Below are 115,343 nucleotides of genomic sequence, written 5' to 3'. Positions count from 1 at the left end.
CGGGCAGTAATTTATCTGTATCGAAATAAAGCAATGAGTAGTAAAGGCTAGAAGTTAAGTGGGAGACTAACTGCCCGTAATAGCCTGATGGTGAATACTAATAATCAACAAGGCTCAAGAGAATCCCCGGTAATTAAAGTTTCACTTAATTACGCTTCGATAGTTTGATCTTTAGGAGGCAGCATCGTTAATGATATGCGCCCTTTATTGACATCTATTTGTTCTACCCAAACCGTCACAATATCACCGAGTGCAACAACCTCTAATGGATGTTTAATACGTCTTTTTTGTAATTTAGAAATATGCACAAGCCCGTCCTGCTTCACTCCAATGTCTACAAATGCTCCGAAATCAACGACATTTCTCACTGTACCTTGTAATTCCATCCCAACTTGTAAATCTTCCATTTTCAATACATCTGTTTTCAGTAAAGGCTGAGGGAATGCATCACGTGGATCGCGACTTGGTTTCATTAATGTATCCACAATATCCTTAATTGTGATTACTCCAACATCTAAAATGCCACTTAATTTTTCTTGATCTAGTTTTGCAATGGCTTCCTCGGCCTTTTGCGTCCCTAGCTCTTTTTTATCAATTTGTACAACCTCTAAAATCTGCTCTGCTACACTATAACTTTCAGGGTGAATGCCCGTAGCATCGAATGCATTCTTGGCTCCTGGCACACGTAAGAAACCTATTGCTTGTTCATACGTTTTGGCACCAAGTCGTGGAATTTTCTTTAGTTGAGCACGAGTAGTAAATTGTCCATTTTCCTCTCGCACCTTCACGATATTCTCCGCAACCGTTTTAGATAATCCAGAAACGTATTGTAGTAGTGAAGCTGAGGCTGTATTAACATCAACACCAACTTGGTTTACAGCCGTCTCTACTATAAATGTTAAGGACTCATTCAATTTCTTTTGAGAGACATCATGCTGATATTGACCTACCCCAACTGCTTTTGGCTCAATTTTCACTAATTCCGACAGCGGATCTTGCAAGCGGCGTGCAATAGAAACGGCACTACGCTGTTCTACCTGTAAATCCGGAAACTCTGTACGGGCAACTTCGGATGCTGAATAAACAGAAGCTCCTGCTTCATTGACGATCACATAGGCAATATCTGTTTCAAGTTCATTCAATACATCCACTATAAATTGTTCTGTTTCGCGTGAGGCAGTACCATTACCAATAGCGATTATAGTAATTGGGTATTTCGCTAAAATCTCTTTCACAATTGCTTTCGATTTTGCTACATCTGGTTTTGGCGGATGTGGATAAACGGCTGTAACCTCAAGCATTTTCCCAGTTTCATCTACAACAGCTAGCTTACAGCCTGTACGGTACGCTGGATCAACTCCCAATACATACTTCCCTTTCATTGGAGGCTGTAATAAAAGATTACGTAAGTTCTCAGAGAAAATATGAATAGCCTGCATCTCTGCTTTTTCTGTTAATTCATTTCGTAACTCTCGTTCTATAGAAGGCTGAATTAGACGCTTGTACGAATCCTCAATCGCTAGCTTTACTTCAGCAATTGCTGGAGAGGAACCTGTAGCCGGAATCCACTCCTTCCACATAATCATCAATACTCGATCTATCGGTACTTGAATTGCTACTTTTAAGATTTCTTCTTTCTCACCACGATTTACAGCTAAAATACGGTGTGGGACAATACGATTTACAGGTTCTTCATATTCATAATACATTTCAAACACGTTTTTTTCGTCTGCATCTGCATCCCTCACACTTGTAGCAAGTACTCCATCTTTCCATGAATACGTACGAATTTTTTCACGGATTGCCGCGTCATCGGCAAAGCGCTCTGCCAAAATATCTCGCGCCCCAGCTAATGCATCCTCTACATTAGCAACTTTTTCCTCATCTACGAAGGCCATCGCTAATTTCTCTAAAGCATCATTACGATACTCTAATAGAAGATCCGCAAGAGGTTCTAATCCTTTCTCTTTCGCTATTGTCGCCTTTGTTCGGCGTTTTTGTTTATACGGTCGATATAAATCCTCTACACGTTGTAAAACAGTTGCTGCTTGAATCGCTTGTTCTAATTCAGGTGTTAGTTTATCTTGTTCCTGAATTAATCGTATAACCTCTTCTTTGCGTTGCTCAAGCTGCTGTATGTAATGATAACGATCCTCCACAGCTTTAATCTGCACTTCATCAAGGGACCCAGTAGCTTCTTTTCGATAACGTGCAATGAATGGCACGGTATTTCCTTCTTCTAATAATTTAATAACAGCCTCAGCTTGACTCGGCTTAACAGCTACATCCTTTGCAATGAGCTGTAACATTTGCTTTTGTTCCACATCATCACTACCTTTTTTCTTTTCATTTTACCATTACACTTCACTAAAAATGCAAAAATAGTCTACTCTAACGGAAGAGTAGACTATTTTTTCAATACGAAGAGACTGTTTTCGCTAACACTTCCTACTAAGCTCATGCTATTGCTTGTATTTGTGACAATAACAGCAAAGCCCCTCTCGCTATAAATTTTTAAAGCGAGACACCATCTCTTACTAAGATAGCTTCTTGTAATTTTTTTATTGCCTTCCTTTGTATTCTAGATACATGCATTTGAGAAACCCCTAATCGTTCTCCAACTTCTTTTTGAGTGAGTTGCTCTAAATATGTAAGCTGAATGATTTGCCTTTCTCTCTCATCTAAAATACTCATTGCTTCAGAAACAATCATTCTTTTATTAGTCATTTCATAGCCGTCATCTTCTTTACCCATAATATCAAATAACGTTACTGTACTACCGTCAGCATCCGATTCTATTGAATGATCCATAGAAAGAGCATGGTAACTACGGCTCATCTCCATAGCCTCTAACACTTCTTCTTCTTCTACTTCTAATTGATCCGCAATTTCCTTAATAGACGGAGAACGTTGCAACTCAACTGTTAACGCTTCAACTGTTGTTTTAATTCGTGGTCCTAATTCTTTTATCCGCCTTGGCACATGAACATCCCAAGTCTTATCGCGTAAAAAGCGTTTAATTTCTCCAACAATCGTTGGAACAGCAAATGCTTCAAAACTTCGACCAACATCAGGATTAAAACGTCGTATTGCACCTAGCAACCCCAGCGTACCTACTTGAGTAATATCATCATAACTAGATTTACCATTCGAATATTTACGTGCAATGGACTCTACTAAATATCGATAATGAATCACTAAATTTGTCTGAGCATCATCATCTTCCGTTGATTGGTACAGCGCAATCCACCTTAGTATATCTTCCTTAGACGAAGATTTAGGTAGTGATTCTTTCGACATTTTTCTCCACCTGCTCTCTAGCGACATACTTAGTCATGAAAACAGTTACGCCACCATCGTTATTTATCATCACCTCATCCATCAAAGTTTCCATTAAATAAAGCCCTAAACCACCTTCGCGAAGACCTGCAATACTCTCTTCAGGATGATACGGACCAATTTTCGATTTTATCTCCTCAAAATTAAAACTATTACCGTAATCTGCAATCATCATTTCTAGTTTATTTTCATACAAAGCGCATCCAATGACGATTTCTCCCTCTTCTTCGTCCTTATATGCATGATGTACAACATTTGTTACCGCTTCACTTGCAGCAATTTTTAAATCTTCAATATCATCGTAATTAAATCCAACTCGACTAGCTAAGCCAGAAACCGTCAATCGAATCACACTGACAAATTGCGGTTTTGCAGGAACCCTTATCTCAATATAATCAAATTCCTTCATTTTCTTAATTCCACCTTTTTATCAGTTTCAATATCCATTAAATCGCTTAAACCAGTAATTTCAAACAACCTTTGTAATCTATTCGATAAACCAACTAATTTAACTTTCCCATTTTCGCGTAGTGTTCTTTTGTAAAAGGCTACAAAGATACCCAGCCCTGTACTATCCATATAATTAACTTTTGATAAATTAAGTACTATTTCTAATCCCTCAGTAATTTTCACTGCCTCTAATTCTTCCCTGAGTCCTGAAGCAGTAAAAGTATCTATTTCACCCTCTACAAATCCGTATAGTTTATTATCAAGTTCTTTAAAGTGTATCGCCATGTCCATACAGCACACCTCCACCAATTTGTTAGACTAATTTTCTATTCCCGTAATTATTAAAAGTCAAACCTAAAAAACTAATTTTTTATAATTGCAATTGTAAAATCATCTGTTAGTTTAAAATCCTGTATTTTTTCAATTTGCTTATAAAGAAGATTACATAATTCTTGGGCTGACAAGTATTTATTTTCAAATACTAATGATGTAATGACCTCTCGTGCATTCAATTCATCCTGCAATCTGAATTCAGTAACACCATCCGTCATCATGATTACGATGTCGTTTTCTTCCAAAGTAATTTCGTTATAAGAATACTTCGTTTCTGGCAACACACCTAATAATAATCCCGTTGATTCTAAAGGGATAAATTGATCACGCATAGCACTGTAATGAAGAGCTGGCTCGTGACCTGCAGAAGCATAAGAAAAAGTGCTTTTTCGCATATCCAAACAACCGTAGAACATAGACACAAACATACTGTCGTCTACACTCTTTTCAATTACTCGATTAATGACCTCTAATACATATGAAGGATCTCTATATGCATAATCCAATGCTTCTAAACCATATTTTACCATAGACATACATAATGCTGCTGGAACACCTTTACCTACCACATCTGTCACGGCTACACTCAAATAATCATCTCGATTATATAAAAAATGGACATAATCCCCATTCATTTTCCGGATTGGAATAGATATCATTCCTATATCGATATTTATAAGTTGTGGTACCTCTGTTTTAAGTAATGTACTCTGGATACTTGTAGCAATTTTCATTTCTATCTCATACTCAGCTTGTTTTTGTAATAAGCTTTGGTGCTCCCTATGAGCCATTCCATAATGCACCATCACTTCGATAAGAAAATCATATGCAAGCTGTTCTTCACTCATTCTACGTGGAAATAGCTTTTCAACTGCGTTTTTATGAATACTTACAACATCCTCTAGAGAAATATTATTTTGGATTAACTGACGAGTGAAATTTTGAGCAATATACAAATTCTTTTCAGTTTGATCAGTCATATAATCTGACAAAATCTTTTTATATTGAGATTCTAATCGATCCAACAACTCCACATCCTAACACAGCCATTTTTCAGCTCTTATCGTTGTCCCTTCACCAATAACCGAATGAATATTCATACTATCCATCAATCGATTAACGCCTGGTAAACCTGCACCTAGCCCCCCAGAAGTAGAGTAACCATCCTCCATCACTTTCCGAACATCCTCTATTCCTGGTCCTTGATCAGTTGCAATAACAATTATTTTTTTCTCTGTGTCTGACTCAAATTTTTCAATTTCAATGACACCTATCCTTGCATATAAATATATATTTCTAGCTAGTTCGCTTATAGCTGTGGTGATTCGAGCCTGATCAACAGTGTCAAATCCAAGCGCTTTTGCTTCGTCACGCCCCAGTTGTCTTGCTGCTACTATATCCCACTCAGTAATAATCTCAACCGAAGACTTAATTGTCACTGCTGTCCCCCCAGTTCCTTTCGGAGTTATACTCTTACACTTTTTTTGACCCACTTGGCTGAATACTTATTTTAATTATATTAAAGATTTTACCTCAGCGAAATGGTTGCTGTCGCTAAGTTTGTATTTCACAGAAAAAATTTTATTGCTGTCGCTTCCGCTTTCGCACAGAAAAACACTTGTTGCTGAATGAAGTTGAAATTCTATATATATTTTCTTAAACCTCTCAATACTTTTTTCAAAAATCGATGCTAATTTTAGATCTTGAATATACCTCACTCAAATCTATGGGCACCATTTTTGAAAAGCGATATCAATAAGTATTTTGGGGGAACAATACAAAAAAGCATCGAGATGAAAACATCTCGATGCCGCTATACACATATGTATATCAAAATTTAACAAGCCCTAAACTAATCATCAATGCACCATCAACTTTCTCCATCAACGCATGGTCAAGTTGTGTAATACGATCTGTCAATCTTGACTTATCAATCGTCCGCACTTGCTCGAGCAGAATAACCGAGTCACGTTCAAAACCATACTTTTCAGCATTAATTTCGACGTGCGTCGGTAATTTTGCTTTCTGAATCTGTGCAGTAATAGCTGCGATGATGACAGTCGGACTAAATCGATTTCCAATATCATTTTGAATAATCAGCACCGGCCTAGTGCCCCCTTGTTCGGACCCAACTACCGGCGATAAATCTGCAAAAAAAACGTCACCACGTTTTACATTCAAAGTGTCATCCCCCGCTAACGAGACGCTCCACTGTATGTTGTGCTTCATATTCTGCGTGCAAGCATTCACTTGCAATACTCAGATTTATATGAGACATTTCAACATATCCTTTCATCATAGCTTCCCGTATTTGATTTGGTTGCTCCTGCATTAAAACTTTGCGCGACAAAATACGCGCAAAAGATTCACTCTCAATTACTTCCTTTGTTTGTAGAAACAGTCTATCCTGAACAGCAATTGTAGCTTCTCTTAACTTTTTCTCGTACACAGCAAGCACCTCCAACGGAACCATCCACTTTTCATTACTACCCATTCTACCATTGAAAGATATCGTTGAAAAGACACGAAATGACAAAATATCTGACAATTTAAAGTCCAAGTTGTAAAAATATGTAGGTTGTCGAAGGAATATGCCGACTTATTTACCTTGCAATATGTCACAAATTATGAATGGCTCATCTACTCGGTAATTTAACATATTGATTAGTAAGTAGTTATTCACTAAGTTGTTTAGTTGCTCTGATAAAGTATTCATTTGTCCTAAAATCAATTAAGCCTCGGCATAATTGATTCCGATTTCAGCTTAGAGTTAAATGTAAAATCTAGGAACCCTCGCTGTAATAATGCATGGTACTTCATAATTAATGGTTTCAAGCTTCGCTGCCCATTCATTCATTGAAATAACATCCTGTCCTTGATGACCAATGAGTGTTACTTTCTCACCTATAGCATATGCTTTTGGCAAGGTAACCATACATTGGTCCATACAAATTCGTCCGACAATCTGCATTCTTTGACCATCAATTAGTACTTCTTGTCCGCCTAATTTACGAATCACTCCGTCAGCATAGCCTATTGGGATCGTTCCAATCCACATATCCGATGGGGCCGTAAAAGTAGCGCCATAGCCTACTGAATCACCTGCTTGTAACTGTTTTACATGAACAAGCTCACTCTCAAGTGAAAACGCTGGCTGTAACGAAAATGGTAAAATACCTTCTACATAAGGCGATGGTGATAATCCATACATTGAAATACCATATCTGACAGCATCAAATTGTAAATGTGTATCTTTCACTAAGGATGTAGCTGTATTTGATGCATGAACAAGTCTAGGCTTTTCAGGCAATACTGAGACACATCTCTTAAAAAATTGCACTTGTCTATCGAAGTAAGAGGCATCTTCTTCATCTGCAGTCGCAAAATGTGTGAATATCCCATCAAGCTCTACATTTATTGTATTCATTATTGTTTGATATAGTTCCAATAATTCTTGTTCTGAACGAACGCCAATTCTGCCCATTCCACTATCTACTTTTATATGTAGTCGTAAAGGATTTACTTCATTAGCTATGAACGGAGCAGCTTGCTGTACCCATTCACTAGCAAACGCCGTAAGAATTATGCGCTGCTTGGCAGCGTATGGCACAAACGAAATTGGAGAGGCACCTAATAATAGTATGTCCGGTTCTTCAAAATGCGCTCGAATATGTAATGCTTCATCGGGCGTTGCCACAGCAAGTATTGTTGCCCCTGCCTCGAGTGCCGCTTTTGCAACGGCTATATCTCCATGACCGTATGCATTTGCTTTTACGACAGCTATAATTTGAACATTAGGTTGAAGTAGCTTTTTCAAATTTTTTACGTTTTGTTGAATTGCTTGTAAGTCTACAATTGCTTTGGTTGGTCTAAAATACTGCTGTATCTCCATAAGAATACCCTCTTTATATTTTATTAAAACAATATGTATTGATTAAATCACTTTCGCTCTACAGTTTTACCATAAGTTATTCTATTTTAGACTAATTTTCTACATAACTTTTATCATATATGACTTAACACTTTCTAAACAGTGTTAATATTCATCAAAACTGCACTATTTTTCTTAATAAGCTACAGCTTTCCATTTAGAAAGCTGTAGCTAGAGTAATTATTTCATACTACCTATCGTCATAGAAGTGGCAACTTGCACCATTTCTTCACGAGTCAATTTACTAGATGCTACAAAGAATTCGACGCCATCCTTTTCCCAGCTAATAGATGTATCTGTAATAGCTCCAATTGTAAAGCCTAAATCTACAGGATCACCAGGCGATGATACTGGCAACATTGCAGTCTGTTTCGTAACTGGTTGTTGCATAACTGTAAATGGCTTGTCACCGTCGAATGTTAAGATAACACGTTCCATGCCACCCTCTTGCATGACTTTCTCATCCACCATCTTCGTATTGCCTAAACTTACAACAGGGTAATGTGTTTGGAACTTTGTATTTTCGGCTTCTGCACTTACTGCTTGTTCCCCATCATTTCCATCCGGATTATTATTGCTCTCTTTATCGCCTTTATCCTTTTCTTCCTTGTTATCTTTTTCTGGCGATGTAGCGTTTTCCCCTTTTGGTTCATCTTTTTCTGTAAATTGCTCAACCGCATACTCTTTAGCCGCATGCTGAACACCTAATTTAATATTTTTAAATGTGATACGAATTTGCTCTTCTTTTACATCATTCATAATTACTACAGAAGTTGGAAGCATTGTTTTCTTATCGACTGTTATAACTTGATGAGGCATACTATTTTTATAGCTATTTCTAGTAGCCGCTTCAAATATATATGCTTTGTCCTCTTCTTTCATGACTAAATTTTTATCTTGAGCTAAATCTTCTGCTAGTGCACCTATTAAATAGGCTTGACTATTTTTCTTTGGCCAATCACTTTGGAATTTATACATTTTGTTTAATGTAGGTGTAACAACAAAAACGCCATCTGCATTTCGCACTATCATTTGTGAAACGTCTTTCCCACTTTCTACAACTTCCACTCGATAGAAATCAGGTTTCGTATGCCAAACAGTTACATCATATTTTTTTGGATCCCCACCAGATTTAATCTCCATCGTCGCATTTAACTCATAACCATTGGTCTCTGCCCATTTCCCATTAACTTTCTTCAACACTTTTTCCTGTGAGTCTGTACCACATGCCGATAGAAGTAATATCGTACAAAGTAAGACGAGCCATTTAACTATTCGGTTGCCCACGCTTTCACCCTTTCCTTCTTTCAAATCCACTACGACAATATATGAACCGTATTTGTCAGTTATGTCATTTGAACATGGGCAATATATTTATCTTCACTCAGAAATTTATTTGCTTTTTAATAGCTATCACCACAGAATGGTTGATTTCTGCTCCGACTAGGCGCTTTCCTAGGGCGTCAGTCGGGACGGAAATCAACTTATAGTTTTAATAAATGTCTTCCGCAACTTTTAATAATGAGCCCTTTTACTTTATATGGTGAAAGCTTGTTTTACATTTTTTATTGTAATAATATTACTTGTGCTGCTGCGTATTGTTTTGAGTGGGTTATGCTTACAAATCCATTTACAAGCTCTCCTTTAAAATATAAAACAGGATTACCAGCTTCCCCTCTTAAAACTTCAACATCATGAAGCTTACATTCTTCACCAATACCAGTTCCTAACGCCTTCGAAAATGCTTCTTTTACAGCAAATCGCCCGGCCAAAAATTCTATTCTACGAGTTTCTGTATGTGCATCAAACAAAACTCTTTCCCTTTCAGATAAAATGCGGTCTTTAAATTTATTTGTTCTCCCCATTGCTTTAATAATGCGGTCAATTTCTACAATATCGAGACCAATTCCTTTAATCATTTGAACTTCTCCTTTTCCTATTTCTAAAAAGCCATGTATAATGATTGTAAATTGAGGTGGAGTTATGTTTAGTAGAACAGAAAATTTCAAGCAATATACAAAGTATTATCCTATTGTTTCAACATTAATAGCGGTTAATTTAATTATTTATGTAATAACTATTTTACCTGAAATAGGTGACTATGTATTGAATTACGGAGTCCAAGTGAACTTCCTTGTTCAAACAGGTGAATGGTGGCGTGTTTTTACTGCAATGTTTTTACATGCTGGTTTTTTGCACGTTTTCTTTAATATGTTTTCACTGTATTTATTCGGACCAGAGCTTGAAAAAATTGCAGGTAAGGCGCGTTTTATTACAATCTATTTATTGTCCGGTATTGTAGGCGATATGGCAACCTATCTACTATATGATAGTAGCTATGCAAGTCTCGGTGCAAGTGGAGCTGTTTTTGGAATATTTGGTGCCTTCGGAGCACTTGTCTACTACACACGCCGTACAATGCCGATGCTTCGAAAACTTATTTTACCAATCATTGTGATAAGTGTTATTATGACTTTTTTACAGTCGAATGTGAATGTCTATGCTCACTTGGGCGGTTTAGTAACAGGGTTCCTTCTTGGACTCATCTACTTACATCCAAGAAGAATTTTAAGCTGGCGTAAACAAAAGATGGCGGGTAAGTAATAGTTTCAAAGTGGAGCCATTCTCTGATGATAAGCTTTCATCGAGGATTGCTCCTTTTATTTTTACGCTAGCGTTATATTCATTTTTTTCAATTTATCCCCAAACAAAAACCGTATTAATGCTTGTCCATTTATGTTGCTAAATTCCCTTGATGATAGCCACTCCCGCAAGCTTCCCAATAGCCCCCGTTTGTAGGCCATTATTATTCACGTTTTGTTGCATCGTAGCTACATCCTCTACTTTTTCTATTACTCCCCCTTTTGTTTGATTAATTTTATTATAAACAGAACATTTGGATATTTATAGGTAAAAAAGGAACATCATCATAATTTGTCGTTAATTTCCATTTCGACTATGCACTTCTCTAAGAGCATCCGCTAAGCCGCTTGGATTAATACAATGCTTTTTGTGCGAAAGCGTAGTGTAAACGTAGTAGCACGATGTTTGTCACTCATTCATATACTGTTATTCTAATAGGTATTTGGACATCACCTTCAGAGGTAGGAATCTTCTACCGATAAGGACATCCGTTTTAATAAATGATTTATAAAAAAGGCTAATCCCACATTAATTGTGAGGACTAGCCATATTCTCGCATTCAATGTTCGTACCAAGATACTATAGTTTCAGCATCTTGCTGCTCTAAGTTTCGCACATTCCCTGTCATACCAGTCATGCCCGACATGACCGTTGCTTTTACAGACATAACATTCTTTCTTTTTTGGAAATACGTTTGAGTAGTCCCAATAGATTGAATGCGTTTTTTCTCCATAAAAAATGTAATACGACTGAACACACGATATTGCATAGTTAGTTGCTTTCCATCTATCCTATAAGCAGCTGTTTTATGTTGCCAAATCCCAATTAATATAGATAATGGAATTAACAATAGCGAAAGTAACCCGTACGGATAAAAGTAATAGCTACATGCGCCAATTATAGGTACAAGCCAAATGAAATCAATTCGGTAAAAAAAAGGACGAGCTCGATTTGGCGAATGAATAAACTCTGGTCGCCAATTTACATCCGGAAAAATCTGCTCTAACGTTCCCAAACAATCCTGCTTCTTAATAAGCGGGAACAGCGCAATTTTTTTATCATTTCCCTCTCCACCATTTCCCCCTGCACTCTCAACAACAACTGTTGCAAAGCCAAATAATTGACGCAACGGATTTTCTACAATACGAATCGCCTGAATTCGATTTAACGGTAAAGTAACTCGTTTTTTCTCCAGTAGCCCTTTTGTAATAATAAGCTTTTCATCTTCAGTTCGAACTGTATATTCATAATAATTGATCAATGTAATAATAAATGACACAAACCATGCCACAATTAGGCTGAATATCACTGTTAATACAACTATAAATACGCCAATTTTAGCAAAGTCCGCTAACTCGTCAAAGATTTTCTCATATGGGATTATATCTGAAAGCTGAGAGATAATTGCTGCTAGCCCAGACAGAACAACCCCAATTCCGCCCGAAGTTATGGCCAATATAAGTAAATCACGTATCGACATATGATAAATCGTCGGCGCTAATACTTCCTCGGTTTGCGACTGTTCATCACTCATCTGTTCATTGGTTTTGTTCTTCGTGCGACGCATTTCCAGCTCTATTGCATCCGCCGCAGCCTTTCGTATAGCCGTTAACTCTACCTCAGGCTTTCGATCCTTACTTCCCGCAGTTTCAACTTGAACCTTTACTAAGCCAAATATCCGATGAAAAATACCCTCATTGTAATTTAAGCTTTGAATCCGTTCGAATGGGATATAGCGTTTCTTTTTAACGAACAAGCCGTATTTTACACGCAATTCTCCATCTTCAAACCAATATACAAAGGTACGCCATTTAACAATGCCACTAACTAGCGCAAGTATAGCCCCTACTCCCCATATACCGAATAAGAAAGCAGTTCGCCAAAAATTATCACTATGGAAATTAAACGAGAAGTGAAAACCATTCGTTATAATAATAACAACTAACGGGAAAATCATACTTTTTAATGCTTTTGCACTTGAAATAACAGCCGATACTGGGTGTAATCGATTAACTTCCTTAGACATCATCTTCTGCCACCCTTGCTAATTCCGAAATACGTGCACGAAGTCCATCCGCCTCTTCCATTACAAGGGCAGGAATTGTATGTACAGTTGCCGCCGTTGATATTGAAATATTACCTAAACCATATTTTTTTAATATCGGTCCTTGCGTTGTATCAACATGTTGTACACGCACCATTGGGATAAGCGTACGTTTAACAACGAATAAACCATGTTGCACTTCAATCTCACTTTCACGCACCTCATAGCGCCAGCGTTCCCATCTTACTTTTGGAAATATATAAGCAGATAGAATAGCACTCAGTATAACTACAACAACTGCAATGAAATAAATAAATGATGGCCATTCAAAATAATAAGTGCCATAGCATACTAAAGCCGCTATAATCAAAAGAATTATCGTTTGCAATACACCATATAAACGCCACACTGTTAACCCTTTCCTAGAAATCTTATGAATTGGTTCTGATCTCAAAATCGATCCCTCTCTTTCCTAATATATGTATACGTAACTAATTATCTTTTTGTTTCAAAGTTTTATCATTTTGCCTTGACGTTATCGTGCTGTCACTTCGTATTTCAATAGGGTTTGGACATCCGCTGAAAGAAGATAAAAAAACCTTACAGCCACTTTGGCTGTAAGGTTTAATCATTTTGATGAAGATAAAATTAATCTTCGTGACGACGTGGTGCACGTGAACGGCCTTGTCCACCTTCACGGCGACCTCCATCACGGCGTCCGCCTTCTCGACGATCTCCGCCGCGTCCTCCACGACGATCTCCGCCACGTCCGCCATCACGACGTCCGTTTGAGCTACGGTTACCGCCGCGTCCACGATCTCCGCCACGATTGCCAGAACGCTCACGACGCATTGGTAATGGACGTTCTTCAGTAATTGTTACTGGCGAGTCATCAGGCTCTTTTGTTAATGAACGAATTGCTGCAGCTACGACATCGGTTGCATCATGGTTTTCAAGTAATTCTGTAGCAAGTGTACGATAATCACCTAAGTCGTTGTTCGCAATAAGACCTTCAAGTGTCTCTAAAGCTAAGCGTTGTTGACCAACTAAAGCTTCGTCAGTTGTTGGTGGACGAAGTGGTGTCATACGCTTTTTCGTTGTTTCTTCTACGATACGTAAGTAACCCATTTCACGTGGCGTTACAAACGTTACCGCAAGACCTGATTTACCTGCACGGCCTGTACGACCAATACGGTGAACATAAGACTCAGGATCTTGAGGAATATCGAAGTTATAAACATGTGTTACACCAGAAATATCAAGCCCACGAGCAGCTACATCTGTTGCCACAAGAATATCAATTTTATTTTCTTTAAATTGACGTAATACTGAAATACGTTTTGCTTGGCTTAAATCACCGTGAATCCCTTCAGCAAGGTAACCACGAATTGATAACGCTTGTGCAAGCTCATCCACGCGGCGTTTTGTACGTCCAAAGATGATTGCAAGTTCTGGTTGGTGAACGTTTAATAAACGAGATAAAATATCGAACTTTTCACGCTCAGCAGACTTCACAAAATATTGATCGATGTTATCAACTGTTAATTCTTTTGCTTTAATTTTTACGATTTCTGGATCGCGCATAAATGTTTCAGCAATTTTACGAATTGCTGGTGGCATTGTTGCTGAGAACAGTAATGTTTGACGTTCAGATGGGACGTTTTCTAAGATTGAATTAATATCATCAATAAAGCCCATGTTTAACATTTCATCTGCTTCATCAAGTACTAATGTTTGAACATCTTCTAATTTTAAAGTACGACGATTGATATGATCTATAATTCGGCCAGGTGTACCAACGATAATTTGTGGTTTATTTTTTAGCGCACGAATTTGACGGCCGATTTCCTGACCACCATAAACTGATAATAATTTTACACGTTTGTCATAACCAATTTTATAAAGCTCTTCAGAAACTTGAATTGCTAATTCACGAGTTGGAGCAATTACTAATGCTTGGATGTTAGGGTTTTTTGGGTCAATTTTTTCGATAAGTGGAATCCCGAAAGCGGCAGTTTTACCTGTACCTGTTTGCGCTTGACCTAATACGTCACGACCTTCAATCGCAAAACGAATAGTACCTTCTTGGATTGGTGTTGCTTCTTCAAATCCCATACGCTTTACAGAACGTAATGTAGATTCGCTAATATTTAATTCTGAAAAATTTGTCAAACTTCTCAATCTCCTTTTTCTGCTTTTAAGTTGACAAATGGTTACATTTTCAGATGAAGTTGTCGGCAAATTCGAGCCTGTGTTGTGGAACGTTTCCGTTACTTAAAAATTCTCTCTATATGATGGTCACATAGAGCTCTCTTATATGAAAAGGAAAGCCCGGTCTTTACCGAGCGGTTTGATTCTGTCGTAATTATTCACTTTAGAATAAAACCGTTGTGTTCAAAAAAAAGTACTCTTCAATCAAATATGAAGAGTCTTCGCACAAAATGTATCCATTGCTTACACTAGTCTAACATGGGATTAACACGTATGCAACGATAACGCATGAGTCGTAATAATCTGACTACTTTAAGAACTCTTTAAAAATGACAAAACGTTAGAAAACCATTCAGAGCAATCTTCGCCATAACAAATATGGTGCTTGCCAATATCAGATAAATACAAGGTTTTTTCGTTTGAAGTTAATTGATCAAATAAAAAGCGAGCAGTATGATAGGGCACAATTCCATCTAATTTCCCTTGTACAATATACACCGGGATTTTAATATCTTTATAATACGGCTCCACCATTCGAACAAGCTTCATGAATTCTATCGTTGAGGATAGTGGCACATGATTAAACTTATGCCGGTATCGTAAAAACAGCTCATTATTAGACAAATTACGATGATATGCCTCTGTTGCTAGCATTTTAAAATCTTTGACAAGTTGCTTCGGACTCACATATTTGGCAGCAGCACTTAGTAATACGAGCTTTTTCACTTTATATCGCTTAGCTAAATAGAGCGCTATAATGCCTCCCATTGAAAATCCAACTACTATTACTTCATCTACTTTTTTGGCAAGAGCACGAAAAGCGAGCTCGGCATCCATTAACCAATGCTTAGCAGTGAAACCTCGCATTTGTAATTCTTCTCCATGTCCTGACAAGGTAGGTTCTTCAATGAGCCAATTCGTATGCGTTCGTAAATAGGTAGTAAAAGGTTCTACTTCATAAGGTCCGCCTGAAAATCCATGTATACACAACACACCTACTGACATTCTTTCACCTCTTATTGTGTAACTCATATAAGTCGATGAATGAAAGAAAGAATCGGTGAGAGAATGTCCCACCGACTCCTTGTTTCATCACTTCGTAAATGCACGTAAGATCGTTTCTAACTTCATACCACGAGAGCCTTTTAGTAAAACGATAGACTCCTCGTTAGCTTGCTGCAGTTTTTCGATAATTGGCGTATAATCATCCTCTGCATATAACAAATGGTCCTCATCAAATCGCTCTTTTAAAACTTCATTTAAATAAGCCATCCGTGGGCCAAATAAACATACAAAGTCGATTTCTTCTGCATGAATATCCTTCGACAAATCTTCATGGAAACGCTTTTCATTTGGCCCAAGTTCAAGCATATCACCTAGCACAAGCCATTTTTCTGGGCGAATCGTTGTCGATGCAACAAATTGAATAGCTGCCTTTACAGAAGTTGGTGCAGCATTGTAAGCATCATTAATAAATAACGCCCCATTTGATCCATTCACTTGCTGCATGCGCATATCCGTAAGAGCTACTTGTTTTAAGGATGCACGAATTTGGTCATCGTTTAAACCTAGCTGTTGTGAAATTAACATTGCGACTAATGTATTTTTCACTTGGTGCTTCCCGAGAACTGAAATAAAGAAATCTCCTTCTATCACACCATGCGTAGAGAAGCTACTTCCATCAGCAGTTGCTTCAATATTATCTGCATACAATAGATTGCCATTCTCTAGGCCAAATGCCACCGCTTTTAACTGCTGCTCTTTCGCAACTAACTCTTGTAGTAGCGGTTCATCTCCATCATAAAACAGCACTCCATCTGGTTGTATTCCTTGGATTATTTCAAATTTGGCTTTAGCGATTCCTGCACGAGAGCCTAAATCTTGCATATGAGCTTCGCCAATGTTTGTAATCACTGTCATATGTGGACGAGCAAGTTTCGTTAAAAACTCAATTTCACCAAAACCACTCATACCCATTTCAAGTACAGCAACATCAGTATCTTCATCTAGCTGTAATACCGTAATAGGTAAACCTAGCTCATTATTAAAATTCCCGATTGTCTTTTGTACTTTAAAAAATGGTGTTAGCGTTCCTGCTAAAATATCTTTCGTCGATGTTTTACCATTTGAACCAGTAATGCCAATAAACTTCGCCTTATGCTCACTGCGATAGGCACGTGCCATTTGCTGAAGCGCCACTTCTGGATCATCTACAAAGAGTAATGGTACACCTTGAGGTGGATTCGGTTCATCTTTCTGCCAAAGAGAAGCTCCTGCTCCTTTTTCAATAGCCTGCAGAACGAATTTATGACCATTGGCCTTTTCACCACGAAATGGAACAAACAAGTCCCCTTGTTGAATTGTTCTAGTATCAATGGAAATTCCTGATACGACCGTGTCACCAAAAGCTGGTACTTCTTCATTTAACCATGTAGCTAACTGCTTTAATGTTTTTTTCACAATAATCCCACTCAGTCTATTTTATAGTGAAGCTGTTGTTTTTCTTCAAAACGCTCAATTGCTAGAGTAATCAGACGATCAATAAGCTCTGGGTAACTTACATTTGTATGTTGCCAAAGAAGCGGATACATACTTACAGGTGTAAAACCTGGCATTGTATTTACTTCGTTAATATAAATGCTGTTATCGGCCGTCACAAAAAAGTCCGCACGAACTAAACCGCTTCCATCAATAGCTTTGAACGCACGTTTAGCTAGCTCCTGTAAATTAGATACTGTATCCTCAGTAAGCTCTGCTGGAATAATAAGGACCGTTGAGCCATCTTTATATTTAGAGTCATAATCATAAAATTCAGTGACTGGTTTAATTTCACCAGGTACAGAAACTTCCGGGAAGTCATTTCCTAGCACAGCAAGTTCAATTTCACGAGCGATTATACCTTGTTCAATTACAATTTTACGATCATACTGTAAGGCTATTTCGATAGCCTTCACTAATTCATCGCGATTTGATGCCTTGCTAATTCCAACACTTGACCCTAAGTTTGCAGGTTTAACAAACATCGGCCAATCCAGTTTTTCTTCGCAACGAGCAAGGATAGCCTCCTGTTCATTAGCCCATTCACTACGAATGAAATACGTATATGGAACTTGTGGTAAGCCGGCAATTTCAAATAATTGTTTCATAACTACTTTATCCATGCCAGTTGCTGATGCTAACACACCATTTCCTACATACGGTAGATTTAGAACTTCAAGTAAACCTTGGACAGTACCATCTTCACCATTAGTACCATGAAGCAATGGGAAAATTGCGTCAAATTGTACGGATTTACCATCTTTATCAATTAAAAAATCTGTAATATTATTTTCTAAAATAGTGGCATTATCACCAAATTGTAATTCTTCAATTGTACTTGCAGGTTTTTTTAGACGCTCACCGCGGCGCCACTCCCCTTCAAGGGTAATGAAAATCGGATATACTTCATACTCCTCGAAATTCAAAGCTCCCGTGACTGCACATGCTGTCGATAATGACACCTCATGCTCGGCTGACTTTCCACCGTATAATAAACCGATTCTTTTTTTCATTTTTGTGCCCTCCACATACTTCTTGAGTACTATTAGTTTATCATGAAACGTCTTTATAAATGTCATCAATTTCGCCTTGCCGTAATTGTAGCTGACGCTTTGCTTTCGCTACATAAAACATTTGTAGCTGTCGCTACGTAAAACATCAAAACAATTACTGAATGACGTTAAAAATCTCACCGTAATTTTGACGGTGAGATTTAGTGTATATTCATTCTACGTACAAATGAATAGATCAATTATGCCTAGGCATAATTGCGTCAGGAATCAGCTTTGTGCTTCGGCCTGCGTGACGCAGGTCAGTTAGTCGCTGAAAGAAGTTAAATAATATAAATCAATTCATCGTGCTCATTTTTCAAAATTGTACTTTTTAAATCATCCCATACCTCATCTGGATAGGAATACTCTGACAGATTGCGAATTTCGATACCATAAGCTACTTTAGGCTTTTCAATTCTATACAATGATAACAGTGCCCCATCTTTAGTAAAAGAACGATAAGCACGCAAAAATTCCGGTGAAATAGCAGGAATACTCGATTTCACCTTCCGTCGCCAAAAACCAGTGCTACGTTCCTTTTCACGAATCAAACTGTTCAAAACATTAGCAATGAGTAAATCGAAATCACTTAAATGGCGAAAATAAATTTTAGTCATTTTCTCTAAATCTGAAGAATAATAGACAAATCGATTTTGTAATTTATTAAAAAATGGCGAAGTAATCGGTTCCTTTTTATGACTTATGTAAAGCAGCTCTCCTTGTTCCATCGGTGTTAGTTGGTCTAGCCTCTTCTCATCCATAAAGTCTATCCAACATAATTCTTTGGATTCTGTAGCTTTTTTTACAAACTGAGGTACTTCCTCTTCTGATATATAATCGAACTGTGTATGCATATTAAAGGAACCATCTTCATAGGAATGTTTCAATAACAGTAAGTGATGCAGTGGTTCAAGTGCAGCCACAAATTGCGGGAATTTAAGCCCGCTAAAAACAACAAATTTATCGACCTCATTCATATGAACATAAATATGATACATAAAATCGTCAGCTGACTTCAATTTTTTAGCCACAACCATCACCCCATTCTTCACTATATTATAAAACTAAACTTGAATTTTTTGAAACATTTTATGTTAATAATCGTCATAACAATATTCACAGGCGTAAAAGTGTTTTTTACGTTATAATATGAATGTTAAAGATGCTATTGCATATGTTTTTTAACTACTCGGAATGAGCATATTTAGAACGAATATAATTCTATTCATTTCTTACAAATATTTGAGAGGATTCATCATATATATATTTGGTAGTATATTGAATCGGAATTAATTTAAATCAAATTTACTCATTAAGAGATACTATTTTGATATAGGTGGCTTGTATGGAAAATAAACGAAATTTCGCGAATCGTTTTGACTGGACGCTCGCTTTTATACTACTTTGCTTTCTAGTCATAAGTTTGTTAGCCATTTCGTCGGCGCAAACATCAGGTCAGTACGGCATTAACTATGTTCCTTTACAATTGCGATGGTACGTCATTTGCTCAGTAATTATTGGAATAGTTATGTTTTTTGAACCTGACCAATATAAAAAATTGTCTTGGTATATGTACGGTGGAGGTATCTTCTTATTAGTACTGCTTATTTTCATGCCAGAAGGACCAGGACAAATCGGTGAAAAAATTAATGGTGCAAAAAGCTGGTTTAAAACACCTCTAGGAAATATTCAACCTTCTGAGTTTATGAAAACCTTTTACATTTTAGCACTTGCTCGACTTATTAGTAAGCATCACGAAGTTTATTCTTTTAAATCCTTAAAAACGGATTTCATATTGCTAGGTAAAATCATTGCTACACTATTACTACCTTTAGCTCTTATTCTGAAGCAGCCTGACCTTGGTTCAGCCTTAGTATTCTTCGCCATTACGGCTGCTGTTGTCATTGTAGCAGGTGTATCATGGAAAATTATTTTACCAACTTTTTTAGGTGGCGCTATAGTAGGTGGTTCTTTTTTATGGATGGCACTCTATATGCAAAGTTTTTTAGAGAACACATTCGGCTTAAGACCATATCAGTTTGCTCGAATCTATTCTTGGTTAGATCCGTATTCATATTCTTCTAGTGATGGATACCATTTAATTACTTCCTTGAATGCCATTGGTTCAGGTGAGATTTTCGGTAAAGGTTACCGCGGTCGTGAAGTTTACGTTGCCGAAAATCATACCGATTTTATTTTTACAGTTATCGGAGAAGAATGGGGTTTTATTGGTGCTAGTATCGTTATTTGTTTATTCTTTTTATTAATCTATCATTTAACAAAAACTACACTATTATTGAAAGATCCATTCTCAACATATGTATGTGCTGGTATTATTGCAATGATTACATTCCACGTACTTGAAAATATCGGTATGACTGTTCAGTTATTACCTATTACAGGTATTCCCCTACCGTTTATCAGTTATGGGGGAAGTTCATTGATGGGGAACGCTCTAGCCATCGGTCTTGTTTTCAGTATGCGTTTCCACTATCGTACTTACATGTTTACCACTCACGATGATGACGATTAATTGTGAATAAAAAAATGGGTAGCCTCATTAAGAGACTACCCATTTTTATTTGTAAAACGAGTTAAGCTTGAACTTGCGGTGTTTGCGTTGGTGGTGTGAGCACTTTTAAAAGTTCAAGTCGAGACTTTGTTACAGTGGCTGTTACACCCAACTTAGATAAATTCGAAACAATCTTTTTCAAATCTACTTCTTTTGTCATACATTCCACCTCAATCTTTCCTCGAATTTATATAACGTTTTATTTCCAAAAAAGTTTCATTTTTGCAAAGCGTATGATGTCTGACGAGTTAATCTCTTTCTATCATACCATTTAAATTTGCTTTAAAATTTTTCATTTTTGTTACAATGTAAATTTTTCCTCTTTTCAAACCATTTACCACTAAATAACAAAATTCAAACGCAATAAAATAAAATACCGATATACCCTCTAGTAGTATACCCTAGAAATAATTTAATACTCTATGCGACATTCGATACAAAAAATTAAAAATGGAATGAGTCCATTTAGTTACTTACGTTAGCTCGTCATTCTTTTTTTGTGTCAATATAATTCCATTGTTAACAGTTTGTCATTTTTTATACAGTGTTCAGCCTCTTTTCTCTACTGCACTCGCTCCTATTTTACAGCTGCCCTTAAGAAGTTGCCCAGCCTTCGCTATATAAAACCTTAGTATACACGTTAACAAAATATCCCCCCTACTTTAGTAATGATCAAAGAAGTATTTAAGCTGTTTTATTCTTCCGCCTTCTTGTAATAACAATAATAAGAGAGGTAGAATATACATACTAAAATATTGTATGAAAGCAGGGGACTGTATGAAAAAGGCAATTTTATTATTAATGTCTGTCCAATTCCTCGTCTACCTTGGGTTTGGAATTATTATACCTGTCTTACCTGAGGTTATAGTTCAGCAAAGTTGGGATAATATACATGTAGGTGGCTTACTTACAGTGTATTCGCTCGCCAGTTTTTTCACTGCTCCTCTTTGGGGTATGCTGTCCGATAAGGTAGGTCGTAAGCAACTTATATTAATAGGTCTTGTAGGTTTTAGCTTAAGCTTTGTTATTTTTTCATTATTTATTAATAATTTAGTAATGTTATACATCTCACGCGTTGTTGGTGGTTTGTTCTCAGGAGCACTATATACAGCTGTAACAGGCTTTGTAGGAGATATGTCGAGTGAGGAGGATCGCAATAAATATATGGGTCTCATGGGCATGTCCATCGGGCTCGGTTTTATTTTTGGTCCAGCAATAGGTGGTATACTCGGACACTATAGCTTGCAACTACCCTTTAACGCTTCAGCAACACTAATTGCACTATTATTTATTTATGCAAGTTTCGTTTTAAAAGAACCTATAAAACGAAAAGATACAAATAAACGTGCCATTGTGCCAAAGGGTGCTACAAAAATGTTGCAGTACCGTGTACGTTATTTATTTATGTTCTCATTTTTAGTGACTTTTATGCTGGCAGGAGTGGAAGCGACTTTCCAGTTGTTCCAAATTGATCGAATTCAAATTACACCATTACAAATTGGTTATTTGTTCATGTTTAGTGGCTTTGTAGATGCAGCTATTCAAGGCGGTGTGGTTAGACGAATTAAAAACGGAAGCGAGACAAATTGGCTAATAGGTGCACAAATTGTCACAGCAATGGGTATGCTTTTATTCACTTTAACAGCTAACTTATTTATGGCCGGTTTAGCCCTCTGTGTTTTCACAGCAGGAAATGCACTCGCAAGAACATGCGTTGTATCTCTTTCAACTAAAGAATCTGGTGGTCAATACGGCACTGCCGCAGGTCTTTCCTATTCGATGGATAACCTAGGGCGCATTCTAGGTCCACTATTCTTCACTTGGCTATTTACTATGCATTCTAGTTTAGGCTATTATACTTCAGCAGCAATAGCCGTCGTTTCAATAAGTTTAATATTTATTTTTAAAGCATCAAATAAATCTTTACGACTTGAATAATTTGTTGATAAAAAGCCGTAACTTACTAGTAATTCAAAGCGTGGAAAACACATCAAGGAATATTGGGGCGGACTATCGGAGGGCTCTGCATGAACAAAACAACAAATTTTTTTATTCCAAAAGAGCTAGAATCGTTTCGTTTTGAAATTGAAGAAACACTGATTTCAGCAATGATTATCACACCCTATAAGCGATCAACTACATTAACGGAAAGTAAATTTGCTGGAGAACCTTATTTACCATATTACCAGACGTATCCGAAAGATATTGCAGGTGAGCCTATGCGGCTATTAGCTCAAATTAACTTTGCAGAAATGCCACCTCTAAAGGATTTCCCATCTCAGGGTATTCTGCAATTTTTTATTTCATCTAATATTTTCGTGAATGCTGATCATTATCACGAAGATATTTTTCAGCAATTTTATAAAATACGTTTTTATCCTACCGTAAATTTTGAAGCAATACCCCCTAGTCAGGAGTTTTTAGCACAAGCAGCAGACGATCAGTTCCCTATTCGTCAGGAATTAGCATTACAATTTCAACCGATTCAAGAACCTGTTTCTGCTTTAGATTATCGAGCTTTACATTATTTACCTGACTTAATTCCTTCATCAGAAGATGTTGATTTACGGGAAATTTATTTACAACACTTCTTAGGGGCTGGAGCTAAAATTGGCGGTTACGCCTATTTTATAGAGGAAGATATCCGTCACGAATCACAGCTTCTTAAACGATATGATGTATTGTTGCTCCAAATCGACTCTAATGATGAAATCGGTATTATGTGGGCAGATAGTGGTGTTGGAAAATTCTTTATTAACCAAGAAAAGCTCCTCCAAAAGGATTTCTCTGATATTTTATTTCAATGGGAGCATTACTAATCATTTATCTTCATGCAGCAACAATTGTTTTTCTGTGCGAAAGCGTAGCGGCAGCAACAATTGTTTTTCTGTGCGAAAGCGTAGCGGCAGCAACAATTGTTTTTCTGTGCGAAAGCAACGATACAAAACTATTTCAATACAATAAGGCAAAATGGATTTTGGATTACCTCGTTCTTATTTGGAGGTAATCCTTTTCCATGCTTACTAACCAAATTTCATCTCTTCTTTCCACTTATAAAGTAAGTTATACTAAGTGTATTGCACAAATATAGTAAAGGCAGGTGTAGGAATGAGTATTTTTACCGATGTTGGATATCTAGTACCTTTAATTATGTTTGTTAATATTTTGGCAGCAATGGTCATAATTTTTTTAGAGCGTAAAGATGCCACTTCTACATGGGCATGGATTCTCGTACTGTTTTTCATTCCATTAGGTGGGTTTATTTTATACTTGATGTTCGGGCGACAACTACGAAAAAAACATTTATTCCGTTGGGAAGGACGCAAGGATATCGGTATCGATAACCTCATTAGCTATCAGACAGAAGCGATTCGAGATAATACGTTCGAGTTTCGGATCGAAAATGCGAAAAATTATAAAGAAATGATTTACATGCATCTTAAAACAAATAATGCTGTATTAACGCAGGATAACCACATTGATATTTTTGAGGATGGCGCAAACAAATTTGAGCAGTTGCTTGCAGATATTGATGCAGCAAAAGATCATATTCACATTCAATATTATATTTTCCGTTTAGATGACCTAGGTACACGCATTGTTAATGCACTTATTAAAAAGGCAAAGCAAGGAGTTAAGGTAAGAATCTTATATGATGAAATGGGCTCACGCAATGTTAAAAAACGCCATTTCAAAGAATTGCTTGCTGCAGGTGGAGAAGTCGAAGTATTTTTCCCATCCATTTTGCCACTTATAAACCCTCGTTTAAATTTTAGAAATCACCGAAAAATTGTTGTGATTGATGGTCGTATTGGTTATATTGGTGGTTTTAATGTTGGAGATGAGTACCTCGGTCTACAAAAAAAGTTTGGCTATTGGAGAGATACACATTTACGTATTGAAGGTAGTTCCGTCCATCCATTACAAACTCGCTTTTTACTTGATTGGAACCAAGCTTCCGCACAACAGAAAATGGGCTATTCAGATCGTTACTTCCCTGCTATTCCGAAAAAAGGCAATGTGGGCTTACAAATCGTGTCTAGTGGACCTGACTCTGACTGGGAACATATTAAAATAGGCTACTTAAAGCTTATTAATATGGCGAAAAAGTATATATATATCCAAACGCCATATTTCATCCCTGATGTTAGTTTTTTAGAGGCTATTAAAATTGCGACACTTTCAGGCATTGATGTAAGGATCATGATTCCAAATAAGCCTGATCATATGTTTGTTTATTGGGCTACATATTCATACGTAGGACAATTATTGCGTGCAGGAGCAAAAGTTTATATTTATGAAAAGGGCTTTATTCATGCTAAAGCAATTATTATTGACGATGAAGCATCTACTATCGGTACTGCAAACCTTGATGTACGCAGTTTCAGTTTGAATTTCGAAGTAAATGCCTTCATTTATGACTCAACGATTTCACATCAGCTTGCTGAGCTGTTTGAAAAGGATATTTTTGATTGCACTGAATTAACTTGGGAAATGTACCAAAATCGTTCCGCGTTAATTAAATTTAAAGAATCCATTTCACGCTTATTAACACCGATCTTGTAGAATATAGAAAAGGAAGAGAGCTAGTTCGTATCATTACGAACAACTCTCTTCCCTTTTTTATTTCACACCTAGATATTCTTCTAGCGTTATATTTTGTTTTTTTATGTCTTTTGCTATGTCTACACCCACATAACGGTAGTGCCATGACTCATACATATAACCTGTGATGTCCTCTTTATTTTGGGGGAATCTTAAAATAAAACCATAGTCTTGAGCATGTGTAAATAACCATTGGCCTGCTGGTGTTTCACCGAATTCTTCAGTTAACCATAATTTATCTTTACCTACTTCCCCTATATCAAAAGCCAAACCGGTCTGATGTTCTGAATAACCAGGGCGAGCACTATAGCGATCAGCGGCAGCTTGCCCATCACGGTTTACATAGTTATTATATAATGTTGTTTGATATTCAAAAGATCGATAGCCACTAAAAGCTACTAAATCAAAACCTTGTTGTTTTGCAGCAGCAAGCATTTTATTTAGAGCTTGACGAGCCTCTGGACTTTCTTCAGGCGCAAAGGTAGATGGTAGCGGATATATTTTATTCGCTAATAAAATACCTTTAATATATGTCGGCTCAGTTGGTAATGTTTGATTTGGTATATAGCCATTTTCATCTACCTTCTGCTCAGGCTTCACCGGATTATCCGCTGTATTTTTCGGCTCTTCTTTTACAGGTGAATCTTTTTTAGTTGGTTCTGCTGCTTGTTGTTCATTTTCATCTGATGCATTACTTATCTGTTTATTTTTATAGTTATAAACTACGAAAATAGATGCGATAAGCGCCATCGAGATTAAAGCACCCAGGATGAGTGGAAAACGTTTCTTTTTCACTATTTTTTTACCCCTTTTAAAGTTATCCAGTACCACATGGTAGTATTCTCTTTCAAAGAATTTAGAAAGAACAGTCCTAGTAAGTACCGATACTATTTTGTACTATATTGGTATAGTCTCATTTTAGCACTGTTCACAATTTAGGGTGTAGATTTTCACCAATGATTTTCAAACTTCTTTCAGAGGGTGCCAAAACACCTGTACCTGTCGCTACTCTTTCGATACAAAAAACATTTGCTGAAAGAAGTTTAAGCCTCCGGCCGATCCCAGACACATTTATGCCGAGGCATAATTGATAAATTAGTCAGTGAGAATAATAATAAACACTACTATAGAAGCAATTGAGAAAAAGATTGCCATGTACTTCATCCATTTTGCTTCTTTTATATAACCTTGCTCTTTAAAACTTTTTGCTCTAAATCCATTTGATACGGCAAACATAATAGTCATTGCAAATACCGCAAAGTTAAAATTACCTAGGATAATAAATACGATAGCCGCGATACTAAAAATCGCGACTAGAATAGATGATAGCCACTTTGTATTCATCTTACTGTCCTCCTAAAAAAATCGAGGCTACATAGGCGCCTCGACAAATAATTTTATGAGTTTACTTTTTCCGGATGTTCCGAATAAAATTTTCGACCGATATATGTTTGAATAATCAATAATGCACCGCTGACCGACCAGTAAAGTGGTAGGGCTGCCATAGATGACATTGAGATAAAGACAATCATAATTGGTGAAATATAAATAAACATTTTCATTTGTGCTTTTTGTTGCTCTGGTACTGTCCATAATGATACACGTGCTTGAACTAAATAAACAATACCTGCGACAATTGTCATAGCGATATCAGGTGAACCTAAGCTAAACCATAAAAATTCATGTGTTTTCACATCTGTAGAATATAAGATAGAGAAATAAAGACCCATGATAATAGGCATTTGAATTAACATTGGTAAACAGCCCATGTTAAGTGGATTGATGCCATGTTTTTGATATAATGCCATCATTTCTTGCTGATGCTGCATTTGCTCTTCTTTTGTCTTAGCTTCCTTCATCTTTTTCTGAACAACTTCCATTTCAGGCTTAAACGCATCCATTTTCGTTTTCATCTTTTGTTGCTGACGGTAATTCTTTAACATAATCGGCATTAAAACTAAACGAATAAGAACCGTAATAGCGATAATTGCTAAACCATAGCTACCTGAAAAAATAGTGTTACCGAAAAATTCCAATAAAAATTCCATAGGTTTTACAAAGATACTATAGAAAAAACCTTCTTTGTTTTGCACAGCTTGACAGCCACTAAGAACAAAAACGGCAAGTCCAAGCATTGTAAACAGCTTCAAATTCCTCATTTTTTTCCACCTACTATTATTTATCAACTAAAATGAAGTATACATTATTGGGTCCATTATTATCAAATAGCAAGCATAAAAAAGATGCGAGCTTTAGCATCGCTAATACGTCCGCATCTATTTATTAATCTTTTTATGACTTTAAACGTTTTGAAGCTCTGATTCCGCCATCTCAAAACGATAAAACTCATGGTGTAGCTCGTCTCGGAAATGTTTAGGCGTTACCCCAGTATATTTTTTAAAGATGCGGGTAAAATAGCTTTGATTACAGAAATGGAATTGATCCGAAATAGAAGTTATACTTTTATTAGTGTGTCTAAGGTAGTACTGTGATTCCTCTACTCGACGAACATTTAGATATTCAACAAGTGTAATACCAACATGTTCTCTAAATATACGTGATAAGTGACTCGTACTTATATGAAAATTATTTGCGATGCTTTCCACTGTTAAGTCATTTTCCAATTCATCATTTATATACATTATTACTTTATTAACGGTCTGGTGACGAAAAGTCGGTTGCTTGCGATCTGCGATGAAGTAGACAAAAAAATCAATTAAATCATCAGCGAATTGTAAAAATTCTGCGTCTTTCATTTGATTTTCAATCATATCATTACAAGCAATGTTAAAAGCAAAAGCTTTTTTCGAAGGAACTTGATTGTCTAGCAATTTACGTGCAACAATTGACGACAAAACAGAAAAATAACTTCGAACAATTTTAATGACTTGTTTGCCAAAACGTATGGAAAGAATATCAATTAATTTATGCAAAGATTTCTTAGCCTTCGCAGATTCTAAATGGTAAATTTCAAATACTAATTTCGACTCAATATTAAAAAATTCTTCTACACCGATGTATTGGTTAATACTATCGATTTCCTGAAAGTATCTTTTGGATATCGTTTCTGACATAGAATGTTGATGTAATTGCATAATCTTCCCCATCTTTCCTCAGATTGCACGAATTGCTGTTACAATTCTTGACACCAATCTACTTATTTCAAAATAAGAAAATAGTATTTCCTTATCAATTGTACGAATTGAGTCATATTTCATATATTATATAATAAAAATAACCCAACTATACCATCAGTCACAAAAAAAAATAGACTATACAGTGAATTTTACCATATTCTGCGATTTCCTTTCAACCACATTTTGTCTTTCACTCTAGTTCTAATTTATCATATATGCATAGTAGAAACCTCGTAAACTTATGTCGCACAATTAAATTTTACCATATATATATCAAACTGAATTAGTAATTTTTTAAAATTTGTTACAAATTATGTAATGTTGTTTTACACCTAAATTTTTCATCAATCGACATTTCTCTTTTTTATTCCGAAATCTTCTCTATATAATTTATATGAATATGTAGTAAAATAGATGATAATACTATTTTTAAAAGTTTAGACGAGGTGTTAATAGTGGATCCAAAACAAATAGAAGAAATTATGGAGATTATTAAAGAGTTCTTTCCCGAGAATACTTCTATCGCAATCTCCGATACAAACGAATACTTGTACTACCAAGCAAGCAAAAAAGTGGATTTAAAGATCAAGCCTGGCGACCCAATTAAAGAAGGTTCAGCAGCTCATAAAGCGCTAAACTACGGACAAAAGATTAGCTCTTACATTGAGCCTGATGTATTTGGAGTAGCATATTACGGCATGAGTATTCCTTTAATGGAGGAAGGCGAAACTAAGGGTGCTATCACTGCAATCTTCCCACAAAAGCCATCAGCATTTTTAACGAACTACATTACTATTAAAATCGATGACTGCTGGTACCCAATCAAACATGATCAAGTTATTTATCTTGAAACACAGCTTCGAAAAACATTTGTTAAGACGATGAGTCGTGAAGGCTACCACCGCTTGAACCTAAGTGATCTTGAGCTATTTTTAGCACCTGACTCATTTATACGTTGTCACCGCTCTTATATCGTTAACATTGACTACATTGATGAAATTCAACCAGATTCTCATTCAACGTTTTTATTAATTATGAAAGACGGTACTCGTATTCCAGTTAGCCAACGCTACGCAAGTTACTTCCGTCGTTCTTTAGGTTTCTAATTTTTTATAAGTACAGCGAGCATTTTAATTGTTCGCTGTACTTTTTTTCTTACTGAAATTAAATGCTCTTCACCAACCAGTCGGAACGGAAATCAACCCCACATTATATTACTGAATTTTCAAAAGTAAAATCATCTAAAAACAATACACCTCTACATTAAAACGTTTTCTCTGTCGAAAATTCGTTTTTATGCTCATTTTTCCTGTTTTTACTCAATTTAATGCTATTTCTAAAGTAATTGTGACAATTTGGTGATAGTATTATTCAAATGGTTGGTGTCATACTACAACTAAATAAACAGAAAATTCTTACACGTTTTTTCTAGTTTTGTAATCGGTTTCCATAAAACTTTTTAGGGGAGGACTTTTTAATGGATGCAATTATTCAAAAACGCATAGGCTTAAAAGAACTTGAAAGTAAAATCGTTACTGCTGATGAAGCTGCAGCACTTATCTCAAACGGTGATGTAGTTGGTATGAGTGGATTCACTCGTGCGGGGGACGCAAAAGTTGTTCCTATGGCTTTAGTAGAGCGCGCTAAAAACGAAAAATTCAAAATTGATGTATATACAGGGGCTTCTTTAGGACCTGAAGTTGATAAATACTTAGCTGAAGCTGGTGTTATCCGCAAACGTGGACCATTCCAAGGAGATGCAGGTATTCGTAACTTAATTAACTCTGGGGATGTACTATATGTAGATGCTCACCTTTCACATAATGCTGAATTAGTTCGCCAAGGAATTATCGGACCAATTAAACATTTAATCCTTGAAGCTGTTGCTATTACAGAAGATGGCTTCATCATCCCAACAAATTCAGTTGGTAACTCACCTATCTTTGCTGAATACGCTGAGAATATTATTATCGAGTTAAATATCTCTCACCCAGAGGCTTTAGTAGGTATCCACGATATCTATGTGCCAGCTGAGCAAGGTAAACGTGAAGCGATTCCAATGACTGATGCTATGCAACGCATTGGTGATATCGGTATCAAAGTTGATCCAGCTAAAATTAAAGCGATTGTTATTTCTGAAGAGCCTGATGCTCCTTCATTAATCGTACCACCAGATGAAGAAACACAAACAATGGCTAACATTTTATTAGACTTCTTCCGTGATGAAATTAAAGCGGGTCGCTTAACAAAACAATTAATGCCATTACAATCTGGTGTTGGTTCTGTTGCAAACGCTGTACTTGACGGCTTCGCTGATTCAGAATTTGAAGATTTAGTTGTTGCTTCTGAAGTACTTCAAGATGCTGTATTCAACTTAATTGATGCTGGTAAAGTTAAATTTGCTGCAGCTACTTCAATTACGCTGACTGAAGAATTACAGAAAAAAGTATACGGCAATTTAGAAAAATACGCTGATAAAATTTGCCTACGTACACAAGAAATTTCTAACCACCCAGAGCTTATCCGTCGTTTGGGTCTAATTTCAATCAACACTGCTCTAGAATTAGATATCTACGGTAACGTAAACTCAACTCACGTATCAGGTACTCGTATGATGAATGGTATCGGTGGTTCAGGTGACTTTGCACGTAACGCACGTCTAGGTATTTTTGTTACTAAATCATACGCAAAAGGCGGCGCTATCTCTTCAATCGTGCCAATGGTTTCTCACGTAGACCACACTGAACATGATGTTGATGTAATCGTAACTGAGCAAGGTATTGCTGACTTACGTGGTCTTGCACCACAAGAGCGTGTACCTTTAATTATCGAAAACTGTGCACACCCAGATTACAAAGAACAACTTTGGGATTACTATAACCGTGCTCTAGAAGCAACTGGCGGCCATCAAACACCTCATATTTTAGAGGAAGCACTTTCTTGGCACGTAAACCTTGCTAAAAACAAGACAATGAAAAAAGAAGTTTCTAAAGCTTAATTATAATTCAGGAACGCCTCATTAAGTCAAAAAACTTATGAGGCGTTCTTTTTTTGTCGAAAATGGTATAATAAGAGTGATATTCATTCTCATTAACATATAATTTTGTATCGGAGGAGCTATGAAGAAACTTATTTATTTGATTATATTCTTTTCGTTTTTCGACCTATTTACTCAACTTCCTGTCATGAGTACATATGCAGAATCCTTAGGGGCATCAGCCTTCATTACCGGCCTAGCAGTAGGTATGTATTCCCTTTCCAATACATTTGGTAATGTTATCTCTGGTTTTTTAACAGATCGTAAAGGACCATTCGTTATTTTAATCCTAGGTCTCTTAACGACAGGCCTTTCACTATTCCTTTATAATTTTGTAGAAGATCCTATTATTCTATTAGTAGTCCGCTTTGTACATGGATTAGTTGCGGGCTTTATCGTTCCTGCTGCTTTCACATTTTTAGCGAATGCTACTGAGCAAGAAAAGAGAGGTAAGGGCAGTGCTATCTCTGGAGCATTTGTTGGTATCGCTGCAATAATCGGTCCTGCATTTAGCGGAATTTTAGCGAGCCGTACTAGCGTACCATTCGTTTTTAATATAACTGCATGCTTTATGCTCTTATTAGGGATACTTGCCTTCTTTTTACTAAAATCAAATCAAGTAAAAAAAGAAAAGTCTGCTCCAACTGCAAACATTCCCTTTTATGTACTTTTTAATAATCCAGGGACATTGAAAGCCTTCACCAGTGCATTCTTTTTAATGTTTTCTCAAGGAGTTATTGCCTATCTCCTTCCACTAAAAGTCCACTCTTTAGGCTTTGATTCACGTTTAAGTGGGACTTTGATGAGTACATTTGGTATTATTGCTGTTCTCATATTTATTTTGCCTACTAACCGTATTTTCGATAAGGTTGCTCCCATCAAAACATTATCACTTGGTATAGGTTTAATGGGGATCAGTCAATTATTAATTAGTCAGGCAGATTCAAGTACGTTACTTTATATTGCAATGGCTTGCTATGGAATCGGGTTTGGCTTCTTATTCCCATCAGTCAATTCACTTTTAATCGACTCTACGACGGCAGAAGTCCGCGGAAAAGCCTATGGTTATTTTTATGCCTTCTTCTCACTAGGAGTTGTCCTAGGTTCCTCATTACTCGGATGGCTCTCACTAGGTATTGTCAGTGGCTTTATATTTACCGGAATTGTATTATTAGTATTTGCAATGATCATCATATGTACACAAAAAAGACCTTCTCACGTAAAATGAGAAGGTTTTGTTGTTATTTCTCTTGTTCCTGAATTTCTCCATTAAAGTAATGGATACCTGTATGCCCTCCACCTTCAGCAACCATTTCATTTGAAGCTATTTTTGTTGGAGACGTTCCGGCTTCTGTCGCTACTTCAGTAGATATACGCTCTGTAATGTGTTCAGGCATCTCCATATTCGTTGTATTCAAATAAGATGCTACTTTAGATTTTGCATTATTAAACATACTCAATGCTTTATCTCGGTTTTCTTTTTTACTTAAATAAGATGCTGCTAATGTTAACCCTACTAGCATAACACCTGATCCTTTACGTTTCGCCATTATAAATCCCTCCCAAAAAAATAAAAACTAGCTCTGTAATATATCTTTTCCCTATTTTTTGAGGACTAAACATAATTTTTATATACGTTACAGCATATATAAAGAGAGAGTCATCTATTCCCCTTCGCTTCCATAATATAAACACATTTCTTAGTACATCTATATTTTTTCGCAAATAGTTAATTATTCTTCTACAAAATTTCATGGTAAGCATTTTTTTCATAATTACAATATTTTTGTGATTTTTTATGATTACAAAGGACAAGTAAAGGGAATTAATGAATTTATACTAATAACAGGAGAGTGATTATCATGAAAGATTTAGATTCAGTATATGATTGGGTAGACATGGCTTCCTTAGTAGGTGGAGCAGGCATCTTAACAATACTAATTTATAGTATTTTACTGTAAGGAGCTGCATGAATGGTCTATAAAAAATCAATTATGCCTTGGCGTAATTGCGGTCCAGAATCGGCTTTGTGCAAGCACAAAGAACTCCTTTCCGATTCTGTGACATCCTCCGGAGGATTTAACTTCTTTCAGTAAATGTTTTACAAAAACATTTACTGAAAGAAGTTAAAAGGCAATCCGCTTATTAATAAGCAGATTGCCTTATCTTTATTGTTTTACATCATTGTAAGCATCGGATTTTTCAAATGCTGCAACTACATAAGAACAAACCGCTTCCATTTTATTGCCCTGTTCACGTGCATACGCTGCGGCATGATCCAACAATTTTTTGGCCACCCCTTGGCCACGGAGCTTATCTGATACATATGTGTGATCCATGACCATTACTTGACCCTTTTGCTGCCATGTAATTTCCGCTAATCTTTCCCCTTCTTGCTCATAAACAAAAGCATGCTTTTTATCCGCTTGCTGTTGTAATTGAAATTCCATTTCTCACCACTCCTTTTTATCATAGTACCATAGCTTTTTATACTTTTACAAAGCTAGTGGGTGGCACTTTTAAAAAATATAAACCTTATAGAAAAATAAAAGAATCCGCTCACTTTCTCTAGCAATCAGGAGAAAATGTTGCAGATTCTTTTCTATCAATTTTGCCTTGGCGTAATTGCGTCCAGATTAATTAAACCATGATGCGATTGTATCCTTTAAATTAGCAAAGAAATTTTTCACACTTTCCCAGAATCCTTTATCTTCCATTATTGATCCAAATTTTTCTTTAATCGTACTGCTAATATCATCTAATTGTTCAGACCATTTACCAAAATCAATATCTAGTTTACTAATCTTGTTCATCAAATCAACTAGCAATTGACGGTCCTTATCACTTAAATTAATTTCAAGCTTGTTTAATTGCTCTTGCACAATCTTTTCAACTTCTTCTTTGGTCGCTGGCTTTGATTCTGCAATTTCTTTTTTGATTTCTGTTAGTAACTCTGCAACCTTGGCATCTTCCACTCCTGCCGATTGCGTAAGAGTAGTTGCTACTGATAGCTCGTCATTTGCAACATCTGTACGCTCAGTATCAAGCTTTTCACCTGTTGTTACTTCGTAAGCTTTATATATTCCCACAAGCGCTGAATGACCTGTTACTGCTTTAGGCGCAGCCACCTGTACTGTTGCATCTTCAATACCTGCAGTTAGCATGGCATTTGCATACATTTCAGATGTAACCTGTGTAATGTTTGATGGTGTAACAATTTCAATAACTAATCCTTCTCCTGCATTTTTACGCGTGATTTTGGCAGAAGAATACATACGAGAACTTGAATTACTATCTTTAATATATTTAGCTAAGTCTTGACCTGATACTGTTATTTCTTCAACTTCAGGCTCTTCGTTCACTTTTAATGACTTTTTAACAGACTCTTTTTCAGCCTCAGATAAGTTTGCACCATATACGACAATCGGTACTCCTAATTTTTCATCAATTGCTTTAGGTGGCGTATTATCAGCCGCAAAACCTGTTGCGGGTGCCATCACGCCAAAAACTAACATTGTCGCTGTTAGTATTTTTATCCACGTTTTTTTCAAATTGTGTGACCCCTTTCGTCCAAAAACTCATTTGGCCTGTAAAATACATGCCAATCAATTACTAAACAATTATTAGTACGAAAAAAAGACGAGAAGGTTTCAAAAGGCTCTCGTCATTTTCTTTAATTTCATTTAGTAGTCGTTCATACTCTTAGTGTAGAAGAATGTCCTCTACACTAAATTTCCTCTGTCCAACCATCCTGCTGTTTCACTTTACCAGCTTTCATAAGTGTACCTAACGCTCGTTTAAATGCACCTTTACTCATGTTAAACATTTCTTGAACTTCATCTGGTGAGGACTTATCGCCAAATGGCATTCTTCCTCCTACCTCTTGTAGGTAATTTAAAATTCTTTGCGCATCACCTGAAATACGCTCATGTTTACGTGGTAAAAGTGAACCATTCATCGTACCCTCATCTTTTACATCAATAATACGAACAACAACATCTTGTCCCAGACGAGGTTCTTCATTACGCTCTGATTCATGGACAAAGATACGGTACGGAATGTCTACACCTAATAAAAACGAGCCAACTGGTAATAAACGATATGGACGTGCCTTAATGTTTTTATTGTGCATGTCTTCAAATGCACCTTCATATAATTCCGAAATTTTTTCTTCAGTTGCCAAACGCCCAAATAAATCACCATTGCGATCTGTGCGCAATGTCATAAATAAATGGTCGCCTGGTGCTGGCCAAAGTTCGCTTATTGCAGGTAAATCTTCAGCTTTTACTAGCACCTCGCGTGAAGTACCGATATCTACAAAAGCCCCTTCACGCTCGACTACTTTTAGAACACGAGCCCAGCCATATTCCCCTTGTACGAAAGATGGGATAGCTGTTGTAGCTGCTAAATCACCACGACGATCTGCAAATAAAAATACTTCAAGGCGGTCACCTACTGCAAGTGGCTCTGTTACCTCTGAAGCATTTAAGGGCAGTTCGTCAACTCCATTTGTTAAGATCCATTTCGATGCTTGTTGCTCTAACACAGTTAATGTAACAACTTCACCTGATTTTAATTCGTTCATATTGTCTTCCTTTCCTTCTTACCATCATTTTCGCAAAAAAACTTATCCGCCGAAGGCTTTAACATCTGTAGCTGTCGCTTTGCTTTCGCTACAAAATCATTCGCTGATAGAAATTAAAAGTTATGATGGGTTTTAGATGCCTCTAGTTTTTTCGCGATGTCCGGATTTTCTTCCATTACCTGTACAAGATCCGCAATTCGATCGATTGAATTCCAACTTAAATGATGTTCGATACCTTCTACATCATTGTATATTCGCTCTTCATCTACACCAATGATTCGCAAAAATTGCTCTAGAAGCTCATGGCGCTGTACAAGACGTTTTCCAAGCTTTTCTCCTTTAGGTGTCAATGTAAGGCCACGGTATTTTTCATAAACTAAATAACCATCTTTATCTAATTTTTGAACCATTTTTGTAACAGAAGAAGGAAGAACAGATAATGCTTCAGCAATGTCAGACACACGAGCATACCCTTTATTAGTGATTAATAAATATATTTGTTCGATATGGTCCTCCATACTAGGTGTTGGCATATCCTATTCCCTCTCTTTCCTTTTCTTACTCTCTAGTTTACTACAAGCTTGCCTTAAAAGTTAACTGAAAATACATATGCCCGAAAAACAATACATGCGTAACATAAATTGCGCCTGGCAAAATTATTTGTTGCTGTCGCTTCGCTTTCGCACAAAAAACATTTGTGGCTGATTTTGCTTTTTATCATTCTAAATTTGTGTGAAATACTCGTTAAGTGAAGAAGTTGATTGGAGTGGAGGCTGGGCGACTCCTCGGGGATTAGCGATATAGAGGAACGAAGGCTAAAAGCATCACGTCCTGTGATAATGCCTTCGTGACCAATATCGGTGCTACAAAGCGCCCAGTCGGAACGGAATCAACCCTCGCTTTGCAAAAAACATACTCTATTGACATCTTCGTTGACCCAATAGTTTTTCAAAAACGTGAAGAACCAACTTCATATAGAAGTTGGTTCTTCCTTATGTCGAGGATACTTATTTACCACATGTAATGCATGAATAATCTCTTTATTGATCCGTTCGATATTTTCAGGAGTATTCATCACTTTGAATGCTTCATCTCGGGATTCCATAGATGTAACATACTTGCTTGGCAATACATTCAGTGTAAGTGCCACTGCGTCAAGTTCACAGATTTCACATTTACAAAATGTTTGATATTCCGGTCCTCGTAGTAGAAAACTTACTAAACCACGCACAATTTCCTCTGTAACATTTACTAAAATAGGATCTGACATATTCAAACCTTCGCCTCATTTATATTTAATTGTTACAATATTCCTGAAACCATAATAGCGTTAACAAAGTTTTTTTTCAAGAATCGCTAGTAATATCTATACCATTAATATCACTAGCTCCTCAGAATGACTTTTTTTCTATACACTTCCACCGGATTATATCTTATTTACCATTTCTTAGATTTGATTAATCGTAATGAATTCAACACAACTAGTAATGTAGCACCCATATCTGCAAAGATTGCAATCCATAATGTTAGCCATCCTGGGATAACAAGTAACAGGGCAACTAATTTTAGGGCTAGTGCAAATATAATGTTCTCTTTAATGATACGTAATGTTTTTCTACTTAAGCCAATTGTATACGGTAGCTTCGTTAAATCGTCGCTCATTAAAGCGATATCCGCAGTTTCCAGTGCTGCATCGGTGCCAGCGCCTCCCATTGCAATACCAACATCCGCTGCGGCAAGTGCAGGTGCATCATTGACACCATCTCCTACCATCGCCACTGCACCAAACTGTGCACGTAAATCTTTAATGGCCATTAATTTTTCTGCTGGTAATAAACTTGCTCTAACATCTGTCATATTTAAAGAAGTGGCAATTGCCTGTGCTGTTGGCTCTGCATCACCTGTTAGCATAACTTTATGCTTCACTTTTAAACCATTTAATTTATTTAAGACATCTTTACTTTCTTGACGTAATTGGTCAGCAATACCAATCATCCCAATAAACTGATCATTACTAACCGCTGCTACAACTGTTTTCCCCTGTTGTTGAAGTTTATGCACCTGTTCTTGTATCATTTCATCAACAGTTGTTAATGTAGCAATCCATTTTAAGCTTCCTACATAGATTATTTGACCGTCGACCGTCGCATAGGCACCCTTGCCTGTTACGGATTGAAAGTCTGTTGGTATAAACTCTGTCAAATCTTTCTCATGCAATGCCTGTAAAATAGCTTTAGCTAATGGGTGCTGGGATTGTTTTTCAACAGCTGCTACTAGCTGTAAAACATAATCTTCAGACATTTCCTGCGATGTTAAAATATCTGTTACAGCAGGTTGACCTTTTGTAAGTGTACCTGTTTTATCAAATGCAATTGCTTCAATATGACCAAGCTGCTCTAAATGAATACCACCTTTAATAAGAACACCTTGCCTAGCTGCGTTCCCGATTGCAGTAACAATAGCAACTGGTGTAGAAACGACTAATGCACATGGACACCCTACAACAAGGACCGCCAACCCTTGGTAAATCCAATGCTGCCAATCACCTATAAATAAAGGTGGTAGAACCGCTACAAGTAAAGCAACAAGCATAATTGCAGGCGTGTAATATTTCGCAAAGCGATCAACGAACTGCTGTGAAGGTGCTTTTTCTGCCTGTGCTTCTTCAACAAGATGAATGATTTTGGCAATTGTTGTGTCCTCTACTCGCTTTGTCACACGAACCTCTAAGGCTCCTTCTTCATTTAGTGTTCCTGCAAATACTTCGTCGTCGACTGTTTTACTGACTGGAATAGATTCACCAGTAATCGCTGCCTGATTCACCGCTGACAACCCACTCACTACAATTCCGTCCATAGCAATCTTCTGACCAGGTTTAACGATTAAAATGTCACCAATTTCAATCTCCTCAGTCGGTAGCTCCATCTCATGAAAATGCTCGCCATGTGCACGTTTTATCGTCGCTGTAGGAGGAGCTATATCCATGAGCTGACGAATCGATTGACGCGCTTTATCCATTGAATACGCCTCAAGCGCTTCACTTACTGCGAATAAAAAGACAACAACAGCCGCTTCTTCCCACTCCCCAATAATGGCTGCACCTATTACAGCAATAGTCATCAGCGTCTTCATATCAAATTCAAAGCGCGCTAGATTGCGGAAGCCCGTTTTAAAAATTCCAATTCCCCCAACTAGAATTGCGATAATAAACATCCCAATAGTTAGCGGGTCCGTTTCACCACGCATTGTTCCAAACATATATCCAAGCACTACGAATAACAAAGAGATTCCAGCTAATATATTTTCAGTTTTTCGATAAAAAGGTGTTGATTTTTCAATTGTTCTTGCCGTTGATTGGGATACTTTTATGCCATCGAAAGCACCTGCTTCTTCAAGTTGATCAGCGTTAATATCACCAATAACTGTTATTTTAGAAGCGCCGAAATTCACTTGTGCATCCTGAACCTCTGGAATAGCCTTCACGTTTTTTTCGAACTTTGCTGCACAGCTAGCACAGGATAAGTTTTGTAGCCTATATTCTTGTTTAGTTGGTGTCGCTGCCATTTCCAATCCCCTCTTTCACATGTTCGTAAGCAACCGTTACAATTTGATACACATGTTCATCAGCTAAAGAGTAGTACATTTGCTTTCCTTTTCGATATGACTTCGCTAAGTTATTATCTTTTAAATATCGTAAATGATGCGATGCTGTTGCTACTGACGAACCGATAATGGAGGCAACATCGCAAACACATAATTCATCTTCGACCGTTAAAGCATACGCAATTTTAAGTCTTGTTTCATCAGATAATGCCTTTAAAAACTTTGCTACTCTCGATAAATCTGGCATTTGCTGTTGTACTTTAATGACTGCTTCTTCATGGACACATGTTATTTCACATATTTCTTTTGGCATTTCTTCACCTCATTCAAATGTTTGTTTGATTGTTTTCACCATAACATAATATTCCATCATATTCAAACGAATATTTGAATGTAAATGATTTATATCACAAGTTGAAAAAATGTCTTTATATAAATTGCTAACTAATAAATATAAAAGTAAAAAAGCTATCACTCCAATGTGATAGCTTTGCATGTTATTGCGATAATGAAATTATGGTGACATATTAAACAAAGTTGAGATGAATAAGGCATGCTAAGCGGTTGATCTTCGTTCCGACTGAGCGACTCTTTGGGGATCAGCGATTTAGAGGAACGGAAATCACCCCCTCGCTTTGCCGAGAAACCATGTTGTCTTAATATAAAACCCTATAGATACTTATAGCCTCTTATCCTATTTTGCTTTTAATCGTAACGTTTTACCTTTAATATCATCTTTCCTCACATACGTTTGATGATAATCTCCATTAGCCCAATCCATTACTTGATCTTGATACCAAGCAGATTTTACATGTCCACTCTGTCCTGGACCCACGATATGATAAGCTGCGCTTAAATCACCGACATCTACTACAAAGCGCCATGATGCTCCGTGAGTAACATTTCCAGCTAAATCATTATCAGCAGCTTGAACAGTAACCTTCGAGCCTCCAATAGGAACCTTTTTAGCATTAAAATATGCCGCAAGAATTGGTGAAGCTTTACCTAATGTATGGTCAAAGGTAAGCTGATGGAAATCGCCCCACTTCCATTTCGAAGCATTTTTTCCGAATTGATCTTCTATTTGTGTGACAGTGAGCTCTAATGCCTTGTAAACAGTTGCATCTACTCCGCCCTGTTCCTCAATCCATATACTTTTCTTACCTGCATAAGCTGTACGTAAAAGCTGGTCTGTAATATTAAATTTCCCATACATTAATTCAAACATATCTTCTGGCATCTGATCTTTAAATAACACTTCTTGTAACTTCTCCATTAACGTATGGAACACTAATGGTGCACCAGAATCCTTTGCATCTACCATATCCCAATTCTCTAATAATTTTATAACATCTTTATATTTCCCATCTTTATCTTGTGCTTTTATCGATGGTAATAAATATGGTAGAAACTCACGAGCATATAGGTTGTGCTGATCCATTTGTAAATTCATCATATCTTCCACTGTTAACGAATCATTCGCCTCTAAAACTTCATTAATGCGCTCAAAACGATAAGGCTGTGCCCAGAAATCTGTTATGTGATAAGGATATTCTTCCCCAATAACTTCATTATTTGCTGTCGCAATAAATCCTTCATCAGGATTTACTACAGTTGGGAGCTCATCCCACGGGATAAAGCCTTCCCATCCATAGTCACTAGAATCACCTGGTACCGGTAATTGCCCGTCTCCTTGTTTTCGAATTGGAATTTGACCATTCGCTTTATAAGCAATCGTGCCGTCTTTTGATGCAAAGACAAAGTTTTGAGCCGGTGCCTTAAAATCCTCTAAAGCTTTTTCAAATCCATTCCAGGATTTCGCTTTATTGAAGCCTAGTATTGCACGTAGCTCTGTCGTTGGTTGCAGTGCCGTCCACTGCATTGAAAATTGTGCTGTAGGCTCAGTATCTTTAAAGGCTAAATCTGTCATGATTGGGCCGTGACGTGTGACTACAACTTCATAATCTACCGTTTCCCCGTCCTTTACCTTAATCGGTTCATCACGTACCTCCGCTTGCTCCCACTTGCCGTCATAGCGGAACTGTGTTGGATTATTCGGATTAGGCATTTCTATATATAAATCCTGTACATCAGGTCCAACATTCGTAACACCCCACGCAATGTTATCGTTGTGTCCTAAAATAATACCTGGAATACCCGCAAAGATTACGCCACTAACATTTTGCTCAGGAGATTGTAAATGCATTTGATACCAAATAGACGGTGTACTTAATCCTAAATGTGGATCATCCGCTAAAATCGGCGTACCATTTTTTGTTTTCTGCCCAGATACAACCCAGTTATTACTACCGTTAAATTCATTTGGCAACAGAACTGCATTAAAACGCCCTGCCACAGCTACTGGATTTTCTTTATTCGCCTCGATAATAGATGAAGCGTTTTTAGGATACTTTATAAATAATTCTTTAGCTTTTTCTTCATCAAAGTTTTGTAAAGCCCAATGTCGGAACGCAAGCGTATTCCAATTACCACCTAAGTCATAGGCCATATATTTACCAATAGTAAGAGAGTCTATAACGGACCAGTCCTCAGGTTCGTAACCTAGTAATGAGAATTCATAGCTTAATGTTTTATTTTTCTTTGCCTGTGCAATAAAAGCATTGACGCCATCTGTATACCACTCAAGTACCTGCCTGCTTTCTGGATCATAGGTACCTAATGATTTTTCAGCTGCATCCCGCAAGCTAAATGTTCGGAAAAATTTATCCGTATCAACAGTTGCCTCACCGATTATTTCCGACAAGCGACCGCTAGCTTGTCTTCGCGCTAAATCCATTTGAAACAGCCGATCCTGCGCTTGCACATAGCCTTGCGCACGATACAAGTCTGCATCTGTCTTAGCAAAAACATGGGGGATCCCCTTGTCATCCCTTGTGACAGTTACATCTTCATCTAGCACACTCAATGAAAGTTCTCCATCAATTACTGGTTTTGATTTATTCATAAACCAGGTAAATCCGATAAATGCGACAATAACTACTATAGCTAAACATCCCGCTATAGCCAGAAGCCATTTTTTCCATGTCAACTTTCTCACATCTCCCCCCCCCTTTTTGCAATATATTCTTTTACCTTTTAAAGATTCGAAGTTTAATGTTAATTGCTTTGCAGTATAAAAAAAATCGTATTTCCTTTTAGAAAATACGATTTTTTATGTTGTTGAAAAACTATTGTATCAGTAAAATTAAGTTGTCATTTTTTCTGTAAAATAAGGGGTTGATTTCCGTTCCGGCTGGGCGCTTTGTTGTTGTTGTTGCTGTCGCTTCGCTTTCGCACAGTTAAACCATTTGTAGCTGCCGCTACGCTTTCACAAAGATTCCTTGACCATTTTATTTTTCATAGATACTAGTTATTAAGCTGTAATTCGATTGGACAATGATCACTGCCCATAATATGTGAATGAATACTCGCCACATTAATGTTGTTTTTTAGTCTCTCCGAAACAATAAAGTAGTCAATACGCCATCCGATATTGCGCTCGCGTACTTTATTCATATAGGACCACCATGTATAGTGATCTGTTGTATCTGGATACATATAGCGGAATGAATCTACAAAACCACTTGCCAATAGCTCCGTCATTTTTGCACGTTCTTCAAATGTAAAACCTGAATTACCATTATTCGATTTTGCATTTTTTAAGTCAATTTCCATATGTGCGACATTTAAATCACCACAGTAAACTATAGGTTTCTTGGAATCTAGTTCTTTTAAATAAAGCGCTAATCGATCCTCCCATTCTAAACGAAAAGGTAATCTAGCTAAATCACGTTGTGAATTTGGGGTATAAACATTCACTAAGTAAAAATCTTCATACTCAAGTGTAATAATTCTCCCCTCTTCCTGTGATTCATCCTCACCAACGCCATAACGTACTGAAATTGGTGTATGCTTTGTAAAAATAGCTGTACCTGAATAACCTTTCTTCTGTGCATAATTCCAATACTGCCCATATCCCTCAAGTGAGATTTCCACTTGTTCAGCCTGACACTTTGTTTCTTGAATACAGAAAAAATCTGCATCTACATGATTGAAAAAATCTAAAAACCCTTTACCTAAGCAGGCTCGAATTCCATTAACATTCCAAGATATAAACTTCATTTTCTGTTTTCACTCCTCAAAAAACGCCCTCCACCATTAGCGAAGGGCGTAGTATTCTATAAGTCGTCACCAACGATTTTTACTTCTGTTTCTAAATCGATGCCAAACTTTTCTTTAACTTCTCGTTGTACCATTTGAATTGTTGCAATATATTCAGTAGCCGTTGCATTACCTTTATTAACAATAAAGCCTGCATGCTTCGTTGATACCTCTGCATCACCAACGCCTTTTCCTTGTAAGCCACTATCTTGAATAAGCTTACCAGCAAAGTGACCAGGTGGGCGCTTAAAAACGCTCCCTGCAGATGGGTATTCTAACGGCTGCTTAGATTCTCGCTGAAACGTTAAATCAGCAATTTTTGCATCAATTTCTTCCTGTACACCTTTTGCTAATTGAAATTCGGATGATAATACATAGTATCCTTTCTTGGCAATGATACTTTGACGATAACCAAGTTCAAGATCTTCTTTTGATAGTATTAAAATTTCGCCTTCTTTTGTTAGCACTTTCGATGAAATAATAATATCCTTAATTTCACCGCCATATGCACCGGCATTCATTGCCATAGCCCCACCAACTGAGCCAGGAATACCACAAGCAAATTCAAAACCTGTTAAAGATGCTGCTGCTGCCAGTTTCGATACATCTTTTATAAGTGCACCACTTTGCGCATAAACATGGTCACCATTAATGCGAATTTCATCTAAAAACGAAAATGTAACAACGATCCCTCGATGACCGCCATCACGAACGACCATATTTGATCCATTACCTAACATTAATAAAGGTATATTATTTTTGTAAGCATAGCGAATAACCGTTGCTGCCTCTTCCTCTGTTTCAGCGAGAACGAAAACATCCGCTTTACCACCTAATTTTGTCATAGTATATTGCTGTAATGATTCATTCAACTTAATATTGGCCGGATTAACGCTCTGTGCTAAATCCGCCGCCCATTGTTCTTTTGTCATAAAAGCTAATTCCTTTCTAACGTCCTTTCTTACTCTACACTAGTATGGATTTAGAACCCTAATTTGACAAGTAAAAATGAAGGGTAATTTTTATCTCGCCTTAATAGGTAACGAGACTCTCCGTGCAGAGCCGATGAATAGGATAAAAAAAATTCATGGTCATTATATTACATATGTCCAATGTTTATCTACCCATCAGAAATTTCGAGATAGACTTCACACTTTTACAGCCAACTCGTTGCCCACAATTCGATATTGCGGATTGCTCCTTCTAGTGCCCAACCTTTATCCGTTAAAGAATATTCAACACGCACTGGTACTTCTGAATATACTTTTCTTTCAACAAGCCCTTCTTTTTCTAGCTCTTTTAAACGTTCGGATAATAAACGACCACTTACAGGTAATGCATTTTCAATCTCATTAAAGCGCTGTGGTCCATCTAATAATTGATATAAAATCAGCCCTGTCCAGCGTTTTCCAATTAAATCCATAGCTTTAGCTAAACGAGGACATAAATTTGACTCACTCATTTTTTTCACCTCTTATGTACTCTATTGTAACGATAATTTTTAAAAAAGTAAATTTGAAGTAACTTATTTACTACAAGTAATCTATTTACCTTTTCTTATTTGATTACTAAATGTAACTTGAAATGTTTTTTCATTTTTGGCATTATCTTTTGCTTTAACATCGTATCAAAGCTACTGATGGCATAAAAAATTAGCCACGGCTGCTCAATCAGAGCGTAGTCATGGTAGCTTATTATTTAATAAAAATGGCCACTTATTTCTATATAGATGCACATGATTTTATTATTATGACTATTCCCCTCTGTTAGAAGAAAAGTTACCGTACTGTAATGACTTTTAAGAAGCTTATTTTTTATATTTACAAAAATTTTATTTACGTCTACATATATTGAACAATTAGAAGATAAAAAGTTTGCTTTACATGGAAATTTAACTATTAAGGATCTAACAAAGCCCATCGATTGTTTTTACAACAGTATATACAGGGAACAGTGTAAATCCATGGGCGCAAGAAGAATGGATTCCTGATGAAGGCACAGATTGAATTTTATAATACTCTCCTAGAAACAGGTGGTGAATTGCCGTAGTGGATCTTGAAGTATTTCCTTTATAACAACTTCAAGCCAATATTTCGTAGAACGGAGGACTATGGTAGGGTTTGATGAATTCTCTTCAGGACACACTTTTATTTCAATGATGTTTTTTATCGTATTCGGTGTTATCGCATTTTCTATTATTAAAAGTACTTTACAATGGTCAAAAAACAACAATGAACCATTACTAACAGTACCCGCTAAAGCCGTAACAAAACGGTCTAATACTAGTGGAGGTTCTGGTAACTCTAGTGCACATACATCGTACTATGTCACGTTTGAAGTACAAAGTAGCGTTCGTCTAGAGATCAATTATGCCTCGGCATAATTGCGCCCGGAATCGGCTTTGTGCTTGCACAAAGAACTTCCTTCCGATTCTTTGACATCCGCCGGAGGCTTTAACTTATTTCAGCGGATGTTTGGACAACCGCTGAAATAAGTTAAAAATGAATGGTCGTGATTATGGACAGCTCACAGATGGTGACTTTGGCTTACTATCATTTCAAGGAACACATTATCATGCATTTGAACGACAAAAAAGGAGAGCAGCGTTTAACAACGCCCTCTCCTTTTTAACATTTCATTATTACTTAATTAAATATTTACCAAAGCCGCCTTCAGTATCGCCTAAATATTCGATACTGCTACCTGCCGGAATGACTTTTTGTGCATCCTTTGCAGAATTGTAAATAACTTTTGTATTTGCTGGGAACGGTACAAATGACCAATTGTTATCCGCAGCAGGATTAATTGTTTTGTTTGTCATAATGTAGTCAATGACAGCTTGGCGATTTTCATAAGCATAGTTTGTTAAGTTAGAGCCATCTGCCTTTTTAAATGTAGCACCATAAGAACCACCAACACGGTAGTTGTTCGAAATGATAATAAATTCTTGTTTTAGATCGATTGGTTTACCGTTGTATTGCACGTTTTTAATACGATTTGCTTTTTCATCTAGTAAAATACCTCGACTATCATATTTCGCAGGTGATGTAACATCAATTTGATAAGTTAAGCCATCTAATACATCAAAATTGTAAGAACGTGCCTCTGGGTCAATAATATTTTGTTCTTTAGTTTGTTTTGGATCAATTGTTGCAAAAACACCAGCAGCCATTTCTAACCATTCAATAGCTTGCGCACCTGTTACTTTAATCGTTGCAAGCGTATTATCGTAATAATAGATGTCTGCCATATTTTTAATCGCTAGTGGACCTACAGGAATGTTTGTGTAATCTGCAGGGTTATTTCGAGATCCCGCTTTGAAAGGCGCACCAGCTGAAAGAAGCGGGATGTTTTCATCAGCAGTACCTTTTAATTCTTTTTCAATAAACCATTTTTGAGCTTGTGTCACAATTTGAATAGAAGGATCGTCTTGAACCATTGAGAAGTAGCTATGGATTGGTGCAGTTGTCTCACCAACAGGCTGACGAATATACTTTAACGTACCTTCATGCGCTTCTTTAATTACATTTAAAACTGTTTTAGATGGTTTTAGGCCTTCTTGTTTGATAGAACGGATAGAACCTTGTCCATCCTTCACAACCCATTTAGCGCCTTTTTGTTCTAGTTGTAAATCAATAACTCCAAGATAGCTACCATAGCTTCCTGCCATTACAGTTGGAACACCGTTAATTGTCCCTTTTTCTTGATCGACATTTTTCAGATTTTTATAGTCGCCTGGGAATGTCAAATGAGAGTGACCTGTAATTAAAGCATCGACACCTTTAATCTCAGAGATTTGGTACCCAACGTTTTCGTTACCTTTTTCGTAAGTATCTTCACCAATACCTGAATGTGAAAGTACTACAATTACGTCTGCACCTGCTTTTTGCATTTCTGGTACAACTTCTTTCACCGCTTCAACTGGTTCTTGCATTTCTACTTTGCCTGCTAAATGAATAGCATCCCATTCAACAATTTTCGTAGGTACAATCCCTGTAACACCCACTTTAAGCGTGTGCTTTTTACCTGTATTGTCTACTACCTCTTTATTAAGAATTACGTACGGTGTGTACATACGCTTTTTTGTTTTAGCGTCGTATGTGTTTGCATTTACGACTGGATATTTTGCATCATTTAATACTTCATCTAAAAACTTTAAACCATAGTTGAACTCGTGATTTCCTAAAGTTCCTCCATCATATTTCAGTGCATTTAGTGCTGCTATTGCTGGATGAACCTCACCTGGTTTCAAAGGATTCTCTAACGCTTTATAAGAGCCTAGTGGCGTTCCTTGAATTAAATCACCATTATCAAATAATAATGTATTTGGGTTCTCCTTACGAGCCTGTTCAATTAATGTAGCCGTGTTTGCTAGACCTACATCAGCTGATTCAGCATCTAAGAAATAATTGTAATTAGCAAGATTTGTATGAATATCTGTTGTTCCTAAAATTTGAAGATTTACTGTAGATGTTGATAATTTGTATTCGGCTACAAAGCGTTTAATAATACTTTGCATTTGCTCAGTTGTTACATAGGCACGCGGACGAATTGTGTTATCCCCAAAGCCTTGTAATAAGTTTGCTGCAACAGCATTTGCTAAATCTTGCTTATGTGCTTTAGCAATTTGATCCGCATCTTTAAACTTATCTAATACAGAAAGTGGTGCGTTATCTTTGGCTAATCCACGAGCAGAAATAACGAATGCTTGTTGTCGTGTCAATTTATCATTTGGACCAAACAACGTCGCCGTTTTACCTTTAATAAGATTCAGTTCCACTGCCTTTTCTACATACGGAGCTAACTCCTTAGAGATGTCAGTAAAGGCAGTTTTAGAACCATCCCCTAGCCCTACATTTAAGCTTTCTACTAATTCTTTCACGTAATCCCCGCGTGTCACATCGTTTGATGCAGCATTCGCAGATAGTCCAAATGGTAATACCGCGAATAGAACGAGTAACATCGCTAAGAATTTAGTAATAAACTTTTTACCCATGGTAACAACCTCCTTATAAATCTAATATTTTCCTACGGTTTTTATTATATTATACTAATTAATAATTTAATTGAATAAATAGTCCCAATTGTATGTATTTTTAAACGAATAGCAAAACTCTTCTTCTGAAAATAATAGATTAATATCATTTATACAACCACATGTTAGTAAATGTAAATTCGAAGCACATGCAGAGTACCAATGGGTTAGACCTCCTTACCACTACCGTACCTCTATGAATAAAAAAAAGTTCTCTCAAATTAGAGAGAACTTTTTTTAAAAGAATTACTATATTTCCCTAATCAATACGCTAGAGAATAGTATTTATTATGCAGTTACAGTTTGTAAAGATTGAGCTACTTTTTTAACCGCTTCTAGGCCATTTGCAATAATTTCTTGCGCTTTATCTTGTGAAGCGTTATGGCCCTCAATGATAACCTCTTCGATAATTTCCATACCGAACATGCCAACAACATTTTTGATGTAGTTAACTGACATTTCCATTGGTTGTGCTTCAGGTGCAGAGTAGTAACCACCGCGAGCATTTAAAATAACTACTTTTTTGTCAGTCATTAAGCCTTCTAATTGACCGTTTTCATTATATTTAAATGTATAACCAGCCTGGAATACATAGTCAATGAAAGTTTGTAATTTCGCTGGGATTGTTAAGTTCCAAAGTGGGAAAGCAAATACGACAACATCAGCTGCAGTTAAAACATCCATAGCTTTTTGTTTTGCAGCTAAAAGACGTGATTCAATGTCAGTTAACGTTTCACCGTTTTGAACTTTACCAAAAGCATTGAAAAGATCTTGACCGAAATAAGGCATATCTTCTGCGAATACGTCAAAAGTCGTTACGTTGACACCTTGTACATTTTCCATAAATGTGTCGTACATTTTTGTTGAAATACCGTCTGGACGGTTGTTTGCTTTTACTACTAATACATTCATTATATAAATTCTCCCTTAAATTTCAAAGTTTAATATCTCGAATTCAAGATATATGAATATATTAAAAAACTTTGTGTAAAAAGTCAACGTTAGTATACTAAGACTTTTGACCGAAATGCGGATATTTCATAATATTCACACCATAACGAAGGGTTGATTTCCGTTCCGACTGGGTGCTTTGTAGCAGGATGTTGGTCACGAAGGCGTTATCACAGGACGTGATGCTCTTAGCATTAGTTCCTCTAAATCGCTAATCCCAAGGAGTTACCCAGTCGTAACGAAGGTCAATTTTTCCACATGATATGCGTTTTTGCACAGGTCATCCCTTTTTATAATTAGCTATTAAAGTATATATATTAGATATGAATAGACTTACTAATCTTATCAGCTCTTGATTTGCTCCAACAAAGTTAAAATTTACAGCTATCGTCCGTACAAACTCCACCGTCTCCTTAGCCTGCCATCTTTAATTCTGGTTGTAAGCCTTCTTCTTCGGCAACTTTACGTAAAGTTTCTTCAAATACTTCTTGAGGTTGTGCTCCAGAAATACCGTACTTACGATTTAATACAAAGAACGGTACCCCTCGTACGCCCAGTTGTAGCCCTTCTTGTATATCAGTCTCTACCTCTGTTTTAAAATCGTCGTTAGCAAGAACCTTTGCAACTTCTTCACGATTTAAACCTACTTGCTCGGCAATATCGATTAATACATCATCCTGACCAATTCGCTTTGCTTCAATAAAATAATTGTATAATAGTGCTTCAACAAGCGCTGAAACATCCCCTTGTTGTTCTGCCCATTTCACTAGCCGATGTGCTTTTAAAGTATTTTCTTCCATTGAATGATCAAAGTTATAATCTAGGCCAACTTCTTTTGCACGAGCCGCAACACCTTGCGTCATTTCTTTCGCTTTTTCTAGCGACATCCCATACTTTTTCGCCAATGCTTCATACGTAGACACATTTGTATCCACAGGTGTTGTTGGGTCAAGCTGATAGCTTTTATAAACGAGCTCTACCTGCCCTGCAAAACCAGTTTCCTCAATCGCTTGCTCTAATTGCTTTTTGCCAATATAACAAAACGGACATACATAATCTGACCAGATTTCAATTTTCATAGTTAGTCACGCTCCTTTTGCTACATTGTAGCGATAGTAATGATTACAAGGCAATTTTTATGCTTCATTGCATAATTTCTCAAATCAATCTACATACTGAACGTAAAAACAATGTGAGGGTTATGTATGACACAATCTCTTTGGCTCGGAACAATTGATCCCGTCTCCTTACCATCCCTTCCTGCATCAACAACTTGTGATGTATGTATTATTGGCGGAGGCTTGACGGGACTATATACAGCATATGTCTTAGCAAAATCAGGTGTAGATGTAGTCTTACTTGAGGCAAATTCCCATATCGGTCATGGTACGACTGGTCATTCAACAGGAAAACTAACTGCACAGCATAGCTTAGTTTATGCCAACCTTATTGAAAAACTTTCTGTAGATGAAGCGAGGCTTTATTATCAGCTCAATCAAATAGCTGTAGAAAAAGCATTACAGCTACTCCCTAAAGAAAGTATTCAACAAGTAGATTCATTGCTTTATTGCCAAACAAAAGAAGGCTACGCCCAATTATTAAAAGAATGGAATGCCTATAAAGTATTAAATATTAAGGCGAAAATCACTACTGACACAGAGCTTCCCTTTCCAATTAAAAAAGCACTCAGCATGTCCCAGCAAGCACAAATTCATCCTGTAGAAGTGTGTAATTTCCTTGTAAAAGAAGCATTATCAATGGGCGCAAAAATCTATACAAATACCCGTGTTCAGCAATTAAACATACCACAAAATAGCTTACATACCGCAAATGACATGTCGGTTCAATACAACAAGCTTATTTTATGCTCACACTATCCAATCGAAGCCTTTAGAGGACTACATCTTTTCAAACTTTCTAACAGTCGCTCCTATATGGTTGCTGGTAAAATTACTGATACACTACAAGGTCAATACTTATGTGTAGATAATCCTACACGCTCTATTCGAACAGCTACCATTAACGATGAGCATTATTTAGTATTAGGTGGCGCTAATCATATTGCAGGTGAAACAACCAATACCCAGCCCTATTATGATGCTATTCAAAATGAAATGAAGGCTCACTTCGATCAGGATTCTATCTATCGCTGGTCTGCGCAGGACATCGAAACACCTGATATGGTCCCGTATGTTGGCAGGATTACACCGTCCTTGCCTAATGTTTTCATTGCAACTGGCTATCGAAAATGGGGCATTTCCAATTCTTTTGTAGCCGGAGATCTATTATCCTCCTTAATAACAGGTGCTGGGAATGAAGATGGCGCCATTCCTCTTTATTCACCAACACGTACGAAATTTGGTGCTCAATTTATGCAGATGCTAAAGGTAGGAGGTTTTGTAGCCAAAGAATTCGTAACAGGTTATGTGAAACGTGCAAATACACCAACTTGCACGCATTTAGGTTGTAAAACAAAATGGAATGAAGCCGATGAAACTTGGGATTGCCCTTGTCACGGCTCTCGCTTTAATGCCAAAGGGGAAGTTCTTGAAGGTCCTGCTGTGCACCCTTTAAAGCTAGATTAATAAATGCGTTAAAACGCTCGTTTACATCAGCAAGCGTTGGAGAGCCCACAGCAAAAGTATTTCTATAATTTCCTTAACAATAAAAAAAGAGGTTGCCTATTCCGAGGCAACCTCTTTTTCATTATTTCAATGCATCAGTTAAAACTGGGACGATTTGTTTTTTACGAGATACAACACCCGGTAAAAGAACGCGATTATTCACAAGCTCTGCGCCAAATCCTTTTGCTGCAGCCTCTGCTACTTGTCCAATTGCAACAGCAGTTGAATCATTGTTTAAAATATCCGTTACAACAAAGAAGAATAAATCTAAACCATTTTCCGCTACATTTTTATTTAATAAATTTTCTAATTCCTCTTGGCGGCCAAGTACATCGTTAATGTCGACAGCATTTACTTGGGCCACTACAGATTTATATTCACCGAATTGGAATTCTTTCGCATCTAATGATAAAAGATCTTCTAATGATTTATCTGAAAGATCAGCACCTGCTTTAAGCATTGCTAATCCATATTCAGCGGCATCAACACCTGCAATTTTCGCTAGCTCTTCACCAGCTTGTACATCTTGCTCAGTGCAAGTTGGAGATTTGAATAATAATGTATCAGAAACGATGGCTGAAAACATTAAACCAGCAATGTTTGCAGGAACTGCTACGCCATGTTCTTTGAAGATTTTATTTAAAATCGTAGCCGTACAACCTACAGGTTCAGCTCGGTAGTATAGTGGGTCAGCTGTTTGGAAGTTTGCAATACGGTGATGATCAATCACTTCTGAAATTTGTACTTCTTCGATTCCGTCAGCAGATTGTTGGAATTCATTGTGGTCTACAAGGATTACTTTCTCCGCTTCTCCAGCTACTGATGAAATCAATCGAGGTGCCTCAAAGCCAAATTTATCTAAAGCAAATTGTGTTTCATTATTTACTTCACCAAGGCGTACCGCTTCAGCATCAACACCAATTTGCTGTTTTAAATATGCATATACAATAGCAGATGTAATTGTGTCTGTATCTGGATTTTTATGACCAAAAACTAAAACTTTACTCATTAAATTAATTCCTCCTAAATGGCAATAACATTTATAGTTTATTTTATCATACCTTATGAACAAACATGTTATAAAGTGAAAGTTTATCTATAAAGGGTCTACTGCCAATATACATCCAAAATCCCCCGTTTTAGGATAACCATACTATCATGTATTACTTACTTTTCCTATACATGCTAGAGTTAGGCTTTTTTAGTTCAGGAAAGAAGGCTAAACGCATGACGAAAAATACCTTTTTATAACATTTATAGATTATTATTAAATATAATATATTTATCTGTTAATAACACCCTATTTATAACATTTAATAATAAAAATACATAGTTTATAAAAAATATTTACTATAAATAGATATATAGTTGTGTTTTCGTATTTATGAAAACGTAATTTTATGCTATCATCAGGTAGTCTATATTTTTTAGGATATACAGGAAATGGGGATTACAATGACAAAGAAGATGGAAAAAAAGTATATTCCTTTAGCAAATTATTTTGAAGTAGCTTTACAACAAGAAATTACTTTATCATTTAGCGAACTCGAAAATATTATGGGACAAGCCTTGCCAAATGCAGCTTACTTAAATAGGAGCTGGTGGAAAAAAACAAAGCCCCCTCTCTCTCACTATTTGTCATGGACAAATGCAGGCTATTATGTCATGGATGTTAAGCTCGGTACCAGTGTAACTTTCTCGCGTACACAAATGAAGACTACGAGTAATGTTTCTACAAATGACGATAACCCACCTGCATACATAATTCGAGCAATTGAAGCATCTGACGCCCGATCATTTATTCATTTGCAAGAAGAAATTTTCCAACAAACTGACTTCATGTATAATATGGAAAACGAATTAGACCTTACAGTTCAACAACTTCGAAAAGATTTGGTCTATTGGAAACAATTGAAGAACCGTACGATTTTATGTTGTATAGTAAACGGCATTTTTGCTGGCTATGCCGTTATTCATGGATATAAACATTCTAAAGCTAAACATGTTGCATCAGTTCATCTAGCTGTTAAGGAGGAGCATCAGCGACAAGGTATCGGCTCAGCGCTGATGGAAGCAGTAGAACGTTGGTCTATACAGCGAGATATTTCACGCTTAGAAGTATCTGTCATGGAGCATAATGATTGTGCTTTAAATTTGTTCAAAAAATTAGGTTTTCAGCAAGAAGGCATCCGACAAAATGCCATTAAATTAAATGATACCTTTATTAACGAATATAGTTTAAGCAAAATTTTATAAGCTTCTTTTTCAAGGATGTCTAAAACTTATTTGGACATCTTTTTTTATGTGTAGCGTTGTAAAATGATTAGAAAACTTGCTTTTCTCTTACTTCATCTAAAAATAACAAATTATTTTCTACTTGTTCATAGGATTGTTGATATTTCTCATATTGTGCCTTGTCCTGGCTGACCATTTCTTCAATTAGCGCATGTAAAAAAGAGAACAATACTGGAATAACGTCCAATGTAGATTGCTTTTTTAGACCAAGTGTAAATAATGCACTTGCAAATTCCCGAATAGAAGAAAACGCAGAACCAGTAATGGCAATAATTCTTGCCTTTTTCTTCTTAGCAATTTCTACAATCGTTTGAATGTCATTTGAATGCTTGTCCCATGAAAAAACAATTAATGTCGTTTGTTCACTCATACTGTTAATTTGCTGTACAAGATCATCGGATTCTGAGCGAAGCTGTTTCACGTTTGGACGTAACGTTTTCATTGTATACGCTAACCAGTTTGCAATGGACGCAGCTTGACGAGTACCTAAAATATAAACGTTCTCTGCTTCGTGCATCCATTTAGAACTTTTTTGGAGCATATGATCATTTATCAAATGAATCGTATCTTGAATATTTTGTATATCACGTTGCATAACCTTACCAAAACTCGAAATATTAATCTTATTTGATGGATATGTAAGTTGAAGACTCTCATGACCATTTTGAGTCATTAAATAGCTTCTAATTTTGTCTTGTAGTTCTACATAGCCCGATAAATCCATCGCATAACAAAAACGAATCACTGTCGATTCACTAACATTTGCCTGTCTCCCTACTTCTGCTGCTCCATTACTAATTACAACTGTATGGTTATTCATTACAAACTGTGCAACTTTACGCTGTCCCTTCGACAGCCTAACAAATTTACTTTCTATTTCTTCATTAATACTCATTTCTAACAACCTTTCTTTCAATGAAATTATCACGAATGGAGATTGTTCCTACTGACTCTAAATTCGGTTAAAAATACAGTATCACGATTACAATCTGAATACAATGACTTTTCTGAAAAATCTTTAACACTTTAACTTGCTAATGTGGCAGTTCCATAAAATTGTTCTACCCTTAAGGTTTTTGATGAATTGATTCTAACAGATTTTTAAAAATATTTGAATAAAAATTAATATTCTCTAATTTTTATGTAATAAAATTATAAAAAATGTCTTGGACTAGACAATCGCCCATCCAAGACATGATTATTTTTTAATCTAATTCCATTTGTTTTGTTTCTTGTCCTAAGAAAATTACCCCAACAACTCCGATAATAATCGCTCCGCAGAAAATCGCGAAGATGAAGCCGATATCATAGCCTGCCGTTAATAAAATTCCTACTAACAAAGGGCCAAAAATACCACCGATACGGCCAACCGCTGCTGCCATTCCTGCACCTGTTCCACGAATAATTGCTGGATACTGCTCTGGTGTATAAGCATAGAGTGCACCCCATGCTCCTAAGTTAAAGAACGATAAAAACATTCCTGATGTTAATAGTACTACCATCGTTTCGGCATTACCAAAAATGAAAGCACTTACAGCTGTACCAATTAAATAGGAAATAAGTACAAACTTCCGTCCAAATTTTTCTATAAACCATGCAGCTGTAAAATAACCTGGTAGCTGTGCAAGCGTCATAATGAGAACATATTTAAAGCTCGTAATCATATCAAACCCTTTACTAACCATGACACTTGGTAGCCATAAAAACATACCGTAATACGAGAAAACAACCGTAAACCATAACACCCATAACATAAGTGTCGAGCGTACATATTTTTTCGACCATACTTCTTGAATATTTTGCACAACACTACGTTTTTTAGACTCTGCCTTTACTACAAATTGAGGTGAATCTGGTAAGTGCCAACGAAGATAAATTGCATATACTGCTGGAATTGCCGTTAACAATAAAGCAATACGCCATCCCCAGGTTGGAATAACAAAATACGAAATCAGTGCAGCGATTAACCACCCTGCTGCCCAGAAGCTTTCCAGTAAAACAACCACTCGCCCACGTTCTTTTGCTTCTACACTCTCAGAAACTAGCGTCGATGCGACTGGCAATTCGCCCCCTAGTCCCATGCCTACTAAAAAGCGTAGTGCCATAAAAGCAAATAATGTAGTTGTAAATGCCGATAAGCCACTTGCAATCGAAAATAAAACGAGCGTCCACATAAAAATTTGCTTACGTCCTACTTTATCGGCAAGCACACCGAATATAAGAGCTCCTACAGCCATCCCGATTGAATTGATGCTACCTATCCAACCGGCTTGACTTGGTGTTAATCCCCAATCAACTGCTAACGCAGCAATAACGAATGATAATATCCCTACATCCATAGCATCGAAAAGCCAGCCAACGCCTGCTACCCTTAAAAGCTTATTTCGAGAAATAGATTGTTGAACCTTATTTGTTGTAACAGTATTTGTCGTCATTTCAACCACCTGTCTTTACACTTGACTTTACATCGCTAGTTTACTATACAGTTATTTCAAGAAAGTGACAAGCAAAAATTCAAATTACCGAATTGTTTCGACAATTTCTCGAATTCTATTGAAAACATAGGGCCATTTGCGTTAAAATGTCTTTTATACAAAAACAACTGTTCTTCCTATAAGAACAAAAGGAGATCGTAACGTTATGTGGAAAGGCCTAATCGAGGAATATAAACAATTTTTACCCGTAACAGAAAGTACACCTGCTCTAACTTTAAACGAAGGCAATACGCCTCTTATACATTTAGTAAATTTATCTAAGAAACTTGGCATTGAACTTTACGGAAAGATCGAAGGTGCAAATCCAACAGGTTCATTTAAAGACCGTGGCATGGTGTTTGCCGTTGCTAAAGCAATTGAAGAAGGTAGCAAATGTGTTATTTGTGCTTCAACAGGTAACACTTCAGCTGCAGCGGCAGCTTATGCAACACGTGCTGGAATCCAATCCATAGTCGTGATCCCTAAAGGGAAAGTTGCCCTAGGTAAGCTAGCACAAGCGACAATGTATGGTGCAAAGATTATCGAAATCGACGGTAACTTTGATGATGCTTTAAACATCGTTCGTCAAGTAAGTGAAACAACTCCAGTGGCACTTGTAAACTCTGTAAATCCATACCGCATCGAGGGGCAAAAAACAGCATCATTTGAAATTGTAGATGCTTTAGGAGCCGCTCCAGATTATCTTTGTATCCCTGTTGGTAACGCAGGTAACATTACTGCGTATTGGAAGGGCTTTAAAGAATATGATGCAGCAAAGGGCTCTGGCTTACCTAAGATGTTTGGCTTTGAAGCTGAAGGTGCAGCAGCAATTGTAAACGGTGAACCTATTGCTAATCCTGAGACAGTGGCAACAGCTATTCGTATCGGTAATCCCGCAAGCTGGAAATTTGCAGAAGCAGCTCGCGATGAATCAGGTGGAATTATTGACTCGGTGACAGACGAAGAAATTTTAGCTGCTTACAAATTAATTGCAGGCACTGAAGGAATTTTTGTTGAGCCAGGTTCAGCTGCATCATTAGCAGGCGTTATTAAATCAGTTGAAAATGGCAAAATTGCGAAGGGCTCTAAAGTTGTTACTATTTTCACTGGTAATGGCTTAAAAGATCCTGATACTGCTATGAATATCTCGACTGTAGATGTTGTCTCACTTAAAAATGATGAGGAAGAAATTCGAAAATACATCGAGGGCGTACTATGAGTAACATGTGGCAAATCTCAGTTCCTGGGAGCACTGCCAATCTAGGCTCCGGCTTTGATTCAATAGGGCTTGGCTTGTCTCTTTACTTAAAGTTAACCGTGTCTTTACAGGATAGTTGGGAAATTATCCACCTCGATGATAATGGTCCTAAAGAGTTTGAGCTAGAAGAGCACTTACTATACGTGATTGCAAAAAAAATTGCAGACCAATACGGTAAGCAGCTACCCGCTTGCCGTGTTGAAATGGCAAGTGAACTCCCATTAGCCCGCGGTTTGGGGAGCAGTGCAGCTGTCATCGTTGCAGGAATTGAACTAGTTAACCAAGTATGTGATCTAGGCTTAACTGTTCAGGATAAACTCGATTTATCCTCACAAATCGAAGGGCATCCAGACAATGCAACAGCCTCGGTATTAGGAGGATTAACAATTTCCTCAATGGATGAAAATGGCGTTGTTGATACATTTCATGTTAATGATATAGAAGCTTCCTTTGTTGTGTATGTACCAGATGTCGAACTAAAAACAAGTGAGGCTCGTTCTGTGTTACCAGAGCAATTTGACCGTGCATACGCAGTGAGAGCCTCTGCAAATGCAAATATGCTAGCAGCTTCATTAATGGTTCGTAATTATGAGCATGCAGGTCGTTATATGGAAGCTGATTTATTTCATGAACCTTTCCGTGCCCAATTAATCCCACAATATAAAGAAATCCGTGCATCCGCCAAGGCTAATGGGGCATTTGGAACAGCTTTAAGTGGGGCGGGACCAACAATGATTTCTATCATTCCTACAGCTATTGCGCATAATTTTGTAAATGCGATGAAAAATCAATTTCCAGAGCATCAAATTATCTTAACAAAAGCCGATGAACATGGTGTACAAGTGAAATTTAAACGTCTACTGCAAAAGTAGACGTTTTTTCTTGGAAGGGGGAAGTAGCTTGAAACCAATTATTTTCTGTGATTTTGATGGTACTATTACAGAAACAGATAATATCGTCTCACTAATGACTCAATTCGTTCCAGAGGAATCTGAAAAAATTGCTTCGGCAATGATGGAACAAACTATTACCTTTAAAGATGGCATTTCAGCAATGTTCGAGCTATTATCGACTAAACAAAAGGATGATGTTATCCACTATTTATTGGATACAGCCATTATACGTAAGGGCTTTGGTGATTTCGTTCGTTTTGCACAAGGGAAGCATATTCCGTTTTATATTGTTAGTGGAGGTGTAGACTTTTTCATTGAGCCACTGTTAGAAAAGTACGGTCCATTTTCTGGAATATATTGTAATAGTGCTGATTTTTCCGGACAGCAAATTAAACTCGTCTTTCCAAACGGCTGTGATGAAGAATGTACGAAATTTGAGACACAGGGCTGCGGTTGTTGCAAGCCAAGCGTTATGCGACAGGTTGCACAGGGCAATCATTTTAAAATCGTGATTGGAGATTCACTCTCTGATTTTGAGGCTGCCAAACAGGCAGATTTAGTACTTGCTAGGGATCATCTTATTAAACGCTGTAAAGACCTTCATCTTCCTTATGAGCCATTTGAAACATTCTATGATTGCTTAGAAATTGTAAAAAAGCTTATGGAAGCAGACAAGGCTGTTTCTTTATAAAAGGTTAAAGAAATAAGGGCGGTATGTTCAAAGATACCGCCCTTATTTCTATATAACAATAGGAGCCTTCTTAATTAGACGGCTCCCATTTCAATTTTATAATTTATTTTTTGCTTTAAAAATTCTCTTTCGACGTTCGTACCAAAAAACACAAATGACAAACCACGTATACCCCATACTCCATCCGGCCAATACATCAGAAGCAAAATGACGGGCTCCGGCAACTCGAGACAAACCAATAAGCACAGTTAAAACAACTGCCCCAAGCCAAAGTAATGCCTTACGTCCCCTGCTATTGTTCTCCGAAAAAACATAAGCAATTGTAAATAAATACAAGATACCGGTCATAGAATGTCCAGATGGAAAGCTAAAGGATGTTAATTGTTCTTCAATCTCCGGTCTTGGTCGTTGTACCCATTTTTTCAATAATTGATTAAGTACATTCCCACCTGCGATTGTTAACAAAACAAATAGTATGCCTCGGTTATTTTTCACCTTCCATGCTAAATACACTATTAAGACAATAGCGACAGATACTACAAATACCGGTTCTCCTATATAGTGAAAAAATTCTACAAAACGGTTACCGAAAAATAAATCAGCCATTTTTGTATCAAAAGTACTGATTATTTCACTTTGAAAAGTACCTCGTAACACAAAAAAGATAATGAGCGTTAATACCGCTAAAGGATAAGCCCATTTTTTCATTTATTACTTCACCTCAAAACTATATGCTACTATCATATTTTTCACATCATATCATATTTAAGCTTGCTTGAGGTAATTTGCTCTTTATCCCGCATTAAGGGGCAGTATAATTTACAAAATCAACTGCCCCTAAATGCCCGATTGGTGAAGACTAATAATCTGTGGGATAAACCTCCCCACTGATTTAAGTTTCACTTTATCCCGCATTAAGGGGCAGTATAATTTACAAAATCAACTGCCCCTTAATGCCCGGTTTCTAACCTACCTTATTCCCTCTTTCTTGTGGTATGACAAAGGATCTTCCTTCTGCTTTATTAAAATAATTTGAGAGAGCTAATGCAACGACAAATAAGATTGCAACGATAGGTATTATTTTTCTAAACAAAATATGCACTTCCTCATTTTCGATTTGAATTATTTTAATAACACTGGATCGAATAACCAATCCTTCGGTCCAAAGTTTTTATCCTTCTCTCCTCTTACCTCACGGGATATATTATTTTTAATAATTAGTTCTCTAAACTTTCTACTGAACAAAGTTTTTCGGTATAAATATCTTCCGTCATGGCTCCATTCAGCCGAGAGGAATATATCGTTTTTTATATTGATTAAGTCTTCGCGATGATAAATATCAGGACCATTGATTACCCCACTTAATCCGCAACGACATGGTGGCTGCTCTGTTGCAAAATACAATTTAACTCTTTCAGTGCTAGATTCAGGCAATACTTGTGTCGGTATAATTTGAAAAGCTTTCCGCTTCCCTTCTTTCGGTCCTTGATGGATAACCTCTAAAAGTTCAAAACCTTTAATATCTTCTTGTTTCATTAATGTCGCTAATTCCTGTGAAGCTACCCAATATCCGCTCACATGAACTAGATGACGATCTTTCATTTCCGTTGTATCTATCACTAATGGTGAAAGTTGTTCTTTTTCCATAAGTCCACAATGCTGGCAATGGGTGCTTATAGAAAATAAAGTTCCTTTATCATCTATAAACATATCAGGGGAGTTACCTGCCGAATTTAAGGTAAACAGTGAAGCTTGCTCATATTCGCTATCTGAAAAGTCAAAGTAAAAGCGTTCCCCAATAGAAACAATTCCTAATTCATGTTCCAATGATTTATATAGTGCCGCGACATGTTCGTATGTTACATCATCATTTAATGTAAAAATAGGATTAAATGATGCCTTTAAATTTCTCTTTCTTATTTCAGGCGCACCGACGAAAATACCATAGCGATTATAAACTTTAATGACTTGATCTTGACTAGATTCATCTATAGAAAATAAATTTTCAAGTTCTACTTTCAAAATACACGCCTACCTTTATATAAAGTTTTATGGTGAAGTATGTTGACTGGCTAGTAACTTTAAAAAAATCTACAATCTCTACTTTATTCTTAGATAACTAGGCTTTTATCGAAATCTTATATTATCGTATTACTTACTATAACAAATCTACTTAACCACGATTAACTTAAGCGTACCAGTACTTAGACCGATATTTCAACGTTGGATTTACGCCAATTTTTTGGCGGTCTTTGCCCCTATTTTTGGCGTGATTTGGCGGACATACAAAAACACCGCCAAAATTTGGCGGTGTTGCATAAAAAATGTAGATAATCAGACTTATGGTTTAGGTATAATTAACTAAGTTAAATTACGGTATTTTAATACCACCTAAACTCTCCCTTTTTATTGAAAAATCTACCAGAAGGAATGATTATAACATACAGACAATCTATAGTAAATTCATTCTTTCTGCAAGATTCACAGCGTCTGTCCGTGAATCTACATTCAATAAAGAAAATAGCTGCGTTAAATATCTTTCAGTTGTTCGCTGAGGGATATTTAATTCTATGGCAATCGCTTTATTCGTATGTCCTTCTGCAATCAATCTTAAAATTTTCTTTTCTTTTTCATTTAAGTGTATATCAAGTTTTGCATCCTGCAATTTAAATTTATTATCGAGAAAATCCAAGAAATTTTGAGGTAACACAATTTCACCATTTGCAATGGCTCGAACAGTTCGTAAAATTTGCTCCTTAGACGCTGTTTTAGCTAAAATCCCTTCTATTTTCCGCTCTAAAATAAGTGGATAATAATCAGTAATATCATCACCAGTATAAAGGATAATTGAAGCATTTGACTGGATAGCTTTAATGTTACGTGCTAAATGTATGCCATTCTCTAATGGCATATTTATATCAATTAAGTAGATATCATACGGTTTGTTTTTAATTCTCTGTATGACATGAGTCGCATCGCTTTCTGTATCAACTATAATATCTTCGTTTTCTTGAAATAAATTTTTCGTTCCCTCTAACACAATAGGGTGATCATCCACTATAAGCATCGTAATCAAGTGTATCACTTCCTTCTTTTACTGTAATTCTAATAAACATTCCTTCATTAACCTGTGAATCGATGTAAAACTGTCCGTTAAAGGCCTTTACACGCTCTTGCATACCTTGAATTCCCATTGACTCTCCGACAGTAATATCATCAACATTACAGCCTAACCCATCATCCTTATAGATGATTTCAAAACCATCGTCCATTTCCTGTAAACGTATTTCAACTGTTGTTGCATAGGAATGTTTTAAAGCATTGTTGAGTAATTCTTGAAATAGTCGATAAATCATTAAATTCATACGCTCATCCTCTAAATAAAGGCGATCTATCGTATAAATTAATTCAAAACTAGCTCTTTCTATTACTTTACGAATTAACTTTTCTAACGCAGCGTTTAGCCCTAATGTATCTAATAATGGAGGTTTTAAATTTTCGCAATAAGCTCTTAAATCATGTAAAGATGTAATCATCTGCTGATGAATTTTATCAAGTTTTTGCTGGATATCAGTTGTATCTTTCGCATTGACTAGGACATCAACCTCTCGGGCAATATGGAGCTGCTCTTGCAAATTGGTATCATGTAATTCTTGAGCTAATTGATATTTTTCCTCTTCAAATCTTAACCATAATAATTTGCTTAACCAAGGTAATTGACTATCATCTGCTTGCCTCATATGCCTTAGTTCCTCTAACAGCTCTTCTACCATCTTTGTATTTTCAATAAAATTATTTACATATAATAAAAGCAATTCAAGCCATAGAAGCTCTTCATCTTTTAAATGAATCGAATTTTTATGTTCCAATACTAAGGCTCTTTTATAATGAGCATCTTGATGGAGGAAGGCTAAGTAGACTTTGTCGATTCTCCGTATTTCTCCTAATTTCAAATCCTCTATTAGCGCTGGATTAATTGAAAGCCTTCCCTCAACCGTTGAAGTAAATTGACTTGTGTCATAGTTATAAGTTAATACAAATACATTCTCTAACTCAAGATGTAATGAAACCTCTTGTGCAAACTTCTTTAGAAGCTCATCTATTTTAATCGTTTTACCAATCCTATCGACAGCCGTGTATAGCTGATGTATATAATCCCCTTTTGTCGAAAATAAAATTTTTCGTTTTCGATAATCTACCTTCTCTTTTATGTAAAAAAGGACAACTAACGATGTAAAAGTAAAGAGAGAAACACCTGATATTACGGGTATAGTTAAATATTTTCCTGCAATGCAATACAAACCAACTATTAACCATAAAGTAAATATTAATGCAAAGATTCCATAATAACGAAGTCTTGTAATATGGTATTCAATATCAAATAATCGTTCTGCTACCTGTGTAAAGATAAAGCTAAATGGAATAAGTAATAAAAATAAAGAGCTGACTTCACCTGAAAGAATATACGTATCAAAAAAAATGCTAGGGAGTGCATATAAAAAAAGGAATGGCAAAAACGGTATCATTATACTACTTAACAATACTTTCAACTGAGGTGATTTGTATTTAAAATAGCTTAGTAATAAAATACTAAGAATAATAATAAGGAGAATGAAGAAAAGGACTAACACTACGTCAGAAAGTAAAATGTAATAAGCAGGATAGAAAGTGCAAATGCAGCCCAGTGAAAAAGCGATTACAGGGAATACATAAAAGTATTTGATATTGTTTGTAAACAGCCAATTTATTTTTACAAATGAATAATAATCTCTTAAAAAATGTAATAATATAGCTAAACACAATACCATACTACTACGATTTACTATTATCCCAATTCCATTCACTCTACTAGATACTCCGCTACTTACATAAGCCAATGAAACAGTTAACATAAAAAAAATAAGTAAGTTAGTAAGCTTTATACTTTTTTGATTGAAATATATATATATGATAATGAATAGAGTTAGTAAATAATAACAAAACGGAAATAGTAATAAATAGTAAAATTGGTGAGGGATATCTGAATGGTTAATATGTATATCTTTTATTTCTCCATTTGGCTTCATTATGGTTATTTTATCAGCAGTTACTATCATAGATTTATATTTCAATTGATGTAGATGATCCATCGGCACATCATCTACTCTTAAAATAACATCAGATGGTGAAATATTTCTCCATCCCGTCCAGTCTTTGTAATAAGGTTGCGTTACTCCCCACTCGCCATTCTCTTTTTCTATCTCAATTTCTAATAATGGCCCGCTATAACCCACATATATCAGATAAGAACCAATCATTAAATAGAGCATTATAGCAGGCCAAACTAACTTGCTACTCAACGATTTTATTTCCACGATCCACTTTCCAACTCTACTTCACTATTAAACGCATCTAAAATTGCTTTTTGCTCTATAGGCGAAACTCCAATTAATGAGACTTTTTGTGCTTTTAATAGAGAAACTAGTTCTGGGTTATTTTCTAGATATTGAATTACATTTATCATGCATATAACTCCTCATTTCAATAGTTTTTTTAAGTAGTCTTTACCTAAATCGTTTATTGCTATGTTTTCAAGATTATCTAATGCTTTAAACTTGTAAACATTTTTAATAGTAATTGCATAACGTATCGCACCACCATTTGTCAACTCGTTTTCCATAGCATTATTATCTAAAAATGCATCTATATCGTCATTATAATAGCTTATCACAGACTTTGAAACATCATTTTTCTGTGATAAAAGATAAATAATGGGCAATGAGTATCTTTTATTAAGCAAATCATTTTTAGATCCCCAAGTTTTTAAACTTTGAATATCGTTTTTAATTTGTTGGATAATACCTATGTATTTCCCATACTCTTTAACATCAGAAGATGTCTCACCTTTTGCAAGTACTTCACCAATTAAGCAACCCATTGCTGTTAAAGAACCTGACTTTTGTTCAATCATTTGTAAATATGATTGCTCATCCCTACAAGTATTAAGTAAATCTAGTTGCTGACCATTTATACTTCGTAATGCATAATCATCAAGTATTTGAATAGCTGCACTTTTGTGTTCAAAGGAAGTCTCACGTATTGTTTTAGAAGCCATCACTAGCATAGCTAACGCAACATTTAATGATAATTCAGGTGTTTTAGTCCAACTGTAGTCTGAATCCTTGTCCTGCAAGTCATCGATGATATCAAACGATAAAATTAAAAGTTCAATAGCTGCGGCAACTTTATAGATGTCCTCGTTCAAACAATCTGCAAATGCTTCGTAATGCCAATAACATAGCTTACCAAATGAATAGCCAACTGCCTTTTTTTCTTCCTTAAAAATCTTTAGCATCGACCGTAGTTCATGACCTATCAATAACTCGTTTTCAATTAGAATATCCAATGCTTCATTAATTTTTCCGTCAAGCTCCTGCAATAGTCCTCTCCCCCCACAAGTATGTTATTAAATAGTATACAGATTAATAGGAAATAATACTAGATATTAAACCAATAAGGGAATATTTTACATAAAATCATGACAGAAATACCGCCAAAAAGTGGCGGTATTATATTATTGACCGCCATTTTTTGGCGTAAACCCACCATTGAAATGGCGTCCTTATCGATGATACGCTTAAATAGGGTAAGATTTTAAGATCATTTGCATCTGTTCGATTTAATCAAGTTAAATAGTTTATTTCCAAATATCAGAAAGAGAATTGAGACCATTTGCCATGTACTGAAGAGAAGGCTAGGCAACTCCATCATGATGAACAGCTAGGAATCATTTAAATCTATTAACAGGAAATACTCGAAACACAGGGAGTGATTGAAATGAAAAATGACGTAAATGAAAATGTTTTAATACTTACAGCTAATTTCTCCTGTACAATTTCAGTGACCGAAGAGGAAATCACGATTAAAAAACCTTCGAAAGAACAGCAATGTATAGAGCAAATAATTGTTGATGCCGAGCAACAAGCTTATAAAGAAACATTAGCAGAGTATAAAAGCAAATCTACATTTTCAAATTTTATTTGCAATATTCCTGGATTTGAGGATACTTTTCAGCAAAAGCTAGACGCTTTTATTGAACAATATGGAATTAAAAGAGTATCTGAAGAAAATCAGTCTATACCGCCTTTAGTAAGTCCATTTACCTCTGGATTAAACATACATACACCTATAATTTATACGTTACCAAGCTTTTATATTATAAATGCTAGAGGCAATTGCTCTAGCACTTCTATTAGAAATGCTACTGTCGGCTTGCCTGTTTATCGCTATAATTCAGAAATAGAAATGTCCTCTTTAGGGAAATATAATACTGCTGTAAAGGAAGCTAATTGTGCACCCAAACATTTTACCGAGGTCTCCATTAGTGATACTGATATTTCTTTTAATATTACGACAGCATTTAATGCATGGAATAAAGCGTCCATTAAGCATTAAGAAATGGGTATGGCACAGTTATAAATTTGTGCCTCCCTTCTTCCTTATGCGTCATTTCAATGCTTCTATTCATCGCTTAATTTTTTTATCCGCCACCCCGACTTCTTTTAGTCTAGTTAGCCATTCTTTCCTTCGCTCCCTGTCACTTTGCCTACCTATTGTTTTTTCTACGAGACCTTACATATTCATATAAAAAAAGGTGCCTCAAATGACTTTGAGACACCTCTAAAATATTAACCTTTTACATAATAAACTTCTTGTCCGCTTTCGATGATGTGATCAGGCTTCGGTTTACCAGCATTTGCTTTATGACCAGCAATATGCTCTGGACTTTTCTCCCAATTTTTCCATGCTTCTTCTGATTCCCAACGAACCACAATTAACACTTCTTCATCACCACGTCGTACTTTTTTCAAAAGTACTTGCTTATCAATAAAGCCTGGCTGTTGTTCAAGTAATGTTGGACCATCTTTTTTAGCACCAAAACGTTCAACTACTTTATCGGAATTCCCTTCCGTAACGACAATACGTTTAATTTGTACAAACATATTATTTAAACGCCTTTAAAATGTCATCAGCTTTTTGAGTTTCAGAAGTTAAACCGCCACCAGATAAATACCAAACTTGTGGATCTAAATAGAAGATTTTACTGTTTTTCGCAGCGTTAGTAGCACCAACGATTTCGTTTTCAATTGCAGCTTTTGTACCAGACTCACCTTCTGGAGTTACAGCAGCATCACGGTCAACTACGAATAAAACATCTGGGTTTGTATCACGTACATATTCAAATGATGCGTTTGAACCGTGTGTAGAAGCTTCAATTTTTTCATCAGCAGCTTTTACACCATAAACATCATGAATTACACCGAAACGTGAACCAGGACCATATGCAGATAATGCACCTTCAGAACCTAATACGATTAAAGCTTTTTCTTTAGCTGAAGCTGTTTTCGCTTTAACTTCCTCTACTTTTGCTTCGTAAGTAGCAAATGCATCAGCAGCTTCTTTTTCTTTACCAAAGATCTTACCAGCTAATTCAACATTAGCTTTGAATGATGGCATGAAATCTTTTGCATCTACACCTACGAATACTGTTGGTGCAATTTTAGATAACTCATCGTAAGCTGCTGCTTGACGACCAGAGATGAAAATGATATCTGGGTTCATTTCAGAGATTGCTTCAAAATCAGGTTCTTTTAAAGCACCAATATTTACGTATGATGTATCAGCATATTTGCTTAAATACTTAGGAACTGATTTTTGTGGAACACCTGCAACTTTAACATCTAAAGCATCTAAAGTATCAAGGAAACCATAGTCAAATACAACAACTTTTTCTGGCATTTTATCAAGAGTTACTTCTTTAAATGTACTTTCACCTTGTGTGCTACCTGGAATTGTAATTGGATAAGCTGTAGCTTCTTCCTTTTGCGTCTCAGAAGGTTTGTTATCAGTTGAAGAATCTTTCTCTTCTTTTTTTGCTTCGTCCTTAGAACCGCAAGCAGCTAATACTAATAGCATCATAGCCATTAATACAGTTAGTAATTTCCAATTTTTCATTGTAAAATTGCTCCTTTAAATTTAATTTATAGTTAATAGATGGTTATCCCATCTTTACTATTTCTAAGAGTTGAAATACACACAAATGCGACACCCATTCTGTTCTTGAACAGGAATATCCATATCATAGATTTCTTTAAGCGCATCAGAGTTGATAATGTCATTTGTTGGACCATTTTTGACAACACGACCATTTTTTAATGCAACAATATGATCGGAGTAAACGGAAGCAAAGTTAATATCGTGTAATACGATGACAACTGTCTTTCCTAGTTCATCAACGAGCTTACGCAAAATTTTCATGATTTGCACAGAGTGCTTCATGTCTAAATTGTTGAGTGGCTCATCAAGCAAAATATAGTCTGTATCCTGTGCAATAACCATTGCGATAAATGCACGTTGACGTTGACCACCGGATAATTCATCCAAATAATTGTGTTGAATATCCTCTAAATTCATATATTGAATTGCTTCATCTACTTTTAGCTCATCCTCATGCTTTAAATTACCTTTTGAATAAGGGAAACGCCCGAATGAAACAAGCTCACGAATTGTTAGTCGTACATTCATATAGTTTGACTGCTTTAAAATAGATACTCGTTTTGCAAAATCATCTGATTTCCAACGACGTACATCTGACTTGTCGAGTAATACTTCTCCAGTATCTGCATTAAGTAAACGGCTTACCATTGAAAGCAATGTTGATTTACCTGCACCATTTGGTCCAATAAAAGATGTTATTTTCCCTGGTGCAACGTCGACACTGACATCTTGAATGACCGGTTTTTTCCCAAAGTATTTGGAGAGTTCTTTTACTTGGATCATCCTGCTGACCTACTTTCCTTCAATAATAAGTAGATGAAGTATACGCCACCTACGAAGTTTATAATAACGCTCAGGGTTGTATCGAAGTTAAATATACGTTCGACCATCCACTGTCCACCGACTAAAGCTACAATACTCATTACACATGAACCTGCTATTACCACAGAGTGCTTGTACGTCTTGAAAAATTGATACGATAAATTTGCTACGATTAAGCCAAAAAACGTAATAGGCCCAACAAGAGCTGTAGACACGGCTATTAACACCGAAGACAATATGAGCATACGCTGCACAAGCTTGTCATATGGTACCCCTAGGTTAATGGCTGTATCCCGACCAAGAGACATTACGTCTAATTGGTTCATATGACGCCAGCCATAAATAAAGGTAATGATGATGACAACAGCTGCAAGCCATACTAAATCCGAATTGACATTGTTGAAGCTTGCAAACATTTTACTTTGTAAGCTTAAAAATTCATTCGGGTCTATTAATACTTGGAAAAACGTAGTTACGCTTCCTAAAAATGTTCCGACAATCATACCGACAAGCAGTAAGAAATAAATCGGGCGCTTTCCTTCCTTGAACAATACACGATAAAAAATTAACGCAAAGATAACCATAGCTGAAACAGCTAATAAGAAATTATATTTAGCATTAATGACGAATACCGACATAGAGCCGAAGAAGTAAAAGATAAACGTTTGAACCAACATATATAATGCATCAAGCCCCATTACACTTGGCGTTAAAATACGGTTATGTGTAATCGTTTGGAAGACCACTGTTGAATAAGCAATCGCAATTCCCGTTAACGACATAGCAAACACTTTAATGAGGCGGCGCGGGAGTGCATAATGATAATTACCATTAAGTCCATAAAGTACATACAGTAAAATAGATGCTACGGCCAAACCTAGTAAAATCAACATTTTTGTACGGTTACGCATATGCTTTCCCCCTAAACAACATAATTAGGAAGATTGCACTTCCGATGACACCGACAGTCATACTAATCGGAATTTCATAAGGGAAAATCAGTACACGCCCTATAATGTCGCAGAATAATAAGAAAGACATTCCTAGTAGTGCGGTATGAGGCAATGTCTTAGCAAGATTATCCCCTTTGAACAGCGAAATTATATTTGGAATGATTAAACCAAGGAACGGAATCACACCAACTGTTAGGACCACCGTCGTTGCAATAAGTGCTACTAACACTAAACCTAAATTCACAATGAATTTATAGGAAAGACCAAGATTTTTTGCAAAATCCTCACCCATTCCTGCCACTGTAAAGCGGTTCGCATAAATGTAAGCTAATATAAGCACGGGTACACTTATGTATAAAAGCTCATAACGACCTTTCATCATTAATGAGAAATCTCCTTGTAACCATGCAGAAATGTTTTGGATAATATCCGCCTTATACGCAAAGAACGTTGTAATTGAAGAAAGGATATTCCCAAACATTAAGCCAATAAGTGGTATAAAAATCGCATCTTTAAACTTGATTCGATTTAATATTTGCATAAACAATAATGTGCCGGCTAAAGCAAATAGGAAAGCGAAGGAAATTTTTTGAAAATACGTGACGTTTGTGAAAAACATCATCGAAATTAGAACCCCCAACTTCGTAGCATCTAATGTACCTGCTGTCGTTGGTGACACGAACTTATTCCTACTTAAGCTTTGCATAATTAAACCAGCAATACTCATACCTGCACCTGCTAACAAAATTGCTACAAGTCTCGGTATACGACTAATAATAAATAGTCTAGTTTCTTCTGATTCGAAGTCTAATAGATCACTCGGTTTAATATCAACTACTCCGATAAATAGCGAAACTATAGACAGCACAACAGTTGCTGTTAAAAGATATCTTTTTTTCATTGTAATCCCCGGTAGATTCATTTTTGCTCGTATTAATCATTGAAAATGATTATCATTACTCACGATTCTCATTATAAGCTCGTTTCCATTCTCAGTCAACCTTCCATTGAGAATTATTCTCGTTTTATTTGAGAATCTTTAATAGAACGAGCATTCTTAACGGAATTCCTACTTTTTTTGGTTCCTCAAAGTTAAATATTTCTACTTTTTTGACACAATAAAAAGGTAATTGAGAATAAAATACTAATTTTTTCTCAATCACCTTTTAAATCAATTAATAATTACGTCCGGAGGCTTTTGGCCAACAAATGTCTTTTGTGCGGAAGCGCAGCGGGAGCAACAACACCAACAACATGATGTTGGTCACTCAGTCGTGCGTTGTTATTGCTTTCGCTACATAAAACATTCGCTGAAAGAAATTATGCTATTCGTCGAACGCCTTTGAGCCACGCAAAAACAATTAAAATGATTAATATAAAACCGACATACCCCATCACTGCATAAAGCTTGGCTACAAGCGTCGTAAAGCCAGCGAGACTTGCTAAAAAGCCCAATGCGCCGATAAAAAAGGCAGTAACCTTAAAACTAACCTTATTAGGTTTTAAAAACCTTACCATAAATGAATAGAACATCCCTACCGCTGTATTATAAATCATCCCTAATAAGGAAAAAGACATCAACAGACCAACTAGAGGATGAATTTCATTTGCTAAAGCTAGCATCGGTATATCTATGCCAACGATTACATTCATTTTGGCAAGAAGGGATAGGTTAATAAGAAGAATTAAAGCTCCAAGCAAAACCCCACCAATAATGCCTCCCATCCCCGCCACCTTCTCATTGCGAATAGATCCACACATAACAGTTAAAAGAGAAAAACACACACCGATATTAAAAGACGTGTACAGTAAAGCTGTAGTCCACCAGCTTTTAGTACTCACTTGTGCTTGTTGTGCGATAACAGCTTGTTCGACAAAGGTCAAATCCATCGTAGCTATTGAATAGACAGCTATGATCGAGACAATGGCTAGCAGATAGGGTGTAGCAAAAGCAATAATGTTTATAATACTCTTCACATTCATCATAACCGTTGCTATAGTCAGTACAATCATACAAATGCTCCCTAGCCAAACCGGCAGTCCAAACATTTGATGAAACGTAGCACCTGCTCCAGCAAACATGATTACTGCTACACCAAATAAGAAAAGGGACAGTAAATAATCCATCACAAAGCCTACAGTATTACCTGAAATTTGATAAATTAAATCCTTGTGCGATGTCGTACGTAACCTTGAGCTAATTTGTGCAATGCACATTCCTACTAAAGCAAATCCAAATGTCGCAATAAGAGCACCATATATCCCATGAAAGCCATAGCTCGTAAAATAAAGTACGATTTCCTGTCCTGATGCAAATCCCGCACCGACGATAATTCCTACATAGGCACCACCGATTTGCAAACTTTTTTTCAATCAGTTCTCTCCCTGTTTATCCTATTATCGGAATCATCACCAAAGCGTGTGGTGATGAACCTATTATTGATAGACCTTTCTGTTGATTGTTAGCTTATCGATTACCTTTATATTAGGTGTATATCCAATACCAATTGACTGTGGCACACGAATATAACCATCCTCTACAATTACTTCAGGTGTAATGATATCCTCATACCAATAATGACTTGAGCCCGCAGTATCCCCTGGTAGCACAAAATTAGCGAGCGATGTTAATGCAATATTATGCGCTCGTCCGATTCCTGCCTCTAACATGCCACCACACCAAACAGGAATTTTATTTTCCTTACATAAATCATGAATTCTTCTTGCTTCTGTTAAACCGCCTACACGTCCTATTTTAATATTGATAACACCACAGCTACCTAGCTCTATCGCTTTTCGAGCATCTTCATAGGAAGTGATGCTTTCATCTAAACAAATAGGCGTTTTTATCTTTCGCTGTAGCTTAGCATGATCGACAATATCATCTACAGCTAAAGGTTGCTCAATCATTAATAAATTAAATGCATCAAGTTGCTGTAATACATCCATATCGTTCAATGTATAGGCTGAATTAGCATCTACCATTAATGGCAGATCCGGCATTTCAGCTCGTATAGCACGAATAACTTCTACATCGTGACCAGGCTTAATTTTCATTTTTACTCGTTTATAGCCTTTATTTACATGGCTTTTTAACAGCTCTATTAATGCTTCGGTGGAAGATTGAATACCTACGCTAACGCCTACCTCTATTTGTTCCTTATGTCCACCTAATGCTTTTGCAAGTGATTGTTTCGTTTGTTGAGCATAAATATCCCATATAGCCCCTTCAATAGAGGACTTCGCCATGCAGTTACGACGAATAGAGGAAAACAAAGCACTAACTTCATCTGGATGCCCAACCTCTTTATGTAACAAGATAGGTATCAAGAAGTCTTCAAGCATATGCCATGTTGTTTTTAATGTCTCCTCTGTATACCAAGGCGCTACAAAGGCAACAGCTTCTCCCCATCCTACAGTTCCTGATTGATCTTTCGCTTCTATAAGTAAGAATTCCTTTTCATCAATTGTGCCAAAACTCGTTGTAAACGGTGATTTCATTGGCATTTTTATATGTCTAACTGTAATCTGTTCTAGTTTCACAAAATTTCACTCCTTATCCTTATTATAAAGCTAATAAGGAGCGTCTGACTAATAGATAGCTATGGACATATTCTTTGTGTTTTTTCATTCGAACGATTGCATAATCTTGTTCAAATAATGTCGTTAAAATAGTACGAACTTTATAACGCCAATCTTCTGCAAGCTTAGGACTTTCCACTTTCATCTTTTGTAAATATTGAGGTATGGGCAATAAATAAGCGTCTTTATAAAATAATTGCTCTCGCTGAAATTCACCTTCAATATCGAGCACTGGTAAGCCATCTACCGTTAAAGACCACGGTACAACTTCTTCGGCTCCCTCTTCCAGTTCATCTAAGGAATCTTCCACGCGATCGCGTTCAATCCACCATTCTACGACAATTCGATCTGAAGGTAGCCCATCGTTAAAATCATCCCTGAGCGGACCATAATAATCATTTTCATACTGAAGACTAAAGGAATTGAGCTTCAAAAACGATAAATTAGCCATACATGCTTCTAGTGGATCAAATAGCCAAATCACAAGCTGAAACCCATGTTCTTTTGCATATTCCTGTTGGGCATGCTTTAATAATTCACCTACACCTTGTTCACGATATGTTTTTTCCACACCAATCATGTGTGAGTGTAAATACATTTTTCCATGTCCAAAGCCAACAAAGCAGTAGTTAAAGCCAATCAGCTTTTCGTCTAAATACGCCCCAAGTACTAATCCACCATTTTGTACAGCCGCTAACAATTGATGAGAGGGAATAGCCTGACTCCCCCAAATACTTTCGTTTAAAATTTGCACTTCTGCAACCTCTGTAGGTGTCATTACTTTTTGAATACGCACACTCTCTAACATTATGCTGACCCCTCCTTTGTATTCCCTGACTCCAATGCTAACAATACCGCTCTTGTAAGAATTTCAACTCCAGTTACTAACCTTGCCTGCTTAAATTTCATCTTTGGATGATGTAGTCCTGGTGCTAGTCCACAGCCTAGACCTAACATCGTAGATTTTAAATGTGGGCGTTGGACAGCATAATGATGAAAATCTTCTCCTCCAGGTGTATGAACTGGCCTTCTTAAATTCGACACCCCTGTTGCTTGCACGATTGCTTTCTCCATAAGAGATTGAGCAGTTGAGTCTACTTCAGCAGCTACTACATTTGCCACTGTACGTAATTCAATCTGCACTTTATGCAACAGCTTGGAAGAATCTATAACCCTTTTTACTCCCTGTACAAGTGCATCCATCACATCATTTTGTTGAGCTCGTATATCAATGGTGAACGCTGCACTCCCAGGAATAATATTGCCGGATTCTCCTCCTGCATGAAATTTAGTCATCTTAATTGATACAGGAACCATCGGATCTGTATGAATAGTTCGTAAATCTTCAATAATAGTTGCTCCTACTTCAATGGCATTCACGCCAAGATGCGGTCTAGCAGCATGGGCATCTTCTCCAATGATTTCTCCTTCTAATAATCGGGAAGCTCCATGGTGCAACGCGGCACAATATGTACCGTCTTCAAGCTCATGGACAGGTCTTACATGAACACCAAATAAAAAGTCTAAATCATCAATGACTCCTTCCTTTAAAACAGAGAAAGCACCTGTACCTTTCTCTTCTGCTGGTTGAAAAATTACACGAATTGTACCGTTGAATGATGGAGCAAGCTCTTTCAAAAGTAAGAGAGCACCGATTGCCATCGTCATATGTCCATCATGGCCACAGGAGTGATTCGCACGAAATTCACCATCTACTTCCTGCCATAACGCATCCATGTCCGTACGTAAACCGACTTTAGGTTGACCATTCCCTACATCAACATAAAGCCCTGTACTGTTTTTAAAGCGTATTGGTGAAAAACCTTCACGAGTTAGTAAATCGAAAATATAATTTGTTGTTTCTACCTCTTGCCAGCTTATTTCTGGATTCGCGTGCAAGTACGTGAAAATCTCCATTAATCTTGGCCTCAAACGATTCAAAGCTTCCTTCATAGCATCCAACCCCTTAAATTATCATACTATTAAGATTATTATAAATGAAAATAAAAACTTTTCTACACAGAAACGTCCCGCCTCCAGCAAATTAACTACATGCTACAGCTTTTCACATTCAGATTGTAGAAAGCTTTCCATATTGAATCCTAAAAAGTGGGGACGTTGTTAACCGCCTTTTATCCATTTTTTAATTAGAAGATGCTGATTTCCACCAAGGGCTACTATTAGTTAAAAATACGCTTATATTAATTGATCTTCGTTACGGTTGGGCGACTCCTTGGGGATCAGCGATAAAGGAACGAAGGCTAAAACCATCACGTCCTGCGATAACGCCTTCGTGACCAACATCCTGCTGTTGCTGTCGCTGCGCTTTCGCACAAACAAAACCCTCTGCTGCCGCTACGTTAGCACTACGCTTTCGCGCAAAAAACATCTGTTGGCTCGAGACCCTGCAGCGAAGCGAAGCGGCTCATCGGACGCCCCCAGGAAGCTCTGCTCTGTGCGAAAGCGAAGCGGCAGCGACAAAGCGCCCAGCCGGAACGGAAATCAACCTCACGTTATGTGGTAAGCAAAGTATCAAAGGTAATATTTCTTAATACAAAAAAATGCAAGTACAGTTATTTGAATAACTGTACTTGCATCTTTTGATTAATTAATACCTCGCATAGCTTTTGAAATAATTGGCGAAAGTACTAATATTATGATCCCGAAAACAATTGCTAATGAGCCTAAGAAACCGAAGTATGTGAATTCACTTACCACTTCATAGACTTTTACAAGTTGTGCGTTGATCGCTTGCGCTGCTGCGCTTGTTAAAAACCAAAGTGACATCGTTTGTGCAGCAAAAGCCTTTGGAGCCAATTTTGTAGTAACTGACAACCCTACTGGCGATAATAATAACTCCCCAACTACAACTAAAAAGAATGATAATACTAACCACCACGGACTTACTAAATCTGTACCACCAGATAAATACGCTGGAAGCATCATCACTAAGAATGACAATCCTGCAAAGAATAATGCATAAGCGAATTTACGCGGTGTAGATGGTTGCTTATCTCCCCACTTCATCCATAACATGGCAAATAACGGAGCCATTGTAACGACGAATAAAGGGTTTAATGATTGGAACCAAGAAGATGGAATATGAAAACCACCAATATCCAATCGTGTACGACTATCTGCATACGTTGCTAAAATAGTCGCCCCTTGTTCTTGGATTGCCCAAAACATTACAGCCGATAAAAACAAAGGAATATAAGCGAGCACGCGAGACTTCTCGTCCTTCGTTGTTTTCTCACTGCGATACATATAAATAAAGTACACCGTTGGAATTATAATACCTAGCGCCGTAATAATTAAACCAAAAACATTCACTGTTAGTACGCCAGTTTTGATACCAATTGCCCCAGCAATAATAATAAGTAGCGCTAAAATCCCAAATCGTGTAAAGACTTTTTTCCGTTCTTCAGGCAGTAACGGGTTGTTTACCTGTAACCCTGCTAACCCTAAATATTTTTTTCCTGTTAATTTAAAAATAATTAAACCAAATAACATCCCTATCCCTGCTACACCAAATCCTAGGTGGAAATTATACTGTTGTCCAATTGTTCCGACAATTAATGGTGCAAGGAATGATCCCATGTTAATGCTCATATAGAAAATTGAAAAACCTGCATCACGACGACTATCTGTATCAGCATACATGTCTCCGACAATGCTTGAAACGTTCGGTTTTAATAAGCCTGTCCCAATGACAATAAAGAACATTGAAACAAATAAAATGCTTGCGCCACCAGGTAACGCTAGCAGGAAATGTCCAATCATAATGAACACGCCACCATAGAAAATAGTCCTACGTGTACCTAGTATTCGGTCAGCAATCCAACCACCGATAATCCCTGACATGTAAACCAATGATCCGTAGATAGCCATAATTGAGTTCGCTAGTCCACGATCTAGGCCTAAGCCGCCTTCATGCAATTCATAATACATAAAGAAAATCAGAATTGCTCGCATACCGTAGTATGAGAATCGTTCCCAAAATTCTGTAAAAAATAATGTAAAGAGCCCTTTAGGGTGTCCGACAAAGCCGTTTTGAGGGACGGATTTTACAATTTCATCTTTAGTAGACATAAAAATATCCTCTCCCGATTTCATTATTCAGTAATAATATTATTACCCAATTTTAAGAATAAAAACTATATTTCATCATACTAAAGTGTTTTAAAAACTTTTTCAAGAGTTTTAAAAAATGTTGGAATTTTACACCTTTTCTTTAAATTCAGACTCGTTTTACTATAATTATAGCAAACCTGTTGCTATCCCTGAATTTTTCTACTCTTTAATATCTACTAATTTATAAACATCCACAAAATTATTCTAAAATATTTTATAATCAGAGTATTTACTTTATTAACAAATAGGCTAGTATTATCTAAAATTTAATCCACAATGATATAAATTCGCTTTTTCTTTTGCAACAAAAAAACACGCTAGAAACACGAAGTGCTTCTAACATGTTTTTAGAACATGTTTGTGATCAACTAATTACATATTGTTGGAATTTTGCATAATCCGCTTCTTTTGCCTCTATTGTTAACAGCGTGCCATTTTCTTCATACGCTGTTTCATAGACAGAGGCATGTTCATTTAAATACGAGACGATATTCCCCTGCTCATACGGAATGAGCATTTTACATGTTATATAATCAGAGAAAATATGCTGACGAATCATTTGCAATAATTCCTCTAATCCAGTCCCTTCCTTCGCTGAAATCCAAATATTATCACCGCTGATCACAGGGTATGGGACGTTTGCTATATCAGCTTTATTATACACATAAATTGTCGGAATCCCTTCAACACCAACTGCTTTAAGCGTTTCATTTGTTACATCCATCATAAAGCCGTGCTCAGAATTGGAAACATCCACAACATGTAATAATAAGTCGGCATCACGAGCCTCTTCTAGAGTTGAACGGAATGCTTTCACTAGGTGATGCGGTAATTTGCTAACGAAACCAACTGTATCTGTTAATAGGAATGTCTTCTTATCAGGTAATTCTATTTGACGGACAGATGTTTCAAGTGTGGCAAAAAGCATATCCTTCTCAAACACTTGTTTATGATCTTCCTGCCCTATTTTCGTAAGTAGCTGATTCATAATGGTTGACTTACCAGCGTTCGTATAGCCAACAATGGAAACGACAGGGACGGCATTTTTACGTCGTTGTTTACGCTGCGTCTCTCGTTGCTCCTTCACATGCTCTAGGTCCTTCTTAATTTTCGCAATTTGATCCTCAATTTTACGACGGTCTAGCTCGAGCTTTGTCTCACCGGCACCACGGTTTTTAAAGCCACCTCCAGTGCCGCCACCTTGACGACTGAGAGAAGCATGCAAACCAACCAAACGAGGTAACATATATTGCAATTGCGCTAACTCAACTTGCAGCTGTGCTTCACTTGTTTTCGCACGACGTCCAAAAATATCTAAAATCAACATGGTTCTATCAATAACCTTTGTTTCTAAATCGCGCTCTAAATTACGGATTTGCGAAGGTGATAATTCATCATTAAAAATTACTAAATTCGCTTGTACTTCATCATAAAAGTTTTTTATTTCTTCAATTTTCCCTGTTCCAACATAATGAGATGGCGTAACTCGCTCTAAATTTTGTGTAACAATGCCAGCTACTTCAACATTTAAAGCTTCAGCTAAATTTTTTAGCTCCTCCATTGAATAATCAAAATGCTCATCATTCCGTAAATTTACACCAACTAAAATAGCTTTTTCTACCAATACATCAACTTCTTTAATTCTATCCATCCACAAACCTCCCACCAATGCCTTGATGCTACTACGACAAATTTTCTTCATCTTACCATATAATGTCCAAATTCGTGTTGTTTAGTAGTTATCTTATCTTTATTAACATGTATATCAAAAAAATGCGCCTTCTATACAAAAGGCGCACTACATTCATTTACTTACGTTCTTCTTTTAACAATACTTCAGTACGATTGAACTCGTCTTCAATATCTTTATTCGGTTTATATGTCACGATGCTGACAATCACCGCAACAATTAAGCATACGAAGAAGCCTGGAACAATCTCATATAACGATTCAGATAAGACCTTTATTTTCCCCCAAACGAAGGCGGTTGCAGCACCTGCTATCATCCCACTGAGAGCTCCGTAATTCGTTAATTTTCTCCAATATAGAGACAGCAATATTACTGGGCCGAATGCTGCACCAAAGCCAGCCCAAGCAAAGCCTACTAGGCCTAAAATAGAACTATCTGGATTCCATGCTAAAATCGCTGCGATAATAGCTACAACTAAAACAGCGAGACGGCCAACAAAGACATAATGCTTATCATCTGCTGTTTTATTAAATATAGCTTTGTAAATATCTTCTACAAGCGCTGACGAAGTAACAATTAATTGTGATGAAATCGTACTCATAACCGCAGCTAAAATGGCAGCTAGCATTATACCTGCAATAAACGGATGGAATAGGATTTGGCCAAGTACAATAAATACTGTCTCAGCGTCCTTTAACTCACCTGCATTTTGTTCATAATACGCCACACCTACCAAAGCTGTTGCAATCGCTCCGAACAAGCTTAACATCATCCAGCCAATACCGATACGACGAGCCTGTTTTGTTTCTTTAACCGAGCTTATTGCCATAAACCGTACGATAATATGTGGTTGTCCAAAATAACCTAGTCCCCATGCAAGTGATGAAATAATTGCCGCAGCAGTTGCAGTTGCTGGTAATAAGCTTAGATGTTCAGAATTTACAGCTTTAATAGAAGCTATTGTGTCTCCAATTCCACCTGTTAAAAACAAGCCAAATAACGGTACAGAAATAAGTGCAACAAACATAATTAGACCCTGTAAAAAGTCTGTATAACTAACCGCTAAAAACCCTCCAAACAATGTGTATGCCACAACAACAGCAGATACAATCAATAAACCAGTATGGTATTCATAGCCAAATGAACTATCAAAAAACTTGCCACCTGCAACCATTCCCGAAGAAACATAAAATGTAAAAAAGATTAAAATAATAATACCTGACGCAATTCTTATTAGCTTTGTGTTGTCACGTAAACGATTATCTAAATAACTCGGAATAGTAATTGAGTCATTAGCAACTTGTGTATATACACGTAGTCTCGGTGCTACAAGTAACCAATTCAAATAGGCACCAATCGTTAAGCCAATAGCAATCCAGGCCTCAACAATTCCAGATAAATAGATCGCACCCGGTAAACCCATTAACAGCCAGCCAGACATATCTGCTGCACCTGCACTTAGCGCTGTGACAGCAGGGCCTAGAGAACGCCCACCGAGCATGTAATCGGTTAAATTAGATGTTTTAACAAATGCATACCAGCCGATTCCTAGCATAGCTATCATATAAATGATAATTGAAAGTAATTGATACATGTTTGCAGACATATTTTTCCCCCTTATTTCCCCATGAATCTTTTTATTAAAAATTCTCTATATTTAAAATACCACAAACTTACAAGATAACCTATAATTATTCAAAGAGCGAATTCTAAAATTTATAATAGCAATGCAAATCACAAAGTATGTTAAACTAGTGCCATCTATAACACGATAAAGAAGGCGAAATGTATGACATTTGAAGAAATGAAAGCTCAGCTTATAGAGCAGATTTTACAACAGCAACTTGTTACTGCGACAATCAGTCAACCACGTATGAAATCAAACGAAGTAAAACGTATAAAGCTAAAACCTTTATTATTGAAGGATACTTACCATATACAAGTTGAATATCAATTTGAACGTATTTTAAAGCATGAAAATGTTTTATTAGAAGATTTCCCTGAGAAGTTAGAAGCATTTTTTAACGATTACCGCCAAGCACATATTGATTTTATTGATGAAAAAATACAAGTGCAGCTATCAAAAAAGAACAAAGTACTATGGAAATCTGATAAGTCCTCAACGCCAAAGCAAGTTAATTTAGCGCATAATCGCAAGAAAAACTATTTACTAGCAGAGGATAAGCCATATCCATTTTTAATTCGTCTTGGCGTACAAACGGAAGAAGGAAAAATAAAAAAACAAAAATACGATAAGTTTAAACAAATCAACCGCTTCATCGAATTTATTGATGATGCATTAACATATTTACCAAAAGATCGTCAGGTTCGTATTTTAGATTTCGGTTCAGGCAAATCCTATTTAACATTCGCCTTATACCATTATTTAAAAATCGAAAAAGGCTTAGACATTCGTGTCACTGGTTTGGATTTAAAGAAGGAAGTCATCGAAGAATGCTCACAAATCGCACAAGATTTAGGCTATGAACAACTCGAATTTCTAGTAGGAGATATTAATGATTACAATGATGAGTCTGCCGTGGATATGGTAGTAACTCTACATGCTTGTGATGTTGCCACTGATATGGCATTAGCACGCGCTGTAAAATGGGGAGCAAGCGTTATTTTAAGCGTCCCTTGTTGCCAGCATGAGCTAAATCGCCAGCTTCATACACCAGCTCTTGATATCATGCTTCAGCATGGTCTCGTACGCGAGCGTTTTTCAGCGCTTGCAACGGACGCAATCCGAGCAGAAATTCTATCACTTGTGGGCTATGAGGCACAACTGCTGGAGTTTATCGATATGGAAAACACACCAAAAAACATTTTAATAAGAGCTTATCATACCGGTAAAAAGCCAAGCTCTGAACAGCGCGCTAGCTACGATGCGTTTTTAAAGTTACTAAATGCCAAGCCGTTTTTAGCGAATGAGTTACAAGCTTACCTATAAAATGTCGAGGTATTTGAGAGTGAAGCGCGGGTATTCGTCCTCCTTCCGCGGGTATTTCTGAATTTTCTTAAGCACAACATTAAAAAGGCGGTCCAATAACTTTTGGACCGCCCTTTCTATTATAGTTCTTGTCGTAAAGCTTGAATAACGTCAATTTTTGTGGCCTTTCGTGCTGGACGATAGCCAGAAATCATCGCTACACCAACACTAATCGCTGCAGCAATAATAACGAGCTGCCAAGGAATAAGAGAAAATGTAATGTCACTTTTACTAAATGCCTCTTCCCCTGTTGCAGCTTCTAGAATTACAGGCAGTGCAGCATTTGCTACGAAGCTAATAATATATGAAATAACTACAGCTATTAAAGTCCCAATAACACCAATGAACGTACTTTCCATTAAGAACAATCGTTGAATAAGCTTTGGACTTGCTCCGATCGCCTTTAAAACACCTATTTCACGAGTACGCTCCGTAACTGCCATTGTCATTGTATTGAAAATGCCAATCGAGGCGATCAAGACAGCAATTGTTCCTACAAAAATTAAGCCGATTTTTAAAACTAGGAAAAATACATTCATTTGATCCAACTTCTCAGTCACCGAATAAACGTTATAGCCATCGTCTTTTAGTTTGTCTAATATCGGTTTTACATTTTCCATACTATCAGCGAAAATATTGAATTCTGAATGAAACATGTCATCCTCTTTAACATTACCTGTTGCTGCTAAATTAGTTGCTAGCGTAGGCTTTTGCTCTGTATTCATATAAATAGAGTTATTGACCATCCAATCATAAGAAGGCTTCTTCATAACACCGACAATCGTATACTTTATTTTCTCTCCCTCTTCTGCACCATCAGAATGCGGCATTAATACCAATTCGATTTCTTTACCAATTAATGAGTCCTTATACCCTTCCTCACTACCATTATAAAACGTGCCTTCCGCTTCAGCTTTTTTACTTTTCTCTTCAATAATTTTGCGCTCGGCATCATTTATTAATGTTTGAGCAAAATGATAACCTACTACGATTTCTTTTGGCTTTGTTGGATACTTCCCTTTCGCAAGCTTGCCATTTACTTGCTCAAAATCTTGCATATTCGCAACGTATACATCAGATAGTGTATCGCGACCTTCAAAAAATGAATGTCCGGATGCATTGACAGTAATCGTTTCAAGTACTGTTTTCACATGTTCTATACTTTTTATTTCATGGATTTGTTCCTCTGTAAATTGATCATTACCAAACACTTGAATCTTCGTAATATTTTCATCCGATAATATTTCATTACGTATGGAATCCTGCAGCCCAAATCCAACTGATGCGAGGACAATCAAAAATGCACAACCCATCGTTGCGGCTAGTACTGTCATAAACACACGTAATTTATTTTTCTTTATATGCTGTGTAACAAAATCTATTTGATCTTTAAATAACATGTTATGCTTCCTCCTTTACAAGTTCCCCGTCGTACATGCGGAAACGTCGATGTGCTATCGTTGCTACTTCCTCGTCATGAGTAATGATGACGAATGTTAAACCAAGCTCACGGTTTAGACTTTGAATGAGCAGCAATATATCTTGCTCTGTTTCTGAGTCAAGACTTCCTGTCGGCTCATCTGCCAGCAGAATAGGTGGATTTGTAATTAAGGCTCTCGCAATACTAACTCGCTGTTGCTGACCACCCGATAATTCATTCGGGTAATGGTCTGCTACCTCCGTTAAACCAACCTTGTCCATTAATATCTTCACCTTTTCAGTACGCATTGCTTTCTTGATACCTTGTAACTTCAATGGTAGTTCTATGTTTTCAGACGCCGTTAAGCCTGGCATCAGTTGAAAGTTTTGAAAGATAAATCCGAAATGTTGCAAGCGAAAGGCTGCACTTTCTACTTCAGTAAAATTAGCTGCTTCTTTACCGTTTACCTTAATAGACCCTTGTTCAGATTTCATAAATCCAGCTAGTATTTGTAATAAGGTAGATTTACCGGAGCCACTTTTACCAACAATTGCGACAATCTCTCCTTTTTTCACCTCAAAGTTGACACCTTTTAATACCGGAACCTGTTTTTCCTTGCCTTTCTTTCCAATTAAAAATGTATGTTGTAAGTTTTCGACTTGAATCATTTTCAAATAAACACCCTTTCACATTCTTTAAACCCATCACCATAACGTGTGGTTGATTTCCGTTCCGACTGGGCGCTTTCCTGGGGGCGTCCGATGAGCCGCTTCGCTTCGTTCCGGGGTCTCGGGCCAATAGGATGTTGGTCACGACGGCGTTATCACAGGGCGTGATGGTTTTAGCCTTCGTTCCTCTATCGCTGATCCCCAAGGAGTCGCCCAGCCTCCACTCCAATCAACTTATATACATGGATATGTTTTTAACAAATATCATCCTAAATATATGGTGATGAGTAATTCTTTCTCCATTGTAGACAAGAATTCTTAATAAAGTTGAAGGATAAAAATGAAGATATTCTTAAGAAAAGAGAAAACTATGAGCAAAACAATCCCTTTACATTCCCTTTACAATTCTGACATATAAGTTATTCAAAATTTTACGTCTCCATAGCTTTCTTTTGTATTAAACAGAAAGTATAAATCCTTATAAAACCTATATTTAAAGCGTTTTCCTGTATTAATAAAAACAAATACAGAAGTTCCATTATTATTTTGTGAGCAAATTGTATATTACAGAATTGTAAAGTTTTATGGAGAATAGAAAAAAATTATGTAGATAAATTAAAGATTTTGTTATGATAGTAAAGTTTAGAGGCCAATTTATTTATATCCAGGAGGATTCGATTTACATGCTTAACTCAAAAAAACAAGACCCTTTCTTTATAGCTTTGCATAAAATTGCTGAAAATATGAGAGAGGCCGTACATTACGCAAATGATTTTCGTATTAACAGTGTAGCTGACTTAAAAGAGATTAGCATTACTATGAAAAATTACGAAACAGCTGGTGATAAGCTTATTCACGAACTAATCGTGATGCTAAACAAATCATTTATGACACCTATCGAGCGCGAAGACATTCTAGAATTTGCAATTCGTATGGACGACGTGTTAGATGGTACGGAGCATTGTATCGCTCATTTTGAAATGTTCTCTCTAACAGAAGTTGACGAATCAATGCGTACTTTCTTAGGCTATATTTCAAAAAGTGCTGATGAAATTGTGAAAGCAACAGAAGAGTTAAAGAAAAAGAATCTTATTGGCATGCGCCCACACGCAATTCTTATTAAGGACTATGAACGTGAATGTGATGAAGTACAACGTTCGTCTATTAAACAACTATTTTTAAATGAAAAAGATCCGATTCGACTTATTAAATATAAAGATATATATGAACAACTTGAAGATATCGCTGATCATTGCCAAAACGTTGCAAATACTATGGAAACAATTATCATGCGTAACGCGTAATTAGGAGATGGGCACTTACAATGAACACAATCATTATTCTAACCGTACTGGTCGTTATCTTTGCCCTAACATTTGACTTTATCAATGGCTTCCATGATACAGCAAATGCTATTGCAACTTCGGTTTCCACTAGAGCGTTGAAACCTCGCGTAGCTATCATGATGGCTGCAGTGATGAACTTTATCGGAGCTATTACTTTCGTCGGTGTTGCAAAGGCTTTAACAAAAGATATTGTAGATCCATTCGCTTTAAATGCCTTTAATGGAGATACAACTGGTTCAGTCGTTATTTTAGCAGCATTAATCTCCGCTATTATTTGGAACTTACTAACGTGGTATTTCGGTATTCCATCGAGTTCTTCACACACTCTGATTGGCTCCATTGCTGGTGCAGCAGTTGCATCTGCTGGCTTCGACGTTCTAAACTATGGCGGTTTCACTAAAATCATTATGGCCTTAGTGCTATCACCAATCCTTGCGATTTGCGCCGGCTTTATTATGATGACACTGTTTAAATTATTGTTTAAAAACTTAAATTTATATCGCACGAATAAAGGTTTCCGTACGATGCAAATTTTCACTGCCGCCATTCAATCTTTTACACATGGTACAAACGATGCACAAAAGGCAATGGGGATTATGACGATGGCGTTAATCGCCGGTGGTTTGTATACAGGAGATGAAATTCCTTTCTGGGTACGAGCTGCAGCAGCAACTGCAATGGGGCTTGGTACTTCTATCGGTGGCTATAAAATTATTAAAACAGTCGGCGGTAAAATTATGAAAATCCGTCCAGTAAACGGAGTTGCAGCAGATTTAGCATCTGCGTCTGTTATCTTCGGTGCTACATTAATTCATTTACCAGTTTCTACAACACACGTTATTTCTTCCTCTATCATGGGTGTCGGCTCTGCACAACGTGTACGTGGCGTAAACTGGGGGATGGCGCGTAAAATCGTCACTACTTGGATTATTACAATGCCAATTTCTGCAGTTATGGCAGCTACGATTTACTTTTTATTATCGTTATTCTTTTAACTTCTTCCCACCTCTATAGATGGTGAGATAAACGCAGATTTCACAGAATTATGCCAAGGCATAATTGATTTTGATCGCATACTAAGACTCCTGTTCCTTATTAGGGACAGGAGTCTTTATATTATTACACGACAAAATGTGACACATCCTTTACACTATTTTAAAAGGGGGACAGTACCTAATATGAAAACTTTTTCAGCTTTTATAACGGCCCACGCTAAAGCTATCGTAGCCTTATGGTTCGTCATTTTCATTTCCATGGCTATGTTTGCAATACAACTTCCAAGTAAACTTCATGGCGACGGTTTCTTCGTGAAAGGAGATCATACCTACGTAACAAATGAGCTTGCCAAAACATTTGATTTACCTTCCGAGACAATTTTGGTCGTCTTCAATCCAGCAGACGATAAGAAAATTCAAGATACATTAAAAAAGTTGGAAAAAATTAAGGAGATTCATTCAATCCAGTCACCACTCGATGATGCTTCTTTACAAAAGAATGGTATAGCTTATGCCATGATTCATCTTAAAAATAATATTGATCAGCTACCGGATGTTGTGAAAGACATTCGTACATTAATAGAGGATGACGGTGTGAGCATTACTGGCGGACCTGTTATTTCAGCAGACATCAATACGGCCAGTCAAAAGGATTTAGCGTCAGCAGAGGCAATAGGCTTACCAATCGCTATCATAGTGCTATTACTAGCTTTCGGTACTGTCGTAGCCTCCATCTTACCTATCATTATTGGTGTTGTTACTGTTGTCACTGCGTTTGGAATTTTGACTTTGTTTAGTGGTAATGTCAATTTATCAATTTTTGTATTAAATATAGTACCCATGCTTGGACTTGCATTAAGCATCGATTTTGCCTTGTTATTTATTAACCGCTATCGCGAAGAACGTGCTCACACATCCATTGTACAAGCCATTCAAACGTCTATACAGACAGCTGGCCGTTCAATCATCTTTTCTGCAGCTTGTGTCATGATCGGCTTAGGTGCCATGATTGTCATTGACGTCGAGATTTTTCATAATATCGCTTTAGGAGGCGCAATTGTTGTATTTCTTGCAGTACTTTCCGGCTTAACCTTGCTACCTGCTACGATGATGTTATTAGGAGATCGCATTAATAAATGGCGCCTATTACGTGTAAAATCCGGTGGTACAAATCGTTGGCGTGGTTTTGCCGGCTTTGTCATGAAACATCCTGTTGCCATCGTTATTGCTGCTTTAATATTACTAGGCATTGGCATGATTCCATTGAAGGATATTAAACTTACAATTCCTCAGGTGGATTCATTACCGGCTAAATATGAGGCACGTGCTGCTTATGATCAGCTAGACGAGACGTTTGGACTTGGTGATACCTCAACATTATATTTATTGGCAGAACGTAAAGATGGTTGGGAAGATAATAAGGCAAGAAAGCTTATTTACACTATTCAAGAAAAGTTGCTTGATGACCCATTAGTAAATCATGTTTCAACCATTTATACGACGGCTAACATTAAGTCACCTGAGGAGCTGACTGCTTCTTTGAAGACTCCACAAGTGGCCGAACAAATAGAACCAATTCTAAATACGTTTACTAAAGATAAACAACTCTTTATCCCAATTACATTGGATGCATCCGGTTCATCCACTACCGCTCAAGAATTTGCTCGAACATGGAAAGATAAAGATTTAGGTGTCGATTTTGCGCTCGGAGGTCATGCGAAATTCAATCAAGAGATTTTCGATGAAATTGCTAGTAAAATTTTCTTGGCTGTATCTATTATTATCGTTTCAACGTTCTTTATTTTAATGGTCGCTTTCCGCTCTATTTTAATCCCACTGAAAGCGATTATTATGAATATCATTGGACTTTCATCAGCCTTCGGTATTCTCGTCTATATTTTCCAATATGGACATTTGGGCATTGAAGCCGGTACGATTGTCCTTATTATCCCAGTAATTGTATTTTGTCTTGTCTTCGGCTTAAGTATGGACTATGAAGTCTTTTTAATATCTCGCATTCAAGAGGAATATCAAAAAGGGGCGGATAATACACGTGCCACGATTGACGGTCTAACTTCTACAAGTCGTATCATTACGTCAGCAGCGCTTATTATGATTGTTATAACAGGGGCATTTGCTTTTACAGATGTGATGCCTGTGAAGCAAATTGGGGTTGGTATAGCTATTGCGGTCGCCATCGATGCAACTATTATTCGCCTCATACTTGTTCCTAGTCTTATGAAGCTCTTTGGGGACTGGAATTGGTGGCTACCCTTTGCGAAGAAACAGAAATAAACAGACATCAATTATGCCTCGGCATCCGAAATCGGCTTTGTGTTCGGACACCCGCTGAAAGAAATTAAAAAAATCCGCTCCCTCACTCAAAGGTTGCGGATTTTTTCTTATTTTGAATAAATACGGTCGTACCATTCTTTTGCAGCTTCTACCTCAGGCATTGTTAGCTGATGACCATAATTAAACCATACAGTTGTCACATCGGCCCCAGCTGACGTTAAAAGCGCCTCTAAATCTTCAGATTCCTGAGCAGTACACATTGGATCATTCGTTCCAGCACCGATAAAGACAGGGGTTGAAGAAAGTGTAGGCAATTTAATATCGCGTCTAGGAACCATTGGATGATGCAGTATTGCACCTGCTAGAGCATCCTCATAATGGAATAATAGGCTAGCAGCAATATTCGCGCCATTAGAATAGCCGATAGCAACAACTCGATTACGGTCAAAGCCATACTGCTGCGCTGCTTCTAATAAAAAGTCATTTAATTCCTTCGTACGGAAAATTAAATCCTCTATATCAAAAACACCTTCCGCTAATCTACGGAAAAAGCGTGGCATACCATTTTCAAGGACATTCCCACGGACACTTAAAATACTTGCTGTTTCATCAATTTCCTTCGCAAGGCCAATTAAGCTTTGTTCATTTCCACCTGTACCGTGTAACAGTAAAAAAATTGGTTTTGTTTCATCTGTTCCTTTATGAAAAACGTGCTGCATTTACAGTCCACCTCTCGATTATCTTGAATTCGAGATAATTGTAGCCTGTGGCAAAATTAAATTCAAGCTCTTTGACTTATTTATTTCGCGATTTTCACTATTTGGCTGTTCCTTATGATCTTTATAAAACTTTGTGATCGTAAATACTGAAAATAAACAAGCAGCTAGAACAACAACAATAACTATTCCCACTATTTTTTTCCCATTCATTCGTTTCGTATCCCCCGAATTACTTATTTCTTTTTACGAAAACCTTCTTCTAGTAAATATTCTTTCGCAGCATCGTGTGTACCAAAGGCTTCTTCTAAGTTTTCTCCATGATAAATATTCCACGAACGTTGCTCAAAGGCTAGCATTAATTGAGCACCTTCACGATTTTGCCATAGCTCTTCAATCGGCTTTTGCTCCTCTGCTTCTTCCGATAAATATTGAATGGCATCTTCAATAATTTCACGAAGTTGTTGTTCATCGTAGTCACGAATGTTTACTAGGCCTTTATCACTTGCTTCTTTCTCGTAGCGCAATAAATCACCGACAAATACGAAGCCGTTGCCATTTGGGTGTAGTTTTTCCACAACAATTGTCTTTTCATAAAGGCTATCCATAAAGTGATAATTTACGCGTTTCAATGAAATTTCCTTCTTTGTCAGTTCAGGAAATAAGTCGATGATGGCTTGCTTTTGTTCAAATGTTAGCATATAAAAATGCTCCTTTTCTATTCAATATCTCTTTTAGTATAACTTATTCTTCCTGTTATATTGAAGTAAAATAGGAAGTACTAAAAGTAAAGTTTCATGTTCATAACGTGTGGATTGATTGTTTAGGTTGATTTCCGTTCCGATTGGGCGCTTTCCTGGGGGCAGTGGCAGATGTTTTTTGCGCGAAAGCGTAGTGCCAACGTAGCGGCAGCGGTACCGAGGTAGGTCATGAAGATCAACTTATATACATGGCATACTCTTTAACAAAATTGATGATGAGACAAGAAATCAGAGTCTAATGATTTTTCCTATAAAGGCAAAAAATCCGCTTAAACTTCCTATGAAAAAAGCACGAGCACAATGATGTTGCTCATACCTTATTCACGGAAAGCGAAGCGGATTTACCTTTTACAATTATGCTAGAATTCCTATGAAGGTTTTTCAGACACCCCACAAATTCATAACATTTTATCTTTTACAAACTGAATAACATGGGCAACGTATAGTTCCCTGTAAGGGACAAATTGCGCAGTACTAACAGGGCGCACAATTTTCGCTCGTTGACCATCAGGGAAATATTCATAGCCTTCAATATTTAAAGTAGCTGTTTCTCCTAAAAAGAATGCCTCGGCCTCGTCAAGCTTTGCTCGAACGACCCCTGACACTTCCTCATACTGCAGGTTAAATGATTCCCAATCATGTTTGAATGGATATATAAAAACATGACAAAATTCATTGTCAATCATGTTTTCTGAAACGATACTACAAGATGTCATGCCCATTTTAACTACTTCGTGTACGTCAACATCGAGTCCTAGCTCTTCCTTTACTTCGCGAATTCCTGACTCGACTGTCTCTATAGCTAATAAATGCCCCGCTGCTGTAATATCAAGCAAACCAGGATAGTCCTTTTTTTGTGCACTACGGATTTGGAAATAGATATAGTCCTCATTGACAAGCCAACAGTGGAATGTTTCATGCCATAGTCCTTTTTCATGTACCTCTGCTCTCGTTGCTGTCCCAATCTGTTCATGCTGTTCATTAAAAACTTTCACAATTTCTTGTTCCATTTTTTCCGACTCCTATACCGACTTCGTAGCCTTTTTCTTAATCACGTTCCGTTCATCATAAATATTGGATGCGATTACTTTTAATACTGCATAAAACGGTACAGCAATGATAATACCGATAAAGCCTGCAATATTACCTGCTGCTAAAATAACTGTAATAACGGTTAACGGATGGATATCGAGTGTTTTCCCCATTACATTAGGCGTTATAAAGTTACTATCAATTTGCTGTGCCACTAGTGTGACAACAGACACCCATATAACCAACACTGGATCCTGAACAACAGCCACGATCAGCGCTGGTGTAAAGGCAATCCATGGTCCTATAAACGGAATCATATTCATAAAGAAAGCAAATATAACAAGAAGCAATGAATATTCTAAACCTATAATTAAATATCCGACATACATAATAAGTGCAAGTAAAAAACTAATTTGTAGCTGTCCTTGTATGTAGCTACGTAAAACACTATCAATTTCAATTAACGTTTTCTTCACCCATTCACGGCGTTCACCACTAAAATATTTATAAATTGATGGTGCAAATTTTTCATGATCCTTCAACATAAATATAAAGAAAAACGGAATTAAAATAGCTAATAAAGAAACTGAAACCACTGATTGTAAAAGTGATACTAGTCCTTTACTTGCCGCAAAAGCAATATCCTGCACATAGTCCGCCATATTGTCGATAAGATCTTTTAACTGTGGCGGGAAATTATCCCTGTTTCTCAATACATAATCAGCTGCATCTTGAATACTAGCACTAATCTGCGGTACATTTTTCACTAAATTATTTACCTGTACGGCAATCGGATTACCAACGATCCACCCAAAGCTACCGACAAGCGCGATTAATCCAACGACGATCGTTAAAATGCTCGCCCATCTCGGCCATTTACGCTTCTCTAAAAATCTCTGAATCGGCTCTGTAACATAATACAAAACACCGCCCAGTAATAAAGGTACAAAAATAGCCTTTAAGATAATTACAAGCGGCGAAAAAATCCAATGAATCTCTATAAAATATTTAATGACTAATAGGGTAAGTAAAATCCCTACGCCTACTTGAAACCAAACTTTCCTCGTCACTTTAATTCACTTCCTTTTATCTCAGTTACTGAAAATACTACTTATATATTAACCATTTCGCAAGTATCCTATTAATTATTGTCTAAATATGAGAGTTTATCAATTATGCCTCGGCATAATTGTAGCTGCCGCTTTGCTTTCGCTACAAAAGACATTTGCTGAAAATAGTTAACACAAAAAAATTGCAACCCTCCAATGGGCAATCTCGCAAGCCCCTCAAATGCCAAAGCATCCGAGGAGGCCCATACGTTTTGCCTTCCACAGGAGTGTCGCAAATTTCCACAATGTAATAGTTTATAATTTTGTATCGTCTACTGAATTTAAGTAATCTTCAATATCGCCAATGACCGATTCAACACAGCCGTCCTCAAATGGTGAAATTAAGCCAGCTTCTTTTACAAGCTTCGTAAAGGACATAGAACCACCTAAATTACATAAATGAGTATAGTCCTTCCAGGCAGCTTCAAATTCTTCACGTGAACGTTTCCAGAACTGGAATGCACAAATTTGCGCTAACGTGTAATCAATGTAATAGAACGGACTTGCATAAATATGTGCCTGACGTTGCCATACACCACCCGCTTCTAGATAACTATTATGATCATAGTCACGGTGTGGTAAATATGTCTCTTCAATTTTTTTCCACGCAACTTTACGTTCAGCTGGTGTCATATTCGGATTTTCATAAATCACATGCTGGAACTCATCAACTGCAACACCGTAAGGAAGGAATAATAAGCCACTGCTTAAGTGTGTGAACTTATATTTTTCTGTGTCTTCCTTAAAGAATAGCTCCATCCATGGCCATGTGAAAAACTCCATACTCATCGAATGAATTTCACAAGATTCATAAGTTGGCCATAAATATTCTGGGATTCCGATGTCACGGCTTGAATAAACTTGGAAAGCATGTCCCGCTTCATGTGTTAACACATCGATATCACCTGAAGTACCATTAAAGTTCGAGAAGATAAATGGAGAGTGATAGTTTTCGATAAACGTACAATAACCGCCACTCTCTTTACCTTTCTTCGCCACTAAGTCCATTAATTCATGGTCAATCATAAAGTTGAAGAATTCACCCGTCTCAGGTGATAGCTCCTCATACATTTTTTTACCGTTCGCAACAATCCATTCTGGATCGCCTTTTGGTGTCGCATTTCCTGATACAAAGTTGAATGCTTCATCATAGAACTTAAATTCAGAAATACCAATACGCTTTGCCTGGCGCTCATATAACTTAGTTGCAATAGGTACGATTAAATCACGAACTTGGTCACGGAATTTCTTCACCATATCTGCATTATAGTCAATGCGATTCATTCGAACATAGCCTAGCTCGACATAGTTTTTATAACCTAATTTAACAGCGATTTCATGGCGCACTTTGACAAGTTCATCATATAGTCGATCAAATTCCTCTTCATGGCCAGCAAAGAAGCCAAAGCGTGCATCCGTTGCCGCCTTACGCATTTCACGATCAGTAGACTCTGCATACGGACCAAGCTGGGCAAGCGTTAATGTTTCACCATTAAAGTCAATTTGCGCAGAGGCAACAAGCTTATTATATTCTGAAACGAGCTTGTTCTCCTTTTGCATTAGATCAATGACTGCTGGTGAAAAACCTTTAATTTGATAGGTTGCTAAATCAAATAATTGCTGGCCCCATTTTTCTTCTAACTGCTCACGGAATGGTGAAGCGATTAGTGCTTTATAATATTCTGTTGTTACCTCTTCTAACTCAGGTCCAACCTCATCATAATAATCGCGTTCTGCGTGATAGAATTCATCATTCGTATCAATCGAAGCACGAATATACACCAGGTTCGCCATCGTGGCATAGTCATTACTCAATCCGTTTAATTTCTCAATTATTTCACTTTGCTCGTACATCGTTTTCGCATTTTTAAATTCGTCAATTAAAGATAATTGTTGCTCTTTCATTGCCTCAACTTTAGGACGGCTGTATTCATAGTCTTTAAATGTTTTCATAAAGTCCCCTCTTTCTGTCATATACCCCGTTATATTTCTATTATATGCCAAATCTATAGTATTAAGAAATAAATTAATAGCCAAATACATATGTTTTTAATAGTGCGGCCCTTTCCCGTAGCGTTAACTTCAATTCCACCGATTTTGGCGTTTTTGCCGCAACTACATCTACTTCAAAACCTAAAGTCTCCGCTAAATATTTTGCACGCTTTAAATGAAAATCATTAGAGACTATCGTGATTTTCTTAGTTTCTTTAGGCAAAAGTTCTTTACTAAATAATAAGTTCTCATAAGTTGAAGTAGATTGGTCTTCCACTACTATTCTATTCGTATCAATATCATTGTCCTGTAAGTATTTAAGCATGACTGAAGCCTCTGTCCGATCTTCATCTTCCCCTTTTCCACCTGACACGATCACTTTTACACGAGGATACTTTTTCAAATACTTTACTGCCTCTTCTAATCTATTTTTCAAAGAAAGCGATGGAATTCCACCCGGTTTTACCTTTGCTCCCAGGACAATCATGTATGTAGCTGTTCCGTTTGCAGCTGGCTGGACACCCTGTTTCATCTCCTCGCCGAGCCAAATATAAACAACACTACCCATAGCAAGCAATATAACCCCTAACCTTATTACCCATTTCTTCACAATTGACCCCCCCTTACCTTTTATTAACGTTTAGGCAAAAAAAAGGATGCTTGTACTGAAATTGCTGTACAAACATCCTAAATTGATTATCTTAATATAAAGCGCTTAATAGAATCCTGTAACGCTGTTATTTCATCTGTTAAATCATTGGAAGATTCACTAACAACCTGAATGGCACGCTGTTGTTCATCAACGGATGCCGTAACTTCCTCTGATGCAGCAGCATTTTTCTCACTAATCATCGCAATACTTTCGATAGATTGCATAATGTTATTTTTTGAGCCATTCAAATATTCTACCCCAGTAGTCATTTCCTTAATAATAGAAATGATCTCTTCTACGGCCAATTCTATTTCCTTAAAGGATGACTCTGTTATGGCCACCGAATCATTTTGCTGACGAACAATGACGTTTGTTTTCTTCATCTCATCATTCACTAAATTAGTTTCACTTTCAATTCCCTTTAAGGTTGTACGCACTCGCTCTGTTGCTACAGATGTTTGATCCGCTAACTTACGTACCTCCTCAGCAACAACTGCAAAGCCTTTGCCATGCTCCCCAGCTCTAGCCGCCTCTATCGATGCATTCAATGCAAGTAGATTCGTCTGATCAGAAATCTCCGTAATCGTACCGACAATGCCTTCAATTTCCCTAACTTTCACAATTAAGCTATTAAATACAGCCTGGACATTATTAATCACTTCTGAAGACTCGTGTGATGTCTCTTTTAAGTTCTTTAAATTTAAAAGCCCGTCTTGATTTGATTGCTTCATATTTTGAGATGCATCTAGCATTACTTCATTTTTGTCATGCAATAATTCAATCTGTTGCGCAAAATCAATTGCTGTTCTATTCGTATCCTCTGCCTCTGAAGCTTGCATTGATGCGCCGTTTGAAACCTCATTTATCGCTTTTACTATTTCATCTCCATAAGCGTTTGTTTCCTCTGCCACAGATGTTAAATTTGACGATGTCGATTGAATTTCTACAATAGCTTCCTCTACATCTGTAATTAATGTTTTCAGTTGATCAACCATTTCATTAAAGCCTTCATTTAACTGACCGATCTCATCTGAACGTTGTAGATTTTCAATTTCTACAGTTAAATTCCCTTTGGCTACTTCACGTACACGTTTCGATAATTTTCGCACTGGTAAAGCTAAATGTCTTGAAACCATTATGACAACTATAGTACCTATAATGATGGCACCTAATAATGTAATACCAATAACGAATAATAATGAATTAGCCCCTTCATTAAAGTCTTGCATATATGTACCCGATACTATAATCCATCCCCAATTTGGATCCTTTGCAGAATAAATTATTTTATCAGCTAATACATCTTGCCCTGGTAGCTCAAACTCATATTTGGTATATCCCCCACCGGCAAGTGCTTTTTCGGTTACTTCCCGAATAAAGTAATTTCCGCTACTATCTTGATCGTTCCATAGGTTATCCCCTTCTCGAGTCGGATGGGTTGTTAATGTCCCTTTATCATCTAAAACATATAGATAACCATACTCCCCCAAGTCTCCAGGATAATTAATTGGCCTCTTTCCTTCACTATCCTTCGGTCCTAGAAATGCCTCCCGCACTTTCTCCTGTGCAACTTCTAAAGGAACTTCGCCCCTTTTAACACTCTCATTTGCTAACTCGATTAATTGCAAAGAAGATTCAACACTATTTTTAATAACTTGTTCACCAATATCATCCAGACCTTTTTTTGCTTTGCTATAGCTAACTAAGCCTATCACTAAGCTAGGGATAATTAATAATGCTAGTGAAATGATAATTAGTTTCCCCTGTATCGAACGTGAAAACTTCATGCTTTAGCCCCCCTTTTCTCCTCTTTCACTATGACTATCAATCTATATTATGTTATTATTCAGAATTTTTCACAATGGGTAAAACGTAATTTATGTTTGAATTCTTCGCCTTTTTACGAAAATATGCTTGATAGCTTAACGTGGGGGGATTTCCATTGCTACTGGACCTATTTCCGGCGGCGTCCAGCCTTCACTCCAAATCTAACAAATATGATTCCAAACTTTTAATGACAAGCTTCAAATATGCATAATAGATAAAAAAACTATCTTTCTACAAGGATATGCCTTATAGAAAAATAGTTTTTTGATTTTTACCATCATTAAAATGTTTAGACACTATCTTAGTTCTCGCCTATGATATGATTTTAATCCAAATTACTAATGCTATTAAAGTAGTGAAAAGGGTTGGGATTGTTAAAATAATACCTATTTTCAAATACTGAACCCAGCCAATCTTTATTCCTTTTTGCTTCAGTATATGGAGCCATAACAATGTTGCGAGTGAGCCAATCGGCGTCATTTTAGGACCTAGATTTGTGCCGATGACATTTGCATAAATAAGCCCTTCTTTCATAATTCCAGTTGCACTAGTTTCAGCAATAGCTAATGCATCAATCATTACAGTTGGTAGGTTATTCATAATAGCTGACAAAATCGCTGCTACAAACCCCATCGTAATTGTCGCTACCATCAATCCTTGCTGTATAGCGTGCTCTAATAGACTTGCCAGCAATCCGGTCATTCCTACATTTTTCAAGCCGTAAACAACCACATACATACCGATAGAAAAGAACACAATATTCCACGGTGCCCCTTTCACAACTCTCTTTGTATCTACAGTATGGCTACGTCGGGCTAGTAGGAAAAAGATAGCTGCTACTCCACATAAAATAAATGACACTGGAATTTTGAAAACCTCACTCGTTAAGAAACCAACTAATAGAATGGCTATAACATACCATGATAATAAAAATAATCTCGAATCACGAATTGCAAGCTTTGGATTATCAACTGCCTCGAGTGAATATTCTTTTGGAATTGCACGGCGAAAGACAATATAAAGCACAACTATACTTGCTAGTAAAGAAACTAAATTCGGTATCAGCATATGTAGGGCATATTCCATAAATCCAATACCGAAATAGTCTGCCGACACAATATTTGTTAAATTGCTAATGACTAACGGTAAGGATGTTGTGTCCGCAATAAACCCACTTGCAATAATAAATGGAAAGATCATTTTATCGGTTAAATTCAATTTACGGATCATTGCGAGAACAATTGGTGTTAGTATTAAAGCTGCACCATCATTTGCAAATAATGCTGAAACAATAGCACCTAGACAGCAAAGGTAAATGAATAAGCGTATACCACTTCCCTTTGCCACTCGTGCTATATGTAGGGCAGACCATTCAAAGAATCCTATTTCGTCTAAAATAAGTGAAATAAAAATAATTCCTATAAACGAGAACGTTGCATTCCAAACAATCCCCGTCACCTCGACAACATCTTGCCAGGTAACAACTCCGAGCATTAATGCAATTGCAGCACCAAAACAAGCAGACCAGCCGATCGATATTTTACGCGGCTGCACTATTACAAAAAATAAAGTTATTAAAAATATTGCAATCGCTAAAAGAGCTTGCACAGTTTTCCTCCCTAAATCAATTATGCCTCCGGCGGAAGTTTGGACACCCGATGAAGTTAAAAACCAGTAGCTTTATTCGCTACTGGTTTCATATGTTTATATTATTCACCTAAATCTGCATTATGGTAAACGTTTTGAACATCCTCTAAATCTTCTAATGCATCAATTAATTTTTCAAATTTCGCAATGTCGTCACCAGCTAATGCTACTTCTGTTTGTGGAAGCATTGAAAGCTCTGCTACTGTAAATTCTTGAATGCCTGCTACTTTTAGTGCTTCTTGTGCAGCAAAGAATTGATCTGGCTCTGCATAAATAATGACAGTCTCGTCTTCTTCAAGAATATCACGAGCATCAACATCTGCTTCCATTAAAATTTCAAGAACTTCATCTGCTGATTTACCTTCTAAACCGATAACCGCTGTTGAATCAAACATGTAGGCAACAGAACCACTGACACCCATATTCCCATTATTTTTACCAAATGCTGCACGTACATCAGAAGCTGTACGATTAACATTATTCGTTAAAGCATCAACGATTAACATAGTGCCTGCTGGTCCGAAACCTTCATAACGTAATTCGTCGAAGTTTTCATCGCCGCCACCCTTCGCTTTATCAATTGCTTTTTCAATAATATGTTTAGGAACACTGTATGTTTTTGCACGTTCTAGAACAACTTTAAGGGCACGATTTGATTCAGGATCTGGCTCGCCTGATTTAGCTGCCACATAAATTTCGCGTCCAAATTTTGCATTGATACGGCTTGTGCTTTGGTCTTTAGACGCTTTCTTTTCTTTAATATTGTTCCACTTACGACCCATTGTTTCCACTCTCTTTCAAATTATAAGTTGTTTATCAATTACGCCTTGGCGTAATTGCGTCCGGATTTTGAATTGTGATTTCGTATCTTTACTCTGAAAATAATAACACAAATGATGCTTACAAAGCTATATATGCCAATGTTTAAGGTAACTTTATTAAGTCATTAATTGCAAAAAATTGTTTCACTTAGAGCACTCTACAAATGTTTTTCCACTTTGATTTTTTCTAATAATGCCTGACAGCCTTCTAAAACTAAATCATAGGTTTCTTGGAAATCTCCTGTATAGTAAGGATCAGGCACGTCTTTTCGATGATCAGTTAAATCTAAAAAGCGAAAGATCTTTGTGGAATCCGGATTCCCTAGCATCGTTTGGATATTACGTATATTGCTTTCATCCATGCCAATAATGTAATCAAAATTTTCAAAGTCAGCCTTTTGTAATGGTCGACCTTGCATCCCTTTCGTTGAGATGCCATATTCTTTTAGCTTACCTTGCGTTCCTCTGTGAGGAGGATCTCCAATATGCCAAGAGCTTGTTGCAGCCGAATCCACCTCGACTTTATGACTCAAATGCTCTTTCTCTACCAAATCACGCATGACCGCTTCAGCCATTGGTGATCGACATATATTCCCCAAACATACAAAAAGTACTCGAATCATTTTTATGTCCTCCTACAATCAATCTCATCTTGGCGTATCGTAGTTGTCGCTACAGTAAACACTTGCTAAATGTAGATAAAGCACTCAAAATCAACCGATTCTGAGTGCCTTCTAAGTTATCCCACATTACTGGCAGTATGCTACTACTTCAAAGGAATGTGAAGATTTTAGTTTGTGTTCTTCACACAGAGGGTTCACCTCTGAATGGTGTTTCACTTTATTTCTTTTCTGCTGCAACTCGCTTCTCTAATTCTTCAGTTAATGCTATTAATTCATGCTCAAGGTGATTTGTAAATTCCTCGCGCCCTTCTTTACCTTTACCCGTTACGTAAAATGGCTCGCCATAAATTAGATAACCTTTACCACGCTTAAAGACATCACCAGCATTACGCGCACCAATATAAGCTGCTGGTACAATTTGCGCTTTGGCTAACTGAGCTATTGTAATTGCACCTTGCTTTAAATCTGTACCTTCCGCATTTCGCGTACCAGATGGGAATATCCCAACCACTTTCCCCTCTTTCAATAGCTGCGAAGGGATTTTAATAACACTTGGGCCTGGATTATCACGGTCAACCGGAAAGGCATTTAAACGCTCTATAAGCCAGCCAAGACCCTTTATATCAAACAATTGCTTTTTAGCCATAAAGTGAATCTCTCGAGGGCATACTGCAACACCAAGATTTAAAATATCAACATAGCCCGTGTGTGTACACGCAATAATAAACCCACCTTCCTTCGGTAAGTTTTGCTCTTCATATACACGCGCTTTCGAGCCTGTTAATTTTAAGATTACTTTTACAACATTTGCTATAAATTTATACACTGTTTTCATTCCTACCTTATTCAATAGTTATCCCCATTGTAATCGAAAAGACCAGTATACTGCAATTACAGATGAAAATATCTAGACTCTTCCCACTAATACATCAACATCAATCGTAATTTCATTTAACAGGATATTGGATCCTTCTTTCTTATGCCAGCCCATTGGTGTCATTTCCAGCAGTGCTGGTACAAGCTCTTTAGCTAGCGGTACCGTATATGTAATACGTTCTACGCTAACATCGGTAAAGCTTTCTTTAAACCGAGCAACTATTTGTTCATTCGAATACGACTCTTTAGTAGAATCCGCATATAATTGCGCTCGAAGCTCATGTAAGTATCCACTTTGAGGTACAACCTTAACAACACAACCATTGTGAGTTAATAGTCGTTTAAATTCTTCATAATTGGCCGGCGATAAAATATTTAATATGGCATCGAAGCTCGATCTTGCAAATGGACTTTTCGCTAAATCACCAACACACCACATTTGCTCTGGATAATGTCGAGATGCAGCAAGGATACCTTCCTTCGCTATATCAATACCAATTCCTATACCATGTTTCTTTACCATAATACGAGCTAAATGTGAACCTTCTCCACATCCTGTATCAAGTACGGTTTCTGCATTAGCAATTAGCTCTCCGATTTTATCTTCTACTACATCATAAATACCACTATCAATAACCGCTTTTCGAGATTCAAAAAGCTCTTTATTGTACTTAGAAACGGCACCATGTGTCAGCATATTGATGTAGCCCTGTTTGGCAATATCAAAAGAATGATTTGAGGAACATACTAATCTACCTTGCTCAAAAACATCCATTGATTCCTGACAAATTGGACAAGCAAAAAGCTTTATATTTTTATCCATTAACGCTGCCCCTGCAGCTCTTTTAGAAAGTGCCCCCATTAATTTTCCTCCTTCGGTTCTGTAGGTGAAACAAGTGCAAAACGCTCCCACTTACGACTTTTCCATCTAAAGTATACGATAATAGCTCGCATCCATTCATCTACCGCAATTGCTAACCAAATACCTACTAGCCCCCAATGTAAAACGAATACAAACAAGTATCCGAGCGGGAGACTCATACATACCATTGATAAGAAACCAATTTTCACTGGAAATCTTGCATCCCCTGAGGCACGCAATGAGTTAATAACTACAATATTCATTGTTCGCCCTGTTTCAAGGAGAATACTTAATGCTAGGACAGATGCTCCGATGGCAATTACCTCTGGATTATCTGTAAAAACGTGCATAAGTTGCTTACGGAATATCGTTACAACTGCAACCATAGTGATTGTAAAAGCAAAAGCTGCGCGTACACTCGTCCAAAGCTGATGATAAGCTTGATCCTTTTTACCAGCACCGACGCTTCGTCCAATAATTATAGCCGTACCTGTTCCGATGGCAATCGCAAATAAATACGTAAACATCGAAATATTCATGGCATATTGTCTCGCCGCAAGTGTCTCTGTGCCTAAGTAAGTTGCATAATAAAGGAAGACAATCTGACAAAACTGATAAAGCACCTGCTCAAATGCTGACGGTAAGCCTATATTTAATATTTTTAGAACATATTCCTTTGAATACTCGAAATAATATTTTAGCTTCATTCTTACTTCCATGACTTGATACAACAGCCAGAAAAACACAAGAACTGCCAAACCACGGCTTACCACTGAGGAAATAGCTGCACCTTTTACACCTAACTCCGGTAATCCTAAGTTACCAAAGATTAAACCATAGTTTAAGACAACGTGTAGCACATTCATACCTAGTGATACATACATCGTTTGCTTTGTCCATCCGTGTACACGGATAATTGCTGCTAAAGCGTTTATAATAGCCTGTAAAAAAATAAAGCTTCCGATGATTACCAAGTAGCTTTGAGCGTATATAAGCACTTCCCCTTGCAAGTTCATCATGGTCATTAAATGACTTGAAAAGAAGAAAAATAAGATACTCATCATTAGTCCAACAACCAAATTCATCGTAACTGCTAAAGCGGAAATCTTCGCAGCCTCAAAAAATCGCCTTGAACCTAAATATTGAGATACAACAATGGAAGCACCGTTACCAACTACCTCAAGTATTAAAATTGCAATATGAATATATTGATTGGCTGCACCAACTCCTGATACAGCATTATCTGATAAAGCACTGAGCATAAAAGTATCGGCTAGTCCCATTAACATAAATAAAAATACTTCTAAAAATATCGGCCATGTCAAATGGAATAAACTTAACCTATCTGTCTCTTTAATATCACTTTCTTTTAATATATCTGCCAATACTTTTCACTTCTCCTAATCGTTTCGTAAAGATTTTCACATGCTGTCCAACTTTCAACTACCTTCTTTACCATCTATACAGATAAATTACTGCCCAATCAATTATGCCTCGGTATAATTACGTCTGGAATCGGCTTTGTGCTTAGGGCTGCAAATGTTTTTTGTGCGAAAGCGCAGCGACAGCAACAACACGAGGGCCGACACGATGTCGGTCATTTCGGTAATGCCACAGGATAGGACGTGGCGTTTTTAGGCTGAGTTCCTATATTTCAACGGGTGTTTGGACAACCGCTGAAAGAAGTTAAAAATATATAGTATCTTATCATAGATTTTTAGGCTGTAAAGAATTTTTATATGAAACACCTAATTATGCCTCGGCATAATGCTTCCATAAGCTTTTTCGCCAATATGAATTAAAAGATTATGCAAAGATAATACAATACACAAAAAATCCCTCTCACAATTTTATGTGAAAGGGTTTCTTATCATAATAAACAATAGTCCTGCAATTGCTTACGTTTTTCAGTTGTTAACCCAAACTCTTCCTCTAAAAAAGCTGTCTTAGAGCCATATCGGCTATCCATTGCATCAAATGCTGCCTGCAAATAGTCTTCACGGGCAGACATTAAGGCATAAAATTGCTGTAATTCTTGATCGCTATAATCTTGCTGAATGGTTAGAGCCATTCGTTCGACTAAGGAACGTAAATGTACATTTGTATCTAAATAATCCTCCATGATCGTTTCCTCAGGGACATCTAAAGCAAGTAAAATTAGCGCACTGCCAATACCTGTTCGATCCTTCCCGACTGCACAATGATGAACAAGCCCTAAATTTTCAGGTTGTTGAATCGTTGCTATTAACTCTTTGAATGAGGCATTATTAAAAGGCATTTGTGCATAAAATTCTCTACACATCTCCGGGCTTACAACCTTATAAAAATCTTTTCCACCAGAGTTTGTAGGCATCTCAAAAGCATGATTTCCTTTAGCTGGTATTTGAATATACTTGGCATACGGGAATATCGGATTAGGATTATTTTGAGCCTCATGGTTGTCTCGATAATCAAAAATTGTTTTCACACCTAGCGTTTCAAAGCGCTCTTTATCTGATTTCGTCATTTTACCAAGTGCGGCTGAACGATAAATCAAACCATTCTTAACAGCACGCCCATCTCTTGACTTATAACCACCCATATCCCGAAAATTATTAACTGCCTCAAACGGAATAATATTCATATCAAACTGTTTCACTCACTGCACCCCTCCCTGTTAGCAAGCATACTTATCTCTATTTTATAGAACAATTCGATATAATACCAATTTTCGCATTAGGGAATGTCGTACACTACTTAGAGCAACAAGGGGATTTATTTGAGTGTTTCTTTATTTGGGTGGAGCAGTTATCCTTTTTATTCATCAAAAAAAGCTGCCCTTGATAAAGGACAGCTCCAAAATACTATTTTTCAATATCAATTATTTAAATAACTCAGGATATACTGCTTTCGCGATTAACTCAACAGCTTCGCCAATACGTGGACCTGGACGGTTTGAGATATCATTATCTATAGAATAAACAGCTTTATTTTTAATGGCCGTGATTGAATTCCATCCATCACGAGAAAGAATTTCTCCCGTTGAGTCATTGCCTACTGTTGTTAAAATGACTTCTGGATTTTTCGCAATGACATCTTCCTCAGATACCATTGCCCAGCTTTTAAGTTCAACAAAAACGTTGTTAACGTTTGCAGCATTTAAAATCTCTTGTTGGAATGTATCAGAACCAGCTGTATAGATGTCTGGCTTTGGACTAATTTCTAAATAGATATTTTTTGGTTCTTTCACATCTTTAACTTTTGCTTGGACATCTGCAATTTTAGATTTAATATCTTCATTTAACTTTTCGCCTTTATCTTTGATGCCCATAGCCGCTGAGACTTGTTCGATATCCCCATAAACATCATCAAATGATTTAGCTGATTGAATGGCAAACACTTTAATACCCGCATCTTCGAGACCTTTTAAGGCATTTAAATTTTCTTCATCGTCTCCAGTTGTATAGGCAATAACGACGTCTGGCTTTAACGCTAAAATACGCTCACTATTGAATATTGTAGAATCAGAAACACGCTCAATTTTTTGAGCTTCTTCTGGATACGAATCATACTCAGTCGCACCAACTATTTTATCACCCACACCTAGCGCAAATAAAATCTCTGTATTACTCGGTTTTAATGAAACAATAGTTTTAGGTACTGCATTAAACTCTACTTCTACACCACGGTCATCCTTAACTTTATAGCTAGTAGTTTTCTCAACTTGTTGATCTTCTTTAGAAACAGTATCTTTATTTGTATCCTCTTTCGTGCCACAGCCAACTAATACAAGTGCCAACATCAACACAGAAAGCCATTGTAGCTTAAACATTTTCTTCATTTCATTGATTCTCCTTTTTCTTTTTCATCGGGTATGACTTACTAATAAACGGTATTTCAGCAATACCTGCATGCTGATTCATATAGACAGCCATTACAAAAAATACATTGGCTAGCAATCCTAAATAATCAAAGAGAATAGCTGGTACTTCGCGTTCTTCAGATACTTTGTGCAAAACACGGTATGATTTTTTCGCCTCACTACGACATAAATGTAATGCAGAAGCTGCCTCTGTTCCTTGGGGTAATACAAAGTTTTGTATTTCCTCTTTAACATGACTAACATAGAAATCATAGCGATCACTAAGCCAAGTCAAATCATCTTCAGTTACAGCTAATTTGCCTCGGACTGAGCCATTTACATGGTAAGCCATTGGCAAAATGGCAAGTAAATCATCTGCTACTACCTCTACCGTTTCTTTTTAACCGCCGCCAATGCTACACCAATATGTGTTGTTAGGCTATCCGTTCGAATTTCAAAATCTACTGTAGATGCCTTTTCACGCATAAATGGATAACAAGAATAACGTGCATCTTTTTTCAAATCTAAGTCCCCGCTTTCCTTCGTGAAAAATTCTTACCTTATTAACACCTCGTCTTACATCAGGTGAACTATAAGCGCATAAAAAAAACGTTGTTCCCACTCCTAAGGAAACAACGAAAAATAGCATAAATAGTGTCACATAAATACGACATAGCCTATGTATTTGCCGCATATTCTCCTAGCTTCCGAAGAGTTATCTATACGTTCAAACAAAGGTCGGTCTCCTGGCTTGTACAGTTCACTACATTCATAAAAAACCTTCCCATCGGATAATTCGACAGTGGTATATCTTTATGACTTCTGTACTTACAGTTGCGGAAACAGCTCCGGTTTTTCACCGAATTCCCGATTATGCTATAGTTCAGCACCTTTATTCTGCAAGAATTATTCACTTGTTATGCAGTTTATCATAGATTGATAGGAAAAAATAGCTGTGGAATTTAGAATAAACAACGATGGATAAAAATCATGCAGGTATTACCGTATGCACGCGGATATATTCACTGTCCCATTGGGTATTCATCCCGCTCGTGCAAATATTTGTTATGCCTTATAAGTTAAAGCATTTTATTTTTTATAATGAAAGGATTTTCAAAAAATAGCCATTTTCATAACTTTTATCGGATGGCATTTTTATATTTCTTTTTGGATTTAACATCTTTCTCTTCCTCAATTAAACGCTGTGCAATTTCTAGTAGCTTTGGGTCATTTGTTGTATCGAATAGCTTTTTAAAGGATACAATAATATCATAGCGTATTAATGTCGGGTGCTTTTCGTCTAAGCACGTTTGATATCTTTTAGCCAAATATGATACGACTAAATCTCTTTGTACCTGCCCCGCTAAGCCTATTTTCCAAATTGCCTGTAAAGTATGCCTCACAGTGACTGTTTCTTCATCATACGTTACTGCCCAAATCTTTAAGAAGTCCTCTAACACTCTTTCTTCAGGATCGCTTTTTGCTGCCAGTGCGCATAAAAATTGTGCAGCACTTGCACGTACATGTCCATTTTTGTATGTAAGAGTTTGAACTAATTGTTCCCAAACTGAATAGGTCCAATCAACTGGTTCCTGCATAATTTTCATTAATTCTTCGTATGATTTGTATTGAATATCACGGTCACGCTCTGTTAAATTACTAAAAAGTTGCAAAATCTCTTTTTCCATGATTCATCCCTACCTTTATTGTTTCAGAACGTAAAAAATAGTGTACTTGTAAGTGTTATCTCATTTACCATCATGCGTTACTTTGCTACTACAAATTAAAAGTCTCATATAATTGAAATTTCAGAGCAAGATCCCAATCGTATATTTCAAAATTATCAGAAATGGCGTTCAATATGCAAGAATCTTTTCTTTTAGCTATATGAAGACAGAGGAATACTCGTTAGGATTATTATTGGAGTTATCTCACGATTGAGTCAAAGCGAAATACGCAATAACGAAAAATTGATGCTAATTCTTTTTTCGGCTGTATTATCATTTTTATAACTGGGGCTATAGTTATAAATATATCAACTTATGTAAATTTATTCATTACAAAAGTTATTTTACTCATTATTGACCGAGTAGTCGAGCCTAAACTAATGAATAACATTATGCGTTTGCCTAATAGGTTTAGTCGTAGAATCTTAACTATAGTTTAAACAGTTGATAATTTCCAGTACCGTCAAATAATAAAAAAAGGTTACCCTTGTAATTTCTTTTACAAAGATAACCTTTTCGCTATTTTAATCGTCTATATAATAGTACGGCTTATTAAATACGACCGAAGCCTACTAAATATTGATTCCACCAATCAAGTGATTCAATGACAACACCTTTATTTTGAGCATCAATCATTGTGTTGTTTCCTAAGTAAATACCTACATGCGCTATACCTGAACCATAGCTGAAGAATACTAGGTCACCTACACGTGCTTCACTTGCTGAAATACGTTGTGTTGCTAAATATTGTTGTGATGCTGTACGTGGTAAATTTACACCCGCTTGTTTGTAAGACCATTGTACAAGACCAGAACAGTCAAATCCTGTTGATGGGTTACTACCGCCCCAAACATAGCTACGACCTAGGAATTGTTTCGCAACTGAAATAGCATCACCTGAAGATGCAGTGCCTGCCCCTGAACCAACAACCACTTTTTGTGATGATTTTTCATTGTTAGCTTTGCCATTATTATTATCATTGCTATTGCCATTATCGTTAGTGTTAGTGTTAGCATTGTTGTTTGTTGCTTGTACAACTGGAGTAGCTGCTTGAAGTGCACGTAAACGAGCTGCCTCTTCCTCTGCTGCTTTACGCTCTGCTTCTAAACGCTCTTCTTCTTGTTTCGTTGCAATTTGTGCTTTTAATGCAAGAGATTTCGCTTCATTTTCAGCTTTTTTTACTTCCATTTCGCTTTCCTTCTCTTGAAGCTCTTGGAATTGCTTTTGAAGCTCTTTTTGTTTTTCATCTAATGTTGTTTTTTGTTTTTCTAAGCTAGCCTTATCTGCTTCTTGTTGATCTACTAATTCTTGGTCAGCATCCATTAATGTTTTTACCGCTACGACACGGTCCATTAAATCTGCAAAACTTTTTGATTCTAGAACAGCGTTTAAATAAATACCTACAGTATTATCTTGTGCTTGGTATGCAGCCATACGGTCACTTAAAATCGCTGAACGTTGTTCAATACGTTTTTTAGTATCTACAATATTTGCATCAACTTCTTTAATGTCTGCCTGTACTTTGTTAAATACTTTTACTTTTTCTTCGATCTCTTTTTCTAGGCTTTTTAGCTCTTCTTGTAGCTTTTTAACCTCTGTATCTATTTTAGCTTTCTTATCAATCATTTGTTGAGATGTTTCTTCTGCGTGCACTTGAGTTGGTTGAACTGTATTAAATAATAAGCCGCCCGCTAGTGCTAATGCTAGCACCATCGACTTACGCCATTTATTGCGTTTACCCACGTTATTCTTTCCCTTCACTAGTCAATTTCGTTCGTAGAATTTTAATGTAATCATTGGAACGATTTCTTTTATTTATTCTTATATTTTATTAGCCTTTTAAAGTTTAGCACTATTAGCATAACTTTTATACTATTTCACGCCTTTTTAATGGTTTAGTAAAACTCGCAACATTCTTGTAATATTTACGTAATTCCCGATAAATTCTACAAAATTACGTTTTATTCTACATATCAACATTTTTAACTACTTTACCCATAGTCCCACTCTCTGTTTTGTAATGCTTTTGTAATATTTCTAGAAAACATTTTTAACATAAAAAAAGGTAAGGGAACATTTTCCCCTACCTACAAATAATGTGTAACCATAAACAAAGGTTAATTTCTCTCCAAGTTGACGCTTCTATTGCTTCATGGAACGAAGCGCTTGGATAGAAAGCCGTACTAACAGAATGGCACAGAGAAATAACCCTAAGTATGCTGCTGTATTTAAATAGATCGCATACGTGTCATGAATAAATTGTGAAATGGCTAAAAGTGCTACAGAAATAATGCCAAAGGTAATACCAACGAGAAGTAAGACGAAACGGGAAAATAGATTGGTAATAAAACGAGCATTATCCTCATCTGAAAAAACATCGTGGTGTAAGATAATTTTCCCACTTTCTACCCGTTGAATAAGCTGGTCAACTCGTCTTGGCATTTTGCGCAATGTCGGAATAAGCATGGATAATTCTTCTTGCAAACGTTCCTTTGTTGCCGTCGGTTCTTTAAATGGCTTCAGGAAGGATGCCCGCATATATGCGGATGAAAAATCTCTCGCTTCTGTAAAAATATCAAAGCTTGGGTCAATTACCCGTAGTGTGCCATCCAATGTTACTAAGGAACGCAGTGCTAAACCTACTGCGGGATAGAAAGCAAGACCAAAATCACGAACAACTGTAAATAACGCATGTATCAATTCCTCTGTTGGAATCCGATCCACGTAAGAGATTTTCAAGAGAATTTGATCTATGGCTTGCTCCATTTTTGCACGATCTGCATGGCCCGAATTTTCAACCAATAGTGTTAGGCCATCGTATAAAACACTTGCATCATTTAGCTGAATTCCCATTAAAAATAGCTTTAAGCCCTCTTGTTGTGTAGCTCCCAAACGGCCAACCGCTCCAAAATCAAGCAGTATTGGTGTGCCATCCGTCTCATCAATATGAATATTCCCCGGATGTGGGTCTGCATGGAATATACCAGAAAGCAACATCTGCTCAAAGAAGGAATATAAAACAGTCCGTGCAAACTGCTTACGATCACATTCAAATCGGTTAAATTCAGCTGCAGCATTTGCAACACTTTTTCCTCGAGCATATTCCATGACAATAATATTTTCATTACAATATTCTGTATAGATTTTAGGGATTCGAACTTTATAATCGCTTTTGGCAAGCGCCTTCGTCACCTGCAATGTGTTGCGAGCCTCAATATCTAAATGGATTTCCTCGCGTAATCCATCTGCAAATCCTTTTGCAAGCTCTCGAAATCCAAGTGACTCAGCCCATGTAGACTTGTTCGAAAGCCAATTAGCGAATTCCTCCAAAATGTCGAGGTCGTCTCGCATAATCCCCTTCACTTCTGGACGCAGTAGCTTTACCACGACTTCATCAAAATTTTTCAATCGTGCCTTATGTACTTGTCCAATGGATGCTGCCGCAATAGGCTCCATTTGAAAGTTTGCGAATATTTCATTCATAGGCTTCGGAAGTGAATCTTCTAAAATTTTTGTTACCTGTTCTGACGGTAAAGGCTTCACACTATCTTGTAGCCTCTCTAACTCGGCAATAAAGATAGGCGAAAATAGTTCCTTACGAGTAGAAAGTACCTGACCAAATTTAATGAATATCCCACCACATTGCTCCAAAGTTACTCTTAAAGCAATGGCAAGCTCTTTTTCATTTTCACGTTGTCTTGCGTATTTTATCGTTTGAACAACGCCATTTGTCACTGCTATTCTCAATACATGACGCAAGCGCTTTTGTTGTCGCCAGTAGCTTCGAAGGCGCATAAATAAATTTTTTTGCCCATTACGATGATCTGTAGCCCTAATACCGCTTGAATCGAAAAGCTCAAAAACGAGATAGAGCAGCATCGAAATTAGTAGCATGCTACCAATCCAAATAAGTGTGCTGACCTCCGTCACTGTTTGCATCATCGATTCGTATAAAAAATCTGTATGACGTAAATAGGTATACCAATAAACGAAGGACGTTAGCGTCACACTAATGACTACAGAAAGAACCCTACGTCTGAAATTAATGTTTGAACCAATTAATCGGCCACTGACAAAATAAATAAGTCCTGATACAACAATGATTTGGATTAAAAATTTCAAAAAAATCAACAGCGTCACCTCCGATACTACTTCCTAATACTGCTAGTATAACAAATGTAAGGCTCATCATCATAACGCAGGGGTCACTTCCGTCCCTTAGAAGGCTCTGATTTCCGCTACATGCTACTTGCTTTGTCGCTGTCGCACAGATAAAACAGTTGCTGTCGCTGCGTTAGCACTACGCTTTCGCATGGAAAACATTCGCTCCGTGCAGGGTCTCGTCTGTCTCGCTTTCCCGCGGGAGTCGAGTAGCCCTACGCTACAATCAGTTAAAATCGTCATATTTTACTGTTATCCCCAAAATTTTGTCTATTTGTTTATTTCTTTAGTATTTATCCACTTACAATGATTTTTAATCAGTAATTTTTGTTGATAAAATACCCAAAGGGGTATATAATCCACTTAAAGCAATATTTATCCACAGTTTTATTCATTATCAACACAATAAAAATCTTGATTTATCCACAACATACCCATGTATGTATACTACAAGAAAAGGATGTGCTTACACATGAGTAAAAAATTTTTAGTTGTCGGTGGTGTCGCAGGCGGTGCCTCGACCGCTGCACGTATCCGCCGCCTCGACGAACAGGCAGAGATTATAATGTTTGAAAAAGGACCGAACGTTTCATTTTCCAATTGCTCTTTACCATTTCACCTTAGTGGAATCGTTGATAACAGCGACAAATTAATCTTAATGACACCTCAAGCCTTTCAAACAAAATACAAGATTGAAGCACGTGTTAATCAAGAAGTTTTACATATTAATCGAAAAGATAAAAGCATTACTGTAAAGGATTTAACCACTGACACTGAGTACGAAGAAAGCTACGATACATTAGTGTTATCTCCTGGCGCAAGTCCAATTGTTCCAAACTTGGACGGCGTTCATTCTTCACACGTTTTTACCGTTCGTAATGTCGTGGATATCGACCGTTTAAACCGGTATATCCAAAGCGATGACATACAAGATATCGCTGTTATTGGTGGCGGATTTATAGGCGTGGAGGTTGCAGAAAATTTACGACTTGCCGGTTTTAATGTCTCACTCGTTGAGTTTAGTCAACAAATCATGACGCCATTTGACTATGATATGGCACAAATATTACACAAAGAAATGATGGATAAAGGAATTAATATCATCGTCAATGACGGCCTAGCTAAGGTTACGGCAGATTATGTAGAATTGAATTCCGGTAAACAATTGAAAGCACAGGCTGTTGTATTAGCTATTGGCGTTCGTCCCGAAACCTCTTTAGCGAAAGAAGCCGGACTGGCAATAGGCGAACTTGGCGGTATTCAAGTTGATGCTAACTACACAACATCCGATCCTTCTATATACGCTGTGGGCGATGCTATAGAAGTATTCCATCAACTAACCCATAAACAAACTCGCCTGGCACTAGCAGGTCCAGCGCAACGACAAGCACGAGCAGCAGCTAATCATATGTACAATATACCTCAACAAAACAAAGGAGTTATCGGCTCTTCAAGTGTGCAAATTTTCGATTACACGTGTGCCACAACGGGCTTAAATGAAAAAACAGCGCTCGCACACGGCTTCCAAGCAAAAAGCGTGTACTTGATTGCACCAGACAAAGTTGGTTTAATGCCGAATAGTAATCCACTTCATTTTAAACTTGTTTACGAAGTGCCAACTGGGAAGATTCTCGGCGCACAGGCGATCGGAAAAGGCAATGCCGACAAACGCATCGACGTTATAGCAACTATGATAACAATGAAAGGCACATTAGAAGACTTGAAAGAGCTAGAGCTATCCTATTCTCCAATGTTTAGCACTGCACGTGACGTTGTTAATTTAGCTGCACTCGTTGCCCAAAACCAGTTATATGGTCATTATAAACAAGTAAAAGTTGACGAAGTTAGAGGTCTCGTTGAAAATAACGCTCATTTCTTAGACGTCCGCGAAATAAATGAATTTGAGAATGGTCATCTCATTCATGCGAATAATATTCCGTTAAGCGAGCTCCGCGAACGTTTGGATGAGATTCCACAAGATAGACCAGTTTACGTACATTGCCGATCTGGCCAACGAAGCTACAATGCTGTAATGACCCTCCAGAACAACGGTTTTTCTAATGTATTTAATGTCGCCGGCTCCTTCCTCGGTATTTGCTTGTATGAATATTTCACAGATGTAACAACTAACAGAGATAAAATTGTCACGGCCTACAATTTTAAATAACACAAAAGGGATGCCACTAGTTTGCAGCATCCCTTTTCTTTTGGTTCTAAGTCAAATGTTGGGGTGCTGTACTCTTTCAGCACCTTAACCCAGATGAACTCCAATTTCTTTATACTTTAAATTTAATAAGATTTTTG

101 protein-coding genes, 1 pseudogene and 1 riboswitch are annotated in these 115,343 nt (G+C 36.9%); of the genes and pseudogenes, 20 read left to right on the top strand and 82 right to left on the bottom strand.

Annotated features, from left to right (window positions below; genetic code table 11):
* Positions 1 to 149: 149 nt before the first annotated feature.
* The 11 genes from B1B04_RS16690 to acpS form a co-directional block, all read right to left on the bottom strand.
* A complete protein-coding gene (locus B1B04_RS16690) occupies positions 150 to 2,324 on the bottom strand; it encodes a Tex family protein (RefSeq protein ID WP_079562547.1) in 2,175 nt (724 codons plus the stop codon).
* Between the two features lie 190 nt (positions 2,325 to 2,514).
* A complete protein-coding gene (sigB, locus tag B1B04_RS16685) occupies positions 2,515 to 3,300 on the bottom strand; it encodes an RNA polymerase sigma factor SigB (protein WP_079562546.1) in 786 nt (261 codons plus the stop codon).
* Positions 3,278 to 3,748 carry an anti-sigma B factor RsbW gene (gene rsbW, locus B1B04_RS16680; RefSeq protein ID WP_079562545.1) on the bottom strand — a complete coding sequence of 157 codons (471 nt, stop codon included), beginning with the start codon at positions 3,746 to 3,748 and terminating at the stop codon, positions 3,278 to 3,280. The genes sigB and rsbW overlap by 23 nt, the downstream gene beginning before the upstream one ends.
* Positions 3,745 to 4,080 carry an STAS domain-containing protein gene (locus B1B04_RS16675; protein ID WP_079562544.1) on the bottom strand — a complete coding sequence of 112 codons (336 nt, stop codon included), beginning with the start codon at positions 4,078 to 4,080 and terminating at the stop codon, positions 3,745 to 3,747. The genes rsbW and B1B04_RS16675 overlap by 4 nt, the downstream gene beginning before the upstream one ends.
* 71 nt (positions 4,081 to 4,151) lie before the next feature.
* A complete protein-coding gene (locus B1B04_RS16670) occupies positions 4,152 to 5,147 on the bottom strand; it encodes a PP2C family protein-serine/threonine phosphatase (RefSeq protein ID WP_094075111.1) in 996 nt (331 codons plus the stop codon).
* Positions 5,148 to 5,159: 12 nt separating this feature from the next.
* Positions 5,160 to 5,561, bottom strand: a complete 402-nt coding sequence (locus B1B04_RS16665; protein ID WP_079562542.1) for an anti-sigma regulatory factor — start codon at positions 5,559 to 5,561, stop codon at positions 5,160 to 5,162.
* Between the two features lie 391 nt (positions 5,562 to 5,952).
* Positions 5,953 to 6,303 carry a type II toxin-antitoxin system PemK/MazF family toxin gene (locus tag B1B04_RS16660; RefSeq protein WP_049663446.1) on the bottom strand — a complete coding sequence of 117 codons (351 nt, stop codon included), beginning with the start codon at positions 6,301 to 6,303 and terminating at the stop codon, positions 5,953 to 5,955.
* 4 nt (positions 6,304 to 6,307) lie between these two features.
* Positions 6,308 to 6,571 carry a hypothetical protein gene (locus tag B1B04_RS16655; RefSeq protein ID WP_049663444.1) on the bottom strand — a complete coding sequence of 88 codons (264 nt, stop codon included), beginning with the start codon at positions 6,569 to 6,571 and terminating at the stop codon, positions 6,308 to 6,310.
* Positions 6,572 to 6,892: 321 nt separating this feature from the next.
* Positions 6,893 to 8,014, bottom strand: coding sequence for an alanine racemase (alr, locus tag B1B04_RS16650; protein WP_079562541.1), 1,122 nt, complete (start codon positions 8,012 to 8,014; stop codon positions 6,893 to 6,895).
* A 219-nt stretch (positions 8,015 to 8,233) separates the two neighbouring features.
* Positions 8,234 to 9,340 carry a LolA family protein gene (locus B1B04_RS16645; RefSeq protein ID WP_079562540.1) on the bottom strand — a complete coding sequence of 369 codons (1,107 nt, stop codon included), beginning with the start codon at positions 9,338 to 9,340 and terminating at the stop codon, positions 8,234 to 8,236.
* A gap of 278 nt (positions 9,341 to 9,618) precedes the next feature.
* Positions 9,619 to 9,972, bottom strand: coding sequence for a holo-ACP synthase (acpS, locus tag B1B04_RS16640; RefSeq protein WP_079562539.1), 354 nt, complete (start codon positions 9,970 to 9,972; stop codon positions 9,619 to 9,621).
* 64 nt (positions 9,973 to 10,036) lie between these two features.
* Here acpS and B1B04_RS16635 point away from each other — a divergent pair, with 64 nt between their 5' ends.
* Positions 10,037 to 10,657, top strand: a complete 621-nt coding sequence (locus B1B04_RS16635; protein WP_079562538.1) for a rhomboid family intramembrane serine protease — start codon at positions 10,037 to 10,039, stop codon at positions 10,655 to 10,657.
* A gap of 598 nt (positions 10,658 to 11,255) precedes the next feature.
* On the opposite strand, the gene B1B04_RS16630 is transcribed toward B1B04_RS16635, so the two are convergent.
* The 7 genes from B1B04_RS16630 to B1B04_RS16600 all read right to left on the bottom strand — a co-directional run bounded on the left by B1B04_RS16630 (position 11,256) and on the right by B1B04_RS16600 (position 19,578).
* Positions 11,256 to 12,722, bottom strand: coding sequence for a PH domain-containing protein (locus B1B04_RS16630; protein ID WP_079562537.1), 1,467 nt, complete (start codon positions 12,720 to 12,722; stop codon positions 11,256 to 11,258).
* Positions 12,715 to 13,194 carry a PH domain-containing protein gene (locus tag B1B04_RS16625; protein ID WP_079562536.1) on the bottom strand — a complete coding sequence of 160 codons (480 nt, stop codon included), beginning with the start codon at positions 13,192 to 13,194 and terminating at the stop codon, positions 12,715 to 12,717. The genes B1B04_RS16630 and B1B04_RS16625 overlap by 8 nt, the downstream gene beginning before the upstream one ends.
* Before the next feature lie 194 nt (positions 13,195 to 13,388).
* On the bottom strand, positions 13,389 to 14,912 hold the full coding sequence (gene cshA / locus B1B04_RS16620; RefSeq protein ID WP_079562535.1) for a degradosome RNA helicase CshA: 1,524 nt from the start codon (positions 14,910 to 14,912) through the stop codon (positions 13,389 to 13,391).
* 351 nt (positions 14,913 to 15,263) lie between these two features.
* A complete protein-coding gene (locus tag B1B04_RS16615; protein WP_079562534.1) occupies positions 15,264 to 15,956 on the bottom strand; it encodes an alpha/beta hydrolase in 693 nt (230 codons plus the stop codon).
* Positions 15,957 to 16,043: 87 nt separating this feature from the next.
* On the bottom strand, positions 16,044 to 17,411 hold the full coding sequence (locus B1B04_RS16610) for a UDP-N-acetylmuramoyl-tripeptide--D-alanyl-D-alanine ligase (protein WP_079562533.1): 1,368 nt from the start codon (positions 17,409 to 17,411) through the stop codon (positions 16,044 to 16,046).
* A gap of 11 nt (positions 17,412 to 17,422) precedes the next feature.
* Complete coding sequence (locus B1B04_RS16605; RefSeq protein ID WP_079562532.1) at positions 17,423 to 18,502, bottom strand: D-alanine--D-alanine ligase; 1,080 nt, start codon at positions 18,500 to 18,502, stop codon at positions 17,423 to 17,425.
* A 320-nt stretch (positions 18,503 to 18,822) separates the two neighbouring features.
* A complete protein-coding gene (locus B1B04_RS16600; RefSeq protein WP_079562531.1) occupies positions 18,823 to 19,578 on the bottom strand; it encodes a hypothetical protein in 756 nt (251 codons plus the stop codon).
* A 308-nt stretch (positions 19,579 to 19,886) separates the two neighbouring features.
* On the opposite strand from B1B04_RS16600, the gene B1B04_RS16595 reads away from it, so the two are divergent.
* Complete coding sequence (locus B1B04_RS16595; RefSeq protein WP_079562530.1) at positions 19,887 to 21,074, top strand: FtsW/RodA/SpoVE family cell cycle protein; 1,188 nt, start codon at positions 19,887 to 19,889, stop codon at positions 21,072 to 21,074.
* A gap of 61 nt (positions 21,075 to 21,135) precedes the next feature.
* On the opposite strand, the gene B1B04_RS25720 is transcribed toward B1B04_RS16595, so the two are convergent.
* Positions 21,136 to 21,273, bottom strand: a complete 138-nt coding sequence (locus B1B04_RS25720) for an Lmo0850 family protein (RefSeq protein ID WP_004232019.1) — start codon at positions 21,271 to 21,273, stop codon at positions 21,136 to 21,138.
* A 617-nt stretch (positions 21,274 to 21,890) separates the two neighbouring features.
* On the opposite strand from B1B04_RS25720, the gene B1B04_RS16590 reads away from it, so the two are divergent.
* The 3 genes from B1B04_RS16590 (at position 21,891) to cls (ending at position 25,679) form a co-directional block, all read left to right on the top strand.
* Complete coding sequence (locus B1B04_RS16590) at positions 21,891 to 23,051, top strand: MFS transporter (RefSeq protein ID WP_079562529.1); 1,161 nt, start codon at positions 21,891 to 21,893, stop codon at positions 23,049 to 23,051.
* 89 nt (positions 23,052 to 23,140) lie between these two features.
* On the top strand, positions 23,141 to 23,932 hold the full coding sequence (locus B1B04_RS16585) for a YwqG family protein (RefSeq protein ID WP_079562528.1): 792 nt from the start codon (positions 23,141 to 23,143) through the stop codon (positions 23,930 to 23,932).
* 289 nt (positions 23,933 to 24,221) lie between these two features.
* Entirely contained in the window at positions 24,222 to 25,679 is a 1,458-nt protein-coding gene (cls, locus tag B1B04_RS16580; protein ID WP_079562527.1) for a cardiolipin synthase, read from the top strand.
* 57 nt (positions 25,680 to 25,736) lie between these two features.
* Here cls and B1B04_RS16575 read toward each other — a convergent pair whose 3' ends face one another.
* From B1B04_RS16575 to B1B04_RS16560, 4 genes are all read right to left on the bottom strand, one after another.
* Positions 25,737 to 26,513 (bottom strand): M15 family metallopeptidase, encoded by a 777-nt coding sequence (locus B1B04_RS16575; protein ID WP_079562526.1) that lies wholly within the window; start codon positions 26,511 to 26,513, stop codon positions 25,737 to 25,739.
* Positions 26,514 to 26,813: 300 nt separating this feature from the next.
* A complete protein-coding gene (locus tag B1B04_RS16570; RefSeq protein WP_079562525.1) occupies positions 26,814 to 27,062 on the bottom strand; it encodes a hypothetical protein in 249 nt (82 codons plus the stop codon).
* Positions 27,063 to 27,115: 53 nt separating this feature from the next.
* The gene (gene yidC, locus B1B04_RS16565) at positions 27,116 to 27,877 is read right to left on the bottom strand and encodes a membrane protein insertase YidC (RefSeq protein WP_079562524.1); all 762 of its coding nucleotides are present in this window, start codon (positions 27,875 to 27,877) and stop codon (positions 27,116 to 27,118) included.
* Positions 27,878 to 28,018: 141 nt separating this feature from the next.
* Complete coding sequence (locus B1B04_RS16560) at positions 28,019 to 28,813, bottom strand: helix-turn-helix transcriptional regulator (RefSeq protein WP_079562523.1); 795 nt, start codon at positions 28,811 to 28,813, stop codon at positions 28,019 to 28,021.
* Positions 28,814 to 29,310: 497 nt separating this feature from the next.
* Here B1B04_RS16560 and B1B04_RS16555 point away from each other — a divergent pair, with 497 nt between their 5' ends.
* The 3 genes from B1B04_RS16555 (at position 29,311) to B1B04_RS16545 (ending at position 33,120) form a co-directional block, all read left to right on the top strand.
* Positions 29,311 to 29,961, top strand: a complete 651-nt coding sequence (locus tag B1B04_RS16555) for a LytTR family DNA-binding domain-containing protein (protein WP_049663393.1) — start codon at positions 29,311 to 29,313, stop codon at positions 29,959 to 29,961.
* A gap of 371 nt (positions 29,962 to 30,332) precedes the next feature.
* On the top strand, positions 30,333 to 31,853 hold the full coding sequence (locus B1B04_RS16550; RefSeq protein ID WP_079562522.1) for a succinate CoA transferase: 1,521 nt from the start codon (positions 30,333 to 30,335) through the stop codon (positions 31,851 to 31,853).
* A 121-nt stretch (positions 31,854 to 31,974) separates the two neighbouring features.
* Positions 31,975 to 33,120 carry an MFS transporter gene (locus B1B04_RS16545; protein ID WP_079562521.1) on the top strand — a complete coding sequence of 382 codons (1,146 nt, stop codon included), beginning with the start codon at positions 31,975 to 31,977 and terminating at the stop codon, positions 33,118 to 33,120.
* A gap of 13 nt (positions 33,121 to 33,133) precedes the next feature.
* On the opposite strand, the gene B1B04_RS16540 is transcribed toward B1B04_RS16545, so the two are convergent.
* The 12 genes from B1B04_RS16540 to B1B04_RS16485 form a co-directional block, all read right to left on the bottom strand.
* On the bottom strand, positions 33,134 to 33,442 hold the full coding sequence (locus tag B1B04_RS16540; RefSeq protein ID WP_079562520.1) for a hypothetical protein: 309 nt from the start codon (positions 33,440 to 33,442) through the stop codon (positions 33,134 to 33,136).
* Positions 33,443 to 34,060: 618 nt separating this feature from the next.
* On the bottom strand, positions 34,061 to 34,342 hold the full coding sequence (locus B1B04_RS16535) for a GNAT family N-acetyltransferase (protein WP_079562519.1): 282 nt from the start codon (positions 34,340 to 34,342) through the stop codon (positions 34,061 to 34,063).
* Between the two features lie 186 nt (positions 34,343 to 34,528).
* The gene (locus tag B1B04_RS16530) at positions 34,529 to 35,443 is read right to left on the bottom strand and encodes a DUF1002 domain-containing protein (RefSeq protein WP_079562518.1); all 915 of its coding nucleotides are present in this window, start codon (positions 35,441 to 35,443) and stop codon (positions 34,529 to 34,531) included.
* Positions 35,444 to 35,619: 176 nt separating this feature from the next.
* Positions 35,620 to 36,477: a CvfB family protein gene (locus tag B1B04_RS16525; protein ID WP_079562517.1), complete on the bottom strand. Its 858-nt coding sequence runs from the start codon at positions 36,475 to 36,477 to the stop codon at positions 35,620 to 35,622.
* A gap of 113 nt (positions 36,478 to 36,590) precedes the next feature.
* The gene (mntR, locus tag B1B04_RS16520) at positions 36,591 to 37,010 is read right to left on the bottom strand and encodes a transcriptional regulator MntR (protein ID WP_079562516.1); all 420 of its coding nucleotides are present in this window, start codon (positions 37,008 to 37,010) and stop codon (positions 36,591 to 36,593) included.
* 437 nt (positions 37,011 to 37,447) lie between these two features.
* Positions 37,448 to 37,747, bottom strand: coding sequence for a late competence development ComFB family protein (locus B1B04_RS16515; protein WP_368483752.1), 300 nt, complete (start codon positions 37,745 to 37,747; stop codon positions 37,448 to 37,450).
* A gap of 167 nt (positions 37,748 to 37,914) precedes the next feature.
* Positions 37,915 to 40,041, bottom strand: coding sequence for a heavy metal translocating P-type ATPase (locus tag B1B04_RS16510; protein ID WP_079562514.1), 2,127 nt, complete (start codon positions 40,039 to 40,041; stop codon positions 37,915 to 37,917).
* Positions 40,022 to 40,393 carry an ArsR/SmtB family transcription factor gene (locus B1B04_RS16505; RefSeq protein WP_079562513.1) on the bottom strand — a complete coding sequence of 124 codons (372 nt, stop codon included), beginning with the start codon at positions 40,391 to 40,393 and terminating at the stop codon, positions 40,022 to 40,024. Before B1B04_RS16505 ends, B1B04_RS16510 begins: the two co-directional genes overlap by 20 nt.
* A 381-nt stretch (positions 40,394 to 40,774) precedes the next feature.
* Positions 40,775 to 43,138 carry a penicillin acylase family protein gene (locus B1B04_RS16500; protein ID WP_079562512.1) on the bottom strand — a complete coding sequence of 788 codons (2,364 nt, stop codon included), beginning with the start codon at positions 43,136 to 43,138 and terminating at the stop codon, positions 40,775 to 40,777.
* A gap of 308 nt (positions 43,139 to 43,446) precedes the next feature.
* Positions 43,447 to 44,202 carry an exodeoxyribonuclease III gene (locus B1B04_RS16495; RefSeq protein ID WP_079562511.1) on the bottom strand — a complete coding sequence of 252 codons (756 nt, stop codon included), beginning with the start codon at positions 44,200 to 44,202 and terminating at the stop codon, positions 43,447 to 43,449.
* A gap of 56 nt (positions 44,203 to 44,258) precedes the next feature.
* Positions 44,259 to 45,173, bottom strand: a complete 915-nt coding sequence (gene murB, locus B1B04_RS16490) for a UDP-N-acetylmuramate dehydrogenase (RefSeq protein ID WP_079562510.1) — start codon at positions 45,171 to 45,173, stop codon at positions 44,259 to 44,261.
* A 224-nt stretch (positions 45,174 to 45,397) separates the two neighbouring features.
* On the bottom strand, positions 45,398 to 45,703 hold the full coding sequence (locus B1B04_RS16485) for a winged helix-turn-helix transcriptional regulator (protein WP_079562509.1): 306 nt from the start codon (positions 45,701 to 45,703) through the stop codon (positions 45,398 to 45,400).
* A 648-nt stretch (positions 45,704 to 46,351) separates the two neighbouring features.
* On the opposite strand from B1B04_RS16485, the gene B1B04_RS16480 reads away from it, so the two are divergent.
* Positions 46,352 to 46,624 (top strand): DUF2500 domain-containing protein, encoded by a 273-nt coding sequence (locus B1B04_RS16480; RefSeq protein WP_079562508.1) that lies wholly within the window; start codon positions 46,352 to 46,354, stop codon positions 46,622 to 46,624.
* A 258-nt stretch (positions 46,625 to 46,882) separates the two neighbouring features.
* Here the strand turns inward: B1B04_RS16480 and B1B04_RS16475 are convergent, their stop codons facing one another.
* The 3 genes from B1B04_RS16475 to B1B04_RS16465 all read right to left on the bottom strand — a co-directional run bounded on the left by B1B04_RS16475 (position 46,883) and on the right by B1B04_RS16465 (position 51,306).
* Entirely contained in the window at positions 46,883 to 49,237 is a 2,355-nt protein-coding gene (locus B1B04_RS16475) for a bifunctional 2',3'-cyclic-nucleotide 2'-phosphodiesterase/3'-nucleotidase (protein WP_079562507.1), read from the bottom strand.
* Between the two features lie 327 nt (positions 49,238 to 49,564).
* Positions 49,565 to 50,188 carry an FMN-dependent NADH-azoreductase gene (locus B1B04_RS16470; protein ID WP_079562506.1) on the bottom strand — a complete coding sequence of 208 codons (624 nt, stop codon included), beginning with the start codon at positions 50,186 to 50,188 and terminating at the stop codon, positions 49,565 to 49,567.
* Between the two features lie 452 nt (positions 50,189 to 50,640).
* A complete protein-coding gene (locus B1B04_RS16465; RefSeq protein WP_079562505.1) occupies positions 50,641 to 51,306 on the bottom strand; it encodes a DsbA family oxidoreductase in 666 nt (221 codons plus the stop codon).
* 126 nt (positions 51,307 to 51,432) lie between these two features.
* Between B1B04_RS16465 and B1B04_RS16460 the strand changes: the two genes are divergently transcribed.
* Positions 51,433 to 52,812: an FAD-dependent oxidoreductase gene (locus B1B04_RS16460; RefSeq protein WP_079562504.1), complete on the top strand. Its 1,380-nt coding sequence runs from the start codon at positions 51,433 to 51,435 to the stop codon at positions 52,810 to 52,812.
* Between the two features lie 121 nt (positions 52,813 to 52,933).
* On the opposite strand, the gene B1B04_RS16455 is transcribed toward B1B04_RS16460, so the two are convergent.
* The gene (locus B1B04_RS16455) at positions 52,934 to 53,860 is read right to left on the bottom strand and encodes a manganese-dependent inorganic pyrophosphatase (RefSeq protein ID WP_079562503.1); all 927 of its coding nucleotides are present in this window, start codon (positions 53,858 to 53,860) and stop codon (positions 52,934 to 52,936) included.
* 446 nt (positions 53,861 to 54,306) lie between these two features.
* On the opposite strand from B1B04_RS16455, the gene B1B04_RS16450 reads away from it, so the two are divergent.
* Positions 54,307 to 55,107 (top strand): GNAT family N-acetyltransferase, encoded by an 801-nt coding sequence (locus tag B1B04_RS16450; protein WP_240518317.1) that lies wholly within the window; start codon positions 54,307 to 54,309, stop codon positions 55,105 to 55,107.
* A gap of 67 nt (positions 55,108 to 55,174) precedes the next feature.
* Here B1B04_RS16450 and B1B04_RS16445 read toward each other — a convergent pair whose 3' ends face one another.
* Complete coding sequence (locus B1B04_RS16445; protein ID WP_079562501.1) at positions 55,175 to 56,041, bottom strand: MurR/RpiR family transcriptional regulator; 867 nt, start codon at positions 56,039 to 56,041, stop codon at positions 55,175 to 55,177.
* A 310-nt stretch (positions 56,042 to 56,351) separates the two neighbouring features.
* Entirely contained in the window at positions 56,352 to 57,581 is a 1,230-nt protein-coding gene (locus tag B1B04_RS16440) for an MFS transporter (RefSeq protein WP_079562500.1), read from the bottom strand.
* Between the two features lie 205 nt (positions 57,582 to 57,786).
* Between B1B04_RS16440 and thrC the strand changes: the two genes are divergently transcribed.
* The 3 genes from thrC to B1B04_RS16425 are packed head-to-tail and all read left to right on the top strand — an operon-like array spanning position 57,787 to position 60,462.
* On the top strand, positions 57,787 to 58,839 hold the full coding sequence (gene thrC / locus B1B04_RS16435) for a threonine synthase (RefSeq protein ID WP_079562499.1): 1,053 nt from the start codon (positions 57,787 to 57,789) through the stop codon (positions 58,837 to 58,839).
* Positions 58,836 to 59,750: a homoserine kinase gene (thrB, locus tag B1B04_RS16430; RefSeq protein ID WP_079562498.1), complete on the top strand. Its 915-nt coding sequence runs from the start codon at positions 58,836 to 58,838 to the stop codon at positions 59,748 to 59,750. The genes thrC and thrB overlap by 4 nt, the downstream gene beginning before the upstream one ends.
* A 28-nt stretch (positions 59,751 to 59,778) precedes the next feature.
* Positions 59,779 to 60,462, top strand: coding sequence for an MtnX-like HAD-IB family phosphatase (locus B1B04_RS16425; protein ID WP_079562497.1), 684 nt, complete (start codon positions 59,779 to 59,781; stop codon positions 60,460 to 60,462).
* Positions 60,463 to 60,558: 96 nt separating this feature from the next.
* Here the strand turns inward: B1B04_RS16425 and B1B04_RS16420 are convergent, their stop codons facing one another.
* The 6 genes from B1B04_RS16420 to B1B04_RS16390 form a co-directional block, all read right to left on the bottom strand.
* Entirely contained in the window at positions 60,559 to 61,170 is a 612-nt protein-coding gene (locus B1B04_RS16420; RefSeq protein ID WP_079562496.1) for a phosphatase PAP2 family protein, read from the bottom strand.
* A 414-nt stretch (positions 61,171 to 61,584) separates the two neighbouring features.
* Positions 61,585 to 62,484: a hypothetical protein gene (locus tag B1B04_RS16410; protein WP_079562494.1), complete on the bottom strand. Its 900-nt coding sequence runs from the start codon at positions 62,482 to 62,484 to the stop codon at positions 61,585 to 61,587.
* Positions 62,485 to 62,914: 430 nt separating this feature from the next.
* Complete coding sequence (locus B1B04_RS16405) at positions 62,915 to 63,529, bottom strand: response regulator transcription factor (protein ID WP_240518319.1); 615 nt, start codon at positions 63,527 to 63,529, stop codon at positions 62,915 to 62,917.
* Positions 63,513 to 65,759 (bottom strand): sensor histidine kinase, encoded by a 2,247-nt coding sequence (locus tag B1B04_RS16400; protein WP_079562552.1) that lies wholly within the window; start codon positions 65,757 to 65,759, stop codon positions 63,513 to 63,515. The genes B1B04_RS16405 and B1B04_RS16400 overlap by 17 nt, the downstream gene beginning before the upstream one ends.
* A gap of 47 nt (positions 65,760 to 65,806) precedes the next feature.
* Complete coding sequence (gene comX / locus B1B04_RS16395; RefSeq protein ID WP_079562492.1) at positions 65,807 to 65,965, bottom strand: competence pheromone ComX; 159 nt, start codon at positions 65,963 to 65,965, stop codon at positions 65,807 to 65,809.
* A gap of 12 nt (positions 65,966 to 65,977) precedes the next feature.
* A complete protein-coding gene (locus tag B1B04_RS16390) occupies positions 65,978 to 66,880 on the bottom strand; it encodes a polyprenyl synthetase family protein (protein WP_079562491.1) in 903 nt (300 codons plus the stop codon).
* A 398-nt stretch (positions 66,881 to 67,278) separates the two neighbouring features.
* On the opposite strand from B1B04_RS16390, the gene B1B04_RS16385 reads away from it, so the two are divergent.
* Entirely contained in the window at positions 67,279 to 67,896 is a 618-nt protein-coding gene (locus B1B04_RS16385; RefSeq protein WP_079562490.1) for a hypothetical protein, read from the top strand.
* Positions 67,897 to 68,129: 233 nt separating this feature from the next.
* Here B1B04_RS16385 and B1B04_RS16380 read toward each other — a convergent pair whose 3' ends face one another.
* The 13 genes from B1B04_RS16380 to putP all read right to left on the bottom strand — a co-directional run bounded on the left by B1B04_RS16380 (position 68,130) and on the right by putP (position 82,285).
* Positions 68,130 to 68,444, bottom strand: coding sequence for an antibiotic biosynthesis monooxygenase family protein (locus B1B04_RS16380; RefSeq protein WP_079562489.1), 315 nt, complete (start codon positions 68,442 to 68,444; stop codon positions 68,130 to 68,132).
* A 1-nt stretch (position 68,445) separates the two neighbouring features.
* Complete coding sequence (locus B1B04_RS16375) at positions 68,446 to 69,456, bottom strand: siderophore ABC transporter substrate-binding protein (protein WP_079562488.1); 1,011 nt, start codon at positions 69,454 to 69,456, stop codon at positions 68,446 to 68,448.
* A gap of 63 nt (positions 69,457 to 69,519) precedes the next feature.
* A complete protein-coding gene (locus B1B04_RS16370) occupies positions 69,520 to 70,281 on the bottom strand; it encodes an iron ABC transporter ATP-binding protein (protein ID WP_079562487.1) in 762 nt (253 codons plus the stop codon).
* Complete coding sequence (locus B1B04_RS16365) at positions 70,278 to 71,231, bottom strand: iron chelate uptake ABC transporter family permease subunit (protein WP_079562486.1); 954 nt, start codon at positions 71,229 to 71,231, stop codon at positions 70,278 to 70,280. Before B1B04_RS16365 ends, B1B04_RS16370 begins: the two co-directional genes overlap by 4 nt.
* Positions 71,224 to 72,174 carry an ABC transporter permease gene (locus B1B04_RS16360; RefSeq protein ID WP_079562485.1) on the bottom strand — a complete coding sequence of 317 codons (951 nt, stop codon included), beginning with the start codon at positions 72,172 to 72,174 and terminating at the stop codon, positions 71,224 to 71,226. The genes B1B04_RS16365 and B1B04_RS16360 overlap by 8 nt, the downstream gene beginning before the upstream one ends.
* Positions 72,175 to 72,593: 419 nt before the next feature.
* Positions 72,594 to 73,646, bottom strand: a complete 1,053-nt coding sequence (locus B1B04_RS16355) for a YkvI family membrane protein (protein WP_079562484.1) — start codon at positions 73,644 to 73,646, stop codon at positions 72,594 to 72,596.
* Between the two features lie 63 nt (positions 73,647 to 73,709).
* Entirely contained in the window at positions 73,710 to 74,816 is a 1,107-nt protein-coding gene (menC, locus tag B1B04_RS16350) for an o-succinylbenzoate synthase (RefSeq protein ID WP_079562483.1), read from the bottom strand.
* 22 nt (positions 74,817 to 74,838) lie between these two features.
* Positions 74,839 to 75,663 (bottom strand): GNAT family N-acetyltransferase, encoded by an 825-nt coding sequence (locus B1B04_RS16345; protein ID WP_079562482.1) that lies wholly within the window; start codon positions 75,661 to 75,663, stop codon positions 74,839 to 74,841.
* Entirely contained in the window at positions 75,663 to 76,808 is a 1,146-nt protein-coding gene (locus B1B04_RS16340; protein ID WP_079562481.1) for a M20 peptidase aminoacylase family protein, read from the bottom strand. The genes B1B04_RS16345 and B1B04_RS16340 overlap by 1 nt, the downstream gene beginning before the upstream one ends.
* A 262-nt stretch (positions 76,809 to 77,070) precedes the next feature.
* A complete protein-coding gene (locus B1B04_RS25715; protein WP_170938998.1) occupies positions 77,071 to 77,244 on the bottom strand; it encodes a hypothetical protein in 174 nt (57 codons plus the stop codon).
* A 215-nt stretch (positions 77,245 to 77,459) separates the two neighbouring features.
* Complete coding sequence (locus B1B04_RS16335; protein ID WP_079562480.1) at positions 77,460 to 78,947, bottom strand: peptide MFS transporter; 1,488 nt, start codon at positions 78,945 to 78,947, stop codon at positions 77,460 to 77,462.
* Between the two features lie 406 nt (positions 78,948 to 79,353).
* Entirely contained in the window at positions 79,354 to 80,640 is a 1,287-nt protein-coding gene (hflX, locus tag B1B04_RS16330; protein WP_079562479.1) for a GTPase HflX, read from the bottom strand.
* 157 nt (positions 80,641 to 80,797) lie between these two features.
* Positions 80,798 to 82,285: a sodium/proline symporter PutP gene (gene putP, locus B1B04_RS16325; protein ID WP_079562478.1), complete on the bottom strand. Its 1,488-nt coding sequence runs from the start codon at positions 82,283 to 82,285 to the stop codon at positions 80,798 to 80,800.
* A gap of 183 nt (positions 82,286 to 82,468) precedes the next feature.
* Here putP and B1B04_RS16320 point away from each other — a divergent pair, with 183 nt between their 5' ends.
* On the top strand, positions 82,469 to 83,629 hold the full coding sequence (locus tag B1B04_RS16320; RefSeq protein ID WP_079562477.1) for a class I SAM-dependent methyltransferase: 1,161 nt from the start codon (positions 82,469 to 82,471) through the stop codon (positions 83,627 to 83,629).
* 119 nt (positions 83,630 to 83,748) lie between these two features.
* On the opposite strand, the gene B1B04_RS16315 is transcribed toward B1B04_RS16320, so the two are convergent.
* Together B1B04_RS16315 and B1B04_RS16310 are read right to left on the bottom strand one after the other, a co-directional pair.
* On the bottom strand, positions 83,749 to 85,068 hold the full coding sequence (locus B1B04_RS16315; RefSeq protein ID WP_079562476.1) for an ABC transporter permease: 1,320 nt from the start codon (positions 85,066 to 85,068) through the stop codon (positions 83,749 to 83,751).
* A 1-nt stretch (position 85,069) separates the two neighbouring features.
* Positions 85,070 to 85,756, bottom strand: coding sequence for an ABC transporter ATP-binding protein (locus B1B04_RS16310; RefSeq protein WP_079562475.1), 687 nt, complete (start codon positions 85,754 to 85,756; stop codon positions 85,070 to 85,072).
* Positions 85,757 to 86,439: 683 nt separating this feature from the next.
* Between B1B04_RS16310 and B1B04_RS16305 the strand changes: the two genes are divergently transcribed.
* The 3 genes from B1B04_RS16305 (at position 86,440) to B1B04_RS16295 (ending at position 90,392) form a co-directional block, all read left to right on the top strand.
* Positions 86,440 to 87,060: a DUF47 domain-containing protein gene (locus tag B1B04_RS16305; RefSeq protein WP_079562474.1), complete on the top strand. Its 621-nt coding sequence runs from the start codon at positions 86,440 to 86,442 to the stop codon at positions 87,058 to 87,060.
* Positions 87,061 to 87,080: 20 nt separating this feature from the next.
* A complete protein-coding gene (locus tag B1B04_RS16300) occupies positions 87,081 to 88,097 on the top strand; it encodes an inorganic phosphate transporter (RefSeq protein ID WP_079562473.1) in 1,017 nt (338 codons plus the stop codon).
* A gap of 183 nt (positions 88,098 to 88,280) precedes the next feature.
* Positions 88,281 to 90,392 (top strand): MMPL family transporter, encoded by a 2,112-nt coding sequence (locus B1B04_RS16295; protein WP_079562472.1) that lies wholly within the window; start codon positions 88,281 to 88,283, stop codon positions 90,390 to 90,392.
* 107 nt (positions 90,393 to 90,499) lie between these two features.
* On the opposite strand, the gene B1B04_RS16290 is transcribed toward B1B04_RS16295, so the two are convergent.
* The 20 genes and pseudogenes from B1B04_RS16290 to B1B04_RS16195 all read right to left on the bottom strand — a co-directional run bounded on the left by B1B04_RS16290 (position 90,500) and on the right by B1B04_RS16195 (position 113,009).
* Positions 90,500 to 91,111 (bottom strand): alpha/beta hydrolase, encoded by a 612-nt coding sequence (locus B1B04_RS16290; RefSeq protein WP_079562471.1) that lies wholly within the window; start codon positions 91,109 to 91,111, stop codon positions 90,500 to 90,502.
* 18 nt (positions 91,112 to 91,129) lie between these two features.
* A complete protein-coding gene (locus tag B1B04_RS16285; protein ID WP_079562470.1) occupies positions 91,130 to 91,321 on the bottom strand; it encodes a hypothetical protein in 192 nt (63 codons plus the stop codon).
* 23 nt (positions 91,322 to 91,344) lie between these two features.
* Complete coding sequence (locus B1B04_RS16280) at positions 91,345 to 91,809, bottom strand: hypothetical protein (RefSeq protein WP_079562469.1); 465 nt, start codon at positions 91,807 to 91,809, stop codon at positions 91,345 to 91,347.
* Between the two features lie 458 nt (positions 91,810 to 92,267).
* On the bottom strand, positions 92,268 to 92,879 hold the full coding sequence (locus B1B04_RS16275) for an NUDIX hydrolase (protein WP_079562468.1): 612 nt from the start codon (positions 92,877 to 92,879) through the stop codon (positions 92,268 to 92,270).
* Positions 92,880 to 92,891: 12 nt separating this feature from the next.
* Entirely contained in the window at positions 92,892 to 93,971 is a 1,080-nt protein-coding gene (locus tag B1B04_RS16270) for an AI-2E family transporter (protein ID WP_079562467.1), read from the bottom strand.
* A 294-nt stretch (positions 93,972 to 94,265) separates the two neighbouring features.
* Positions 94,266 to 95,963, bottom strand: a complete 1,698-nt coding sequence (locus tag B1B04_RS16265) for a M3 family oligoendopeptidase (RefSeq protein WP_079562466.1) — start codon at positions 95,961 to 95,963, stop codon at positions 94,266 to 94,268.
* A 73-nt stretch (positions 95,964 to 96,036) separates the two neighbouring features.
* A complete protein-coding gene (locus B1B04_RS16260; RefSeq protein ID WP_240518316.1) occupies positions 96,037 to 96,612 on the bottom strand; it encodes a YdcF family protein in 576 nt (191 codons plus the stop codon).
* An 86-nt stretch (positions 96,613 to 96,698) separates the two neighbouring features.
* Positions 96,699 to 98,441, bottom strand: a complete 1,743-nt coding sequence (locus B1B04_RS16255; RefSeq protein ID WP_079562465.1) for a methyl-accepting chemotaxis protein — start codon at positions 98,439 to 98,441, stop codon at positions 96,699 to 96,701.
* Between the two features lie 352 nt (positions 98,442 to 98,793).
* Positions 98,794 to 100,089 (bottom strand): arsenic transporter, encoded by a 1,296-nt coding sequence (locus tag B1B04_RS16250; protein WP_079562464.1) that lies wholly within the window; start codon positions 100,087 to 100,089, stop codon positions 98,794 to 98,796.
* Positions 100,090 to 100,190: 101 nt separating this feature from the next.
* Positions 100,191 to 100,910 (bottom strand): YebC/PmpR family DNA-binding transcriptional regulator, encoded by a 720-nt coding sequence (locus B1B04_RS16245; RefSeq protein ID WP_079562463.1) that lies wholly within the window; start codon positions 100,908 to 100,910, stop codon positions 100,191 to 100,193.
* 197 nt (positions 100,911 to 101,107) lie between these two features.
* Positions 101,108 to 101,572, bottom strand: coding sequence for a low molecular weight protein-tyrosine-phosphatase (locus B1B04_RS16240; protein WP_079562462.1), 465 nt, complete (start codon positions 101,570 to 101,572; stop codon positions 101,108 to 101,110).
* A 217-nt stretch (positions 101,573 to 101,789) separates the two neighbouring features.
* Positions 101,790 to 102,398, bottom strand: coding sequence for a lysophospholipid acyltransferase family protein (locus B1B04_RS16235; RefSeq protein ID WP_079562550.1), 609 nt, complete (start codon positions 102,396 to 102,398; stop codon positions 101,790 to 101,792).
* Between the two features lie 81 nt (positions 102,399 to 102,479).
* Complete coding sequence (locus tag B1B04_RS16230; protein WP_079562461.1) at positions 102,480 to 103,310, bottom strand: putative RNA methyltransferase; 831 nt, start codon at positions 103,308 to 103,310, stop codon at positions 102,480 to 102,482.
* Positions 103,310 to 104,686 (bottom strand): MATE family efflux transporter, encoded by a 1,377-nt coding sequence (locus tag B1B04_RS16225; RefSeq protein WP_240518318.1) that lies wholly within the window; start codon positions 104,684 to 104,686, stop codon positions 103,310 to 103,312. The genes B1B04_RS16230 and B1B04_RS16225 overlap by 1 nt, the downstream gene beginning before the upstream one ends.
* 494 nt (positions 104,687 to 105,180) lie before the next feature.
* A complete protein-coding gene (locus B1B04_RS16220) occupies positions 105,181 to 105,948 on the bottom strand; it encodes a tyrosine-protein phosphatase (RefSeq protein WP_079562460.1) in 768 nt (255 codons plus the stop codon).
* A 222-nt stretch (positions 105,949 to 106,170) separates the two neighbouring features.
* A complete protein-coding gene (locus B1B04_RS16215; RefSeq protein ID WP_079562459.1) occupies positions 106,171 to 107,130 on the bottom strand; it encodes an ABC transporter substrate-binding protein in 960 nt (319 codons plus the stop codon).
* A gap of 1 nt (position 107,131) precedes the next feature.
* Positions 107,132 to 107,673, bottom strand: a pseudogene (locus B1B04_RS16210) (ATP:cob(I)alamin adenosyltransferase).
* 197 nt (positions 107,674 to 107,870) lie between these two features.
* A riboswitch (cobalamin riboswitch) is annotated at positions 107,871 to 108,060 on the bottom strand.
* A 230-nt stretch (positions 108,061 to 108,290) separates the two neighbouring features.
* Positions 108,291 to 108,839 (bottom strand): hypothetical protein, encoded by a 549-nt coding sequence (locus B1B04_RS16205; RefSeq protein WP_079562458.1) that lies wholly within the window; start codon positions 108,837 to 108,839, stop codon positions 108,291 to 108,293.
* A gap of 591 nt (positions 108,840 to 109,430) precedes the next feature.
* The gene (locus tag B1B04_RS16200) at positions 109,431 to 110,639 is read right to left on the bottom strand and encodes a C40 family peptidase (protein WP_079562457.1); all 1,209 of its coding nucleotides are present in this window, start codon (positions 110,637 to 110,639) and stop codon (positions 109,431 to 109,433) included.
* Between the two features lie 381 nt (positions 110,640 to 111,020).
* Entirely contained in the window at positions 111,021 to 113,009 is a 1,989-nt protein-coding gene (locus tag B1B04_RS16195) for an ABC1 kinase family protein (protein ID WP_079562456.1), read from the bottom strand.
* Between the two features lie 502 nt (positions 113,010 to 113,511).
* On the opposite strand from B1B04_RS16195, the gene B1B04_RS16190 reads away from it, so the two are divergent.
* Entirely contained in the window at positions 113,512 to 115,206 is a 1,695-nt protein-coding gene (locus B1B04_RS16190) for an FAD-dependent oxidoreductase (RefSeq protein WP_079562455.1), read from the top strand.
* Positions 115,207 to 115,343 lie beyond the last annotated feature (137 nt).

Source organism: Lysinibacillus sp. KCTC 33748, assembly GCF_002237755.1.
Classification (GTDB): Bacteria; Bacillota; Bacilli; order Bacillales_A; family Planococcaceae; genus Lysinibacillus.
The sequence above is the reverse complement of the archived record's forward strand: the minus strand, read 5'-3'. Positions and strand labels throughout refer to the sequence as shown.

Coding starts and splice junctions, on each gene's coding strand:
- sigB (WP_079562546.1), bottom strand. CDS start 3,300: ATGTCGAAAGAATCACTACCTAAATCTTCGTCTAAGGAAGATATACTA.
- rsbW (WP_079562545.1), bottom strand. CDS start 3,748: ATGAAGGAATTTGATTATATTGAGATAAGGGTTCCTGCAAAACCGCAA.
- B1B04_RS16675 (WP_079562544.1), bottom strand. CDS start 4,080: ATGGACATGGCGATACACTTTAAAGAACTTGATAATAAACTATACGGA.
- alr (WP_079562541.1), bottom strand. CDS start 8,014: ATGGAGATACAGCAGTATTTTAGACCAACCAAAGCAATTGTAGACTTA.
- acpS (WP_079562539.1), bottom strand. CDS start 9,972: ATGATTAAAGGAATTGGTCTCGATATTGTAGAAATTGACCGCATTATT.
- B1B04_RS16635 (WP_079562538.1), top strand. CDS start 10,037: ATGTTTAGTAGAACAGAAAATTTCAAGCAATATACAAAGTATTATCCT.
- B1B04_RS16630 (WP_079562537.1), bottom strand. CDS start 12,722: ATGTCTAAGGAAGTTAATCGATTACACCCAGTATCGGCTGTTATTTCA.
- B1B04_RS16615 (WP_079562534.1), bottom strand. CDS start 15,956: ATGTCAGTAGGTGTGTTGTGTATACATGGATTTTCAGGCGGACCTTAT.
- B1B04_RS16605 (WP_079562532.1), bottom strand. CDS start 18,502: ATGAAAAAAAGAATCGGTTTATTATACGGTGGAAAGTCAGCCGAGCAT.
- B1B04_RS16600 (WP_079562531.1), bottom strand. CDS start 19,578: ATGGTTGTGGCTAAAAAATTGAAGTCAGCTGACGATTTTATGTATCAT.
- B1B04_RS16595 (WP_079562530.1), top strand. CDS start 19,887: ATGGAAAATAAACGAAATTTCGCGAATCGTTTTGACTGGACGCTCGCT.
- B1B04_RS25720 (WP_004232019.1), bottom strand. CDS start 21,273: ATGACAAAAGAAGTAGATTTGAAAAAGATTGTTTCGAATTTATCTAAG.
- B1B04_RS16590 (WP_079562529.1), top strand. CDS start 21,891: ATGAAAAAGGCAATTTTATTATTAATGTCTGTCCAATTCCTCGTCTAC.
- B1B04_RS16585 (WP_079562528.1), top strand. CDS start 23,141: ATGAACAAAACAACAAATTTTTTTATTCCAAAAGAGCTAGAATCGTTT.
- cls (WP_079562527.1), top strand. CDS start 24,222: ATGAGTATTTTTACCGATGTTGGATATCTAGTACCTTTAATTATGTTT.
- B1B04_RS16570 (WP_079562525.1), bottom strand. CDS start 27,062: ATGAATACAAAGTGGCTATCATCTATTCTAGTCGCGATTTTTAGTATC.
- yidC (WP_079562524.1), bottom strand. CDS start 27,877: ATGAGGAATTTGAAGCTGTTTACAATGCTTGGACTTGCCGTTTTTGTT.
- B1B04_RS16560 (WP_079562523.1), bottom strand. CDS start 28,813: ATGCAATTACATCAACATTCTATGTCAGAAACGATATCCAAAAGATAC.
- B1B04_RS16550 (WP_079562522.1), top strand. CDS start 30,333: ATGGATGCAATTATTCAAAAACGCATAGGCTTAAAAGAACTTGAAAGT.
- B1B04_RS16545 (WP_079562521.1), top strand. CDS start 31,975: ATGAAGAAACTTATTTATTTGATTATATTCTTTTCGTTTTTCGACCTA.
- B1B04_RS16540 (WP_079562520.1), bottom strand. CDS start 33,442: ATGGCGAAACGTAAAGGATCAGGTGTTATGCTAGTAGGGTTAACATTA.
- B1B04_RS16535 (WP_079562519.1), bottom strand. CDS start 34,342: ATGGAATTTCAATTACAACAGCAAGCGGATAAAAAGCATGCTTTTGTT.
- B1B04_RS16525 (WP_079562517.1), bottom strand. CDS start 36,477: ATGAACGAATTAAAATCAGGTGAAGTTGTTACATTAACTGTGTTAGAG.
- mntR (WP_079562516.1), bottom strand. CDS start 37,010: ATGCCAACACCTAGTATGGAGGACCATATCGAACAAATATATTTATTA.
- B1B04_RS16515 (WP_368483752.1), bottom strand. CDS start 37,747: ATGTCAGATCCTATTTTAGTAAATGTTACAGAGGAAATTGTGCGTGGT.
- B1B04_RS16510 (WP_079562514.1), bottom strand. CDS start 40,041: ATGGCAGCGACACCAACTAAACAAGAATATAGGCTACAAAACTTATCC.
- B1B04_RS16505 (WP_079562513.1), bottom strand. CDS start 40,393: ATGCCAAAAGAAATATGTGAAATAACATGTGTCCATGAAGAAGCAGTC.
- B1B04_RS16495 (WP_079562511.1), bottom strand. CDS start 44,202: ATGAAGTTTATATCTTGGAATGTTAATGGAATTCGAGCCTGCTTAGGT.
- murB (WP_079562510.1), bottom strand. CDS start 45,173: ATGACAAAAGAACAATGGGCGGCGGATTTAGCACAGAGCGTTAATCCG.
- B1B04_RS16485 (WP_079562509.1), bottom strand. CDS start 45,703: ATGAGTGAGTCAAATTTATGTCCTCGTTTAGCTAAAGCTATGGATTTA.
- B1B04_RS16480 (WP_079562508.1), top strand. CDS start 46,352: ATGGTAGGGTTTGATGAATTCTCTTCAGGACACACTTTTATTTCAATG.
- B1B04_RS16475 (WP_079562507.1), bottom strand. CDS start 49,237: ATGGGTAAAAAGTTTATTACTAAATTCTTAGCGATGTTACTCGTTCTA.
- B1B04_RS16470 (WP_079562506.1), bottom strand. CDS start 50,188: ATGAATGTATTAGTAGTAAAAGCAAACAACCGTCCAGACGGTATTTCA.
- B1B04_RS16465 (WP_079562505.1), bottom strand. CDS start 51,306: ATGAAAATTGAAATCTGGTCAGATTATGTATGTCCGTTTTGTTATATT.
- B1B04_RS16460 (WP_079562504.1), top strand. CDS start 51,433: ATGACACAATCTCTTTGGCTCGGAACAATTGATCCCGTCTCCTTACCA.
- B1B04_RS16455 (WP_079562503.1), bottom strand. CDS start 53,860: ATGAGTAAAGTTTTAGTTTTTGGTCATAAAAATCCAGATACAGACACA.
- B1B04_RS16450 (WP_240518317.1), top strand. CDS start 54,307: ATGACAAAGAAGATGGAAAAAAAGTATATTCCTTTAGCAAATTATTTT.
- B1B04_RS16445 (WP_079562501.1), bottom strand. CDS start 56,041: ATGAGTATTAATGAAGAAATAGAAAGTAAATTTGTTAGGCTGTCGAAG.
- B1B04_RS16440 (WP_079562500.1), bottom strand. CDS start 57,581: ATGACGACAAATACTGTTACAACAAATAAGGTTCAACAATCTATTTCT.
- thrC (WP_079562499.1), top strand. CDS start 57,787: ATGTGGAAAGGCCTAATCGAGGAATATAAACAATTTTTACCCGTAACA.
- thrB (WP_079562498.1), top strand. CDS start 58,836: ATGAGTAACATGTGGCAAATCTCAGTTCCTGGGAGCACTGCCAATCTA.
- B1B04_RS16420 (WP_079562496.1), bottom strand. CDS start 61,170: ATGAAAAAATGGGCTTATCCTTTAGCGGTATTAACGCTCATTATCTTT.
- B1B04_RS16405 (WP_240518319.1), bottom strand. CDS start 63,529: ATGCTTATAGTGGATGATCACCCTATTGTGTTAGAGGGAACGAAAAAT.
- B1B04_RS16400 (WP_079562552.1), bottom strand. CDS start 65,759: ATGATTGGTTCTTATCTGATATATGTGGGTTATAGCGGGCCATTATTA.
- comX (WP_079562492.1), bottom strand. CDS start 65,965: ATGATAAATGTAATTCAATATCTAGAAAATAACCCAGAACTAGTTTCT.
- B1B04_RS16385 (WP_079562490.1), top strand. CDS start 67,279: ATGAAAAATGACGTAAATGAAAATGTTTTAATACTTACAGCTAATTTC.
- B1B04_RS16380 (WP_079562489.1), bottom strand. CDS start 68,444: ATGTTTGTACAAATTAAACGTATTGTCGTTACGGAAGGGAATTCCGAT.
- B1B04_RS16375 (WP_079562488.1), bottom strand. CDS start 69,456: ATGAAAAATTGGAAATTACTAACTGTATTAATGGCTATGATGCTATTA.
- B1B04_RS16370 (WP_079562487.1), bottom strand. CDS start 70,281: ATGATCCAAGTAAAAGAACTCTCCAAATACTTTGGGAAAAAACCGGTC.
- B1B04_RS16365 (WP_079562486.1), bottom strand. CDS start 71,231: ATGCGTAACCGTACAAAAATGTTGATTTTACTAGGTTTGGCCGTAGCA.
- B1B04_RS16360 (WP_079562485.1), bottom strand. CDS start 72,174: ATGAAAAAAAGATATCTTTTAACAGCAACTGTTGTGCTGTCTATAGTT.
- B1B04_RS16345 (WP_079562482.1), bottom strand. CDS start 75,663: ATGTTAGAGAGTGTGCGTATTCAAAAAGTAATGACACCTACAGAGGTT.
- B1B04_RS16340 (WP_079562481.1), bottom strand. CDS start 76,808: ATGAAGGAAGCTTTGAATCGTTTGAGGCCAAGATTAATGGAGATTTTC.
- B1B04_RS25715 (WP_170938998.1), bottom strand. CDS start 77,244: ATGTTTTTTGCGCGAAAGCGTAGTGCTAACGTAGCGGCAGCAGAGGGT.
- B1B04_RS16335 (WP_079562480.1), bottom strand. CDS start 78,947: ATGTCTACTAAAGATGAAATTGTAAAATCCGTCCCTCAAAACGGCTTT.
- hflX (WP_079562479.1), bottom strand. CDS start 80,640: ATGGATAGAATTAAAGAAGTTGATGTATTGGTAGAAAAAGCTATTTTA.
- putP (WP_079562478.1), bottom strand. CDS start 82,285: ATGTCTGCAAACATGTATCAATTACTTTCAATTATCATTTATATGATA.
- B1B04_RS16320 (WP_079562477.1), top strand. CDS start 82,469: ATGACATTTGAAGAAATGAAAGCTCAGCTTATAGAGCAGATTTTACAA.
- B1B04_RS16315 (WP_079562476.1), bottom strand. CDS start 85,068: ATGTTATTTAAAGATCAAATAGATTTTGTTACACAGCATATAAAGAAA.
- B1B04_RS16310 (WP_079562475.1), bottom strand. CDS start 85,756: ATGATTCAAGTCGAAAACTTACAACATACATTTTTAATTGGAAAGAAA.
- B1B04_RS16305 (WP_079562474.1), top strand. CDS start 86,440: ATGCTTAACTCAAAAAAACAAGACCCTTTCTTTATAGCTTTGCATAAA.
- B1B04_RS16300 (WP_079562473.1), top strand. CDS start 87,081: ATGAACACAATCATTATTCTAACCGTACTGGTCGTTATCTTTGCCCTA.
- B1B04_RS16295 (WP_079562472.1), top strand. CDS start 88,281: ATGAAAACTTTTTCAGCTTTTATAACGGCCCACGCTAAAGCTATCGTA.
- B1B04_RS16290 (WP_079562471.1), bottom strand. CDS start 91,111: ATGCAGCACGTTTTTCATAAAGGAACAGATGAAACAAAACCAATTTTT.
- B1B04_RS16285 (WP_079562470.1), bottom strand. CDS start 91,321: ATGAATGGGAAAAAAATAGTGGGAATAGTTATTGTTGTTGTTCTAGCT.
- B1B04_RS16280 (WP_079562469.1), bottom strand. CDS start 91,809: ATGCTAACATTTGAACAAAAGCAAGCCATCATCGACTTATTTCCTGAA.
- B1B04_RS16275 (WP_079562468.1), bottom strand. CDS start 92,879: ATGGAACAAGAAATTGTGAAAGTTTTTAATGAACAGCATGAACAGATT.
- B1B04_RS16265 (WP_079562466.1), bottom strand. CDS start 95,963: ATGAAAACATTTAAAGACTATGAATACAGCCGTCCTAAAGTTGAGGCA.
- B1B04_RS16255 (WP_079562465.1), bottom strand. CDS start 98,441: ATGAAGTTTTCACGTTCGATACAGGGGAAACTAATTATCATTTCACTA.
- B1B04_RS16245 (WP_079562463.1), bottom strand. CDS start 100,910: ATGGGTCGTAAGTGGAACAATATTAAAGAAAAGAAAGCGTCTAAAGAC.
- B1B04_RS16240 (WP_079562462.1), bottom strand. CDS start 101,572: ATGATTCGAGTACTTTTTGTATGTTTGGGGAATATATGTCGATCACCA.
- B1B04_RS16230 (WP_079562461.1), bottom strand. CDS start 103,310: ATGGGGGCACTTTCTAAAAGAGCTGCAGGGGCAGCGTTAATGGATAAA.
- B1B04_RS16215 (WP_079562459.1), bottom strand. CDS start 107,130: ATGAAGAAAATGTTTAAGCTACAATGGCTTTCTGTGTTGATGTTGGCA.
- B1B04_RS16205 (WP_079562458.1), bottom strand. CDS start 108,839: ATGGAAAAAGAGATTTTGCAACTTTTTAGTAATTTAACAGAGCGTGAC.
- B1B04_RS16190 (WP_079562455.1), top strand. CDS start 113,512: ATGAGTAAAAAATTTTTAGTTGTCGGTGGTGTCGCAGGCGGTGCCTCG.